We start from the raw sequence: 115,343 nt of genomic DNA on the forward strand, positions 1-115,343 counted from the left end.
GGTCATCGATGTCTTGAAAAATCGTTTTGAGTGCCTTTTTTTGATCCTTTACAATGCTTTTGGCGTTTTTGATGCCCATATGTACTGCGTTGTCTAAAAAGTGTTCTTCTATAAAGGTATCACCGCCAAAGTTTGTATCATCCAGTGTCCCAGAAATACCTTCATGAAAGGCTTTTTGCTTATCGATGAAGCTGATAAACATGTCTACATTTCCGGCGAGCTCTTTATAAAAGCTTTTAATGTTATCGGCACCTTTCCCAGTGAAGTCGTCACCGAGGTTGGCAACACCTTGTAATGCCTTTTTTAAATCTACCATTTGTTCGCGGAGTTCCTGATAGTGTTTTGCCCTTGTGTCCATGGCACTGGTTAGTGCTTTTGCATCAAGTATCTTACCCAGAAGACGTCACTCCCTCCATTATTGATCATAAAGTCTATTTTACCTTTCTCAGCGAATTGGAAAAATAGGCTTTAAGTTACAAAAATAATTTCCAAATATTTTTAGAGGGAATAAAACAAGTGATAATTGAAATGTTTTTTCCTTTCAGCAAAAAAAGTCAGTCCTCTTTTGAGAGGACCGACTACATTTTGCTTAGAAAAAGCGTTTTAAACTTTTCTTGAGTGGAGGGATATCCAACTCGCCTTTTTCAAAGAATTTTTTCAGTAAGTACTTACTAAAACCGGCTGCTTGTGTGTAGGTAATTTTCCCAGGTAACGGCGGTTCATTGGTGACAGCAACATCAATAATGACGGGTTTATCAGATTGAAGGGCTGTATCAAAAGCCGGAGCTAGTTCTTCATGCGATGACACGGAGATTCCTTTGCCGCCACATGCTTCTGCAAACTTAGCAAAATCAATATCTTCAAGCTCTATGCCATAATTGATGTTTCCTTTTACTTGTTGTTCATATTCAATCATTCCAAGGTTGCTGTTGTTTAAGATCACAACAACGATCGGAAGCTTATATTTTACCGCTGTCACAAAGTCTTGCATGACCATTGTGAAGCCACCATCACCACAGACAGCAATCGCTTGGCGCTTCGGTTCATTTAACTTAGCAGAGATAGCACCAGGCAAACCACAGCCCATTGTGGCAAGCCAGCTGGAGATGATGAAATCTTGCTGTTTCATTTCGAAATGGCGGGCCATCCATACGGTCACATTCCCTACATCAACAGAAAGAATGGCGTCGTCTTCGACTGCTTCTTCTAATCTAGCAATGACTTGCTGAGGTTTAAGCGGTGATGTAGCAATGGATTTTTCCTTATCCATTTCTTCTCGCCATTTCATCATATGCTCAGTACAAGCTTCAAGGAAACCACGCTGCTCTTTATATTCAATGTAGGAGGTCAGTTCATGCAAACCACTCTTGCTGTCACTCACGATTCCTACGTCTACCGGATATCTTTTACCGATTTGATCTGGTTTAATATCCAGTTGAATGGCAGGTGTGTCCTCTGGTAAGTAGTCTCTATATGGAAAGGAAGTTCCAAGCATAATTAAGAGATCACACTCTTCCATTGCTTCATATGCTGGCTTCGTTCCGATTTGACCTAGGTTTCCTAAAAAATATGGGTGCCTGTCTGGCACAACACCTTTTGCAGGAAGTGTGATGACAATAGGTGCAGCAGCCTTTTCTGCAAATGAAAGAAGCTCTTCTTTTGCATTTCGTAATCCTTTGCCTGCTAAGATGACCGGCTTCTTCGCATTGTTAATTAGCTGTGCTGCCTTTAGCAGTTGATCTTTCTTTGGCCGTATTTCTCCCTCAACATAAAGAGGAGATGTATAAACAGGCTTACGCTTAATTTTTTGAGAAAATAAGTCATCCGATACGGTGAGAACTGCCACACCTTTGTGAGTATAAGCTGCTTTAATGGCTTGATTCAATAAATCAGGCAGAGCTTCTGCTGTTTGTACCTGCTGATTAAAGACAGCAACGTCGTCAAACATCCGCTCTAATTTGATTTCTTGAAAGGCGTCTCTCCCTACTTCAGTTGACGCAACCTGCCCTGCAATTGCTAAAACGGGTGCGCCATCTGCTTTTGCATCGTATAGTCCATTTAATAAGTGGACAGCACCCGGTCCAGCGATGGATAAGCAGACACCGAGCTTACCTGTTAGTTTGGCATCAGCCGCCGCTGAAAGTGCCGCCACTTCTTCATGTCTCGTTTGTATAAATTGTATTTGGCTTGATTCATGCCTAAGCTCTTCAATCAATTCGTTTATGCTGTCGCCGGGCATTCCATAAATATGTTTTACGCCCCACTCTTCCAGTAGCGCTGTTACTTCTTTTCCTGCGGTTCTTTGCGGCATGTGAGAAAACTCCTTTTTTCTTACTCCATACCACCGCACCCTTTTGATCAAACGTTTCAACTTGCTGCTACTTTTTAAAATGATATGGAAGGGTGGCGACCACTATATCCCGCTTCCATAACAGACGGAATCTTAATAAGAAGGCAGATTGGTTATGCAAGATCGTGTGCCATCTTTTTTTCGGGATAAATTGAGGTACGAGTACCATCACTTTATATTGATGCGCATTTGCTTTTGCCTCAACCGTTTCAAGAAATTTATCGAGCGGATGAATAAGGCTTCGATAAGACGAATGCAGCATCACAAGCCGCACACCACTGTTCAGTTTTTCCCAATCCGCTTCAATTTTCTTATCTTTTTCTTTATCAAAGGATACATGAACTGCTATGACTTGCTCTGATAAGGATTTTGCATATTGAACAGATTGCTCGACGACACGTGTTACTCCTGCTATTGGCACGATGACCACATTTCCTTTAATCTCAACAGGCTCTGTTTCATTCATTAAACGCAGTTGTTCTCCGACAGACAGATAATGCTTTTTAATGGAATGAAAGATCAATAACACAATTGGCATGAAAACAAATACTGGCCATACAAGATGGAACTTGGTCAAAATAAGAATCATGAGAACCGTGAAGGAAATCAGTGCTCCGACTATATTGATAGGCATTTTCGTTCTCCAGCCCTTCGGTTTTTCACGAATCCACTTCACACACATACCGGTCTGTGACAAGGTAAATGGAATAAATACACCGACAGCATATAGCGGGATAAGGTGTTCCGTTTTCCCATCAAACAACCAAATAAGCAGCATGGAAGCTACACCTAAAAAGATAATGCCATTAGAGTAACCGAGACGATCCCCTCTTACAGTAAACATGCGCGGCATATATTTATCCTTTGCTAAGTTGACCGCCAATAAAGGAAAGGCGGAGAAGCCGGTGTTTGCCGCTAATATCAAGATTAAAGCAGTGACAGCCTGAATGACATAATAGAAAAATGTACGTCCAAATGTATCTGATGCAATTTGTGATACAACTGTTTCTTCTGGCTTTGGTGAGATGCCAAAACCAAACGCAAGCAATGTCACGCCAACAAATAATACAGCTAGTAATCCACCCATCATCAATAATGTTCTCGCTGCATTTTGTGCAGCTGGTTTTTTAAAGGATGGAATGGTATTTGAAATGGCTTCTACCCCAGTCAGTGCAGAACAGCCAGACGAAAATGCTTTTAATAAAAGAAATAATGTAATGCCAGGTACGTGTGTACCTATTGCAGTATGCTCAGGTGCTGGAGGAACGCCTCCTGTCAATAATTTAAAGCCGCCGACTCCAATTAATATAAGGAGTGATATGACAAACAAGTATACGGGATAAGCCAAAATAGATGCTGATTCTGTCAATCCACGAAGGTTGAGCACCATAATCAAGATGACCAATACAATTGAAATCAGCACATGATATGGATATAGTGCTGGAAAAGCTGATGTGATGGCATCGGTACCCGCTGATATGCTCACTGCTACAGTCAAAATATAATCTACAAGCAATGATCCGCCAGCGATCAGTCCTGGCTTTTCACCTAAGTTTCGGCTAGAGACGACATAGGCCCCCCCGCCTTCTGGATAAGCATAAATAATCTGGCGGTAAGATAGAATTAACGCCATTAAAAGAATTAATACACAACCTGCAATCGGGAGTGAGTACCAAAATGCTGCTGCACTAACGACTGAAAGAACAATCAAGATTTGTTCTGTACCGTATGCAACAGATGACAATGCGTCTGATGACAATAATGCCAACGCTTTGATTTTTGATAGTTTTTGTTCTCCTGCTGCCTGTGATTTTAATGGTTTCCCAATTAAAATCCGCTTCATCAAACTGTACATGTGATGCCCGCTCCTTTAGTGTCAAACGATTAAGTTACAAAAGATGGATTGCCAAAAAGACACAGAGGCAATAGAATGCCCCTGCGTCTATTGTTTAGATCACAGGTTGGTCTTTGCTCTCTTTAACGCTTACGAGGTTAGCTGACGGATTCGGGCGCATGAGACTTTGCCCTACCTAAAAAGGATTCACCCCACGTGGTGTCCTGCACCACTAATGGTTCCCCCGCTCATCGAAATGATTCAGCGATTGGTCTTTTATAAAAGAGATCATACTCCCGTTTGACACCAAAGTAAAGACATTTTTTCAAGGTCTTTTGATCGTTTATCAATCAGTCTTTTTGCGGTTTTTTCGCACAAAATAAATAATCATTCCGACCACAAAAATAATCAGCACAGCGATACATGCAAAATAAATCCAAGAATCACCGACGCCTTGCTTTTCACCTTTTTTGAGATCATTTGTTGTGCTGACCGTTTGATGATTAGAGAACATGTCTTTGTTTTTGCTCTCGATGGCAACTGTTGCCGTTTCCGTATTTGATTGCAGGAAATGAAGCACTTCATGTGAAAGATCAGCGTCTGCTGCATTCATTCCTGAAAAGACGGTCATTGTTTGCTCTTTATTCCATACAGATGGCTGCGTCCATACAATACGAGCAGTCGTTTCGTTGATCATGCCAAAGGAGGATACATCATACTGATCCTTTGTCACAGGAACGATGAGATCGTCTGCCTTTTCTTTTAAAAGAGAGAACGTTTGAATGCCACCGATGAAAATAAGAGAGTGATTCTTCAATTGATCCTTTGTCACATTTGATGCTTTGATCAATTGATATTGAGCAGCTTCCGGCTGACTAAATGATTCTGTCAGCATCGCCATTTGATTGATCGTTTCTTGCTTGATTTGATTTGGCATGATGATCAATGTTTTTCCTTGCTGCGTTTTTGATGTGAAAGGAAGCGGCCATGCGGCTAAATCCGGTGTATCACTAGTCGTCCCTTCTGGTATTTGAAGAGAGCTGTTATTATCAATATAAATCCAGCCTTCTTCATCCGTATGTCTGCAGGCTTCCATGTTTTTAAAGCCTGTAGTGACAAATTGGAGATCAATATACTCGTTCTTTTGAAGGACTTGTGCATCTACTGAAATTGACACATGATAGAATCCATTCCCATCTTTGTTTCCTAGTTTTGTTAACGGTACATCGTGTGGTTCGTTATTGATCATGACTGTTAAGCGTTCCGCTTTGTTCGCTTTATCAGATTTTTTAAATGATAGATTGAGTTTTGCACCTGATTTTTGATTAGCGATCAATGCCTTTGGATAATAGTAATGATCAGATACCGTCTTTTTGGTTCCAACCGTGACATCATCACCACCAAAATCTTTTAAACGAATTTGATGAGATGGTTTTGATGCTTTAGCAGTAACCTTTTGAAGCAGCAAATCTGTCCCAGTGAGCTGATCGGTCAGTTCTGGTTGAGTCAGGACATTGATTTTTTCAGCAATTGTCTTTGGCTGTTCAGCAGTGACAAATAAAATGGGCTGTTCTTTTTTCTTCCCAGTCAGTGTTCTCACTGCTAACGTGAGCTGGTTGCTTGCTGTTTTCATTTTCACAGCTTGCTCGATCGATTTCACTCGTCCCTCCCAGTTTCCTTTCGCTCCAACAGCAATCGTTGGATGCGCGATTTGCTTGAGGTCCTTTTCTTGGACGAGTTTGAGGTCTGCTTGGCGGTCTTTGTTTTTCAACGTACGGTATACTTTCATAGCCGCTTCTAATTCAGCTGCTTCTGGTGAATTTGGAATCACAATATCTGTTTGTTCTTTCTGATCACCTGTTTGAATGAAAGGTGAAGGGAAGCTGTCTAACGTCACGTCTTTCGTTTGAGTCCCTTTGAAATCCAGCTCACTTTCAGGGTATACTTTCAGCCAATTGGCAGGTGTCTCTTGGTTGATACACACACCTTCTTTTAACACGCCATAAAATGCGAGCTGAATCCGATGAGAACCTTTTTTCAATTGCGATTTGTTCAATTTGATTTGAATCGATTTCTTTTGGTTTTTTCCTGTTACGGGAATGGTCTTTTCAATCTCTCCATCAATCATGACTGTGAACGATGATGGCGAAATGAGTAATGGTGATGCCTCTATATTTAATGTAAGGGTGCTAGACTCTACTTTTTCTTTTTCTATTTGATAGGAAAATTCAGTGCGGTCTTCTTGTCCATACAAGGTCACTACATCTTCTGATAATGCTTGCGTTTCTGTTTGACTTCCTTTTGATGAGCGAATCCAGTCATCTTTCACTTGTACTCGATTTGATTGCGCCAGTGCTTGCCCCGCCATGAAAAAAGGCTGAATGGCAAGCGATATCACCAATATAAAAACCATCCATTTTACTGATTTCAATTTGTCACCCGCTTTTCTTTTGTTGTTGATCGTAACGCTCGGTTTTGTACCATTTTACTTCTTGTTTGAATAAACGGCTCTTTGTCTCTACAAATAAAGAGTACACGACTAGCGCAATCCATACTTGAGAGTAAGTGAAGTACATGAGCGCCACAATGAGTATATTTTGTTTGGTGAGCTCTGTTTTCTCAATGCTTAATGTAATCATCACTTCTGTTAGAAATAGGAAGAAGGCCAATCCCCACAGGATCAGGGCAACAGCTCCTACAGATAAGTGAAGGTCAACAAATAGGTTCACGATAAAGATCCCGTTTGAGAGCAGGACACCGAAGAAAAATAAGAAATACGTAAAGAAGAAATAAAACAAATCGAAAATCATTCGTTTTCGTTTCAACTTCATAAACTGCTTTAAAAATTTGAGTACAACATATTGATTGCCTCGAGCCCAGCGCGTTCTTTGCCGCCACCAGACTTTCCACGTCTCAGGCTCTTGTTCCCAAGTGATCGCTGCCGGGAAAAATCGAATGACATAGCCAAGGTTATAGACACGAATCGTTAATTCGGTGTCCTCAGCCAGCGCATGAACATCCCAGCCACCAAGTTCTTCTAAAATATGGCGGCGGATGGCGAAGTTGGTGCCTGGTATTGTCGCAATGCTAAACCACTTCCATCTTCCGCCCTGCGCCATCCATTGGAAGCAGATGGTCTCAATATTAATAAATTTGGTCAGGAGATTTTTGGCTGCATTAATGACCCTGAATTTCCCGACAACAGCACCTGCCTTAGGGTCGTTCAATAAACCAAGAACCAAGTGATAGACGGCCTTTTGTTCAGGCATGTTATCTGCATCGTATACGCAGATGACTTCTCCTGTTGAAGCCTTTAAGCCTTCATTCAGTGCAGTGGATTTTCCCTTTCCGGCAAATGGCGGCTTTGTTTCAATCATATGGACATGATCATATTGCTCACTGAATGACCGCACGATGTCCCCAGTGCCATCGGAGGAATTGTCATTAATCACAATGATTTCAAGGAGATGTTTAGGGTAGGATAGCTGGACCATTGCTTTTAGCGTTTGCCGGATGACAACTTCTTCATTATGAGCAGGAATCAGAATGCTGACGGTCGGCAGCTCTTTCCCTTGTTTCGTCCATTCAGGCAGCACTTTTTCGTAGGTCAGGTAGTGCTGAAAGCCGCCCTGCATGAGAAACATGTGGTATAGGAGCATGATCCAAATCAGTATTAATGAAAGATAAAATAAGACATCAGCCACCAAGTTTTCTCTCCTTAAAAATTCGTTTTTTCATTGTCAGTCTTAAATACAATGTGTAAAAAGCAAATGCCGCAATAAACAGCATCACCACGACTGTGAGAATTCGCAGCATATTTTCCATGCCGCTTCGTTTGACTGTTTTGGTTTCTGCTCTATTGGATTGTTCTACTTGAATATGTCCATTCCCTGATGTTTTGATCTGCACATGTGATGTTTGGACCGTCTGTTTTGTTTTCTTTAAATCCAGCCATTCACTAGAAGGAATTGCATCCATCTGCATCATCAGATTTTGCAGTCCATCTATTCCTGATTCCACATCATAGGAAAGCCCAATTGCGGCTGATTGAAGATGCTGGATGGATTGAATCTTTTGCTCTGTTAAAATATTTGAACCTTCTTGGTCAAATGCTGGCTCTACTGATTGCTGAGGATATAAGGTCATGCCGTGAAGCATAGCGGGTTTCGTCACCAGCGGCGGAGTACCGGCTGTTTTCCACGTATGATCCGACAGCTGTACCTGTCCAAACAGACTGGACACATGTCTAGATATCACTTCATAGCCTTGTTGAGATATAGCATCATGCGGCACCTCGAATGCCAGCGGATATAGACCTTGCTGCGCAAGAAGCTCAATGCCTTTTGTTAGTTTTTCTTCTGTGTAGATGATTTCTTGCTGCTGATTCGATCTCGTATAAGCATGGAAATCTTTTTCATTCGAAAAATGGCTTTCACTTTGCTTCTTCTCGGCTTTTTTTGGGTCATTTGACGTAATGGACTGATCATTCTTTGCATCCCAGAACTCAAAGTCCTGACCAGAATCCTCCGTTCGGTACGTACGGCTAAATCCATGAAGAATGATACTGGCTCCATCGCTTTGCAATTGTTTTAACACTTTTACGAGCTGCGGGCGGTCACTCAGTGTCACTTCATCACCTGTTGTTCGATCCACCCATACAGGGGTTACCGCTATCAGAAACGGAATATGCCGAGTGGATACGTATTGTCCAAGCTCAAGCAACTTCTTCTCGTCAGAGACAGGACTGATGTTCCCAAGCCTTAAGTACTTTGTGGTCAGCTGATGAGAAGAAGGCAGGCGTTTTTCCAGCACTTCTGCAAGCAGCTCGTTCTGCTGCACGACATTTAAGATTCCAATATAGTCTGCCCCTTCCTTTGTTTGAATCACAAATGGAAGATCAGCTTCATGCTTCTTCAATAAAAATTCACTTTGCAAGTCTGCCCCTTGAACCGTTAACGCACTGATACTTTTCTCTAGCTGACGGTAAGTTTGATCATCTGTATATTTGATTTGACTCGTATGATCTTGTTTGTGAAAAGTAAGCTTGGAGAATGGGCGAAGCTGTTCCGCATTGTATCCAATGGCTATCACCTTCTGTGCTTCATTCATCATACGAACGGTCTGCTTCGGTAAGGTTCTCTTTATTTCCCCTAGGTAGATGACTTGCTGAAATTCACTGATCTTCTTTTCAGCCAAATGTTCATCAGATACAATCGTCAGCTGTTTGGAAAAATGTCCGGCGAGTAGATCCAACATATGCACTGCTGGTGTCGCTTCCCCCGATTCTGTCGAATAAACGATCAGGGTATCTGGCTTGGCAAGAGCGTCGGCTGAAGCCATGTATTTAAAAGAAAAAATCAAAAAAAGAGCAAGCAGCAAACAGCATTTCATCAAAGAATTAAAGTTCATTCATCATCATCTCTTTTTCTAGTTCTTCTAAAAATTGCTCTGCCGTACGATATTCCGAACTGCTAGTTAAATGACAGACATGAAAAGTCAGGGTGACTTCACGACCGTTTAACAGCACATGCTTTTGCAATTTATCTTTTAGCTTCTCGAGGACGACAGAGACATTCTCTTCTGGTGTGTGAGTAAGCAGCAAGCCTATTCTTTCTTCGGATAATCGAAATTTCTTATCAGTTTCTCTGACACTTTCGCGAATCTTGATACTTAATTGCTGAAATAGGTGCTGCATTTCTTTTTCTCCATATAACGATTTGAATTCCGCTGCATAATGGATATGAAGAAGGATAAAAACGAATGGCTGTTTGTAACGTTCTGCCCGTTTCATTTCCTCGGATAATTCCAGCTTCATCCGATCTGCATTGTCAAATCCAGTTGTCGAGTCAATCGCCACAAATTGTTTCATCGCCCGCTTTTGTTGTTCAATGGTGTGACGCATCGTCTTGATCCGCTCATGCAAGCTTCCTGCTGAAATCGCGAAAAAGAGAAGGGCTACGCCCCAAACCACCACATTCTGCAATGTTTGATTGGAAAAGAAGGGATTTGTGTGGCCAAGCTCTGTAAAGAACATAGCACTTCCTATAAAGAACAACATCAGCAAGGTAAAAATTAATGCTGGTAAGATGCCAAATAAAATCCCGCATCCTAACACGACAAAAGTCAGTGTGATCATCAAAAAGCTCTCTGCATCATGTAAGCCAAGGTAGCCCATAAACAAAATAAGACCTGCAAACGTGAGGAGCAGAGAATAATATAAACGATACGTATTACTGAATAACCGATTCATTAAAAAGCTCCCTTTCTGCAATGAGAGGCAATAAGTTGTCAAATGAGTGTGTGTCTTTTTCGTTCATGTATCCTCCATAATAATCCTTGAGAGGATCTTGAATTTGTAATTCTTTCATGCGGTCATAAACCTCTTTTGCGAATTCCGGTTCGTTTCGTTTAAGAGCATACAAGATGACCAATGCATATACAGAAGGCGATTCATACGTCACCGATGGCTGCAATGTGCTCAGTTTATATCTACCGTACAGTTTTCCTTCTTTTTTAAAAGTCGTTTTTAGCCATTTCATGATCGCGGACGTACTCACCTTTGCACGATCGGCATGTAGAGCCGTATAGAGTTGATCAATCATATTGATTTCTTGATCAAATGAATAGGCTTTTTTCTTTATGTCATAGGATTTAGGAAAGAATCCTTTTTTTCTCGGTGCTTGTTTTAGAATGGTCAATTGGTTACTCGTCATTTGTTTCGTGAATATTTTGAGGGATTCCAATTCTTTGATTGCTTTTGGGTCTACATATGAGAGTGTGATTGTGTGTGAAGTTCGGTTTATTGATGCATCATAATAATCGGACAAGATGCCTCTATACATATTCTTGTCTTTTAACGCTTGTGCGATTTCTTTTGCTGTGGTTTGATACGCTGTTTTCTTCCATAAACGATCTGCTTTTTGAAGTGCCGCCACTACCCGTAAGTCATCAACTAGAGCATTGGCCTTACTTTTTTGATCAGATTCGATTTGCCAGCTGAGAAGGTGATCTTCTAATAAAAATTGATCTTGCAGGACACCAAATTGTTGGTCAAAAGAATTTTGGTCTTTTTTTCGAACAAGATAATCCATCCAAAGTCCAAGCGATTCAGATAAGTAGATGTGCTGCTCCGCTAATGAAGTGCGAATCATGCCTTGATCTGTCATGAGGTGATGAGTGATAAAATATTCTCCAGGCAATACAGGCTGTGGAGATACTGGATCAGCTGATTCCTTCTGCTGTTTCCAGGTACATCCGCCTAATAGAAAAACAATGAGTAAACCAATAGCCGTGCGATGTATGGCTGTAACCATTCGTGTCCCCTTTCAACTCCCGTTCTCTTAGCTCTAACGACTTATTATAGAGTGTTTTTGTTAAAATTTAAATAAATATTTTATACCAAATTACGAGTCTTTTTGCACACATATTCCCATTTTCAGAAAAACCATATGCCGATATACTTGATTACTCAGAAAAACCCATGCATTTTAGCATGGGTTTATATACTACTATTGATCTAATTTTAATTTCTTTAATTGCTCAGCCAGTGCGTTATTGATTGGTTCTTCCACTTTCTTTTGTTTCTTCATATATTTAGACACATCGTGCTTACTGGCTTTCTTTTGATTGGATTGTGATTTGCGTTTTTCGAAAACAGACAGTTTTTCTCTATGGCCGCACACACAAGCAAAGATTTTACCATCGCCTTCTCCGCGCAGTTCGAGCTTTTTATGACAGTTCGGGCAGCGAGCGTTTGTTTTCTTCGCTACATTTTTACGGTGGCCGCATTCTCGGTCTTGGCACACGAGCATTGTGCCATGTTTTCCGTTCACTTTCAGCATAAGTTTTCCGCAGTCGGGACAATGGGTGCCAGTGACATTGTCATGCTTAAAGGTTTGGTTCGTCTGTTTGATTTCAGATACGGCTTGTTTTGCATAGGACTTCATTTCACTCATGAATTGAGAAGCCTTCAGCTGTCCTTTTGCGATTTTAGAAAGCTTTTGTTCCCATTCCGCTGTTAACGCAGGAGACTTTAAGTCTTCAGGCACTAAGGAGAGCAGCTGTTTCCCTTTCGATGTGATGAAAATGTCTTTGCCCTTTTTCTCGATTAAGAAGCTGTTGAACAGTTTTTCAATGATATCGGCTCTTGTGGCCACTGTTCCTAGTCCGCCTGTTTCACCGAGGGTTTTCACTAAATCCTTTTCCTGATTCTGCATAAATGCCGCTGGGTTCTCCATAGCAGATAGCAGAGTTGCTTCATTAAAACGGGCAGGAGGTTTCGTTTCTCCATTTGTTTCTTTCAGCTGGCGTACTTCAAGTGACTGCCCTTCTGAGAGCAGCGGCAGATGCTGATCTGCTTCGGCTGATTCCTCGTCTTCATAGGAATCATCATACACGGCTTTCCAGCCGGCTGATTGTACGGTTTTTCCTTTTGCCGTGAACGTTTCACTGCCTATCTTGGCAAACACCGTTGTTTCCTCGTATTCAAAAGGATTCATGAGTACAGCAAGGAATCGTTTGGCAATAAGATCATATAATTTACGCTCTTTATCACTTAGTGCACCAGGATACAGCTCTTCCTCGGTTGGAATGATCGCATGGTGATCTGACACTTTTGCATCGTTGACGAAGCCTTTGTGCGCTTTCACGCCTGATTGTAAAATGCGGTTCACATGCTGTGCGTACGGTCTGACGTTCATTCCTTTTAAACGATCTTTTAATGTAGGAACGATATCCGCTGAAATAAATCGTGAATCTGTACGCGGATATGTCACAAACTTATGCTGCTCATACAATCGCTGAAGCGTAGACAAGGTTTCTTTTGCTGAGAAGCCGTAGCGTTTATGTGCATCACGCTGCAATTCAGTCAGGTCGTACAGCCCTGGAGCAAAAGCTTTTTTCGCTGTTTTTTTCAATGCATCGATCACCGCTGGTTTTCCTTTGCATCCTGCCAAACGCTCTTTTATGACATTCTCTTGGAATGTGCGGTTTTGCTTTGTTTTGGCATCCTGCCATGTCAACGTAAGCCCATCTACTTGTGCAGTCATTCCATAGAACGGCTTCGGCTGGAATTGCTGAATGTCTTCTTCTCGTTTGGCGATCATGGCAATCGTTGGTGTTTGTACCCGTCCGCAGGAAAGCTGTGCATTGAACTTGGTCGTCAGCGCTCTTGTTGCGTTGATCCCTACAATCCAGTCTGCTTCTGCACGTGCAACCGCTGAGCGGTACAGGTTATCATATTCTCTGCCATCTTTTAATCGTTTGAAGCCTTCTTGGATGGCTTTGTCCGTAACAGATGAGATCCATAGTCGTTTCAGCGGCTTTTTCACATGCGCTTTTTCAAGAATCCATCTTGCGACTAGCTCCCCTTCACGTCCAGCATCTGTTGCGATGACAATATCTTTTACATCTTTTCTTGCAAGCTGCGCTTTCACTGCTTGGAATTGTTTGCCTGTCTTTTTCATAACGACAAGCTTGAGGGGCTCTGGAATGATCGGTAAATCCTCTAAACGCCAGGACTGAAATTCTTTTCCGTAGCCTTCTGGATCAGCCAGTGTGACCAAATGGCCAAGCGCCCACGTCACAATGTATTGGTCTCCTTCTAAAAAACCATTTCCTTTTTTATGACACTTCAGCACACGCGCTAAGTCACGTCCTACTGAAGGTTTCTCTGCTAATACAACTGTTTTTGACACTAGATTTCACATCTCTTTCTTCTATCCATCCTTTTATTATAGCAGACGTGGAGATGCGGTTCTAATGACGGATTATTTCTTCAAGCGCTTGATGATTTCGTTGGTGATTTCTTGTGTTTGATAGGCTCCGCCGATGTCTGCTGTTAAAAAGCCGTCTGCTGTGACTGACTCGATGATTTCGAGCAGGTGTGTGCCCAGTTCTTCTTCTCCGAAATGATCAAGCATGAGTTTAGCTGTCCAAATTTGACCGATTGGGTTTGCAATCCCTTTTCCTGCAATGTCTGGGGCTGATCCGTGTACAGGCTCAAACATGGATGGATATTTGCCATTTACATTGATGTTGGCGGCAGGCGCCACGCCAATACTTCCCATAATGGCAGCTCCAAGATCAGTCAAAATATCACCAAATAAATTACTGGCTACAATCACATCGAATTTCTCAGGTCTTGTCACAAAGAAGGCTGAGAGTGCATCAATGTGCTGTGAGTCTGCTGTCACCTCTGGATAATCCTTTGCTACGTCTTGAAACACTTCATCCCAAAATGGCATTGTATGAACGATTCCATTCGATTTGGTTGCACTTGTCACATGCTTTCTTCTCTTTTTTGCTAATTGAAAGGCAAAACGCATGGCTCGCTCTGTCCCTTTTCTGGAGAAAACAGCATTTTGAATGGCAAGCTGATCTTCTCCTTGATAGATACGGCCCCCAATTTCACTATATTCACCTTCACCGTTTTCTCTTACAACAAGAAGATCGAAATCCTTTGGCTGAGCAAGCGGTGAGCGAATGCCGCTCAGCTGTTTTGCAGGTCTAACATTGATCACCTGCTCAAATTCACGTCTAATTTTAATGAGCAATCCCCAAAGTGATACATGATCCGGCACTAAATTGGCATCTCCGACGGCCCCTAAGAAAATGCTGTCAAAGGCTTTTAGTTGTTCCAATCCATCCTTTGGCATCATTTCGCCATGCTCTAAATAATATTCACAGCTCCACGGAAAATCCTGAAAGGTGAAAGATAGACCGCCATGCACCTCTGATATCGCTTTCAAAACTCGGATGGCTTCAGGCACAACTTCCTTTCCAACTCCGTCTCCTGGTATCGCTGCAATTGAAACATGCTTCATTGATTTTCCCCCCTTTGTCATCGGTCGACCGTCGACCTTTTAATTTGAGTTTACTAAAGAGTGCCTGTTCTTACAATGGACAAAAGACGCTTTTTGATCAAAGCGCCTTTTTATCCTGCACCAGTATCGGGGACTTCTGTTTCTTTCTTCCCGCACCTTTTTTATCTGAAAGCAGCAAACCTCCTAAGGTCAGTACCGTTCCTAGTGCCGACATGAAGGTCAGACTCTCGTGAAGAACGATCATTGAAATGATCATCGTGATAATGGGCACTCCATAAATATACACACTTGATTTCACCACACCGATCGTCTTCACGGAAAAGCTCCATGTCAGAAAACAAATAGCAGATGCAAAGACGCCTAAAAACAGCAAGTGGAAGGCAAACGATGGATTCGTGAACCGCTCCCAGTCTAAACGAATCTTAAAATGCCAGATTAGCGGAATCATCCATAGCAGCCCGTAAAAGAAGACACGTCTTGTCACCTGAATAATATGGTAGCCATATTGATTGATCATTTTCGATAAAATGGAATAAAATGCCCAGACGATGGTAGCCATAAATGCTAAAGCATCACCGAGCGGATTCAATTGGAACGTCGTCATCCCATTAAAGCTAATCAGTACAATTCCCATCATCGCGATGAAAAAGCCTATGAAAAAGCGGCTGTGCAGCGGCTCATCTTTTAATAAAAAATAAGACAATAGAAAAGAGAAAAATGGGACAACGGAGCTGATGACACCTGCATTCGAAGCGAACGTATAAGTAAGTGCAACATTTTCTAAAAAATAGTATAAGACCACACCGCATAACCCTGCGAGCGCAAACATCCCTTCATGCTTTCTACGCTGCACCTTCATGGTGACTGGATAAATGATCATCAGGGTAAGGTACCCAAGGAAAAAACGAAAAAATAAAATCTCTGTTGGAGAAAAAGCCGTTAATAATATTTTGGTTGATATAAAGGTAGATCCCCATAAAAAAATGGTGAACATGGCTGCTATATGACCAAGAAGCTGTTTATTTTTCATTTTGCTGTTACCTGCTTTTCAAAAATTTGCTGATACTGCCCTGGCGTAAGCCCAATAAATTCCGAAAAGAAATGAGTCAAATGACTTTGATCAGAAAATCCAGCGGCAGCAGCTACATCTATTGGCTTCATTCCTTGGGCGAGAAGCTCCTTCGCATAGTTCACCCTGATTGTCTGTAAATAACGATACGGCGTAATTCCTCTAAACTTTGTAAAAGCACGCAGCAATGAATATTTGTTCATGGACACGAGCTCACCTAAGTCATCTAACGATATATTTTCCGTGAGATGTGTTTCAATATATTGCTGTACGTCTTGGACTTTTTGTTCATTGGCATTGGCATTGGCTGCTGATGCTTTTTCCTCTGGTGTATCAGAATAGGTTTCGATCAACTGCTTCATCAAAAAGTAAAAGGCTTCCTGTTTATTCAAAGCAGGAGCTTCTTCTGTGATCATTTGATGAAGATCATATAATTGCTTTGCTAGTTCACTTTGTGAAACCACAGGGGCTTTAAAATGCGGCTTGTGCTGAAAGATCTTCTCCAGCAACTCTGGTTCAATATTTAAGCTGCGATAATCTAGCGGCTTGTGATCAAATTGTTCACATCCGTGATTATCGTACGGATTGAAAAGAAGGATATCTCCTTTTCCAATGATGTATTCTTGATTTTGGCAGAACATACGTCTTTGACCGCCTTCAATAAATCCAATCACATAGTATGTATGAAAATGTTTTGGGAACTTTTTGATGATGGCATGAAAGCGATACGCCTCTATTTGCAAGTCCTGGTCAAAATGGACTGTTCGTTCCTCTAATGTTCTCATGTCGATCCCCTCTTTTCACTGAACTCATCATTAGTGTAGCACACCCTTTTTTTCTTGGATTGTACGATATTGACTTTTCGATGCAGGCTTGCCTAGAGGGAAAAACTTGGATAACATGAGACAAAAGATGATGTACAAAAGAGGGAATGATGGGATGAATTCATTCGAGATGGAAAGACCAACATCGTACCACATGCAATTTTATGAACAGCTGAAGCAAATGATTTTTGATGGCCAGTTTCAGCCAGGAGAGCGCATCAATGAAACGCAGCTGGCCAAGCAATTTGGCGTAAGCCGTTCACCTGTAAGAGAGGCGATGAGGCTGTTAGAAAAAGACGAGCTTTTAATCGCGGATCATCGATCAGGCTATTCCGTCTATACGTTAACAGAAAAAGATGTCGAGGAGCTCTATCAAATTCGGGTGGCCTTAGAACCACTTGCTGTTGAACTTGCTTGTAAGGAAGCCACGCAAAGAGAAATGGATGAAATTGAGCAGGTTCTCACAGAGGCGGACGAAGCGATCAAGCAGGAGCTGCCATCTAAAGAGATCGTCCAGTTACATGAATCCTTTCATCAAAAAATCATTTTGGCGAGTCACAATGACCGTTTATCCAAACAATTGAATCACGTGAATGCACTCATTCACTATTGCCGCATTTTCCATTTTAGCGGCGGGGCTCGTGCTGAAACCATTCAAAGAGAGCATGCAGCGATCTATTCTGAAATAAAAAAGCGCCGCTCCACAGAAGCGGTTCAAGCAATGACGGAGCATTTATTACATGATGTGATGCACTTAAAGCAAGTACTCTCTGAAACAAACAAACAGTAAAGGACTTTTCCCATTTTTTAAGCAATCCATGAACATATTTTGAATTTTTCGTAGATTTCAGCATGTCCAGACGATCTTTCGTTTATATTAGAAGATGAGAAACTAGCTTTTATACAGGAGGATTTGTATATGCATACAAGTATTAGCCGTCTGCGACAGGCGGGTTTTATTGAGGGTATGTCTCTTTTAACCCTTCTTTTAATTGCCATGCCTCTAAAATATTTTGCGGATATTCCGATGGCAGTCACCATTGTAGGCTCTCTTCACGGCGCACTGTTTGTCATCTATATGCTCGTTTTGGCATATGTGACATTTAAAGTTCGCTGGCATTTGAAATGGTCCATCGCCGGTTTTTTTGCGGCATTCATTCCTTTCGGCAATTTCGCCTACGATAAGGTGCTCCGCCAATATGATACAAAAGCTTAATAGAAAAAGCGTTCCTAAAAGGAACGCTTCAGATTGTTGACAAAGGGCTAAAATGATTTTGATTTTAGCCCTTTGTCTTCTTTTCAGCGTGATAGAAAACCTTTGCAGCCCTAGGAAGGACGGCTACCTTTGCGGAGCGAATTTGACATTCGTGAGCACCGAAGCGCAGACCTGACAACGAATGCGAGGGTTTGTCTACACGCTGAAGCGTTCCTAAAAGGAACGCTTTTTTATATTGATGCATATTTAACAATGGCTGCTTGACGCGTCATATCGTGATATGCCACCCATAATTCATCACCAGGCAAGACGCTGGTGATTGGATCGATTGGCTGTTTCACTTCATACATCATGCCATTTCTCTCAACTTGAATGATTGCTAACGGCAGATTGCCGATGACGCCAGCAAATTCGACATTGGTCACTTTTGCACTTCCTTGTTTCTCTTGCATGAGGCCCATTTCTCTATCCAGCTCTTCTTTCTTTGTCTGGATCGTCATTTGAGTGCCCGCTGCGATCTGCATATGATCAGGGATGAACTGGCTGACCGTTTTGGTGATGGACTGATCTCCGTTTGACACTGTCACATCCAGCTGAATAGGCTTTTGTTCATGGATGGCAATTGGATATTGCTTCACACGCTGGATGGTTCCAGTTAACGTCATATCTTTCCCCGATCGATTCCGAACTTCATAGCCATAGGCAGCCATTTTCAGCTGGCCATTGATGTCGACGAGATCGGCTTTTTCTCCTGTTCTAAATTCAAAACCAGCGGCTTGAATCATCGGAATGATATACGTTTTCTGATCTAATTCAAATGTGAGTGATAAGACGGTGCCCCGTCCTACGGTTCCATATGATTCTATATTTCTTAAAACAGCGCCTTTGATGAACTTTGGCTCACTTGGCTGCGAGAAGTCACCCTCTTTTAAAAGCATTGCCTTTTGCTTCTTCGGATCATAGTGAATGGCAATAGGCTGGCCTGGCTGTGGTATCTGGGTGTAGGATACAACCGTTTTAACCGTCTTTTCTATACTTTGCCCTTCATATTCAAATTGAAGCCGCATGCTGACAACTGGCTGTTCGTTGATATAGGTGCCCGTTTCTTTCACGGACACAATATAGGCTTGTAATGTGACACTGTCCTTTATCTTGTTTCTTCTCACCAGTCTCAAAATCGGCGGCAGGAAGATCGCTAGTACAAATAATAACAGCGGGATCAAGATCCATATCGCCCAGTTAAGAATGAGCGGTCCACCCTTCATTACATATTGCATAAAAGTATCAACAGACGTTTGATGGGCTGGACTGGCGTTTTCAATTGAGATGACCTTTTGCAAAGGAAATTCCTTTAGCTCTTTGCTTTTCGTCTCAAATGCACCCGTTAATTGATTGTCAAATGAATAATAGAGCCAATCGCTCTTCACATTTTTATTGAAAGAGAGCCCTTCTTTTTGTAAAGATTCATAAGACAATGATTGAAACAGCTTGCTGGCAGACACCGCCTTATTCGTGCGATGGTTATAAATATAACCCGTCAGCTTACCTTTTGCTTCGTCCTTTGCTGTAGAGCCTGCAATCAGCACTTCTTCCTCATTAAGCTGGTACACATACGTTTGGTATATTGGCTTTGGCGTTGGAACGACTTCCCCAAGCCTTCCTTCTGCATTCACTTTCCTTGCCCTTTTTGGATATTCCGATTCCACGGCGACAGCAAAGTTTTGTGATGATCCGATCGTTTTTTGCAGCCTCTGCTCAACTGTATCTTCCACAAGGCTAAACGGTTCAGCATTTTTTGAGACATAGAGGCCAAGCTGATGTTTCTCGTTTGAAATGCCGCTGACATAAGCCTTTTGATCATTTTTCAAGGCTACTTCAAATATAGGAATAGGGGTCTGCCCTCTAAAGGAATTCATGACAGCATCCATGGAGACAGGCCTTGCCGGCAGCTTTAGCTCGTTAAGATTGTGTACATAAAATTGCCCGTTCTTCAGCTCACCAATGACTGCAGCGGCACCGTCCATTTCTCCTGTAAATACGAGCCGTCCATTCCATTGGTATGTATTCGTTTTTAAAAATGAAGGAATCTGCAGGTTATTTTGAACGAGCTCTTTCTTTTCTCCGCTTGGTGTTAATTTCTCAATCATCAGCTGCCCGTCTTTATTCTTTAAAGCAAGCAAGAGATTGTTTCCTTGAATGGATGGCCACATTTCATTAAACGAATCACTTTCTGTGGTCCATTCACTCATTCTTTTCCCTGATTGAGGATCAACCATTGCAAAATGAAGCTGCTGGTCTTTTGATACCGCACTCACCACTCGTTTGCCTTCATCAAATGTGAACATTCCTTTGACGTTATTCTCTGTTACTTTCCCATCTGACAAATCATCTTGATAATGGTTCCACACCAAGACACTGAGAATGATTGCTGGAATAAAGAAGACAATATACCTTAGGAAGATGACTGGTATTCTTTTCACTTGATCGCTTCCTTTCATGAGGTTCCTTTAACTTATACGTCAGTACAGCGAAAATGTTTCACGCTAGAAGAATACCACCAAAGTCTCTGAAATCCATATTTTACAAACTTTGTTATTTACGATAAAATCCAATCAGATTGAAAAAAGGAGTTATCTCATTGGATAAGCTATCATCAATCATTCTAGCGGCGTGGCTGCGTGTCCCTCGCTGGTTCAAGCAATGGGTACTCGTATCCATTTCCATTTTCTTTTTTTATATGTGTTTTGTAAAGGGGCTGACTAGCTGGCACACCTTGCCGCCTGTCACTTTGCTCTCATGTGTGATTGGTTCCTTCATCATTTGGCTGATGTGGCTTAAGGGACAAAAAAATAAGTGAAAAGAGGACAATCATGAAAAAATCGATTCTATATTTTGCGATCTCTTTTGTGCTGCAATTCGTTTGGTTTGGTCTTGTGCACCCAAATAGAGGCGTGACACTGCTGGATATGTTCATGTTTTCTATTTTGTTTGCAGTGATGTTCTTTTTTATTGAACGGATTTGGCGGTATCAGAAAAAAGGGCAGAGGAAATGATCATGAAGCCCGCCTTATTCACTCTAATCATCTGTGCATTCATCGGTCTGCTGCTAGTATCGAACCCTTTTGAAGCGGACGCTATGCGATTGGTTTGTATCTTCATCTTCCCTTTTCTTGGGCTCATTGGTTTTGGGGTCCTCTTGTTTGAACAAATGAAAAAGGCTGCCAAATAGATGGCAGCCTGTTACTTACTCTTTTCATGCAAATAAATAATCAATGTTTAATCTCCGTTACGGAGTGTATGAATTAAGATTCGATCATATCAGTGTGTCATATGTGTTCCGAGTGAACCTACGTTTGAAAGTAAACGCCATGGAAGTTCTGGATAACAAGACAACGAAAGCCCTACCTCTCATTCGTCCTTACGGCTCCGAAGCCGCGCCAGTGTGAATTGTAAATCAAAACGTCTTTTTTCCATTCTTCCGCTTATATAGGGGGGCGGGTGCAGAAGGAAAAGAATAAGTTTGTTCGCTTTGACAGCGTCTCGTTCTTATCAAGTAGAAGCTCTATTGCTTCTCATTATGTTATAGAAAAAAGAAAGTTTACTTTCTTTATTTATTTGCTTATTTCAACACTTAATATCAAACTATAACACATTCCCCCTGCTTACGCAAGTGTTAAAGTGATAATTCTGCTGGTGTACGGCTTCCTTCATTCATATAACGAATGGAGGTTGGGTCAATCTTCAGAATCACTAGATTCGGGTCATCTTTTCCTTTAAACCATTTCTCCATCTCATCAGACCAAAGGCGGTCGATCAGTTCCGGATCATCGGTTAATGTTGCGGTGCCTGCAATTTCTGCATAAGTATCACCAAATCCTTCGCCTGAATATCCAATGAGAATATGAACATTTGGATTTTTTTCAATTTCATCTGCTTTATGTGTTTCTTTACTCGTTGGTGTATATAACGTCAGACCTTCATGGAAAAACGTCATGTAGCGAGTATGCGGCTTATCCTGTTCAACAGTCGCCAATGTTCCGACCTTTTGTTCATCTAATAGGTTTATTACCTTCTGTTTTAATTCTTCTTGAGACATATCGTTTCACTCCTTCAAAATTTCATCCGTATTCGTAGGTTTCCACGACAGCCCATTCATTAAACAAAGAAATGTGTTTTTCATAAAAAGATACTTTCTGGCTGATGCTATAGAAAACAGGTTCAATGAAGGGAGAAGTTGAACATGCATCATGAAACGTTGTTCCATTTGAGTTCACTTGTCATTGCTGCAGTTGTTGTGGGCATTATCGTATGGTCTGTCACATCTGTGCAGAAAAATCGCAAGAAATACTAAAAACACCGCCCAATCAAAGCTGGGCGGTGCCGCGTAGATCATGTATTCATAAAGGAACCGCCATTGACGTGAAGTGTCTGTCCTGTCATATAAGACGATTCGTCAGAAGCCAGCAGCACAAAGCAGCCGACATGCTCAACAGGCTGTCCTGGTCTTCCCATCGGGGTTTCTGCCCCGAAGCTTTCCACGCTGTCTTCATCAAATGTAGATGGAATGAGCGGCGTCCAAATTGGACCTGGCGCTACACCGTTTACCCGAATCCCATCTTTCACAAGCGATTGTGCCATAGAACGCGTAAAGCCGTTAATGGCTCCTTTTGTCGCCGTATAATCAATTAGCACTGGGTTACCTCTATATGGGTTAATTGATGTTGTGTTAATAATGGAGCTTCCCGGTTTTAAATAATCCAGTGCCTTTTTCGTAAAATAGAAATAGGAATAGAAGTTGGTTCTAAAGGTTTGGTGAAGCTGTTCACTTGAAATATCTTGAATACGTTCTTGCGGATGCTGTTCAGCCGCATTATTTACTAAAATATCTAATTGCCCGAAGGCTTCAATTGTTTTTTCTACTGCTTTCTCGCAAAAGGCTTCGTCACCGACATCTCCTGCAATCGTTAAGCATTTGACGCCTTCCTGTTCTACACGTTTTTGCGTATCTTCTGCATCCTCATGTTCATTTAAATACACAATGGCGACATGTGCTCCTTCTTTTGCATAGGCAACAGATACTGCCCGTCCGATTCCACTATCTCCGCCTGTAACCAGTGCCACTTTTCCTTTTAGCTTGCCAGAACCTTGATATGATTCATCCTCAAAGATCGGCGCTGGATTCATTTCTCTTTCACTGCCTGGCTGCTGATCCTGCGTTTGGCGCGGAATGCCATTTGTTAAATATTCACGTAAATCCATGTGTAAGCTCCTCCTTGATTTGTTGATGTATCCTTTCATTACCACCTCATTTTCCCACTCAAACATCATGAAGCTGTACAGATGTGTTCCCGAAAATCAACATGTTTGAAGAGGAGAAAAATCGGTTACATGATCATCAAAAAGGAGAGTTCTCACATGCTGTCTACCATTTCAAAAACCTTTAGCAGACCAAAAGGCTGGCTCGGAAGCATCGCTGGACTCATTATGGCAAATGAAAATAAATCATTGAATCAGTGGGCCATCCGCCACTTAGATCTGACAGATGGTGAAAACATTTTGGAGATTGGCTATGGACCCGGCTACAGCATCAAACATATGCTCAAGCATTATCAAGATCTTCACATTGATGGGCTGGATGCTTCTTCAATCATGCAGGAGCAAGCACAGTCCCGCGTCAGCAAACGAGCAAAAGACAAACAGGTCCGATTGTATGTCGGAAAAATCGAGAAAACACGCCTTCCCGGAGAGCAGTATGACAAAGTGCTGTCTGTTAACAATTTTACGATTTGGGATGATCCAAAGACGGGCTTACTCAATCTTTACCACACCTTGAAACCAGGAGGAACACTCGTTATTGTCATGCAGCCAAGAGAAAAAGGAGCTGACGCCAATCGGACAAAAGAGATGGGTGAAAACATATTAAATGACATGCAGTTTGCAGGGTTTGACCAATTTTCTATTGAGTATGAAGACATTCGTCCTACCCTTGCTGTCTGTGTCACAGCAAAAAAGCCGAGAAGCGACTAAGCTCTCGGCCTTTTTCTTACCACTTTGCCTCTTTGACAAATTGATAGAAAAGCTGATGTAATTTCTGTTCAATGTCTTCCTTTGTCCCTTGTCCATAAAGCGCCATGCTTTCTTCACTTTCAATGATGGATGAACTGATCAGACTAAACATTTCTGACCCTTCCTTGCCAAGCTCTTGCGGCGCCAGCATCATGAGCATTCGTGACATCTGCTGCTGCCCGCCATCCATGCTTTTAACCTCGTATGCTTGATCAAGATCATAAATATGAAAGATTGGTTCCTTGATGAATGCATGCTTTAAATGATAAAGAGCAAATTCAGTACCAGGTATGCCTAAGCCGCCTTGCTGTTCACGTTCCAAAAGGCCGCTCGCTACATCATCCGCATGTATGATAAGCCCTTCCTCTTCAAGCTGACGAAGCAGCTGACTGATGGTTTCATCATGCTTCGGCATCGTCTTTCTTTTTTCAATGGTAAAACGGGACAGGATGCTGCGAATCACAAACATATAATTCGTCACCTGCTCTGCAACCGTCATCATATTAACGGTTTCTTGCACCAATTCTTTGGGAGATTCTTTTGTTCTTTTTTTCTCGATGATATAAGGAATCTTCCGTTTAATATGAGCCTTCACACGCATGGCATCATCCTCGTTTAGGAGGGGGCTGACCATAATGTAATCGATATGCTCATATGGTATCGGAACGGTCGAGACAATCATGTCATAGCTCGATGCATCGATTTCCTTTAGCTCTATCAAAGAGGATAGATCGAATTTGGCGATCTCCGGCAATTCTTTTTTCAACCGAGAGGCGAGCATTTTCGAGGAACCGATGCCGCTTGAGCAAACAACAAGCGCATGAATTTTTGTTTCTTCTTTTTTGATTTCAAGCACTGAGCCAAAGTGAAGCACAAGAAAGGCGATTTCATCCTCTGGAAATTCAATCTCTGGAAAGAAACGCTCGACTCCCTCTTCTATCGCCATAAACAGCAAAAAGTAGTCTTTTTTAATTTGTTGTGTGAGCGGATTATAGATTCTCATCTTTTCCTTTAGACGGTTCATGGCAGGTTCGAGATGAGATACGAGTCCCTCATACAATGAATCATTTTCATTAAGATGATAGCCGGTTTTATTTGAAATAAAATCAATGAGCTTTTTCGTTCTCAGCGCGATATCCAGCTCGATTTCATCAATACGGTATTCTGCCCCAAAGCTGCGATTTGCACTGCGAAGGTGGATGGTCATATATCCGACCTCCGCTTCAGGGATCTCCACATTAAACATGCGTTCAAGCGCTCTTGCCATTCGGAGTGATGATTCAAATTCCTTCGTCCGCTTTAATTCCAGCAGCTCTTCCTCTTCCATTCGAATGGTTTCCCCAAGCTGAATACGTTCGATGGCATAGGTTAAGTGAACAACAAGTGCAATATAGGCACTATCAGATAAGGAAAGTGACAGTCGATCTTTCAAATGAAAGAGCAGTCTTTCTACCTTGAGCAGCTGACCTCTGCTGACAACGCCAAACACCTTTTCCGTTGCTTTCGTTCGATGTTTGATATTCATTTCAATCGTTTCTAAAAACAATTGAATGTCGAGCCGGTCAACAATGAGATTGCCGACAATTTTCCGTTTTGCTTCCTCCGGCCCTTTTAATTCAATGCCGTACCCGCGCTTGCGGATAAGCTGCAAACCGTATGGAGCAATCCACTCCGTCAGTTCATCTAAATCATAGCTGATCGTCGCATTTGTTACCTGCAAGTCAGCTGCGAGTGTGTATAATTTCACCGGTTCCTTCGCTTCAAGCAGCGCACATAGGATTAAGAGCTTTCGTTCATCCGAGCTATATTCAATTTGATCCTCACTTGACATATGAGCAAGAAGCCGCTGTTTATCCTCCTGTTCGCCAACTGCCTTTAAGCCTTTTCCCGGCTGTTTATCTAATGAAAGATGATAATCTTTCAAAATTGGTTTAATAGATTTTAGTTCTCTATGGATCGTTCTTGTACTCACCTGAACAGAATCGGCTATCTCACGAATGGTGACATAACGATTTTGCTGAATGATGTATTTAATGACTTTCTGTTCTCGTGCCGTTATGTACATGAAATGCCTCCTTCTGTATAAATAGGTCTATTGTCACACCTTAATATAAAACGCTTTCAACGAGCGATGCAATCTTAAGTTGATCTGAATTTGGCACAGCGGCTGTGACAAAATATAAACAAGGGATCATTAGACACTCCTCCAAAATGACGGTCCATAATCCTTTTGATGAAATTGTACCTTTTGTTCATGAAAAGGCAGTGAACCCCCGGCTTTTAAAGAATAAGTCGGATTGTACACTGGAGAGCCAAAGCAATAATCGATTGTGCCTTCTTCCGGACGGAACATGACGGTTCGCATCGTTCCAAACAGCTCTTCATAATTGTGCACAGTTAGACCATCAGGATATTCTGTCTGGAACAGCTTCACAAGAGAATCATTTGATCGTTGTTCTTTTAAAGCCTCCATTAACATATCGTATCTGACAATAGAATGATGTTTGGTCATCCCTTTTGCTGTTTGATCAGCTACCGGATGATTCGTTGCGGCAATATAACCTGTCTCCGGTCTTCTCACCCTTTTTTGACCATCGATGATTTCAATCACAGCCGCCTCTCCTTTTCGATCCGCAAGCATGATATGAACATTTGAGGCAACGGGCATTTCCTGGATTGAGCGAATGGCTTCCTCGACCGTTTGACAAGATTCCAGAACAGAGCGAATCACATGATACACCTGCAAACCGGCGACTGCTGGAGGCTTTAAACCGGGTTCATTGCCAACCGGCGGACCGCAAGCGGAGAAAGTCACAGCAAGACCATGCTCATTCATTCCATCAGATCTGCCAAACAACAGCAGCGACGAACCAGTATGACATGCCAAGCCTTTCACATGTGTCGTCACAAGACGCATATCATCAAAAATCGGGGAGAAATCATAGTTACGCAGCATGACCGTTTGTTGACCGGCTGCCATATTCCCCTGCCTCACACAATGGGAACAGCCTGGCTGAAGATGCGATGAATAGAAAAAGGTCAAATAACGCTCATCTAATTGCATTTCATCACAAAACCCAGCAATTTCTTCATCTAATTGAGGAAGAAAAGGACGGATCAGCTGCTTCGTTTCCTTCACAGCCTGTTGTGTTACCGGTTCTGTTCGAATATATTGTGTCTGCAGCAGCGGGTTCTCCTTCAGCCAGAGAGCCTGCTGTTTTCCTACTTCATAAGCCGTTCCTGTCATCTTTTGAAAAAACGCATTGATCTCCTCCATGCCTGCACACCTCTTTCGCCTTCGTTTCTTTTATCATATCGAAACCGTCATTTATTGAAAAGGATGAAAAAAACTGCAATCCCACCGGATTACAGCTGTTTACAGTATTGTTGATACAATGCTTCTGCCATTGCATCATACCCCTTAGGATTCGGGTGAAATTGATCAATCGATAAGTAAGCTCTTTCATGCCCTTCAAACGCGCGATACACATCCACAACTTCTACATGCGGATTCGCAGCAAGCAAACGAAGTTGTTGATTATATTGCTGAAGCCACCGCCCGGCTATTGGTATTTGTGGAAAAGGATTATATAAATTCATGAGATATACGCAATAGGGCTCATGCTGCCCTCTTTTGATCTGAGCAATTTCTTGAATCATCTTGCTAAAATTCGCCTGGCAATGCATGACCGCTTGCAGTAGTTTCTTTTCATCTTCACCTTCTTCGTACTGTTGAACAGCTTGAACAAGGTCATTCCCACAGCCTGTGATGGTGATGATGTCAGCAGCTGCAATGGCACGTCTCACCTCAGACCGTTTGAAGAGCTGTAAAATCTCATCGGTCGTTAACCCTGACTTTGCAAATACAGACAGCTCGACCGGTGCATGCGTCTTTTTTTCAAGCATCCATCGAAACCGCTGAGTAAATCCTCCGCCAAATAAACGTGCCCCCACCCCAACTGTTAAGGAATCCCCAATCGCAACATAGGATCGTCCCAATCTTATCCCTCACTCTCTCCTGCCTTCTCTTATATATACGAATTTGGAGAACAGATGCTTGTAGCAGATGACTTAGGGGCATCCATCTTTTTTTGAGCTGCAGCGCCTTTACAAACTCTTTACTTGCGGTATTGAACGATTTTTTGTTCAATAAGAGTAGGTTTTTTGCGCTGAAATCTGCGTGTTTAAGTGTTCCAGAAAAATTTACAAACTTTTTATCTTGATTTCGAGACTTTATATCTTGACTTCAAACTACAATGTGATTACAATGAAAATATCAGTTTTTATGTAACTGTGCTTGTTACATCTTTTTCATAGCATTCCAATATGATTAAAGATGCCACATATTCAGCGTACCTTTGGGATACGCTAAAAAAATAACCGAAACAGAAAGGATTGAATGAACATGGCAAAAGTTTTATACATCACTGCACATCCGCATGATGAAACAGTTTCTTACAGTATGGCTACTGCTAAGGCATTTATCGAATCTTATAAGGAAGCAAACCCAAGTGACGAGGTTGTACATATCGATTTGTACAAAGAAAACATTCCTCACATTGATGCAGATGTATTCGCTGGCTGGGGCAAACTTCAATCTGGTGCTGGCTTCGATACACTTTCAGCTGAAGAGCAAGCAAAAGTTGCTCGCCTAAACGAATTAAGTGATCAATTCGTTTCTGCTGACAAATATGTATTTGTTTCACCACTTTGGAACTTCTCATTCCCACCAGTTCTTAAAGCATACATCGACTCTGTTGCTGTAGCTGGTAAAACATTCAAATACACTGAGCAAGGTCCTGTTGGTTTATTAACAGACAAAAAAGCTCTTCACATCCAAGCACGTGGTGGATACTACACTGAAGGTCCTGCTGCTGAACTTGAAGCAGGTCACCGTTACCTTGGTACAATTGCGAACTTCTTCGGAATTCCTTCTTTCGAAGGTCTTATCGTTGAAGGTCACAATGCTGAGCCTGCGAAAGCAGAGCAAATTAAAGCAGATGCAATCGAACGTGCAAAAGCTTTAGGAAAAACTTTCTAATAACTGCACGCAAAAAAGCCAATGATCTTGACGGTCATTGGCTTTTTATTTGTTCGGACGAAAAGCCTAATTCTCTCGAAATATCACTGGCGGCTTTTTTCACCTGTTGAATTAAGTAAGGTAAGCGTTCTTTTTGATAGCCTGCTTCAAATCCTGCAATGCTAATACCTGCTGCCACTTCCCCCAGATGATTGAAAATAGGAGCTCCAATGGCCGCTGTATAGTTTTCAAGCTCAGAATAACTTAACGTATATCCCCGCGCATTTGATTCTTCGAGCATGTTTCTTAGAACCTCTTTATCTGTAATAGTCCCAATTCCGATCTTACCCAGCTCAATTGAGTCAATATAGGCAAGTCTTTCGCTCTCTGGCAAAAAGGAAAGAATACTTCTCGCACAGGCACCTGCATATAGGGGGGAGCGTCTACCGACGGCGGTGTAGAGACGAACAGGCTGCGTACCTTCTATCTTTTCCACGTAAATGGCTTCGTCACCCTCGCGAACAATGAGCTGTACAGCTTCTCCCACTTCATCACGTAAGCTTTCCATAAATGGTCTCGCAATCCTCCGAATATCAAGGCGGTCCGCCACAAGCTGACCGTATTCAAGGAACATTAAGCCTAATCGATAAGCACCTGTTTCTTGCTTTTCTAACAGTCCCATATCGGCTAATGAGCTCGCCATGCGATGGACAGATGTTTTCGGCATACCAGATAGCTCGATCATTTCATTTAATGTTAATTGATCGTGAGCGATAAACAGCCGCAAAATCTCCATTGATTTCACAACCGTTTTATTTGTGTTTTGCATCTTCTTCACCTTTTCTAAACGAGAATGCTTCCAGCTTGATTCTTGCGGTAAGCTCCCTCAGTTCTGCTTCTTGCTTAAATAACGCCTGCTCTGCATCCCGATGATCTATTTGTTCAAAATACAGCTTTGCTCCAGGCATCGCCTGTGCAATAAGCGGCAAATCTACAGTCGCTACTTCTCCAATACGCGGGTATCCCCCTGTCGTTTGCCGATCTGCCAGCAGAATAATCGGCTGGCCATCGGGAGGAATTTGAATGGATCCAAAGGCGACAGCTTCTGAGATCAATTCCAGCTTTTCTTTTAAATGAACCGGCTTCCCCTTCAGCCGGCAGCCCATACGATCTGATTGGGGTGTGACCTGATAAGGCTTCTCAAAAAATGCAGTTTGAGATATTTCTTGAAAATGAGAAAGATGCCTCCCTGCCAGCACACGAATCACTGGCGATTTCCGCAGCGGCAAAAAATAAGCGTGACTCACTGTCCAATCTGGTGCGCCGTATCCCGACTGATTCACTTTATTTTTTAGCCTATCAAACAAATGATTCGCTACGAGAGACGGCTCTCCAATGGGCAGAACGTCGCCTTTTTCAAGAGGACGCCCATTCAGTCCACCGATCCCTGCTCTTACATAAGTGCTTTTGCTCTGCATGACTGGCTCCACATCAAATCCACCTGCCACAGCAAGATAAACGCGGCAGCCTCTCTTACAAAGACCAAAGGTGATCGTGCTTCCTGATCGGACAAAGAGCGGCTTCCATAAAGGTGCCCGCTCTCCGTCAATATCAATCTCTACATCAGCACCAGTGACTGCAATGAGCTGATCCTTCTCACATGTGAGCACAGGACCCGGCCCCATCAACGTGACTTCCAGCACGGCTTCGTTTTCTTGGTTGCCAGTGAGAATGTTGGCGATTCTAAGTGAGAGCGGGTCCATGCCGCCGCTCGTTAAGACGCCATACTTTTGATAGCCTTGCCGCCCTTTATCTTGAATGGTTGTGTACATCCCTGGCTTGACGACATGAATACTCAACGTTCTGCCTCCTTCATGCTGAAAAATTCCTTTTCAGACATTTGGACAAATCTGACCTCGTCCCCTGCTTTCAATAGACTCGGAATTTCCTCGTCTGGGCGAAAAAGTGGCAGCGGGGTTTGTCCAATGAGCTGCCAGCCCCCTGGTGTGGAAATTGGATAAACGCCTGTCTGCTTTCCCGCAATACCAACAGAGCCTTTTGGAATGGACATCCTTGGTGTTTCTCTGCGTGGTGCTGCAATCTTTTCAGACAGCCCGCCTAAAAACGGAAACCCTGGGGCAAATCCAATCATATAGACAAGATACGTCCCGGCAGTGTGAATACGTACGACTTCCTCTGGCGTTAAACCATTGATACGGGCAACCTCTTCTAAATCAGGGCCCAGCGCTCCCCCGTAACAGACTGGAATATCCACAATGCGGCGCTTTACCTGAACTCCCTCCTGCCATTTGTCTTCAAGAAGTTGTTCAATATAGCCTTTGACCCATTCATACGGAGACAGGTCATGTTTTTGAAGCTGGGCCGATTGATGAACGGTATAAGGCTCGTAAAAAACAGTCACGTTTGTAAAGGCTTGAACCGCTTCTACATACCCTTCAAATGGGTGCTGTTCAATACATGCAAACAGCTGCTCAACACGTGCATGAATCTCCTCATGTATGTCAGCTCCAGCTTGGATGACGATCGCTGCATCTCCCAGCGGGTGGTAGGTGATGGAATCTTTTATCGTTGAAAAAGCCACTTGAGGACACCTCTCTTTCTACAGTACACCTAGCTTTTGATCTCTTCGATCTGTGATGAACATATGACCGGGTGCATGAGTGATCGCAATGTCGGGTTTTGTATGCATGACAATGGCTTGCGGTGTCACACCACATGCCCAAAACACCGGGACTTCTCCTTCTTTGATCACAGATGGTTCTCCAAAGTCAGGCTGGTTCACATCGGAAATGCCAATCACCGCTGGGTCCCCTATATGGATCGGTCCGCCATGGACTGATGGAAATCGAGACGTCACTTGAACACTTCTTGTGACCTGATGCGCCGGAATAGGTCTCATGCTGACCACCATCGGGCCATGAAAGACTCCTGCTTTTTCACAAGCTATATTCGTTTGATACATGGGTACGTTATGACCGTCTTCAATATGGCGGACAGGAATGTCATTCAGCATAAGCGCGTGCTCAAACGTAAAACTGCATCCAATGAGAAAGGCAACCATATCATCCTCCCAATAAGCAGTGATATCTGTAACCTCTTCTTCAAGAATCCCTTTTCGGTAAATACGGTACTTAGGAAAGTCCGTACGAATATCCGCTTGAGGCGCCGACCGTCTTGGCACTGGATCACCTGGGTCCAGTACATCAAGCAAGGGACATGCAGCCGGATTCCGCTGACAAAATAAAAGAAAATCAAAGGCAAGTTCCTTTTTGACAATCATTAAATTGGCTTGAGCAAACCCCTCAGCAAAGCCGGCCGTTGGTCCTGCGATCTTTTTTTCGCGAATCAATTCTCGAATTTGTGAAGGTTCGTATGTTTGGTAAGTATTCATCTGAATCAGCTCCATAGTTTCGGGATTTCATTGATGATGGTATAACCGCCCATTATCGCCATGATGACCACAACAAATGCACCAGACACTGTCAAAAAGAAAGGATGGCGATAATCTCCGACAATGTCTTTCTTATAAGCCGCAACAAGCAATGTGCCAAGGGCGAGCGGCAAAATCAATGCATTGATCGCTCCAACTAATATCAAGATGTTCACAGGTCTTCCGATCGTAATAAAACAAAGGGTAGAAAGAGCAATAAAACCAATGATAATGCCACGCTGGTTTTGCTCAATTTTTGGTGAGAAGGTTTTGAAGAAAGAAACAGATGTGTATGCTGCTCCAATGACGGATGTAATCGCCGCAGCCCACATAATAATCCCGAACATTTTATATCCGATATTTCCTGAAGCTAATTGAAAAACAGAGGCAGGCGGGTTGGATGGATCTATCTGCAAGCCTTTTGAAACAACTCCTAATGTGGCAAGAAAGAGTGCTACACGCATGACAGAAGTAATTAAGACACCGAAAATAGAGCTTTTCGTCACTTGCGGCAGTGCTTCCTTCCCCTTAATACCTGCATCCAGCAAGCGATGCCCGCCAGCAAAGACGATATAGCCGCCTACCGTTCCGCCCACAAGTGTCACAATGGATAAAATATCAATCTTCTCTGGGACAAATGTTCTCACCGCCGCTTCTCCAACTGGCGGCGCTGTTGAAATCGCTACATACAGCATCAGTCCAATCATGACAAAGCCTGCTACCTGTGTGAAACGGTCCATCGCTTTCCCAGCCTCTTTGATCACAAAGATGAGAATGGCAATCACAGCACTGATCCCTGCGCCAATTCGCGGATCGACACCGAAAATCACCTGAAAACCAAGACCAGCCCCAGCGATATTTCCGATGTTAAAGGCAAGTCCTCCAATGACAATCAAAAAGGCGAGCACATACCCGAGACCCGGGAGCACCATATTTGCAATATCCTGACCTCGTTTTTCTGACACGGCAATGATGCGCCATACATTTGTTTGTGCAAAAATATCTAATAAAATTGAGATCAAAATGACAAATCCAAAGCTAGCCGCAAGCTGCTGTGTGAAGACGGTCGTTTGTGTTAAAAATCCCGGTCCAATCGCGGACGTCGCCATTAAAAAGGCAGCGCCCATCAGCATAGACCGATTCCCCTTTGGTGCCTTCACGTGTTTGACTTTCTCTGTTTTCATGCTGTTTCCCCCTTTGATGACGATTTTTATTGAAAGGCCTTGAGATGGATGCCGGCTTCTTTTAGCTTTGCTGTAATGGTTTTTGCAAATTGAAGCGCATGGCTGCCGTCTCCGTGAATGCAGACCGTATCTGCTTTGAGCTCGATATCTTTCCCTTGAACTGTACGAACCTTGCCTTCTCGCACCATACGAACAACCTGCTGGACGGCACGTTCATCCTCTTCAATGAGTGCATGTGGTTCGCGGCGCGATGTTAGCGTCCCGTCTGTTTGATACGTCCGATCAGAAAAAACTTCATGTGCCACTTGCAGACCTATCCGTTCACCTGCTAACGCAAGTTCACTCCTTGACAGACCAAATAACACAAGGTTTGGATCCACATCATACACAGCCTTCGCAATTGATTCAGATAATTCAGTATTTTTAGCCGCCATGTTGTAGAGGGCTCCGTGTGGTTTGACATGCTGCATTGTGCCGCCCTCGGCCTTGAGAAAGGCTGATAGAGCACCAATTTGATAGATGACAAGATCATAAGCTTCCTCTGCGGAGATAGCCATTGGACGTCTGCCAAAGCCGGCCAAATCTTGCAAACCAGGATGTGCACCAATTTTGACCCCTTTATCCAGTGCCATTCTAACTGTCTTTCTCATGACCGTTGGATCTCCTGCGTGAAAACCGCAAGCAATGTTGGCTGAGGTGACATATTCTAAGATTTGTTCGTCTGCACCGATTGTGTATTGACCAAAACTTTCTCCCAAATCACAGTTGATATCCACTTGATACATAGAATCCCTCCTTGTTGTTCCGAAATACGGAATATAAAGTCCGAATATTCGAATTTATATTGATTATACCAACTTTGCATAGACTGCACATGAAATTGGCAGAAAACATAACAATCGAACTAGGAGAAAACAAAAAAAGCGAGAGGCAAAGTCCTCTCACTTTTTCTTGTATGAAATGCACCCTATTTAGACAGCACCCAATGTTGGATGGCTTTTGCCACGCCGTGTTCTGTATTAGGCGCTGTAATCCAATCAGCGGCCTCTTTCACTACTTCCTGCGCATTTCCCATGGCAATGCCTAATCCGGCCTCTTGAATCATCGCCATATCATTGAGACTATCGCCAAGTGACATGACGTTGTCCATCGTACAGCCAATGCGTTCTGCTACTTTTGCAAGAGCTGCCGCTTTGTTAATGCCGGCTGCATTGACTTCGATATTCGTTGGACTTGAGTTTGTGATTTCTAGATGCTTATTTGTTTTCAATGTATTGAGGACTTCCTCACGAACGTCATCATCATGAATATCAAAGCCAAATTTCAGCCATTCATGGTCATGAATTCGTTCTGGGAATTCACCTCTCCACACCTTATCCACAGTCGAAGCCCAGTAATCGGTTTCGTACCTATTTTTTAAATCCCACATCATTTGGACGTGATCAGGATGCAGCAGATCTCGTTCGATCAGCTGGAAGTTTGAATCCCAGATCTCACTTCCGTTTGCTGTCACAAGGTAAGAAGATAACTTGAGCGGCTCAACCAGCTCTCGGCATGTCATCAGTGTCCGTCCTGTGCTAATGACTACATGGACCCCTTTTGCTTCAGCTTCTTTAATCGCTTGTTTATTTTCCTCTGGAATGATGTGCTCACTGTTTAACAGCGTACCATCCATATCAATGGCAATCAATCGGATGTCTTTCTTATGAGCTTGTGTTGACAAATTGAGTACCCCACTTTGTATCGATTTTTGAAACTATCTTTATTTTAATATAAAGATGAAGCTGGCACAAAGGGACGAGTTTGATCCCATAGAAAAAAGACCTTGTGACAGGTCTTTTCACAGGTGCTTAGCGTTCACATGCAATGCCGTCTTTATCACGGTCAAGCCGCATATTTTTTTGATAAAGTGCTTTTGATACATAAGGCTTGTACTTTGTTTTCCCGCCTTTGTTTTTCGTGTTTTTGCTTTTTGCTACGCCGCCTTTATATACTTTGTTCAGCGCTTTGCAGTTTTTGTACTTCACTGTCTTTGCATCTGCTGTGTGGGTGTCGACTTGTGTAAAGCTTAGTAAAAGACCTAAAGACAAGACAGCTACCATGATTTTTTTCAACATGTAAAATCCCCCTATTTTTTCTAATTTTACATTTTTATCATATGTCACCACTTTTTGTTTTTCAAGACTATTGAGCTAATTATTTTGATTTTTTTGGCACGAAATACACCTTATATCCTATATGGTACAATGAGTGGGAAACCTTTCCGTTTTTGACACGTATATGAAGAGAGGAGTTTTTCACATGAAAATGAAATATACCATTCTATATGTAAACGATGTTGAGGCAAGTATTCATTTCTATCAACATGTTCTTGGTTTCCCTATAAAATTGAGGGTTGAATCTTATGTTGAGTTTGACACTGGAGACGTGACGTTATCGATTAATTCACGCCAGGATGTCAAAGAGGCACTAGGATTGCCTGTCCCAGAAGCAAATCAAGCGTCTCAAACGTTTGAGATTGGCTTTGTTGTGGATGATGTGGATCAAACAATTGCTTCAATGAAAGATAAAGGGGTTCCGATCATCAAGGAACCTGCAAAAAAACCATGGGGTCAAACAGTCGCTTATGTGTCTGATCCTGATGGTCATTTCATTGAAATATGTGATGCGATCTCCTAATTGTTTTGAAGGGAGTGAACCAAAATGAGAAAAAAACATGCTTTTTTCGTCGGTGTTTGCTCAATGATTGTGATTTGCAGCGCCGCTATCCTGTTGCAACAACTTGAATGGATTGGGTTTGTCAGCGGCGGAATCTCAATTATTGGGGTCGTGATGTCTGGGGTGCTAATGGGTGCATGGACAAGTGGAGAAGAGACACGAGCAGCCTATCATTCTGAAACAAAAGAACACCGCTTGTGGCGCCTTGATACGGCTTTTCTTGTGATCATTTTTGCACTTCCGCACATGGCTGCGTCGGTCTTTTATGTTTTGATGTAAACACTTGTTAAAAGGAGTTAGTCGTATGGCTGTTTTTATTTTATTCATTGTATTTGGCTTTCCCATTATCTCTGTGCTGATTGGTATTTTCGGTACGCTCCTTTTGAAGAATGTTTGGATGCCTACTTTGATTGTGCTGTTAGCGAGCATGATCTTCATGTTCACCTATATTGGCGGGAATGAATCTTTTCTCATTTGGGTTATTGTCTATACCGTCTTTACATTCTTTGCTGGATGGATTACAAAGCGGCTCAAGTAAAAAAGAACAGCATCGCTGTTCTTTTTTGAAATCATATATCCGCACACCATAGTTCAATTTCAATTTTTAGCTCAGGCCATCCTAAAGCTGATACATAAGCAACCGTCATTGATGGGTAAGCTGTTTTGAAGATCGTATCCCACTGAGGATATAGATGATCCCAGTCGATTTCTTCTGTTGCCCATATATTGACCTTGATCACATGTTCTTCATTCAATCCTTCTGATTCAAGGATTTTTTTGATATTTTCAAACGTATTCGTTACTTGGTCGTTTAAGCTTGATGGGATCTGCCCATCTATATCTGTCCCTACCTGACCCGATGTAACAAATAATCCCGCACCCTTTGGCACCCTTGTAATATGACTGTAGTTACCAACAGGTTTCGGCATACTTTTTGGGTTTTTTCTCGTGATTTTTTCCATGTTATGTCCCTCACTCACGTTTATTTTTCTGCTAGTTTCTTCGTTTTTTAGACAGACTTCACCAATTTCTATCTACCTTCAAAGAAAACAGCAGTAGAGTATCCATAGCCACAAGGTAAGAACATCAATATCTTCTTTTTCATGACTGAAACACTCCTTTTGTTTGCGTGAGCAAGGTTTTGATTAACTTCATAGTACCACATAGTCAAAATGAATTATAGACGATAACGCGCAATGTCCTGATTCAACCGCATGCTAAGTTCATTGAGTCTTTCTGCTGCTTTTGCCACATTAGAGATGGCTGTCACTTGTTCGTCTGTGGATGCAGTGATTTCTTCGATCGCCGCTGCGTTTTCTTGAGAAACATGTGCTGCGCCGTGCATGGCTTTTGTGATAAGGTCGTTTTGCTCCAGCAGTGTATTCAGCTCTTTTGCCATCGCGTTTGTTTCAACGATGGTTTGTGAAATCAATGTAGAGATGGCATTGAATTCGTGTTCTGTTGCATGCACCGCTTCATCTAGCTCGGCAAAACGATCCATTGTGTTAGACATGATACCAGCTGTTGTTGTCGTTTCTTCTTTAATGCCTTGAATCATTTGCTGAATTTGAACGGCTGATTGTTTTGTCTGCTCAGCTAAATTCCGCACTTCACTCGCCACAACTGAGAAGCCTTTGCCGTGCTCTCCTGCACGTGCTGCTTCAATGCTGGCATTCAGTGCCAGTAAATTGGTCTCATTTGAAATGCTTTCAATCGTATCTGTGATTTGAGAGATATCTTGTACTTTTGTACTTAACTGCTCGATTCCTGCTCTAATGCCTTGAGACGCCTGAATTGATTGTTCATTCGATTGTTTTAATTGCTGTACGATTTGCTGGCCCTGCTGTGATGATTGACTCGATTGATCGGAAATCCGTTTAATTTGATCACTCTGTTCTTTCACATTCTCAATAGATTGATTAAACTGGGTCATTTGTTGATTGGCTACTTCAAGATCAGATGCTTGATGAAGTGTTCCAGTCGAAATGTCTCCGATGGCTCGTCCAATTTCTTCACTGCTGGCTGAGGTTTCTTCAGATATCGCCGATAAATCTGTCGCTGATTCCACAAGCTGACTGCTTGTTTCCTGTAAACCGCTCACCAGTGTTCTGAGCTCGCCTGACATATGGTTAAAGCCTTTTGCCAGCTGTCCGATTTCATCCGTTGTTTCCTTTAAGCTCGTGCGCTCAATATTCCCCGCTGCAATCTCCTTTGAAGCAGCAGTGACTTGCTTGAGCAGTCTGACTTTTCCTCTGGCAGCTAAATAAAAGACGCCTAAACTCAGAAGGGCGACACCCGCTGTAATGAGAATAATATAGAGCTTCATCTGCTCTAATTCTTTATAAAATTCGTCCTGGAAGACAGCGATGCCTACACTCCAATTCCACGGTGTAAACTGGCTCATATAGGCAAGCTTTTCCTTTTCTTCGCCGGTTGCATCGTCCTTATCCATATAGGTCACATAGTGTGCATCCTCATCTTTTGCATTGGCACCGGCGACCATTTTTTGACGATTGGTCGTGTTATCTGGAATGACGCCGATGTCGTTGACCGGATGCACCTGGGTTGAGTAGTCAGTGCCATATGCGATCAGATAGCCTTTATTTTTATAGATAAAATCTGATTTTTGAGATTGGTATCCCTTCCCGTTGTCATTTTTGGGTCCGCTCAAGTAAAGGCGGGCCTGTTCTTGCGCCTGCTCAAGCGTCAGTTCTTTTTTCTCCACACGGTCATTCAACTGTTCAAGTGTGGCCATTGCTCCGCTGACGATGTGCTTTAAATCTGCTTTCCCTGCATCAATTAATACATGTTTCGCTAACAAATATCCCGTTGTTCCAACAAGTCCGCCTGTTAAAATCGTGATCACGATAATGGCAGACATTAATTGAAAAAATACACTTTTTGAAGCAAGCGCTTTCTTTTTCATATACAAATTCCCCCTTACTTTATATATCGTCAAGCTGTGGAAAGTATTAAAAACGTCATAGAAAAAAATCCCTTTCGCACGTTGGAAAGGGATGTTCAAATTATCGAGTTGCTTCTTTAATAATGGCTTGATAAAGATCGTCTGTTGGCGAGAGTCCACATACCTCTTCCAGCACACCTTCAATGCCTTTTTCTTTTCGTAATGCCTGCAGACGAACAGCTTCTTCATCTTCAGTAAAGTCGTAAGCCAAAGCTGCCACGATGCCTTTAACTAAATACTGTGGCTGTTTGATCTTTTTCGCTGGACCGATTAAACGATCATCTGCTCCGAGCTTTCTGAGTGGAGAGCGTGCGACACGCGTGACTTCATCAGAGATAAAGGCATTTTCAAATCGTTTAATGATTTTTTGAATATACGCATCATGTTCTTCTTTTTGAAAGCCATATGTGTCGATTAAATAACTGCCTGTTTCGTGAAGTGCACCTTCAACCACTTGACGAATCTCTTGTGTATCGACAGCTTCTTTAATCGTTTGCACACCTTTCTCGTACCCGACATAAGCAGCTAGTGCATGTCCTGTGTTGACAGTAAAGAGTTTACGTTCAATAAATGGCGTCAAATCTTGTACAAAGGTCGCTCCGTCAATTTGAGGAACGTCTCCAATAAAGCCTGTCTCATCAATCACCCACTCGAAAAATGGCTCGACTGATACTTTCAATATGTCCTCATGGTGCTGAATTGGGACAATGCGATCAACCGCAGCGTTTGGAAAACCTACTGTTTGTGACAGCGCTTCTTGTTCATCAGCTGTTAAATGAGAGACAACGGCTTTCTTTAAATGAGAGCTGCCGCCAATCATATTTTCACATGCCACAATGTTGATGATATGATCAGGCTTTTTCTGTTTTAAACCTTCAGCAATCGACGAAGCAATGATGTTCAAAACGGCTGGTCCAACAGCTGTTGTAATGAGATCAGCTGTTGCAATCGCCTCTATTAAAGCAGCTGGATCTTTTGCGGAATTGATGGCTGACACAGGACCGACTACTTCTTGCTGCTGCCCTGGTGCTGCGAGTTCAACCGTGTATTCTCCTTTTTCATTCAGCTCGTTGATAACCGCTTCATTTACATCGGTAAAAACGAGCTCAAATCCTGATGCTTTTAACAAAGATCCGATAAACCCTCTGCCAATATTTCCTGCTCCAAAATGAAGTGCCTTCATGTTAGTTCACCTCGTTAAAGATGGCGATCAGTTCATCCTGATCCTTTGCATGAATGATACGCTCTACGTTTTCTTCTTCTGAACAGACAATCGCAATTTGAGAAAGAATATCGAGATGTTCATTGTTTTTACCAGCGATGCCAAATACGACTTTGGCAACATTTCCTTCGCCGTATTCAACGCCGTCTGGAATTTGGATAATGGAAATCCCTGAATGAAGGACAGCCGCTTTCGCATCCTCTGTTCCATGAGGAATGGCAATTCCGTTGCCCATAAATGTAGAAGAAATATTTTCTCTTTCAAACATTTTGTCAACATAATCACTTGTGACATAACCGTTTGCCACTAAGACTTCGCCTGCTTTTTTAATGGCTTCTTCTTTAGAGCCCGCTTGTTCGTTTAGAAAAATATTGTCTTTTGAAAGTACTTGTTTCATGAAAGATCACACACCTTTTTTAGAATGGAAAATCAGAAAACAACCAAAACGGGGAGTTCAATTAGAAAAATTGGACTCAACCCGTTTCGTCATGTTATTTTTTCAATTTCTCAATCAGCTCATCGTATTTCGGACTGTTTAAGAAATTATCAACTGAAATATGCACAGCTCCTGGCAGTTTTGCCTTCGCTCTATCTGTTAAATCTTTATGAGTAAAGACTACATCGGCATCATCTGGAATGTTGCTGATGGATGTATTTGTCACATCAATATCAAGCTCTGCCTTTTTGACTTTATTCTTTAAAACGGATGCGCCCATCGCACTTGAGCCCATTCCTGCATCACAGGCAAAGATGATTTTGTTCACGTCATCTGGATTGATCTCATCTGGAGATGCTGCTTGTTCATTTGCTTCAGCACCTTCTTTTTGTGCTGTAAGAGCTGCTGCTGCTGCACTTTTCTTGCCTTTCATGTCTTGCATTTTTTCTGTTGCTGCTGTTAAGTCTTCATCCACTGCTTTAGACGCTTTCAAAATGACAGAAGCGACAAGGAATGATACGACCGCTGCCACGACAACACCTGCTAGAACGGCAAGATGGCCGCCTTTTGGTGACATGAGCATAAGAGCGATGATACTTCCTGGTGACGGTACAGCCTTTAGGCCCGCATTTAACAGTGTAAAAGTTAGAACGCCGCTTGCTCCCCCAGCAATTACCGCTAAAATGAGCTTTGGCTTCATTAAGATGTATGGGAAGTAAATCTCATGGATTCCCCCTAAGAATTGAATGACAATCGCACCCGGTGCAGACTGCTTTGCTGTCCCTCTTCCAAAGAACATGTAGGCCAGAAGAACACCGAGACCTGGTCCTGGGTTTGTTTCAAGCAAGAACAGAACGGACTGGCCTGTCTTCGCCGCTTGCTCCACCCCTAATGGACCTAAAATTCCTTGGTTAATTGCATTGTTTAAGAACAATACTTTTGCTGGTTCAATGAAGATACTTGCCAGCGGAAGTAAATGTGCATTGACAATGATATCTACACCTGCCGCAAGGGCTTTATTCAGACCTAGTACCACTGGGCCGATGGCGTAGAAAGCAATGGCGACTAAAATGGCACCTAGAATACCTGCACTAAAATTATTAATCAGCATTTCAAAACCTGATCTGATTCGGTCTTTAAACAGCTGGTCAATTTTCTTAATGAGATAACCGCCAAGCGGTCCCATGATCATCGCACCTAAAAACATTGGGATGTCCGAACCGACAATAACCCCAATCGTAGCGGTGGCACCGAGTACCCCGCCTCGATGGTCATATACGAGCTTACCGCCTGTGTAACCGATTAAGAGCGGCAGCAAGTAGTTGATCATTGGACCAACGAGTGTATTTAATTGTTCATTTGGAAAATAACCACTTGGAATGAACAATGCAGTGATGAGTCCCCAAGCGATAAACGCTCCAATATTCGGCATGATCATACCGCTTAAATAGCTTCCAAAGCGCTGTACTTTTACGCGAAATCCGCTTTTTTCCTGCATCTATGAAAACTCCTTTCTTCTCTCCCTTTATTTAGGGCTTTATAGGTCAAAAGATATAAGAACAAGATTCAGTGAAGCCCTTATGCCTATCGTAAAACGCTTTCACTTTCTCATCAATTGAAACTAAATGTCACTTTGTCACATCGTGTGTGACAAAATTGAAAAATGATGTGAATTCTCTGTCAGATCTCAACATATAATGGGTGGAAAGCTTGATATGCCGTTGTTTTCACGCAAAATTCATGGGAATTTCACAACTTTCAAATGGTCACTTCTTGTTTCCTCTTCTTAAATCGAATAGGCTTATAATTGATCAAACCTATTCAATTAAGAAATGTCTGCGCAGACATGACACAGAAAAAGTGAACCATCTTGCTATTTGTTTCGTTTACCTTTTAGAGAGGGCGGTACAATAGAAGGAGCGGTTTTTTCTGTGACTCACAGTTTACTGCCGCTTTCTTTCTGATACATGAGACATTTTCATAGGTAGAAAGGCGGTTATTTACCTTGTTTAAAAATAGTCAGTGGCTTCTGCTTCTTATGGTCATGTTCGCTTTTTTCATTCCAAAGGAAGCATTTGCTCACGCATACGTCGTGAGCTCGAACCCAGCGGCAAATGAAGAGCTGGATCAGCAGCCCCCTTCAGTCTCGATCACATTTAGTGAAGGAATTGAAAGCGGGTTTCATGCCATTAAGGTGCTAAATGCAAAAGGTGATCGTGTGGATAAAGGAGATACGGTCATTAAAGATCAAAAGATCATGGAAGCGGCTTTAAAAAAGAATTTACCTAAAGGGATTTACACCATTCAGTGGAATGCGGTATCAGCGGATGGACACTCTGTCTCTGGCATGATTCCGTTTAGTATTGGAAAAGCGGCTGGCGGTTTTGACCAATTAGAGCAAGGTCAGACGGATGAATCCATTGATGTGGCTTCAACTATCGATAAAGCCTTTCTTTATACGTCATTCAGCTTATTCCTTGGCACCATTTTGTTTGGACTGCTTTGGTTCAGGGCAGCGATTTCACCTGTATTGGCGAAACGAATGAAGCGGCTTTTGACATTGTCATTGATCATGATGGGCGGAGCACTTGTGTTCCAGCTGCCGATTCAGACAAAATCAGCGGCAGACGTGTCCTTTTTTGGGGCATTTCAGCCTTCGCTTTTACAAGAAACGATTGCGTCCACTTCTGGCGGTAGTCTGTGGATGATGCTTATGGCATCATTTGTATTTCTCACCATCTGGACGATTGTGGCGGTGAGAAAAGGGGACTTCTCTTCTTTTCGTGTTTGGCTGTTTCCACTGCTTCTCTTCACAGTGCTGCTTTGGTTGAAAGCACAAATCGGACATCCAGCCGCAACAGACAATAAAATACTCACAACATCACTTGATTTCATCCATCTCGTCTCTGCTTCGATTTGGGTTGGTGGTTTAACAGCCATTGTCCTTCTATTGATGAAGAAACTGCCAAATGAAGATGAGCCGCTCATACGGAATACGCTCGCAGCATTTCATCCTTGGGCACTGCTCTCTGTTGGACTTATTGTGTTTTCAGGATTTGTGAATGCCATCTTTATTTTGCAATCGTTTGACGCTCTTTTCCAATCAGCATACGGACGTACCTTTTTAATCAAGCTTGGTTTATTTATCATCATGGGCCTGCTTGGGCTTATGCATTACTTGATGCTGAGATGGGAAAAAAAGCAGAAACGCAGCGTTTCCTTACGAGCTGAATGGATGATCGGGATCGCCATTTTGTTATTAACGGCTGTCTTTACTAATATTCCGAGCCCTCCTCCGCCTGCACCTGAGCCTTTCTTTGGCGCCAATCAGGTCGAGCATCGTGACATTGTGTCCTTGAGCATTACCCCGAATGCCCCGGGGAAAAACTCATTCGAAGTGGCATTTACAAAGAAGAATGGCGAAACGATCACTGATATTCAATCTGTGACAGCCAAGATTCATAAGGTGGCTTTATTCGGTGATGAGACACCAAGTGAATTTCAGCTGAAACGATTAAAAAATGGTCATTTCTCTGCTGAAAATCTCTTATTAAATGAAAAAGGCACATGGAAAATTGAAATCCATGCGTTAACTGGTTCTTTTAAGAATATCGATACCACCTTTATTAGAAGAAACTAAAAGGAGTTCATCACATATGAAAAAATACGTTAAAGCTTTATTACCAATGCTTCTCGCTTCATTTATATTGGCGATTCCTGTGAGTGCGCACGTAACAGTCAAGCCTGATACGTCTGCGACAAATGCTTGGGAGACCTATACATTAAAGGTTCCTTCTGAAAGTGACAGTCCAACGACTAAGGTTGTCGTGACAATTCCTAAAGGCGTAGAATTCCAGCAATATGAGCCTGTACCTGGCTGGAAAACGTCAACTGAAGAGAAAGATGGCAAGGTGACAAGAGTGACTTGGGAGGCAACTGGTAAAGGTGTGCTTGCTGGACAATTTCAGCAATTCGTTTTTGTAGCGAAAAACCCTGAAAAAGCTGGTGAAGCTGCATGGGATGCGTATCAATATTATAAGGATGGAACGGTCGTTGAATGGACTGGTGATAAAGATGCTGATAAACCTCATTCCATCACAAACATTGTCGCTTCTAATACCGTAACGGATTCACATGGTCAAGAAAAACCAAAAGAAGAAAAGGCCTCTGAAACAGCCTCTGCTTCTTCTTCACCACTTGTCCTTGGTCTGTCCATTGCTGCTCTAGTCGTGGCGCTGATTGCACTTGGACTTGCTTTTAGAAAAAAATAAAAGCTGTATGAGCGATCGGTTTTCAGAAATGATCGCTTATATTGTTGACAAAGGGCTAAAATGATCTTTATTTTAGCCCTTTGTCTTCTTTTCAGCGTGATAGAAAACCTTTGCAGTCTAGGAAGGACGAGTACCGGAGCGGAGCGAATTTGACATTCGTGAGCACCTGCACGCAGGACTGACAAAGAATGCGAGGGTTTGTCTACACGCTGAGCGATCGTTTTCATAGAAACGATCGCTTTTTCTTCCTTTACACATGTACGAATCTCACTGTTTACTTTTATGAAAAATCAATTATTTTCCATTTTCCCAACTTGTTATTACCAATATAGGATTGAATAGGATAAATCCACATGCCATAATGAGACAGATGACCACATAGGAGGCTATGAGATGAACCATGTAATCATTTTTGCTCATCCCCAGCAAAGCTTAAATCAAACCTTATTAGATCTTGTTGTGAGCACTCTATTGAACAATGGTCATAAAGTGACTGTTCGTGATGTCTATGCCCTAGGTTTTTCGCCAGAGCTCACCATTGCAGAAAAGGCTGCGATCAAATGCGGTGATGTCCCGATCGCCATTCAAAGAGAGCAGAAGCTGATTCAGCAAGCGGATGTGCTGACGTTTATTTTTCCAATATGGTGGACAGGCTTGCCGGCTATGCTAAAAGGGTATGTAGAGCGCGTCTTTTCTGAGGGTTTTGCTTATCAGAAGAATGAGCATGGAGTGATTGAAAATTTACTTCAGCACAAAAAAGGGGTCATCATCAACACGCACGATGCCCCGAGGAATTTTCTTGATTCCAATATGAGCTTCTCCTCCTCTCATCACATGACAACGGATACTGAAGTCTTCAATTTTATTGGCGTTCAGCCTGTCGAACGTCTTTTGTTCAGCAGCATGGAGCAGGCATCTGCAGATTACATACATGAAATTCTGAAAGAAACGAAAGAAACGGTGGACCAGCTTTTCCCGCCGGCTGTATAACATAAAAAAGACTGCTGAGATTCCTCAGACAGTCTTTTTCACGTTTATTCGTCTAAACCAATAGATACATATTTTGTTTCTAAATATGGTTCTATTCCTTCGATTCCGCCTTCTCGCCCTATTCCGCTCTCTTTCATACCGCCGAACGGTGCTTGGACAGCTGATGGACCGCCATCATTCCAGCCAATAATTCCATAATCGAGATGTTCGGAAATGTAGAGCCCGTTCCGATAATTTTCTGTAAAGAAATAAGCTGCAAGACCAAAAGGTGTATCGTTGGCTAATTCAATTGCCTCATCTAACGTTTGAAATGTCGTAATCGGCGCCACTGGACCAAAGGTCTCTTCATGCATAATGTTCATGGAAGTGTCCACATGTGTAAGAACCGTTGGCTGGACAAAATAATATGATTTGTCATCGTCGAAATGCGTATCGCCGCCAACAAGAACTTTCGCCCCTTTATCCACTGCGTCTTGAATTTGGCCGACAATTTTATCAAAGCCGCGCTTGTTGATAATTGGACCGATAGATGTGCCTTCTTCAAAGCCATTTCCCACTTTCAGCTTTTCTACTTCTTTGCTGAAGCTTTGCGCAAATGCTTCATGAATGTCTTCATGCACAATTAAGCGGTTGGCACAGACGCAGGTTTGTCCTGCATTACGGAACTTAGACGCCACTGCTTGTTTGACAGCTAGTTCAAGATTTGCGTCCTTGTCTACGATAAGCGGGGCATGGCCGCCAAGCTCCATTGATACATGCTTCACTGTACTCGCACTGTTTTTGATCAAATGCTTTCCGACTGGCGTTGAGCCTGTAAACGTGATTTTTCGAATCAATGGACTATCTGTGAAGATTTCACCCACTTCTTTGCCATCTCCGACAACCCATTGCAATGCATCCTCTGGAATACCAGCTTCATGACCTAATTTTACTAGTTCAATAGCTGTCAGCGGTGTATCTTCAGCAGGTTTTACAATAAACGTACAGCCTGCTGCAAGCGCTGGGGCTGCCTTTCTCGTAATCATCGCCGCAGGGAAATTCCACGGAGTAATGGCAGCAACAGGACCAACTGGCTGTTTTGTGACGAAAAGGCGTTTGCTTGTCGTATGTGATGGGATGGTTCTTCCATAGATTCGCTTTGCTTCCTCCGCGTACCATTCAATATAACCAGCCGCATAGACGATTTCCCCTAATGCTTCTTGATACGGCTTCCCGTTTTCTTCTGTAATGATTTTCGCAAGCCTTTCTTTATGTTCAATCATCAGATCAAACCACTTGCGAATGATATTGGCACGTTCATGTGCTGACGTTTTGGCCCATGTTTTAAATGCTTTGTGTGAGCGGGAAATTGCGTCTTCGATCTGTTCTTTTGTATGCTGAGCAACTGAAGCAATTTCTTCTCCTGTTGCAGGATTATACACTTTGAGTTCGTTTGTCATGCTCTACCGTCTCCTTCGTTCTTGGATTCATTACATATAGTATATACCCAATGAGTACCCAACCTAAAAGCAAAATCCATTCAGCTGGCCATGATAAGGAGGCCGGCATTCCTGGAAAGTAAAATGAAAGAAAAAGAAGACTCAGTCCAATGGCTAGAACGCCTGTCGTCCGCCAATATTTAATGCGGTATGGACGCTCAAGCTCGGGTTCTATTTTGCGAAGTCTCATAAAGGCGATGGAAACAATTAAGTACCCGACGATGATTCCGACACCGCCCGCATTCACAATCCACACGAGGGCAGGACGGCCTAATAATGGAGCAAAAAAGGCCAATGCCCCAAGAAACAAAATCGCATTTGTCGGTGTTTTATACTTTGGATGAATATACGCAAACCATTTGGAAATCATGCCTCTTTCCGCCATGGCATATAGAATACGGCTTGCCCCGATGATAAAAGCGTTCCAGCTTGTCACAATCCCTGCTACACCGCCAATAACCAGCACTGTTCCAAATGCTTGATGACCGAGAAGCTGAACCATGGCATCTGCTGTCGCTAATGAAGAGGCTTCAAGCTGTCCTTTTGACATTCCAGCAGCTACCCCAAAGACAATAAGCAGATAAAAAACGACCGCGCTTACGATAGAAATAATCAAGATTCTCCCAATGATTTTCTTTGGTGCATGAATTTCCGCTGCTACTTGTGGAATGACATCAAACCCAACGAATAAAAAGGGAATCATGACTAATACCGCCATGAGACCGCCAACCCCGCCTTGAAACATCGGCTCAAGGTTTGCAAAATCTCCATTAAATGTTGCGCCGCCTAAAAGGAGAAAACCTGTCAGAATAATTGCCACAGTGAACACGGACTGGAAAATGGCGGCAGGCTTAGCCCCAATGTAATTCAGTGCTGTTAAAAACAATGCACCGCCAGATCCAATCAATACCCACGTGAAATACACGTCCCATCCCCCAATATTCCATAGAAAGCCAACATGCTGTGTTGGAATCACATAATCAATGACGGTCGGCAAGGCGACAGCTTCAAACGTAATCACGGACACATAACCAAACAATACGCCCCATGCTGAGACGAACGCTGCTTTCATCCCAAATGCCCGTTGGACAAAGACGAGCCCTCCGCCTGTCTCTGGAATCGCAGATGAAAGCTCGGCATACGTGAGTCCAATAAAGATCACGAGAATGCCTCCTATCACAAAGGCAATCACACTGCCTAAAAAGCCAGCTGTTAAAATCCAATCTCCCGAAAGTACAACCCAGCCCCAGCCAAGCATTGCACCAATGGACAAAAACAGCACGTCTGACTGCGACATCGTTTTTGCCATTTGTTGTTTTTGCATACAACCATCCCCCTTTGTTGTTTAGCGTGCTTTGAAGGCTTCCTCGATGATCCCTAGTCCCTCGTGAAGCAGCTCATCTGTGATGACAAGTGGTGTTAAAAAGCGAATAATATTCCCATTAATCCCTGCCGTTAATAGAAGCAGCCCGTGATCGTTTGCATATGCTGCAATCGCTGCGGCTGTTTTCTTATCCGGTGTACGTGTTGTTTGATCTTCCACAATTTCAATCGCCGCCATTGCCCCTAATCGGCGGACTTCCCCAATGAACGGATACTTTGTTCTCCAATCATTTGCTTTGTCCTCAATGACTTGTCCAATGTGTTCAGATCGTTGATTCAATTGTTCTGTTTCAATGATATCAAGAACAGCCATTGCTGCTACACAACCTAACGGACTTCCTGCATATGTTCCCCCGAGCTCCCCTGGATCTGCCGCATCAAGCATTTCTTTTCTGCCAACGACACCACTAAGCGGCAACCCCGCAGCAAGAGATTTTGACACAGTAATTAAGTCCGGCACCACATCAAAGTGCTCAATCGCAAAGTATTTCCCTGTTCTCGCAAATCCGGTTTGGATTTCATCTGCAACAAAGACAATCCCGTGCTGCTGACAGAATGATGCAACATGCTGAACGAAACGCTTCGATGGCACAATGAATCCGCCCTCCCCTTGGACTGGTTCCATGACCACGCAAGCAACGGTTTCTGGTGCAACGGCTGCGACGAAGAATTGATTGAATTGATCAATGATGTACTCATCGTACGCGGCATCACTTAATCCTTCAGGCTTTTGATAGTAATAAGGGTACGGTGCTTGGTACACCTCAGATGCGAATGGTCCGAAGCCAAATTTATATGGCTTGACCTTGCTCGTCATGCTCATTGTCATATTCGTTCTGCCGTGAAAACCTCTTGTAAACGACACAACGGCCTGTCTTTTCGTATATTTACGGGCAATTTTCACGGCATTTTCAACAGCTTCTGCACCTGAATTAAGGAAAATGGCTTTCTTATCATGGTCTCCTGGTGTGAGGCGGCAAAGCTTCTCTGCCAATTCGATATACGATTCATACATCATCACGTTAAAACCTGGATGAATCAGGCTCTCTGCCTGTGCTTTGACCGCTTCCACCACCTTTGGATGTGAATGTCCTACGTTTAATGTGCCAATGGCGCCTGCAAAATCGATAAATCGCTTCCCATCAATATCGAACAGCTCGGCTCCTTTCCCCTTCGCTGCAAGATGACGGTTGCCATTACTCACGCCTCTTGCGACGTATTGATCTCTTTTCCCCTGCCATTCTTCAGTTGAAAAACGGTTTGTTGTCGTTTGACTCATTGTCATCCATCCCCTTTATATCCTTTTTTATTATTCTGAATATTTTTTGGTATGATAGAAAGTACCAATATCATTTTTTTCATGGTATCAGAGAGGATGGAATGGTGAGATGCTGACAATTCAACTAGATCAAACAGGGCAAAACGGATATATTTATCATCAAATTTATATGAAAATCAAAGAAGAAATCTTAAATCGCAACCTGCAGCCACACGATCAATTACCGTCCAAACGAGAGTTAGCCGATACATTAAACGTCAGCGTTAATTCAGTGAATGGCGCCTATCAGCAGCTGCTTGCCGAGGGGTATTTATATTCGGTTGAACGCAAAGGTTTTTTCGTGGAGTCACTAGAAACGTTTCATGAATCTGGTCAGCTAAAACCCTCTTCTCTTCCTGTAGATTTAAAGGAAGAACCGATTGCACGAGACGACTGGTATTCTTTTTCACATATCTCAGTCGATACAGCGAACTTTCCATTTAAAAGCTGGCTGAAAAGCGAACAAAAGGCGATCCATCTCCACCAAGATGCCTTCGGTGAGCTTCCGCATCCACAAGGTGTGTATGAGCTCAGGGAAACGATTGCCAGGCTGATAGGACTTGCGCGAGGAGTCAAATGCTATCCAGAACAGCTTATTTTAAGTGCAGGCACACAATCACTGATTCATTCGTTATCAAGCATTCTTCCAGCCGATCAAGTATACGGGCTAGAAAACCCTGGCTACCGCCGGCTCTATCAAATGCTGAAAAACAATCATCATCAAATTGAAACGATTGGCATTGATCAAAAAGGTGTGCGGATGAGCGACATTCATAAGAAACAGCCGAATGTGTTGATCATTACCCCTTCACATCAATTTCCAACAGGGGTGATTATGCCGATTTCCCGGCGCATTCAGCTGTTAAACTGGGCAGCTGATCAGCCAGACCGTTACATCATTGAGGATGATTATGACAGTGAATTTAAATATGGCACAGACAGCATTCCAGCGCTGCAAAGTCTCGATCGATATGACAAAGTCATTTATATGGGCACCTTTTCAAAATCATTGCTGCCGGGCTTGCGGCTAAGCTATATGGTGCTCCCTCAGCATTTATTAAGACGCTATAAGGAAGAACAGCATTTTTTCATTCAAACTGCTAATCTTTTTACACAATACACCCTTCTTCATTTTATAAAAGATGGGGCGTATCAACGGCATATTAAACGCATGAATGGTTTATATGAGGAAAAACGGAAGCAGCTCATTGAAGAGCTCAATATGGTTTTTGCTGACAATGTGCGGATTATTGGAGAAAATGCTGGGCTTCATTTTATCGCAGAGTTCCGTTCAAACCGGACGCAGCATGAGATTTTACAGCGAGCGAAAGAAAGGAAGCTGAAAATGTACGGTATGGATCGGTTTACCCTTGATGAGCAATTGCCAGGGCATCAGCCAGGCTTTGTTCCGCTCGTCCTCGGCTTCTCGCATATGAGGCGAGAGGATATTCAGCCGGCAGTGAAACGGCTGTATGACGCCATTTTCGGGAAATAAAACAGCCAGCTGCTCTTCATAGACAGCTGGCTTACCACCGCTTTTTATCTACAGCTAGAATCGATGACATGAGTCCAGGAAAAGCGGTCTCGATGTCTTCTTTTCTTAAAGAATAGTAACGGTGCTTCCCGTCAATTCTCACTTTCACGACGCCTGCCTCCCTCAGCACTTTGAAGTGATGGGAAAGCGTGGATTTGGCAATATTCATCTCATACGTGCCGCATGTCCTCTCCCCCGCTTCTGCCAAGCAGCGGACAATTTCTAACCGGATTGGATCAGCCAATGCGTGCAGCACAGAAATCAGTCTCATATCTTCTTTGTTTGGATGGTTTGGATTCGTCATACGATAAATGTATCGTATTTTGTGCCAACATACAATCTCATTCACCTAAAACTCATGAACTGACTAGGCATGTAACGATTTAACTTCATTCACGTCCATTACTTAAGAGACGCTGTATTGAAGGGAAGGAACCTTTTTTGATACGTAACATATGGTTTAGTTTATTGCTCTTGCTGCTCACGTTTTCCTTATGCGCCTGCCAGTCAGTCCAATATCATTACCAGTCAAAGCCACCTAGTGCGGAAGAGTTATTAGCTATGGATCAGCAGGCAGATTTATTTCAATGGGAAGGAACCGTGTATGAAACAAATGTAGATTGGACGACATCCTTACACGTCACAAAACATCAGCAAGTAGGTGTCATTCAGAAAACAGCCGCCAAAAATTTTGAACATGGTACAGCTTCTAGGCTGCAAAAAGGGACCGCTATTTACTCTGTGAAGGAGAGAGAAGACCTTTTGATCGTTGAACTTCACGGCAAAACAAAAATATATGTCGCACATGCGGAAGGATAAAGTACCTGTCATACAGACGGGTATTTTTTAAGTTCATTTTCTTGTCTTAATGTATTGGTTTTGTTATGATAGCCAAAGTGACCACTCGGTTTCCATTGTGACCATATGGTTTTGCCGATTCGGAAAGGACTTATGAAGATGAAAGTAAAGCAAGAAGAGATTTTGCGGGTTTCGAAGAAATTGTTTTCTCAAAAAGGCTATATGAGTGTCTCCATGCAGTCAATTGCCGATGCCTGTAAAATATCAAAAGCGTCTATTTATAAACTGTTTGATTCAAAGGAAGCTCTTCTATTAGAACTGATTAAATACAATCAGCGCAAAATGAGAGAGATTTCCCGCATCATTCATTCAGAAACGACGCTGTCCAAAAAGGAAAAATTCACAAAGAAGATTAAGCTTGAGCTTGAAGAGTTTAAAGAGAATCATAAATTTTTGAACATGCTGTCCTTTGAAGCTTTTTCTCAGCATTCGCCCATTGTCATTAAGCATTTACGTGAAACACGCTCCATTATCATGCAGCGGCACAGAGACATTATTTTAAGTACATATGGTGAATCTGTCGCTCCATATGTCTGGGATTTAGTGATTGTTCTCAATGGATTAATGAGAGAATTCATCTTAATGCTGGCGATTGAGCAAAAAAACATCCAATTAGAAATTGCTGCCGAAATGATCATCGGTGTAATGGATCGTGTATCGAAAAAGCCTTGTTCCATTGAACCTGTGTTAACAGACGAGCTGATGAACTCTTATTTGCTTTCCTCACAGGACGAATATGACGAAGAAAAACTTATCAATTCGTACTTAACAAAAATCAAACAAGAGCTTCACTCATGGCCAAACGGAGAAGAAAAAAATGATCTCCTCTCTGCGTATGAGCTGCTCAATCAGGAATTATCAAAGGACCAACCGAGAACCTTTTTAATCAGCTCACTGCTCGATTATTTAGGCAAAAACAGCGTTTTATCACAAAACGTGTCACAGCTGAAAAGCATCATTTTATAGATAAAGAAGGGATAACATGAACCAATCAACAACATCTTACAATCGATCTGTGATTGTTGGGATTTTTCTCGTTGGGGCATTCGTCGCGATATTAAACCAAACGCTTCTTATTCCAGCGATCCCACATATCATGGAAGACTTCAATATTGAGGTCAGCAAAGGACAGTGGCTTACAACAGCCTTTATGCTGACAAACGGGATTCTCATCCCGATTACAGCTTTCTTAATTGAGAAATTTTCGAGCCGTTCTTTAGTTTTAACGGCACTTAGCATCTTTACAGCCGGTACAATTCTTGCTTCATTTGCTACGAATTTCCCGGTGTTACTTGCAGCGCGTATCGTACAGGCAGCCGGTGCAGGGATTTTAATGCCGCTGATGCAAACGATCTTTTTAACCATTTTCCCAAAAGAAAAACGCGGGCAGGCAATGGGCATGGTCGGACTTGTCATTTCGTTCGCACCAGCGCTTGGACCAACACTTGGCGGCTGGATTGTCGATTCCTTCAGCTGGAAGGCCCTGTTCTATATTGTTCTGCCAATCGGTATCATCGACCTTATTCTTGCTTTCTTCTTAATGAAAAATGTCACACAGCAGCGAGAGACACGTATTGATGTCTTATCAGTCATCTTGTCGTCCTTCGGTTTCGGCGGGCTGCTTTACGGATTTTCTAGTGTCGGCACGTATGGATGGACGAGTGCGACTGTTCTCATTTCACTGATTGTCGGCGCCGTGAGCTTGTTCTTCTTTATCCTGCGCCAGTCGAACTTAACAAGACCGATGCTTGAGTTTGGCGTATTTAAATTTGCGATCTTTAGCTTAACCACCTTCCTTGGAATGCTTGTCTTTGCTTTATTAATTGGTACAGAGACAATTCTGCCACTTTATACGCAGAATGTCAGAGGGCTGTCTGCACTTGATACAGGGCTGATCTTATTGCCGGGTGCTCTCTTCATGGGATTCCTGTCACCGATTATTGGACGGATTTTTGATAAAGTCGGCGGAAGAGGGCTGGCATTAGGCGGATTTACGATCCTCACCGTTACCACCCTGCCATTTATGCTGCTCACCCTTGATTCATCGATCGCTCTCATTACGGTCGCCTATACGCTTCGCTTAATCGGGGTTGGGATGATCATGATGCCGCTGACAACGGCAGGTATTAACGCATTACCGCCTCATTTGATCCCGCATGGGACAGCGATGAATAACACGATGAGACAAGTAGGCGGTTCCATTGGAACGGCTGTGCTTGTTTCCATCATGAGCAGCTCTGCTGCAAATGCAGAATTAGCCAATCCATTAAAATCAGCCGTTCATGGAATGAATACGTCATTTTTCATTTCTGGTCTGATTGCAGTCATTGGACTCATCCTCTCCTTTTTCTTAAAGGCAAAACGTGATAACAAAGTGATGAAGCAGGAGATATCTTCCTCCTCCTCTTCTTCATAAGAAAAAGAGCTCGGCATATGGCCGGCTCTTTTTTCATATCATCATACAGCACCGTCCTCTCTGTAAATACATTTGTATTTCCAGAAAAGAAAAACCTTGATAATTTAAAGAAAAGAGTTGATAATAGGAACTATTCAATTTGTGAGAAAATTTTTACTATAGGAGATGTATGCATTGAAGGTCGTGAAATTTGGTGGCAGTTCACTTGCATCTGGCAAGCAGCTGCAAAAGGTATTTGACATTGTAACAGCAGATCCAGCTCGAAAAGCAGTCGTTGTTTCCGCACCAGGAAAACGGCATTCAACGGATACGAAGGTCACCGATCTATTAATTAGCTGTGGTGAACAATATTTACGTTTAGGTGAAGCACATGATTTAAAGGAAGCCGTCATCGAGAGGTATGCCTCAATAGCGGATGAACTCGGATTAGGTCAAGACATTATCGATACCATCAGGCAAGATCTAGACACATTATTACAGGCTGATTCATCTCGCCCTGAGTGCTATCTTGATGCCATCAAAGCAAGCGGCGAAGACAATAATGCAAAGCTCATTGCTGCCTATTTCCGCCACCAGGGTGTGGAAGCTCATTATGTGAATCCAAAGGAAGCTGGTTTGTTTGTGAGCGATGAGCCTGGCCAAGCGCAAGTCCTCCCGGAATCATATGATCATCTGTACAAATTAAGAGAGCGGTCTGGCATTATTATATTCCCTGGCTTTTTTGGCTTTAGCCTAGCAGGAGACATCGTTACCTTTTCGCGAAGCGGCTCCGATATTACCGGTTCCATTTTGGCGAACGGTCTAAAGGCAGATGTGTATGAAAACTTTACAGATGTGGATGCTGTCTATGCTGTCAATCCAACGATCGTTCATGAACCGAAAGAGATTACAGAACTGACATACCGGGAAATGCGCGAGCTGTCTTATGCTGGTTTTTCTGTGTTCCATGATGAAGCACTTATTCCGGCCTTCCGTGCAGGCATTCCAGTTCAGATTAAAAACACCAATAACCCGTCGGCAAAGGGTACAAAAATCGTGAATCAGCGGGACCATACAAATGGACCTGTTGTTGGAATCGCCTCAGATAATGGATTTTGCAGCATTTACATTAGTAAATATTTGATGAACAGAGAGGTCGGCTTTGGTCGTAAGGTGCTGCAAACATTAGAGGAATATGGGCTTACGTATGAGCACGTACCTTCTGGCATTGATGATATGACCATTATTTTAAGGCAGGATCAGCTGGAGGAGCAGCATATTGAACAAGAGCTGCTAGACCGCTTAAAGCTCGTGCTTGATGCAGATGAGGTCGTTTTAGAGCGGAATCTCTCGCTGATTATGGTTGTAGGAGAAGCGATGCGTCATAATGTTGGCACAACAGCAAGAGCGGCAAAGGCGCTGTCAAAAGCGAAGGTCAATATTGAAATGATCAATCAAGGTTCTTCAGAGGTCAGCATGATGTTTGGCGTCAAAGCGGCTCAAGAAAAAGAAGCTGTTCATGCCTTATATGAGGAATTTTTCTCTATGTCTACTGTCCCTGTCTCCCTTTAATCAGCAGGCTGCCAGATCTTAGGATCCGGCAGTCTTTTTTCCTCTCCCGCTTCGGGTTCTCTGCGCATTAAAGTGTATCTATTTCTCGTTTGATTTTGTATGATAGAGACAAATCAACTATCCGTTCCGACCTATGATCGGAGCTACAAGGAGTCCTAAAACAATGCCTCGTCAACAACTATTAAAACAGTTTCGCAATTTTCATGATGCTTCTACTAGTATTTTAAACATGATGAGTCAATTCATTGGTGTGAATACACTGTTTATCGCTAAAAATGATCAAAACACCAATCAAATTGTAAAAGTGTTAAATCATGACGAGCAGCTTCTTGAAGAAGGGGAAGAACTTCCTTATGAAAAGACATTTTGCAAGCTGGCGGTCGACCATCAGGCTACACTTGTGATCCCTGACATTTCGAAAGATGACCGTTTTAAATACTTAGAGGTCACGAAAAATCTTCAAGGCGGCTCGTTCATTGGGGTTCCCATTGATTTCACAGATGGGACGAACTACGGAACGATTTGCGGACTTGATGTGAGACCAAATCATTTCACAGAAGAGCATGTGTATATGTTTGAAACGATGGCTTCTTTATTAAGCTACGTTCTCGAGCTAGACCGTGCCAACAGGCAGATTCAGCAATTGTCTGTACCGATCGTACCAGTTGTTGACGGTGTCGCCGTGCTTCCTCTGCTTGGTGATATTGAAGAGACACGTGCTCAGCATATTTTGGAAACCATTTTACAGGAAAGCTACAGGCTGTCGCTCTCTCATTTGGTTATTGATGTATCGGGAACAAAAAGCCTGAATGAACAGAGCATTCAATATTTGGTCAGCTACGCACAAACGCTGAGACTTTTAGGAATTTCGGCAGTTTTAACAGGCATTAAACAAGACCTTGCTTTAAGTGCGATTCAGTCCAATATATCGTTTAAAGACATCACCATCCGAAAAGATTTACCGCAGGCACTTGCTCATATTGGGTTAACGTTTACCAAAAATGAATAAGTGGTGATTCACCAAAAAGGGCTAAAATGAACTTCATTTTAGCCCTTTTCTTCTGGAAACGGCAGTCGAATGGTAAATGTCGTTCCATTGTTTTTTTCACTTTTCATATCAATATGCCCTTCATGTAAGTCCACAAGCTGCTTCACGATGGACAAGCCCAATCCGTATTCTCCATACGGTGTATTCGTTCTTGAGATATCCGCTTTATAAAAACGTTCCCATATGTGTTTGACTTCATCTGGCGCAATGCCAATGCCTGTGTCTTCCACTTCAATGATCGTCTCTTGATTTCCTTGTTTTCCTCTTAAATAAATACGACCGCCTTCTGTGAATTGAATCGCGTTCTTTGTGATATTGACAAGCATTTGAATGAGCCTGTCATAATCCGCATAAACCTTTAGCTTGGGATCAACATCCACGATCAGCTGATTGTTTTTCTCTTCGGCGATTCGGCTCAGCTGCTCTTTCATCACTTCAAATGTGTCAATGAGTGGATAGTGAAATTTCTGAAGGGTAATTTGATTCGATCTAATTTTCTCATAATCCATATTTTCATTGACGAGGCGCAGCATACGTTTTGTCTCGTCAGTAATTAAGGAATAGCATTTCTCTTTCTCTTCTGCTGACACATCCGCTGTGTTCAGCCATTCCACCAGTCCTCGAATGGTGGTCAGCGGAGTTTTCAATTCGTGAGACACATCTGCGATGAATTGGCGTCTGCGCTTTTCGAGCCGGTCAATTTCCTCTCTTGATTGCTGAAGACGCTTGGCCATCATATTAAAATCCTCACCAAGTGTGCCAATTTCATCAAGGTGTTTGTTTTCAAGCTTGATGTTGTAATCACCTTGCGCAATCTTTTCAGTCGCCTCTCTCAACTTTTTGATGCGGTTCACATGAAATTTAGACAAGAACAGGCTGAGAATAAAGGTGATCGTCAGTGCCACAAATACGATGATATACAGATAACGATTCATTTGGGCGATGAGCTGTTCAGCGCCTTGAATCGGGGCAATAAGGACGACTCCACCCTTTAGCTTTCCATCCTCCATGACAGGGAGTGCCACAAGTGATGCCTCTTGATCAAGGCGGCGTGAATCACTTCGCTTGTCAATGATTTGCTCTCCTTTTGAGAGTTTGGCCCATAAATCCTTTGTCAATAATACTTCATGCGGCGGCATCTCTTGCTGCTGAGACAGAATATCTCCTTTTTCATCAAACACGAAAAAACGAATTTGCCTCGTCGAAAGAATATCTTCAAATGGACGCAGACGAAAGGTCATCTCGCTTTTAGGGAGTCGTTTATAATCTTGCAAGATTTCATTCCCATAGGAGCTCATTTCATTCACTCTGTTTTGATAGGCAATATCTTTCACAAAATGAGATAAAAGGGTGCTGATAATGACAATGGCGATGAGCAATAACCCAAGATGACTGATCAGCAGCTGATAAAAATATTTAATCTTCATCGAACTTATACCCTACGCCCCATACTGTATACAAAAAGGGCTTAGGACCGTCCCCAATTTTTTGGCGCAGCCGTTTAATATGGACATCTACCGTTCGTTCATCTCCATAAAATTGATATCCCCAAATTTGCTCAAGCAATTGTTCTCGTGAAAATACTTGCCGAGGATGCTGAATAAAAAAGCACAACAGATCGTATTCCTTCGGTGTGAGGTTCTCTATTCGCTCTCCATCCAGGAAAACTTCCCTCGTTTTCTTATCCAACTGAAAATGTGCTGTCTCCAGCCGTTCACCCTCATTCACCTTTTCTTGAGTCGTTGTATGAGCAAAGCGTCGTTTCACCGCTCTAATTCTTGCCATCAAGGTGAGTGGGCTAAAAGGCTTGGTCACATAATCATCTGCCCCAAGATCAAAACCAAGCACTTGATCAGATTCGGTTTCCTTTGCTGTCAGCATGATAATCGGAACATCACTGATCTGACGCACCTTTTGACAAATGGTCAGACCATCCATCGAAGGAAGCATGACATCTAAGATGAGCAGATCCCAATCCTCCTCTTGCTGAAAGCGATTCAGTCCTTCTAATCCATCATGAACGAATTCAGCTTGAAATCCCTCTCGTTGAAAAAACATATCCGTCATTGTACAAACACTCTGATTATCTTCAATCATTAATATTTTCATCATCAGCCTCCGCTGCTGCCATTGTTTTTCTTTATGTAGCTTTATTTTACATCTTCCCTCTCAAATCTCAATTGGATTCCACTGTTTTCATGAACTTATCATCGTTTGGTCATCTTTTATTCATACTTTTTGAAAGAACTAATACTGCGGTGAATCACATGAGTTTTTTTATGATGGAATTGCAGAAGATGGTCAAGATGTTAGTTGAAGTTATAATTCAACATTACTTTACAACATATCAAGATGAGGACAGTGTCATTTATGGTTCTTTAACTCATGAGGAAGTCTCATATATTTAGATAAAGAACTTCCTAACAGTTTATGATAGATCTATTTAAAAAAGCTCATCTCTATTGATGAGCTTTTTTATCATGCCAGCAACTTCAAATACGCAGCGTCGTTTCCCTCTTCAACCGCCTGTAGAATCTGCTGTGCTTGTGATGCGCTTGTGACGCTGCTTAACTTTTGTATGATATCTTCTTTCGATAACGCACAGCCTGGTGCTCCCTGAGGTACATCAACTCGTTTGCTGATGGTGGTGCCGTCAGATAAGGTGAGCTTCACAATCGTAAAGCGTCCTTTTGGAACAGCCTCGGGATGGGGTTCTATCGTTTGATCATATCCTCTGCTCACCCGTTTCATCCATATCCGCATATCTGATGGAATGTTTTTTTTCGTAAAGGCATCCAGCGTAAGCGTCTGTCCAAACACTGCAAGTGCGATGACATATTCGACACTGAATCGTCCTTCTTCTCCAGTCAAAGGTGTTCGTTCAATAAGCGCTGCATCCCCGCCTGGCGGGAATATGACCTCGACCTGTCTTACCTGCTCCGGCAAAAAAGCCCGCTCTTTTATTAAAGATTGGATCGCATCTGCCGCATGGTGGGCTGCTGAGCAGAATGGATATACTTTGAACCACAGCCCCGGCGAAACAATACGCCATGTAGAACCATAGTCTTCTAGCAAACGGCTTTCCGCACGCTCCTGATCTCCATAGAGTGAAAAGAAACCAAGTGCGCCATCAAGAACCGAGTCATTCCCGCCAAAACCTGAACAAGCTAAATCCATAGACCAAACGGCTGTTTTAGCAGCTAATCCGGCTTGTAATGGTTTCATATCAGAGCCAAACTGCTTTCGCATTCCAGCTGATTGCGCTCCGGCAAAGCCGATTGCTTTCGTCAGTTCTTCTCGTGTGACCTGCTTCAAATAGCCAATCGCACATACTGCCGCAATGGCACCGAGTGTCCCCGTATTATGCCAGCCCCGCTCATAATGCGCCTTGCCGATGGATTCGCCAAGTCTTGCCATCACTTCAACACCTATGATGTAGGCAGCTAAAAACCGTTCGCCATACCCTTTGCCGTCTGTCAGCTGTGAAAGCAGCGCTGGAATGATGACGGCACTTGGGTGTCCTCTCACATCTGAATGGACATCATCATAATCAAGAGCATGGATGAGGTAGCCGTTCAGCATCGCTGCGGATTGGCGGCTCACCTTCCTCCCTTGTCCCATGACAGGAATCTGAGCGGCTCCGCCTTCCTGTTCAACAAGCTGCATCAGCTTCTGAATCCCTTCATCCTCTTTCGCAGCAAGCGCTGATGCCGCAGCATCTAACAGGCCATTTCTAGCCATCTGAATGGCCCGTTCATCTTGCAGCGGATCAGCAGAAAGCACTGCCTCTGCCAGTTGTTTTGTTAATTCCATGATCGATACTCCAATGCCCGAACGGCAAGCTCAGCAAAGAAGGCAGCAGCAACCGGAAGTGCGTCTTCATTTAAAGTAAACGCAGGGTGATGCCACTCCTTCGTACCACTGGTCCCCATCCATACAAAAAAGCCTGGAATGCGTTCTTGATAAAGGGCAAAATCTTCTCCGCCCGGTGACTGCTCTGCCTGCACGACACGTAAGTCAAGCGAGCCCGCCGTTTCTTCTACCACCTTTGTCAGACGCTCATCATTCATGACAGAAGGCAAATAAGGATGCCATCTCACTTCAGCCTCTGCTCCAAATCCCTCTGCAATTCCGCTGACGATTTGTTTCATGAGCTGTGGAATCATTGCTCTTACTTCAGGCTCAAACGTCCGGACCGTTCCTTCCATCTCGACACGGTCGGGTATGACATTCCATGATGTACCGCCTTGAATGCGTGTGATGCTGACAACCGCATGATGCAAGGAGCTGATGCGGCGGCTGACGATTTGCTGAAGGGCACTTGTGATCTGCCCGCTGATGGCAATTGGGTCCACCGTGTGATTTGGAATTCCGGCATGACCTCCCGTTCCTTTAATATCGATTTCAAACCGATCCACACTCGCCATCAATGCTTTTTCTCTAATGCCAATCGTGCCAACTGGCAGGTCAGGTTTGTTGTGCATGCCGAAAATCGCATCGACTCCATCTAAAACGCCTGCCTCTATGACGTGTTTCGCTCCTTGAGCAACTTCCTCAGCCGGTTGGAACAAAATACGGACCGTTCCTTTGATTTCGTGTTTCCGCTCCTTTAATAAAAGTGCCGCCCCAAAAATAGAAGCTGTATGGAAATCATGACCGCATGCATGCATTTTGCCCGGTACCTTTGAAGAAAATGGTTCGCCAGATGCTTCTTCAATCGGAAGTGCGTCAATATCGGCTCTCAGAGCAATCGTCGGTCCTTCTTGTTCTCCTTTGATTTCACAGACAACGCCTGTTTGCAGGGCTGGGATATCAAGTACAGTGATCCCTTCCTCTTCTAACCAGCGGCGCAGTTTCTTTGTCGTTTCATATTCTTCAAACGCCAGCTCTGGATGCTCATGAAGCGCTCGGCGAATGTTGATTAAACGTTTGTTTAAAGCTTCATTTCCTATTGATTTCACTGTCAATCACCCCTCTAAAGAATAAAAAGCAGCTTATGCTTCTTCAGCCGCTGCTTCTTTTTGGATAAATCGTTTCGTCCGTTCATTCTTCGTTTCATCAAATAACTCAGTTGGCGTCCCCTGCTCAATAATATGACCATCTGCCATGAAAATCACATGGTCTGCCACTTCTCTTGCAAACGCCATTTCATGTGTGACGATGATCATTGTTGTTTCTTGAATCGCAATGGATTTAATGACTTGAAGCACACCTGAGACAAGCTCTGGATCAAGCGCTGACGTTGGTTCATCCAGCAAAATCGCATGTGGATCAACCGCTAACGCGCGGGCAATCCCAATCCGCTGCTGCTGCCCGCCAGATAATGTGACTGGATAGCTGTCAGCCTTTTGCTCTAGCCCTACCTGCTTCAGCAGTTTCATACCGATTTCATTCGCCTGCTGCTTTGTCATTTTTTTCGTCACAAGCAATGATTCTGTAATGTTTTGCAGTGCTGTCTTGTTTTTAAATAAATTATAGTTTTGAAACACCATAGCCGTTTGTTGACGCAGGTGATGGGCTTCTTTACGTGAATATTTAGACGCATCGAGCTTCGCATCGCCAATTTCAATCGTGCCTTCATCTGGTGTTTCTAATAAATTTAAGCAGCGCAGCAAGGTGGATTTACCGGAGCCAGAAGGTCCGATAATGGCCACAACCTGCCCTTTTTGCACATCAAGATTAATTCCGTCTAAGACGACAAGGTCGCCGAATGATTTCTTCAAATTGGTGAGCTTGATCATGTCCACACCTCCTTAATTCCGGTAAGGCTTGCTGATTTTTCGTTCAAATAGGTCTTGCAGGAAGCTATAAATGATGGTCATCACCCAATACACAATCCCTACGGCTAAATAGGTTTCAAAGTATTTATAGTTCGCTGATGCAATCATCTTCCCTTGTGCAAACATTTCTGCCACACCAATCGTAAAGGCAAGAGATGTTTCTTTTAAAAGACCGATAAAGGTATTCCCCGTCGCTGGAATTGCATTTCTGATGGCCTGCGGGAAAATAATTCTAACGTAAGACTGCCATCTTGTCATACCGACAGATAAGCACGCCTCCAGCTGCCCTTCATCTACTGAATTCAGAGCCGCTCTGAAAATTTCTGCTAAGTATGCTGAGTTTTTAATACTTAATCCGATAATGACCGCTGTTAAAGCATCCATTGAGGTCATCGCAGGGAATAGCTGCGGGAGACCAAAATAAATGAGAAAGAGCTGAACCAAGGTTGGAACCGCTCTGAAGAAAGAAATATACAGCTTGGCAAATTGGTATAAAACAGGTATCCGGTTTTTCGTAATGAGAGCGAATACCACACCAATGATAATGGCAAATACCATGGAGACAATCGCCATGAAGATCGTTATCGGCAAGTATTGAAGCAATGTCGGAAAAACCGTCACCATATACTGCCAATCAATTTTGTTCATGTCTGCTCTTCACCGCCGCTGTCGTTATTTTTTAATTGGCACTGTCACATCGTCTTTGAAATATTTCTCAGACAATTTCTTAAGTGTCCCGTCTTCTCTTAATTCTTTGATGGCTTTGTTAAATTCTTCTCTTAGTTTGTCATGCTTTTTATCTTTCGCAAATGGGTAGCCTACTTCTTCATATACAATTGGGTTGCCTACGATTTTCAGCGGCAGACCTGTTTTTTCAATTTGAGCAAGTAATACACTGCGTCCGTTGACATATGCATCTACGCGGCCATTTGCCACTTCATTTAATACGCCGTCTTGCGTTTCATATGTTTTAATCTTGATTTTCTTGTCTGGGTCTTTGCTCTCTAAGTTTTTAGCATGGTTAGAGCCAAGAACCGCCGCCACTGTTTTTCCTTTTAAATCGTCAAGACCTTTGATGTCGTTGTTGTCTTTTTTCACGATGATTTGTGTTCCTGCGTAAGCGTACGTATCTGTAAAGTTAAACGTTTGTTTACGCTCGTCTGTGACTGCAACTTGGTTTGACACTGTATCGAGCTTACCAGATGTCAGCTGCCCCATTAGTCCGCTGAATTCGCTCAGCTGCCAGTCTAGATTGTAGCCAAGCTTTTTCGCAATGGCTTCTGTTACTTCAACATCGAATCCGACAAGCTTGCCATTGTCTTTATAAGCAAATGGATAGCTTTGTCCAGTAGCGCCTACTTTTAATACTTTTTCGTCTTTGCCTTCACTTTGATTGTTACCACCGCAAGCTGCTAAAACTGCCAGCATTGCTGCAAAAAGAACGACTAGCCACTTTTTGTTTTTCATGTTCGAAAACCCTTCTTTCGTCTTATGGTTGTGTGATATCTGATCTTAATTGTTTTTTAAAATAAATCGTGATATGACCTTTACCTAAATCCTTTTCTCCTGCTCTGACATAGCCTTTGCGCTCATACATTTCTACGAGCCACGGGTGCTTATCAGCTGTACCGAGTGACACGTACGGTACCTTTAGTGTATCCCTTAGTACTTCGGTTTCAACCCATTCCAGCAAGGCAGAGCCTGTCCCTTTTTTGGCGGCTGGTTCTGAGGCAAACCACCAGATGTGAGGGACGCCGAACGGTCCTGGCTGCTCTCCCCAAGGCATTCGGAGTGATAAGGTGGATAGAAGCTCTCCGTTCTCTTCCATCACGTAGCAAAGATTCTTTTGTACATTATTCTGAACGAGAGCGAAATCGGCATGTGCTGCTTGGAACTGGATGCCGAGCTCACGAATTGGCTCATAGGCTCTTGTTGTTAGTTCAAGCAGCGCCTCTATATCTGCCTCTGTTGCCAGACGAAACGTGTATCCCAACGTTAGTCACCTCACCTTATGTCGTGTAGCGATTTTTTGGCTCTGTTAGTCCGAGATTTTCTCGTAAGGTTTGTCCTGTGTAATCCGTTTTGAATAAGCCTCGTTCCTGAAGGATTGGGACGACGCGGTCTACGAACACATCCAGTCCTTCTGGCAAGAGCGGCGGCATGACATTAAAGCCGTCTGCTGCTTCTTCAACCAGCCATGTTTCCATCACATCTGCCAGCTGCTCCGGCGTTCCAATGAAAATATTATGACCGCGTGAGCCGGCAACTGATTGATAGAGCTGGCGAATGGTCAGGTTATCCTTTCTCGCCATATTCATTACGAGATCAAAACGGCTTTTCACCGCATTTGACGTGCTCGGATCAATCTCTGGAAGTGGTCCGTCTAACGGATACTGAGACAGATCAATCCCGCCTAAGTAATTTTGCAGAATACTCAGTCCAATCTCAGGAACAATCAGCTCCTGTAATTCTTCATATTTTGCTCGGGCTTCTTCCTCTGTCTCAGCAATGATTGGGAAGATACCCGGCATGATGCTGACGTCCTCTCTAGCACGGCCAGCAGCCTCTACTTTCCCCTTCAAGCTTTGATAAAATTCCTTCGCTTTTTCGAGATCGTTTTGTGCAGTGAAAATGAGCTCTGCTGTTTTTGCTGCAAGCTTTTGACCATCTTCGGAAGATCCTGCTTGAATGATCACGGGCTGCCCTTGCGGCGTGCGTGATACGTTGAGAGGCCCCCTGACTGAGAAGAACTCACCTTTATGCTGGAGCTCATGAAGCTTACTAGATTCGAAGAATTCTCCTGTTTCCTTGTTTCTGACAAGGGCGTCTTCCTCCCAAGAATCCCAGAGACCTTTGACGACTTCGACGAACTCCTCTGCCCGCTCATAACGTTTATGGTGTGCTAAATGCTCTTCTCCGCTAAAATTTTTCGCTGTTTCTTCAATAGAAGATGTGACCACATTCCATGCCGCTCTTCCGCCTGATAAATGATCAAGGGAGGCAAACTGTCTTGCAATATGGAAAGGCTCACTGTATGTAGTGGATGCTGTTGCTGCTAAACCAATGGTTGAAGTCGACTCAGCAATCGATGAAAGCAGCGTGAGCGGTTCAAATCTCGTTAATACGTTCGGATGAGAGGTTTGATTAATGGATAAACTGTCAGCTAAAAAGAGCAAATCCAGCTTTCCTTCCTCTGCCTTTTTCGCTAATTGTTTAAAATAGTCTAGGTTCATGGCTGCGTCTGGTACTGCATTCGGATGTCTCCAAGAGGCAACGTGATGTCCAGTTCCTGCGATGAATATGCCTAGCTTGAGCTTCCTTTTCGGCTGTGACACTTGTTCTTCATCCTTTCTATATCCTACATGTATCAAACTGAAGTCCTTAGAAGATACATTTTTCTGATTGAATTAATCGGTTTTATTAATAAAAAAAGGGCAAATGTTGCGAAAAATGAAAAATAATTATTACTATATGCCCTTTTTACAGGATTGTCAACCGCCTTCTGAACCTCCAAAATAAGGGATTTCAAACGCTTATGATGGCGTATCAATCTCAATATTTCCGATGAGCCGGTCTGTGGTATGTGTCAACAATTGACTGCGTTCCAGCATGTTGTGAGCGATGACAGAATGAGTGGAATTTGCGGTGCGGACGGCAATCGCTTTTTGAGGAGATAGATTGATGATGTTATTGCGTAGCACACGAGCTGACGAAGCCTGGTCAATAAAGATCGCTGTCGGCTGTCCGATCGATCGATTCAAATAGAAGCGGTTATCTCCAATTTGTGGTGAACCATTTTTAATATACATCACCACATATAAGGATGTTTCTTCAAAGGAATTGTCTTTAATTTCTAATGCCCCTGTCGTGCTGCTGTATACAGCGTAGTTTTGATAGTTTTTAAAGCGATTCTGCCAGATGAAAGCCTTTGCATTTCCGGTGACACTGATCGTATAGGAAGAATCTAGCTCCGGGTGTCCTTCTTGAATAAAGTGGTTGCCGTTGATCCCTGTTTCCCCTTCCTGCACCCAGATTCCTCTGCTGAATTCTTTGAATTGATTGTGCTGGATAAGGATATTCGTTCCTCTCACCACGGCCGCATCAATAACAGAATAGACCGTATTGTTTGAAAAGACGACACTATCCGATTGATAGATACGCAGCGAGGCGCTCCTTTTTTCGATATTCGTTCCTGATTCAATATGGTTTCCTTCTATTAGAATACGATTCGCCATATAAACGGACACAGCCGCATCTTCAAAAAGACTAATTTTATTACCCGTAATGTGTACGCTGTCTCCCCTCACGTCAATCCCTTTTTCAAACCCCTCAATCATATTGCCAATAATAATCACATTGTTTTCCGTTTGACCAAGTGAGACACCTAAGCTCGTAATCCCTGCTTTTGTAACACCTCCTCCTACTGCACGAATCAAATTGTTGGCAATGATCGTTTCGGTGGAGAAGCCATAGGAGATACTGCTATCTGTATGATTGCCTTCAATGATCACACCATAGCCATTAAAGTTATAGATGGAGCTTGCAGCACCTCCTCTGACGATGTTGTTTCGAATCTGAATATTCAGCGGTTCTTCCATATTAACGGCATTTTCTCCATAGCCTTCAATATCAATGCCCATTCTCGGCTCAACCCCATTGACCCCTGCCCTTTCCAAGAGACAGTCCTCCACAATGACGCCATCACAGCCTGTAATCGAAATATTGTTGCGCCTCGAATCTGTGATGGTGCAGCCGGAAATATCAATAGATGCAGCAGGCGAGTACGGTTCACCCTCTGTCAACAAACCATGGGGACTGACAATAATGCCGTCTCCCGTACAATTTTTGATTTGGACATGATTTACCTCGACATGGGAGGCACCTTCAATGCACACCCCAAAGCCCCATTCATGGGTTTTTCGTTCAGAGGGTAGCGGCTTGTATACATGCTCATGACGATCCCCTTCAATACGTCCTCCTCGGATGGTCACATTCTGAACCTTTCCTATATAAAAGGCTGCATACCCCCATGAATCATTTGGTTTTACCTTTATCACAGCGTCTGACGCCATCTCAATGCATATATGACTTGGCACCCGTATACCTGCACCTCGGAAAGGAAAAAATGAATCACCTCTGTACACCGCATCTATTAAATATGTGCCGCTCGGCAGCCAGACATGGGAATACCCTTGTGCTTTTGTCCATTCTAAACATTCATTGAGCTTGGCTGTGCAATCCGTTTTCCCGTCAGCAATCACGCCAAAATCTAGTACATTGACAACAGGTTTTTTTAGATCAGCTTCATTCAATTCCCCCAACCTAAATCACTCCTTTTCACACATGTTCTCTCGTCATCCTATGCATGTGGTAAAGGTTTGCTTGTACATTGCTTCAAATTTTAAATAAATTCTTCCGGAATAACTTTCCGATAATTTTTACTTCAATGAATTTTTCATTTTTTTGAGTCTTTAAGCCTATTGAACTAACATTTTCCTGTTTTAGAATAGTTTTATATTGACACAAGAACTATACAAGAATATCATTTTTCTCATATCTCTTTTTTTAAGAAAGGATCTATGCCATGTCTACAATTGACCACGATAAAATTGTTAAAAGTGTTCCTCAAAAAGGGTTTTTTGGACATCCTAAAGGACTTTACACGCTGTTTTTCACTGAATTTTGGGAGCGTTTCTCCTATTATGGCATGCGTGCACTGCTTATTTATTATATGTACACAGAGGTGACAAAAGGCGGTCTAGGCTTTGACCAGACGACAGCCAATTCGATCATGTCTGTCTACGGTGCGCTTGTCTATATGTCAGGAGTTATTGGCGGATGGCTCGCCGACCGGGTATTTGGTTCGTCCAGTACGGTGTTTTATGGCGGAGTTTTCATTATGCTTGGCCACGTGATTTTGGCTTTGCCAAGTGGAGCAACAGCGCTCTTTATTAGTATGGGACTGATTATTATTGGGACAGGTCTTCTTAAGCCAAACGTTTCAAATATTGTTGGCGACCTGTATACAAAAACAGATCCACGTAGGGACTCTGGATTTAGTATTTTCTACATGGGGATCAACATGGGTGGCTTTATCTCCCCATTAATTGTCGGAACACTCGGTCAAAAAGTGAATTTCCACCTCGGGTTCTCACTTGCTGCCGTCGGGATGCTTGTTGGACTCATTACATTTGTGGTCACAAAAAAACCGAACCTTGGTCTTGCCGGCACTTATGTGACAAATCCATTATCAGCTGCCGAACGTAAGAACTTCAAAATTTACGGATCATTGGTTGTGATCTTGCTCGCAGTTTTTGCTGTCATTGGCATTCAAACAGGCGCACTCACAATTAATTTATTCACTTGGTTTGTCAGTGTTCTTGGTGTGCTCATTCCGATTGTTTATTTCATTATCATGTACTTCAGTAAAAAGACGAGCGAAGTAGAGCAATCCAGAGTTCTCGCTTATATTCCATTGTTCCTTGCTGCGGTGATGTTCTGGGCGATTCAAGAACAAGGTTCAAACATTTTAGCGACATATGCAGATCAACGAACAAACTTGAATTTCCTTGGGATGACACTAGCCTCTTCGTGGTTCCAATCATTGAACCCGATCTTTATTGTGCTGCTGTCTCCAGTGTTTGCTTGGTTATGGGTCAGACTCGGGAAGAAACAGCCGTCTACCCCGATTAAGTTCTCACTCGGTCTTTTGTTTGCAGGGTTATCCTTCATCATCATGATCATTCCTGCATACATGTCAGGTCCGAACACACTTGTGAGCCCATTATGGCTCGTTCTGAGCTTCTTCCTCGTCGTGATCGGAGAGCTCTGCTTATCACCAGTTGGACTGTCAGCGACAACAAAGCTGGCACCTGCTGCCTTCTCAGCACAAACGATGAGCCTTTGGTTCCTTTCAAATGCGATGGCACAGGCGATCAATGCGCAAGTAGTCAAACTGTTTGATAAAGTGCCAGAAACCGTCTATTTCGGTATCATCGGATTGCTGGCCATCGTTTTATGCGTTGTAATGCTATTACTGACACCAGTGATTAAGAAAGCGATGAAAGGCGTTCATTAATAAAAAACTGGACATGAGTACCTCATGTCCAGTTTTTCACTTTATTGATAATCAGTCTTCATATATTTTTAATTCGTATTCATTGGTACTGTCTCATTTATTTCAATATTAAAATAATTCACGGCATTGTGATAACAAATATCTTTGACTATTTTCCCTATAAATTCGTAATCTCTTGGAAGCTCCCCATTTTCTATCCAAGTCCCAAATAAATTGCATAAAATTCTTCTGAAATATTCATGACGAGGGAACGATAAAAAACTCCTTGAGTCTGTAAGCATACCTACGAAAGTGCTAAGCAAACCTATATTAGATAATGTTTTCATTTGATCTAGCATGCCGTCTTTTTGATCATTAAACCACCACCCGGATCCAAATTGAATTTTTGCTCTGGCATCAGAAGATTGAAAATTCCCTATAGTAGAGGCCACAATCGCATTATGAACGGGATTTAAATTATAGATAATGGTTTTAGGTAAAAGGTTATCTTTGTCTAAGTCATTCAAAAAACCATTTAAATGTCTTGCTAGGTGGAAGTCAGACATAGAGTCGTACCCACTATCTTTTCCCGTTAACTTGAACATTCGTGTGTTATTATTCCTTAAAGCACCTATGTGTAATTGCATGGTCCAATGAAGAGAATGATATTTTTTACTCAGGTGAAGAAGAGTGTTTGTTTTAAATTTATTTATATCTTCTTGGGATAGTGTTTTTCCTTGCAGCGCACGTACAAATATAGAAGACACTTCTTGTTCAGTAGCTGGTGAAAATGGAAATATTTCAAAACCATGATCAGAAATTCTGCATCCATTCGCGTGAAAATAATCAATTCGTGAATGTAATGAAGCGATAAAGTCTTCATATGTTAAAACAACGCCGTTGATTGACTCACCTAATTTTTCTATATAATTCACAAAATTTGATTGTTCAATATTTAAAGCTTGATCCGGTCTAAATGTAGGTAGGACCCTAGTAGTAATTCCTACATCTTTACGTATGATTTGATGAATTTCTAAAGTATCGATTGGATCATCAGTCGTACATACAACTTTTACATTAAATTTTTCTAAAATTCCATTTGTGGACATGTTACTTTCATTTAATCTCTCATTACAGATATCCCAAATTTTATGTGCATTTTTTTCTGAGAACAACTCATTTATATTGAAATAACGACTTAATTCTAAATGTGACCAATGATAAAGAGGGTTTCCTATTGTATATGGAACCGTTTGGGCCCAAGCTAAGAATTTTTCCTTGTCACTTGCATTCCCCGTGATCAATCTTTCTTCTACGCCTAACCATCGCATAGCCCTCCATTTATAGTGATCTCCATTCAGCCAAATATCAGTCATATTTTCATATTTTTTGTTAGTAGCAATATCATCAGCCATTAAATGCGTATGAAAGTCATAGATTGGCATATTTTTCGCGTAATCATGATAAAGAACTTTTGAACTTTCGTGATTAAGCATCATATCTTCACTTAGGAATGTAGACAATATAGTCACCTCTATACTTATGTTTAGAAAATCTCAATTAAATGAAATAAGGTGTTATTAACAAAAATAACACCTCACTTTTTTAGATCTTACTTAATTCAAACTCCGTATTTACATAGATTGCGTCTCGTTGTGCAATTAAGCATAGTTCTGCGGCTTTAAAAGTATGTTCTTGAGTCATAGCATTTTCAGTATCGTTTAAACAATCTAAAATAAGTTCACCAAAGTAAGGGAATCCTACTTCTCCATTTAGAGAAAAATGTTGCTCTGTCTGTTGATTTACTAAGTATAAATGGTCTCCTGTTTTATCCCTTGCTATGTCTACGTATTTGCGAATTTCAATATACCCATCTGTTCCAAGAATGAATGTACGCCCATCCCCCCAAGTGCTAAGGCCATCAGGAGTCAGCCAGTCTACTCTAAAATAGTTTGTAGCCCCATTATCCGCAATTAAAGTAGCATCGCCGAAGTCTTCCAATTCTGGATATTGATGATGTTTGTAATTGCCCACTTTACTATGTACAACTTTTGCATCTTTTGCGCCAGAATAGTAAAGGAATTGTTCAATTTGGTGACTACCAATATCACATAGAATACCTCCATAATACTCCTTTTCAAAAAACCAGCTTGGTCTGCTTTCTACATTACTACGATGTGGGCCAGTCCCAAGAACTTGTACCACTTTTCCAATTGCTCCTTGTTCAATCAATTGACCAGCAAATACGGCACTCTCCACGTGCAAACGTTCACTATAATAAACAGCCCATTTAAGCCCCGTTTCAGCTGTTTTTTTACGAGCAAGCTCCAATTGTTCTAACGTTGTAAAAGGTGATTTATCCGTAAAATAATGCTTACCATGATCTAAAACACGCAGCCCTAAATCACAGCGTTTAGATGTAATGGCTGCGCCTGCCACGAGCTTTACATCTGGATCTTCTAGAACTTCTTTCTCACTTTTGGCTGCCTGTACCTCCGGATATGCTTTACAAAATTCTTGTACTTTTTTCTGATCATGATCATAAACCCATTTTAATGTAGCTCCAGCCTCAGTTAATCCATTGCACATTGCATAGATGTGTCCATGATCAAGACCTATAGCTGCTATTACGAATTGTCCTTCTGTAACGACAGGGGCACTTTTTCCCTTAGGAGCATAATTCATTCCATCACTTTTCTGCATGATTGTTCCTCCTCTAGCTAGCTTCCAGTTTATTTTTAATAATTTAATAACGTTAGACTCATAGTTTCTCGTAATTTCCTCCAACGGTTATCGTATCGTCTGAAAAATTTTCTACACTGCTTTGTTTTTCATAAAAATGCTTAACGTTCGCGAGCATTCCTTCACGTGTGTAAAAAGGATCGTCTGCTAAAAGAGGAAGCTTCACATGAACACCTTGGTTTGCAGATTTATAGATGGCTGTAATAAGTTCTAGTGTTTTTCTTCCTTCTGTTCCATCAATCAGCAGCTTCTGGTTACCCTTGATAGCCATTAAAAAATTATTTATTTGTCCTTTATGCCCTTCAAATAGTAATTCCGGATATTGATTAAAAGCTTCCTGAATACGATTTTCTAAATCCTCATCATTTTTCTCTTGAGGAAAGCCATTTTCTTTAGCTATTTGAGCATTTACTTTCCATGGGACAGATACTCTAGCTTTTTCACCTTGAAAAATCAGTTGTTGTTCTTCTCCATGATGAACAACAGAACTGGTTACTTGTGCTAAGCTGCCATTTCCATAGCGAAGTACAGCAATAGAAAGGTCTTCAACCTCTGCATTATCATGCAAGGTATTACTAGTTGCTGCAAAAATGTCAGTCGGCAATCCTAACATCCATTGCAACATATCAATATGATGGACAGCATGATTAAGTGTACAACCTCCACCTTCTTTTTCCCATGTACCGCGCCACCATAAATCATAATAACTATGACCACGCCACCAAAAAGAATCAACTTGAGTATGAGCGATTTTTCCAATTAGGTTTTGATCAAGGACATGTTTTAATCTCATAATGGGCGTCATAAATCTGTTTTGAGCAACAACGGATAAAAGCTTCTGGCTTTCAATAGATGCTTTTATCATTTCGTCACATTCTTTTAGAGAGGAAGCCATAGGTTTTTCTACTAAGACATGTTTGCCTGCTTTAAGAAAATCAATGGCAATGGCTGCGTGCATATAAGGAGGTGTACAAATGGAAACGGCATCAATCGTAGGATCATTCAATAACTCTTGGTAGTTAGCGACAACTCGTGCTTCTAGGTTATATTTTGTTGCTGCAGACATTGCTTTTTCAGGATAAATATCAACTAAAGCTACAATTTTACTCATTTCAGGCATTGCAAGATAAGCTTCGATATGGGCAGTTGCAATAGATCCAGTTCCTATAATTGCGATGTTGGACATATCAATCTTTCCCTTCTGCAAGAAGATAAATTTTCAATTCTAATAACGAGATAGCGCTTTCAAAAAACTGAATGATTCACCTAACTGATAGATCAGAGTACCGTTCGTTCTAATAATATTCTAGTTAGACTAGTATGGTAGATCAAAAACATTATAACTCAATCTTTTTGAATTTTGTATAGTTTTTTGAATTTTCTTTTTAATATCCCGCACTTTTATGATTGATCATGGTTTAGAATCATCAAGAGTTATATAAATGCTCACAGGATAAATATTCAGAAAAATTAAATTAGTGTCTACCATTCTAATGCACTTGTATGGTAGTATGTTAGAGAAAGGAGATTAGAATAATGAATATCGATTTTAAAAACCAAAACCTCTCTACGAGGGAACAAGTTTACAATATGCTAAAAGATCAAATATTAAGCCTGAAGCTTCCACCTGGGACAAATATTTCTGAAAAAGAAATATCCATTCAATTTAATGTTAGTCGAACTCCTGTAAGAGAAAGCTTTTTAAAATTATCTCAAGAAGGATTATTAAGTATCTACCCTCAACGAGGTACATTTGTTTCTTTAATTGATTTGAACCTTGTGGAGGAAGCACGGTTTATGCGAGAACATCTCGAGAAGGCCGTGATTAGACTAGCCTGTCAGGAGTTTTCTGAAGAGCTGATTAATGATTTAGATATGAATTTAAGTATGCAAAAAATTTGCGTTAAGAAAAAAGATTATAAAAAAATGTTTGAATTAGATGAGGAGTTTCATAGAACTATTTTCAAACGGTGTAAAAAAGAAAAAACATGGTTCGTTATTCAACAGATGAATGTACACTTTAATAGGAGTCGCATGTTAAGGCTAGTAACAGATTATAATTGGGATAATATTCTTTCTCAACATGTAAATATCTTCAAAGCTATACAAGATCAAGATGCTGATAAAGCTGAAACAATCATGGAAGAGCATTTGAAAATTGCACTTGTTGATAAAGAATTATTGAAGAAAGAATATCCAAATTATTTTAAATAAAAATAGGTTGTTACTTATATTTTAGGGGTGATGGTATATGAGGATGACATTTAGATGGTTTGGCGAAGGAAACGACACGATAACACTGGAACAAATAAAGCAGATTCCAGGAGTGGAAGGAATTGTTTGGGCACTGCATGATGTGCCCGTAGGAGAAGAGTGGCCACTAGAAAGAATTGTAGAAATGAAAAAATTAGCTGATAAACATAACCTTCATATTGAAGTGGTTGAAAGCGTGAATGTTCATGAAGACATTAAGCTCGGACTTCCAACTAGAGATCGATACATAGAAAATTATAAGAAAACAATTCAGAAGCTAGCAAAGGTCGGTGTTAAAGTCATATGTTATAACTTTATGCCTGTATTTGATTGGATCCGTACAGACTTAAATAAAACACTTCTTGATGGCTCTACAGCTCTATTTTATGAACATAGTCGAATTAAAGATATTGATCCGAAAGACTTAGTAAATAAAATTAGTGAGAACTCCAGTTTAACCATGCCAGGTTGGGAACCAGAGCGGTTAAATCACCTCCACCAACTTTTTGAAGCCTACAAAAATATAACAGAAGATGATTTATGGGCCAACTTGAAATATTTTTTAGATCAGGTTATTCCAATTGCAGAACTTCATGATATTAAGATGGCAATTCATCCTGACGATCCACCTTGGCCTGTCTTTGGTCTACCGCGAATAGTAACTAACCAAAATAACATCAGAAAAATTTTACAACTAAATAATAGCCCACATCATTGTATAACGCTCTGTACAGGATCTTTAGGAGCAAACTTAGAAAATGATTTAGTTTCTATGATTCACGAATTTATTGATAGAATCCCATTTACTCATATAAGAAATGTACGTGTATATGATAACGGGGACTTTGTTGAAACATCGCATCGATCAAAAGATGGATCAGTAGATGTTTCAGCCATTATACATGCTTATTATGAAAGCGGATTCAAAGGTTATTGTAGACCCGATCATGGAAGACACATTTGGGATGAACAATGTAGGCCTGGATATGGTCTTTATGATAGAGCACTTGGAATTATGTATTTGTGGGGAGCTTGGGATGCTTTAAAAAATAAACATTCTGTACGAAAAGAAGCAAAGGAGGAAGCTACATGGTAAACATACAAGAAAATAAAAATTTAGCTGGTAAAGTAGCTGTTATAACAGGAGGAAGTGGCGTACTTTGCAGCGCCATGGCAAAGGAACTTGCTAGACATGGCGTGTCTGTGGCTATTTTAAATAGAACCGTCGAAAAAGGTGAAAAGGTAGCCGAAGAAATTAACCTTATGGGCGGGAAAGCGATTGCGATAAAATGTGATGTTCTGAATAAAGAGAGTATTGAACAAGCCGAGAAGATTGTAACAGAGGAATTAGGCAATTGTACAATATTGATAAATGGAGCTGGTGGTAACCACTCCAGTGCAAATACAACCAACGAAATATTTCAAACAGAAGACCTTACTAATCCTAAGGTAAATACTTTTTTTCATTTAAGTACAGATAGTGTACAAAATGTATTTGATTTAAATTTTATGGGGACTTTTATTCCTACACAAATTTTCACTAAAAATATGGTTCATCGAAAGGGAGCAGTTGTCATCAACATGTCATCTATGAGTGCCCCTTCTCCAATGACCAAAGTGCCTGCTTATAGCGCGGCAAAAGCAGCAATTGAAAATTTCACAAAATGGTTAGCTGTCCATATGGCTGAGGCAGGAATTAGAGTAAATGCTATTGCACCGGGCTTCTTTTTAACTTCACAAAATAAAAACCTTCTCCTAAATGAAGAAGGAGATTATACAGAAAGGTCTCATAAGATTATTTCGAACACACCAATGAGAAGGTTTGGTACGCCAGAAGATCTTCTTGGTACCTTATTATGGCTTGTTGATGATCATATGTCAGCATTTGTGACCGGAGTGACAATTCCTGTTGATGGGGGTTTTATGGCGTATTCAGGTGTTTAATATTTTTATTTTTTCCTTGTCATACATCTTTATTTTATATGTTTTTTTAAATTTATAAGTAGGCTTGGAAAGGAGAAATAAGAATGCAGACTGAGAACAGGAAACTAACACTCAAAAATTATATTGGTTATGGAACAATGGATTTATTTGGAGGGGGAGCATTCGCTATCATAGGCGCATGGATGTTATATTTTTTCATTACATACTGTGGTCTTACCCCTGTTGAAGCGGGATCCATTATTGCAATTGCTCGTATTATTGATGCGATAGCAAGCCCAATTATGGGCCATATCACTGACAATTTTGGTCGTACAAAACTTGGGAAAAAATTTGGAAGACGCAGGTTCTTTTTACTAGTTGGAAGCCCTTTGATGGTTATTTATTCTCTTCTTTGGATTTCTGATATGAATTACTGGTACTATTTAACGGTTTATATTTTGTTAGAATTCCTTGCAGCAATGGTATTAATTCCATTTGAAACACTTGGAGCTGAAATGACGAATGATTTTAATGCACGGACCAAGCTCTCAACAATAAGATTAATCTATTCAGGACTAGGAACATTTTTAGCTACCTTTATTCCAGGCAGATTATTCGAAATATTCGGAAAAGATTCACCTCAAGTTTTTCTTTACAATGGGATTATCTTCACCTTTATTTTTATGGCTGCATTATTAATTACACATAGAACAACATGGGAACGTAAAATAGAAGAAGACATGATAGAACCTGATGGTGTAGAAAAAGTACCTGCTATAGAATCCATAAAAAAAGTCATCATTGACTTAACATCTACTTTTAGAATTAGAAGTTTCCGCCAGCACCTCACGATGTATATTTGTTCGTTTACTGCCATGGATATTTTAAACGCTGTATTTGTCTACTTTGTTGTGTTTTCTTTAAATAAAGATGCAGTGCTCGCAGCCGATTTATTATCTATTGGTTCATTACTTCAAATGGTATGTACAATATTGTTTGGTTGGCTCGTGATTAAAATAGGTCCTGCGCCATCTTTGAAAATATCTTATACTGCTATTATTACATGTATCAGTGGTTATATATTTTTATACTTCACACAACCAACTTATATGATTATAGCGCTGTATGCTTTCTCTGTTATCTTAGGCATCGGAAAGAGTGGATTATATTATATACCATGGAATATTTACACTTTCATTCCTGATGTAGATGAAATGGTCACTCGTAAAAGACGAGAAGGAATATTTGCAGGTATTATGACGTTTACACGCAAGAGTACTACAGCTTTAGCCACATTCTTGGTAGGAGTTATTTTACAGGAAAGTGGATTCGTTGCAAACGCGACGACACAGTCTACTACAGCAATAAATGGGATTGTAGGTATTCTGTTTTTCGGAACTGTAGGGCTAGTCGGTATTAGTTTAGTTATTTCATTTAAATTTAAATTATCTAAGAAAACTCATTCCATTATGATTAATGAAATTAATAGGTTAAAGAATAATGGTTCAATGGAACAGGCTGATGATGAAACAAGAAGTGTTTTGAAAGCGCTAACAGGATGGGATTACGAGAAGCTTTGGGGTAATAATAACGTAGGATATCAGAATAAGCGCCAAAATTTTGAACAACAAGATTTTAAACAGCAGGATATGAACTAACTTTTGTTGTTAGTTGAGAACTTCCAGAATCACTTCAAAAAAAACACCTTCAGATTGATATCAGAGGTGTTTTTAAATTTCTTAAATTTAGTGTTTTTTGATTTTAAAACCGAATCTCGTCATCTCCATGGATTTGCAGTTTCAGCGGCTCACTTTGTGCCTGATGCTTTTTCACATAGCGATGGTAGACAACATATCCAATGATCATGAGCGGTACGCCGACATATAGCCCGATGCGCTGCTCTTGATCAAAGGCAAGGCTGACCAACACGATGGTATTCAGTGTAATCGCAATGATTGGCAGCACCGGATAAAGAGGCGTTTTAAATTTTAAGTTTTCCAGCTTTCCGCCTGCCTTCAAATATTTTCTACGGAAAAGAAGCTGTGATAATGTAATCGTGATCCAGCCTGTCTGGGCACTCATTCCGGCAATGGACACGATCCAGGCAAATACCGTTTTCTCTGCAAAAAAACCGGATAACAGCGAAATCCCTGTAAACAGGAAAGTGAGCAGTAAGGCATTCATCGGAATACCGCGCTGATTGACGCGTCTAAATGCTTTTCCTGCCATTCCTTCCTTCGATAAGGAATACAGCATTCTCGTCGATGCATACAAGCCAGAGTTCGCAACAGATAATAAAGCAATAATGATGACAAAGTTCATGATGTCTGCCGCAAAAGGAATGCCCGTTCTCTCAAACACAGTAACAAATGGACTTTGCAGCACACTGGCTTCCTTCCAAGGCACCATACCGGCTAAGACGAAAATAGATAAGACGAAAAAGACAAGTGTACGCCATACGGTTTGATGAATCGAACGGGGTACGGTTTTCTCAGGGTTTTCACTTTCTCCTGCCGCAATCCCGATCAGCTCTGTTCCCTGAAACGAAAAATTCACCGTGATCATCGTAACCACAACAGCAAGCAGACCATTTGGAAACAGCCCATCATTCACAAAATGGCTGAAGTAAGGGGCGGGTTCACCGCTCGTTGTATCAATAAACCCAAACATCGCCGCTCCGCCTACGCCAATAAAGAGTAAAATTGCAATAATCTTAATGGTAGAAAAGAAAAACTCCGACTCCCCGAACGCTTTCGCTGACCGGGCATTTAATAAGAAAAGACAGAGTCCGAATATGAGACACCAAATCCACACATCTACTTGCGGTAGCCAGCGCCTCATCAGCTGTCCTGCTGATAAGAACTCAAGGGCGACCGTTGCCGCCCAGCCGAGCCAATAAATCCAGCCGACAGCAAAACCCGCTGCCGGGCTGACAAATTTCGTCGCATACGTATGAAACGACCCCGACACAGGAAGTGCAACCGACAGCTCCCCAAGACACAGCATGGTTAAATACATGATCAATCCGCCCACAATATATGAAAGAACAGCTCCGACTGGCCCTGCTTGTCCAATCGTATAGCCCGTTCCTAAGAAAAAGCCTGTCCCAATGACACCGCCAAGTGAAATCATAAATAAATGGCGGGAGGTCATCGCCCTTTTCAATTGATCAGGCTGATTTTGTCCAACATCCACAATGATGCCCTCCTTCTTCTAAGATGCTCTGTTATCAAAACATGTCTCCATGTGATTCATTCCATTTTCAAAACAACCTACTAATTATACATCTTTTATAATAAATATGCTTCCTTCTATGGTCACTGTCTCAAAGTCTTTATTTTAGTAATGTTCGCACAAATATGAGGTAGATTTGATCATTTAATCGAACCCAAAATATTTGCACAAAAAACCAGCATGGCACCTCATCTTCACACACTGGTTTCACCTCATTCTTTTAACAAACACCCTTTGATAAAATCATCTATTTCCTGAAAACAGTGATTTTTCGATTCAGCGTGAAAAGCCGTGGAATATGGATTCGCGAATCCATGCTCTCCCTCTACTATTGTCACGCGAAGTTTTTCCTTTTTCCCCAAAACACTCGCAAGCTCCTGGGGGTTAAAGGATGCTTCGACTTCCGGGAAAAATAACAGCGTTTTGCAGGCAGGCACAAGATCAATGTCATCTCTGATCCTTGAACCATAAAACCCAATGACTCCGGTAAACAACTGCTCATATTGACTGCATCGCCAAGCAATGGTTGCCCCCACACTAAAACCTAACAGAAATATGTCTATCGCGGCATTCTTCGTTTTTAACTCTTTTGCCACATTCAGTACGCTCATTATCGGCTCATCAAAACCAACTTTATTCATAAAATAGCCGTATGCCTCTTTCTCTTCGACATAGGAGAATTGTTTCGCCTGTCCTAATAAATGAGGACAATAAACCTCAAAACCCGCTTTGTCGAAATAATGGATCATACTCTTCATATGATCATTTATTCCGTATATTTCGTGTATTAAGATCATGACAGGTTTTTGTTTCGATGTATGCAAATGATCACACTTCCCTTTCGTTCACTGTAGGACCACTTCATTTTCTTAGAGAGCTCATTACAACAAATTTTACCATTAAATAGGTTATCTAACATTCTTGATCATGCGTTTGGTTTTATTCATTTTTTGATTTGGGTATAGTTCTACGTTTGTCCGTTCGACCATTTGCAGGCATAAAGTTGGTGAGATTCGCTCAAGCTAGTTTCAAATGCTTTACTTTTAGGTTGCTTCTCTGTAAGATCATATGTTGTAAATACCAACAAGAAAAGTGGGGAATAAAATGAAAAAAATGTTCTTTGCCATTATTTTAGGCGTTTGTGTTGCATTGATCACGGCATGTGGATCTGGTGCAAGCGACAACGCGAATAAACAATCTGGGTCTAAGGAATCAGGAGACCTTTGGAAATCCATTCAGGATAAAGGTGTATTAACCATTGGAACTGAGGGTACTTATGCTCCTTTCACTTTCCATGACAAAAAGACAGATAAATTAACTGGCTACGATGTAGAAGTCATCACTGAAGTAGCAAAACGCCTTGACTTAAAACCTGAATTCAAAGAAACACAATGGGACAGTATGTTTGCTGGACTGAATGCAAAACGTTTTGACGTGGTAGCGAACCAAGTTGGGAAAACTGGCCGTGAAAATCAATACGATTTCTCTGATAAATACACGACATCTCAAGCTATTGTTGTGACAAAATCAGATAACAACGACATCAAGAAACTATCTGATGTTAAAGGCAAAAAAGCAGCACAATCGTTAACAAGTAACTACAACAAACTAGCAACAGATGCTGGTGCTAAGATCGAAGGCGTCGAAGGTCTTGCACAATCCATTCAATTGATTCAGCAAGGACGTGCTGATTTGACGTTCAATGACAAATTGGCTGTATTGAATTACTTGAAAACAAGCGGTAACAAAAACCTAAAAGTTGCATTTGAAACAGGAGATCCTCAAGAAACTTATTTCGCATTCAGAAAAGGCAGCGGCGAAGTCGTTGACAAAGTGAATGGCGCATTAAAAGAAATGAAAAAAGACGGTACACTCGCTAAGATTTCTAAGAAATGGTTTGGTGAAGATGTTACAAAATAACATCCTAGGAGTCGTCATTCCTTGGGATCTTCTTCAGCAATCTTTTTGGCCAATGGTGATGCAGGGGATTTATTATACAATTCCCCTCGCCATCATTGCCTTTATTATTGGTATTTTTATCGCGCTTGTGACAGCTCTTGCGAGAATGTCTAAAATTAAAGCCCTCAGATGGATTTTCTCCATCTACGTGTCGGCCGTTCGCGGAACACCGCTTTTTGTGCAATTGTTTATTATTTTCTATTTCTTTCCAACATTTAATATCACATTGGATCCATATCCAAGTGCCATTATTGCTTTTTCTTTAAACGTAGGTGCGTATGCGTCGGAAATTATCCGTGCATCCGTCCTGTCTGTTCCAAAAGGACAATGGGAAGCTGGTTATTCAATCGGAATGACGCATCGCAAAACGCTCGTCCGCGTGATTTTACCGCAGGCTGTGCGTGTATCGATTCCACCGCTGTCTAATTCATTCATTAGTTTGGTGAAGGATACATCCCTTGCCTCCCAAATTCTCGTGGCAGAGATGTTCCGTAAATCACAGGAGATTGCTGCGGCAAACTTGGATCAGATCTTGTTTATTTATATGGAAGCAGCCCTCATCTATTGGGTATTCTGCTTCATTCTATCGCTCGTTCAGCATCAAATTGAAAAACGACTTGATCGATATGTCGCAAGGTAAGGAGGGAACGACATGCTAACAGTCAAAGGTCTCAAGAAATCCTTTGGTGAAAATGAGATTTTAAAGTCGATTGATTTTTCGATCAATAAAGGGCAGGTTGTGGCCATTCTCGGTCCATCTGGTTCTGGGAAAACAACGATGCTTCGCTGTTTAAATGCACTTGAAATACCAAATGGCGGCTCCTTTACCTTCGATGATTTCTCGATTGATTTTTCGAAAAAAAATAAATCAGCTGATCTGCTGAAGCTACGCCGGAAATCAGGAATGGTATTTCAGGATTATCACCTGTTTCCTCACCGTACAGTGCTTGAAAATGTCATGGAAGGTCCTGTCCAGGTGCAGCGCCGTCCAAAGGAAATGGTTCGAAAAGAAGCCATTCAGCTCTTGCAAAAGGTCGGTCTTGAGGATAAAAAAGACCTTTATCCATTTCAGCTCTCAGGCGGTCAAAAGCAGCGTGTCGGGATTGCCCGTGCACTTGCCATTCAGCCAGAGCTTATGCTTTTTGATGAACCAACCTCTGCGCTTGATCCTGAGCTTGTCGGGGAAGTTTTAAAGGTCATGAAGGATCTAGCGAAGGAAGGTTGGACCATGGCGGTTGTCACACATGAAATCAAGTTTGCCCAAGAAGTAGCAGACGAAGTGATTTTTATTGATGGCGGCGTCATCGTCGAACAAGGTCCTCCGGAAGAAATCTTCAAACGACCAAAGGAAGAACGTACAAAACAATTCTTAAACCGGATTTTGAATCCAGTATGATAAAAAAAGGCTGTTCTCACGTGGTGAGGACAGCCTTTTTTTATATCTCTTTTTGCAGGCGAAGCGCCAGTAAATCTTGCAGGAGCAGCCTTGCTCCCTCTGGACTGATGACCACACCACCAGATAGCACCTTATTGGAACACGTCACTTGCCCTGTTACGATACAAGGTTTGTCCTGCCAATACGGCTTCATCACTATTTGATCTTCTTCTCGATAAATCTCCATAAAATCTTGCGGATGAATGTTCAACCGTTTTCTCATCTCTGTCGGAAGAACAATTCTCCCAAATTTATCTATATATTTAACATAATCGTTATTTAACAAATTGCCCCCTCCTGCATCACTAGATATGATATAGACAATTCCCTCTATATGAAGGGATTAAGCGATCAAATCGGTTAATCTGCAGGCTGTTCCAGTGACTAAATACGCTTCCCATATATGATATATCTGTTTGGTGCAGGACCAATATAGGAAAAAGGGTAACATGTGGTGAGGATAAGTTCTTCCTTTTCCTGTTGTAACGTAATAATTGTTTGATCATCTTTCTTCACTATCTTTGTTTTCTCGATTTCATAGACAAAACGTCCATATGAAAGCTCGATAATCAATTGATCTCCCTTCACAAGTTCTCCTGTTCGTCTAAACACCGTATCACGATGCCCTGATAGAACGATTTGTCCCTGCTCGTTTGGAAAATAACTCTCGTGAAAGTGACCAACGCCTTTTGCTAAATCATCTGCATCTGTTCCTTCTACAATCGGTAACTCAGCTTTTAGCTTTGGGATGTGCAAAAGCCCAATCGCTTCACCAGTCTGCGGCGCAAAAGGGGAATCTGTTTTCCCCTTTTGCTGAATGGCTGCTTGTGCAGACTGAAATGACTGATCTACTTCTTTTTGTCCATCAACGATATTCAAATATCCTACAATCGCAAGACAAAGCCCTGCTATGATCAATATCGCTGAGATGAATTTTTGAAACATGACCGGTTATCCGTTTCTTTTTCTTCTGTTCCAGACGATAAGAGCTGCACCTATTAATACGAGTGCAAAACCTGCTAGTAAAAGGTTGTACATCGCAGTTGCAGTATTCGGAAGATGATGACCAGGTGTCTCCGTTTCTGAACTAGAAGGCGTATCTGGATTTGCTGGCACCTCTGGCTTATGCGGTGGTTCTACAGTTGTTGAGTTTTCAGGTTTGTCTGGATCGTCTACATTCTCACCACTTACGACTGCAATATTTTGAATGGTTTTCCCTTCAGATCCTTTGGCAACCTTCGCCTTAAATGTGACTGTATGCCAGTCTGTATCTTTGATATCGCCAAATTGACCGGTTACTGTGCCTTTTGTGTAGTCTCCGTTATCGTCATCTTTTGCATCTGTTGCGGCTTGTCCATCTACTTTTAGTGAACCTTCGACATATTCAAGACCTTCTGGCAGTTTATCTGCGATGACTAGATCTTTGATGACACTATCTTCTACACTATTTTTTGTTTTGATGGTGTAAAGGAGGGTGTCGCCTGCCTGTACTTGTTTTTCATCTGTATTGCCTTCTGCTTTTTGAGAGATTTCAGATGTTTTTTCTGATTCAAGCTTTGGATCTCTTGGATCAATTTTTGTTTCGGTTGTTGGCTCTTCTGGCGGCGTGTTTTCGCCTGTTACTTTCGCTGTGTTTTGAATGCTTTTACCTGATTGGCCTTTTGCGACTTTCGCTTCAAAAGTCACTGTATGCCAGTCCGTATCTTTGATATCGCCAAATTGACCGGTTACTGTGCCTTTTGTGTAATCTCCATTGTCGTCATCTTTTGCATCTGTCGCGGCTTGTCCATCTACTTTTAATGACCCTTCGACATATTCAAGACCTTCTGGCAGTTTATCTGCGATGACTAGATCTTTGATGACACTGTCTTCTACACTATTTTTTGTTTTGATGGTGTAAAGGAGCGTGTCGCCTGCCTGTACTTGTTTTTCATCTGTATTGCCTTCTGCTTTTTGAGAGATTTCAGATGTTTTTTCTGATTCAAGCTTTGGATCTCTTGGATCAATTTTTGTTTCGGTTGTTGGCTCTTCTGGCGGCGTGTTTTCGCCTGTTACTTTCGCTGTGTTTTGAATGCTTTTACCTGATTGGCCTTTTGCGACTTTCGCTTCAAAGGTCACTGTATGCCAGTCCGTATCTTTGATATCGCCAAATTGACCGGTTACTATGCCTTTTGTGTAGTCTCCGTTGTCTTCATCTTTTGCATCTGTCGCGGCTTGTCCATCCACTTTTAGTGAACCTTCGACATATTCAAGACCTTCTGGTAGTTCATCAGAAATCACGAGATTGTTGACGATGCTGTCTTCTTCAAGATTCTTTGTTTTGATCGTATAAAGAAGGGTATCGCCGACCTGTGGTGTCTTTTTATCTGTGTTGCCCTCAGCCTTTTTTTGAATGTCCGCTGATTTTTCTGATGTTAGTTTTGGGTCACGAGGGTAAATTTTTGTTTCGGTTGTTGGCTCTTCTGGCGGTGTGTTTTCGCCTGTGACGCTAGCTGTGTTTTGAATGTCTTGACCAGCCTGTCCCTTTTCAACTGTTACTTCAAACGTCACGTTGTGCCAGTCCGTATCCTTCACATCACCAAAAGATCCTGTAACCTTTCCATCTGTGTAGTCTCCGCTATCATCGTCTTTTACGTCCGTGACGGATTCTCCATCAATTTGCAGGGATCCAGTGACATACTTCAGTCCTTTTGGTAATTGGTCTGAAATGACTAAATCTTTAATCAAACTGTCTTCTATCGTATTCTTTGTTTTAATCGTATAAAGAAGGGTATCGCCTACTTCTGGATGTTTCTCATCTTTGTTACCTTCTGCTTTTTTCTGCAAGACCGCTGATTTTTCTGATTCAAGCTTTGGATCTCGCGGATAGATTTCTGTTTTTGTTGTTGGCTTATCTGGTGGTGTGTTGCCCCCTGTGACATTGGCTGTATTTTGAATGTCTTTGCCTGATTGTCCTTTTTCAACCGTCACTTCAAACGTCACCGTATGCCAATCTGTATCCTTAATGTCGCCAAATTGTCCTGAAATGGCTCCGTTTGTAAAGTCTCCGTTATCGTCATCCTTTGCGTCTGTGACTGTATCTCCATCCACCTGTAGTGAATTCGGTACATATGCCAAGCCTTCCGGCAGTTCATCTGAGATCACTAAGTTTTCAACGAGACTGTCTTCTTTCGTATTCTTTGTTTTAATTGTATAAAGAAGAGTGTCACCAACCTCTGGATGCTTCTCATCTGTGTTACCATCTGCTTTTTTCTGTAAGACAGCTGATTTTTCTGATGTTAGCTTCGGGTCACGAGGATAGATTTCTGTTTTTGTTGTCGGTTTCTCTGGTGGTGTGTTGCCCCCTGTGACACTCGCTGTATTTTGAATGTCTTTGCCTGCCTGACCTTTGTTAACCGTCACTTCGAACGTCACTGTATGCCATTTCGCATCTTTCACTTCACCGAACGTTCCAGTAACTGTTCCATCTGTTATATCGCCGTTGTCATCATCTTTTGTATCCGTGACTGGATTTCCATCTACCTGAAGTGAATTTGGTACATATGATAACCCTTGAGGTAATTTATCAGAAATGACAAGATCTTCAATGAAGCTATCTTCAACAGCATTACGGGCTTGGATGGTATAAAGCAATGTGTCGCCTACTTCTGGATGCTTCTCATCTGTGTTACCCTCTGCTTTTTTCTGCAAGACCGCCGATTTTTCTGATTCAAGTTTTGGATCTCGAGGATAGATTTCTATATCTGTTGTTGGATTGCCTGGTGGTGTGTTCTCCCCTTTTACATTGGCAGTATTTTTAATATCCTTGCCTGCCTGACCTTTTCCTACTGTCGCTTCAAATGTCACGGTGTGCCAATTGGTATCTTTCACGTCACCTATTTGTCCTGCAACAGTGCCGTTTGTATAATCACCTTTGTCTTGATCTTTTGCATCTGTGACACTGGCACCATCTACCTTAAGTGAGCCTGCAACATAGCTTAAACTGCTTGGAAGCTGATCTGAAATGATTAGATTTTTAAGAATGCCGTATTGTACTGTATTTTTGGCTCTAATTGTATAAAGAAGGGTATCGCCTACTTCTGGATGCTTCTCATCCGTGTTGCCCTCTGCTTTTTTCTGTAAGACAACTGATTTTTCCGATTCAAGCTCTGGCGGATATGGATCAAATTCTGGTTTTACACGTGAAGCTAGGTCGTAAGATAATGTATCACCTACAGTGCCCATATATGTTGTACTTAATGTTTTCGCATCAAGTGTAAAAAGAGTGGAATGACCAATGGATTCATTTAATCCTGACTGTAATAGCATTTGTCCATTTGGCAAAAAGCTAATTCCCCGAACGCCTCCGTCAATCGTTTTACCATCCGCATTTTTAATTGGAATGACACGAATGACCTCTGCTGTATCAGGGTTCATTTGTGCAATGGCCCCACTGCCATTGGATGCGAACCAAAGATAACCGTCCTTATCAACGACAAGGTCTCCGCCAACGCCAGACCCAATCTCATAGCCTACGATTTTTTTGGCCGTTTTTTTACCCGTAACTAAATCGTACGTTCCAAGGAAATACTCACCATTAGAAGAATAAGAATAGATATACTTATCTTGATACACAACGGCATTAGTAGCACCTTCAGGTAATTTGGTTACGATCTCTGCCTGCCCTGAGGTCGCATTTATTTTATATAGACTAGGGCTACCGATATTATCTGCAGTTGCATATACAACATTTTCTCGATCACTTACAGCAACACCATTCACTGCACCTACATCGATTCCTTTCACCTGTACACTAGCTTTTACGTTTGTTGGGTTATTTCCATCAAGCTGCTGAAGAACCAGCGGTCTACTCCCAAACATATAGGAATCCGTATTGTTCACAACAACCGTCCCCGCGGCTTTCGTAACAGCTGGTGAGACCGTTAATAAATTTCCAATAATCAGCACCAAAATAAGAAATAACTGACTTGTTCTTTTCAATATATTCATTCTTTGACCTCCCCTTTTTCTTGCTTATATCGTAATGGTATGTACCAGTTCACCTCCCACACTTTGGTAAATAATATCAGTAACATTTCAAAAGTAACAACATGACTAAATGACTAATTTCGACAAAAATAGACCTTTAGTAACAGATACCTCTCAGCGTTTGATTTGCATATGTTTTTTCCAATAAAATGATCTTTTTTTATCGTAAACCTCCGTATTTTCCAACAGGTCTAATGACACAGTTTACATACAATCTCTTCTATCTAAAGATAATTATTCTTTAATTGGTTTAGATTTTTTTTTGTCAAAATATATTGAATTTTTTTCTTTTTCTTTTAAAAGGAGGGAATTAATGGCTTGGTTTGGTAAAAAAAACAATTCGAAAGTCTTGCTGTTTGTTTTGATGTTTTGACCTTTACGAATCAAAAAAAAATTCTTTTTGGAGTAAGCGATTACAATTGAGCAAAGCCATTTAAAGGGGTGTGAGAGTATGTTACGATGGAAATCGAGTGTTTAAGAAAGAAGGGAATGCTTTTGAAGCGGGAACATCTTTTACGTTGGTTTTTTTATTTTGTTGGATTGATCGTACTAGCTTTTGGACTATCGCTGACAGTGAAAGGGAAGATCCTTGGGATTGGTCCTTGGGACGCTTTCCACTACGGACTGTTTCAGCATTTTGGACTCACAATTGGACAATGGTCCATTATCATTGGTGCACTTATTGTGACACTGACTTCTATTTTCACGAAATCATTTCCAAAGATCGGCGCTTTACTGAATATGGTGCTGATTGGTATGTTTATTGATTTCTTTAATGCGATATTACCTGCGCCACATGGGTATTTACCGGCTTTATATGTATTTATTACGGGTGTTGTAGTTTCTGGATACGGTGTTGGCATTTATGTCTCAGCCAATCTTGGCGCTGGGCCAAGGGATTCATTAATGCTGCTCATCTCAGCGAAAACGGGACTGAACGTACAGTGGGTTCGAAATGGCATTGAGTTAACAGTGCTTTTATTTGCATGGATGCTCGGCGGACCGATCGGCATTGGAACGATTTTGACTGCGATCTTCACAGGTCTTGTCCTTCGTTTCTCCTTGCCGCAATCAACACGACTCCTGCAGCTGCTCATTACAAAAACAGCAGAAAAACCTGTTCAAACCCTTACTAGATGAGAACAAGCCATTCTAAGATCAGAATGGCTTTTCTTGTGTTAAAATAAAAAAACAGAATATTCACACATAGGAGGTGGAGATCTCATGCAGCTTTTCCACTATCATTACTGGACACCATTTGTTGAAGAGACAGAACAAGCGTATCGTTCGCTGGGCTTTGAAGTAAAAGGGCGTTTCACAAAGGACGGTTCCTTTCATCCCCCACTCACATGGGATGATTTTAGAGATAAGCAGCCGACTTTTCGAATCATCGAAATGAGAAAAGGTCAGATCAATATCACATTCGGATATAGTAAAAAAGTCTTGTTTGATCACATCGGTTTTCTTGTCTCAAACGAAGAATATGATCAGCTGCTTGCACAAGCTAAAGAATTAAACTGGCCTGTTCAAGAAGGGGAACGGAGAACGTTTCTTTCGACACCTCTTCGTTTAAGGCTTGAATTACAACGGCGTACAGATGTCATTGAAACTGGAAACGATGCGCTACATGCTATGACAATTGCTGCTGCTGATTTGTCACAGACACCTAAAGTGGATCAGCTGCTATCACCCTTGAATCAGCCCATTCACTGGCAAAGAGGAGAACGCCTTTCCCTGCTTGATGTGGTCATGACGGATATTGATAAAATGGATACAATTGATCCGAATGGTGTACACATTATGAAACAGACGTAAAAGCAGCGAGGCTCGCTGTCTTTTTTACGTTAATGGACCCTTTTGCACGTCACTCTCCAATGGTACAATGAATGTAAAAAATTAGAGGTTCGTTATGAAGATATTTGCTATCCAATTACATCACTTAGATGAAATCAATGCACAACAACAAATAGAGCGTTTGAAGCTCTTTGTGTCATCTGAAAAGCGTGCAGCGGCTGATCGCTTTCGTTTTTTAATCGATGCCAGAAGAACCTTGTTAGGTGAGGTGCTGGTTCGTCAAACGATACATGATATGTACGATCTGCCTATGAATCAGATCGTTTTTGAAACTGAGGGAAATGGCAAGCCTGTTGTTCGGCAGCTTCCTTCTTTTCATTTTAATCTTTCTCATTCTGGCGATTGGGTCGTTTGCGCAGTAGATGATGCACCTGTTGGCATTGATATTGAGGAAATCAAACCTATTGATCTGGCGATTGCCAAGCGATTTTTTTCAGCGGATGAGTATCAGGATTTACTCTCACAGCCGGCAGAGCGGCAGGAAGCCTATTTCTTTCATCTATGGTCAATGAAGGAGGCTTTTATCAAACTGACTGGAAAAGGATTATCCTATGGTCTTTCGTCCTTTACAGCCCGTCTTTCAGAGGATGGACAGGCTACGTTGACATTACCTGATCATGAAACGCCTTGCTTTGTTCAAACATATTCACTTGACCCTGCCTACCAAATGGCGGTATGTACACGAAAGCCTGCTGCGGCTGATAGCGTTGAGAGACTCACTTGCAGTGATGTACTGTCCCGCCTTTAATAACGCGTGATTTGCTGAAATACCGTCTTTAATAGATCGACTCCGCGTGTGATCTGCTCTTCTTTCACCTGCCAGATGTTCAGCTGAAGAATGTGGTCCTTTTGATAGGCCTGCAGGTAATGGCGGTCAATTGGCTGAATGGAAACAGATGCCTTTTTCAGCTGCTGAATGAGCTGGTTCATGGGAATCGACCGGTCGACACGTACATGTGTATGGGTAGCAGGCTCCCATTCTCCCAGCTGATAAGCGCTTTGATCATCATTTTTTAAACTTGCCACGAGCTGCTTGGAGCGGTTTCGATAGCTCGCCCGCATTCTGTCTCTATGCCGCTCAAACATCCCGCTTTTTAAATATATTTCTAAAGCTGCTTGGGACAGCATGGAGCTGTCGATATCAATGAGCCGTTTGTGTTCGCTAAAAGGAGAAATCAGTTCTTCAGGTAAGATGACCGCTCCTGTTCGCAGCCCCGGAAAGATGATTTTCGAAAAGCTTTTCAAATAAATAACCTTTCCTGCCTGATCGTATGAATAGATCGGGTCTCTTTTTGTGTCGAATTCTAAATCTGCTATATAATCATCCTCAACAATGTAGACATCATATTTCTCAGCAAGAGCTGCTATCGCTCTTTTTTCTTGCTTTAATAAACTCGTTCCAAGCGGGTTTTGAAATCGTGGCATCGTATAGAAAAAACGAATCTCCTCTTCTCGAAAGATACGCTCTAATTCGATCAGATCGATCCCTTTTTCCGTCCGCTGAATTCCCCGCACAGGCAATTGATTTTTCTCTAAATATTGGAGATATAAGTGATAACCCGGCTGTTCGACTAGTATGGTTTGTTTTCCATTCGGAAAAGGGATGGTGCTTAAAATGGATAACGCGAGCTGAATACCAGAGGTCATGACAATCTGTTCTGGATGAGCAAACACTTGATAATCCATTAATCGTTTTGAAATGACTGGCAGCAGGGATGGTAAGCCGTTGGCTGTGCCGTAAATAAATAAGTCATTTTGATACAAATCGATTGCTTGGTTGATGCAGTGCTGAAAATCGACATATGGAAACACAACGGGATCAGGTGCAGAGGAAGCAAAATCAATCCATGTGCCATCCTGCTTACCAACTGATTGCTTCGTTTTCACGACATAATAGCCGCTTCTTTCTACAGAATACAGCAGATGTTCACGCTCCAATGTGTCTAGCGCTTTGATGACAGTGCTTTTGCTCACTGCATATTGAGCCGCTAAGTGGCGAATGGAGGGAATTTTCATTCCAGCGCTGTACTCACCTGTATCCATTTTTTCTTTTAAACTCATGACAAGCTGATCATATTTCCTCACGCCTTTTCCTCCTTGTACCGGTACAGATATCATGTTCTCTTATTGTACACGTTAGATGATCCGATTACGATAGAAGAACAGAACCGGTCAATTCATTTGAAGCATGCATGCTCATGTAAGGAGTCACGTTATGAATATTTCAAAACAAAAAGCGTATGCTGCTGCGATCGCATACGCCTCTATCATTGGTTTTTCCTTTTTGTTTGTCAAAATAGCATTAGAATCAGCAAACCCAATCGATTTATTGGCACACCGCTTTACTGTTTCTTTTGCAGCCGCTCTATTGCTGTATCCATTTTTACGAAAGAAGAATCGCATATCCATTCAATGGCGTGATCTCATTTATATCGTACCGTTTTCCTTGCTTTATCCTGTTTTGTTCTTTGCTTTTCAAGTGTGGGGATTGATGTATACATCTTCTTCAGAGGCTGGCATCATTCAAGCGACGATTCCCATTTTGACGATGCTGCTGGCAGCCTGGTTTTTAAAGGAACGTGCGACATGGATACAAGTGCTGTTTACCTTTCTTTCTGTGTGCGGTGTGATGCTTCTCTTTGTCATGAAGGGAATTGATGTCCAGCATTCTCACTTCATCGGCTATGTGCTGATTTTACTTTCAGCCTTGTCATCCAGTGCATATAGTGTGTTTGCCAGAGTAATTACAAAACGATTCCATGTGATCGAACTCACCTTTGTGATGACCTTCTTTGGCTTTGTCTTTTTCAATGCCGCTGCGCTTATCCGGCATTCGATCAATGGCTCATTGCCGGAGTTTTTTAGCCCATTTACAGAAGCGTCCTTTGTATGGTCGATGCTCTTTTTAGGTATTCTTTCATCGCTTCTCACGGCGTATTTATCAAACTATGCACTCTCTCAGCTTGAAGCGGCAAAGGTCAGCATCTTTAACAATTTATCCGCGTTTATCACGGTCGCCGCCGGGGTTCTCATTTTACACGAAACGATTGATTGGTATCATTTCCTCGGAGGGGTGCTGGTCATTGGCGGGGTGATTGGCGGGAATGTGGTAAAGAAACAGCATTCAACACATTAGAAATAGCTAAAACAAGGCATAAACCAATTTATTTCATTGTGTTTTTTTTATAATAAGGAGAGTGAATCTTTGCTTATTATAAAAACTAAAACGTGTGTGTTATGAGTGCATATATCTTCAGTATATACAAAGATATTGATCCCAATGAGTTAAGTGGCTATCAATGTAATAGTCGTTATTTATATGTATTGTTTACAATGAACATATAATAGCACCATTATTGGTAGACTGCTAACAATTTTTTATAAACATATTAAGCATCTACATGTCATTTTCCTAGTAATTGACGTTTCAAGAGAGGTTAGAAAAAACAGGTTGTCATTACAAGCGAGTCATCAAAATGTTGGATCGAGTAGACGAAATAAAGAAGATGTACCTGGGTGAAAGAGAGACTATTACGAGTAGTCTCTTTTTAATTTAAAAATTAACTCAAATTTCAGATGTCAATTCACCATATATTAAAATATCCTTAAATTTCTATAAATGTTTAAATGATCCATATTAACTATTACTATGGTGAATGTGGACCACATTAAAAAAAGGAAATGGAAGTAATAATATGAAAAAACGTAATGCTATTGTCACATCCTTGTTGTCAGCATCCGTGTTATTCACTGGGTTTGGATTGGAGGGAAATGCGCAAGCGAAAGAGGTATACCCTTCTATGAACACTGAAAGAGCCAAGCAAGAAATAGAAGAAATGAAAGCAGAGGGAATGACCTCTGAACAGATTAATGAGCTTTACGAGATGAGCAAAAAGGAATATGACTCTGTATCTACGGAAGCAAAAGCAGAAGCTATATTCGAAGAGTCGCAGAAAGATATCGATCAATACATTAAAGATGGAGTGATCGACGAGTATCTACCTAAGTACAATGAAGAGAAAGATAAGATGAATGTTAATGCAAAGTCCAAGGCATTAGGAACTAAGGGAGATGTGTTGGTTAGTTATGACTTAAATTCAGGCAGTTCTGCAATTGGCTTGGGACATGCCGCAATTGTCTCTCAAGAAAAAAAACAGACAGTAGAATCTTGGCATAAGCTTTGGAGTCCAATTAAACAGCATGGAGTCAGAAAATACAATAATACATGGGCTAATAGAAAGAAGGTATATGGGCTATGGGTGAAGAAGTCTAATAATACCAAATATGTAAATGCGGCTAAGTATGCCGAGAAACAAGCTAAAGATAAGAAGCCATACAATTTGAACTTTTTTGACAAGAAAACTACGAAAAAATTCTATTGCTCTCAATTAGCTTGGAGAGCTTGGAAAAATCAAGGTCATGATATTGACCATAATAAAAAAGATTTAGTTGTGTCGCCGATGGAATTAGTTAACTCTAACAACACGAAGATCTTTTATCATAAAAAGTAAGTTAATAAGCAATCGGGGATTTCCCCGATTGCTTTGCTTGTTTAAAATTAAAAGGAGATGATTGAATGAAATACTTTAAGTTTTTTTTATCAGCTTGTGCTATAGCATTAATATGTACAGCATGTTCAAAGAAAGAAGAGGCTGTGGGTGACTCTTCTAAGGGAGAACTGAGCAATATGAAAGATAGTAAATTTGCTGTCATTCATTCAAAGATGATGGATAGGGGATGCGAGATAGTAAACTATAACGATACAGGGAGTAAGCTATCAAGCGTGTCATTAAAAGACTGCGTGGGATTTACTTCGTCTACTCAGAGTGATAATATTATGTACTTCTCATCTAATAGGTCTAATTATCATGTATCGATAGACAAGAATAATGGCAAGGTAACCCCTCTACATACAAAATCACTTTCAAAATCTACAGAAGACGAGGGAGCATTCTTCATTAATTACTCTAATGGCTATGTTCTACATGATATAAACGTTGGCTATGTAGAAGGTGGATTAGCAGGAGAGTTAGTTTATTGGGAAGAAGACAGTGAAAGTAAAGAGCAAGTCAAATTCAATGGTGAATTGAGGACAGCTATATTTGACGATAAAAAAATATATGCCATTTTGAACAATGATGAAAATATTATATTATCCTCTTTAGACCCAAAAAGCCATAAGGCTAAAAGAAAGAAGCTGGACGTTGACTCTGTTTTCTATCCTGAGAACAATGAATCTTTGAAGTCATTAAACAATAAAGAATTAATGGTTGCTGTAAATGATGATGTCGATAGCAAGAAAAATTCTATGCTAATTATAATTGACAAAAAAACTCTCGATACAAAAAGAGAAATAGTAATGCAGAAGGGATTCACTGTCTACAAGACTCATTTAGATAAAGATAAAATCACGTTAATATCCCATGAAGGTGAAGTTAAAATGTTTAACAAAGACTTCAAAGAGATATTATCAGAAAAAATTCCACTTAATTTTAAATCAGATGACGAACGTTTAGAAGAAGTCAAGATTTTAGACGGCAAGATTTATGCATTGGTAAGAATGTTTGATAGAGATAAGAATGGAGTTATTGGGAGAATTATTGAATATAATATTGAAAGCAAAGACTCTAAAGAGATATCTCTAAAATCTGATAGAGATTGGGAAATGACCAGCTTGGAAATTGTAAAATAACTGACAAGGAGCGTGGAGTAAATTAACTTATACTATCTTCTTGAACCCATGAGGCTTGTGTTATTCACATTGCCATTGTTGTATTTGATTTGGGGGATTATTGGCTATTTAACCTTTAAGAAGATTCATGTGGTTCTAATTATCACATTTATAACGTCAACCATTTTCATATTTGCCTACACTGGGTTTGATATATCAAATATGTATTGGGTAGGGGTTGTGACTGTTTTATGCATGTGCACCTCTGTAATTACAAAAATTATTCGAGACATGTATATGCGCTATAAAAAAGTATAATATAACAGTCAAAGCTTGTGTTCCTGAACATGAGCTTTATTTTTGTTGTATACCACTAAAATAACTCAAAATGATTGTAATAATTAAAGCAATAACTGATGAAATGAACAAAGAAAATACTGATTGCTCTTAACCCTAAACCTTCCGAAAAAGCTTATGATTAAAAAGCTGGAAATACTGTAAAGAGGAATTCTTTTTTTAAAATACTAAAGTAATACCTAATATAATAACAAATTGTCAGTAGCCAGGAGACATTTGTCTTGTCCCCCTGAAAGAAATGATAAAAGAAATCTAATGAATAAGTATGTATCTTTTCAATATCGTATCTACACTGATTTAATTTGTTTACAATGGCCCAAAAAGCTGTTAAACCTGATATTGCTAATAATCCAGATAAAGTAAAGGCTCTCTGTGACATGAGTATCACAAAGCCCTTGATTTACATTTTTCTCCCAGATTCTTTTCCTACACTTGATACAATCAACTTTTCCAAGTATTTCAAGTGAGACATCAGCACAATGAAAAATTGGTAATGCTATAGTTTTTCTACACACATCCTTCATTTTGCAACCAACTTATAAGATGAGATTTTTTTATTGATGAAGTACATATCGTTGTTCATCTTAAAAAATAGCTATTCTGCTTCAAAATGATAGTCCATAGTCACAAAGAAGCGGCCTCTTTAAAGAGAGCCGCTTTCTTTTTTAATGTCTGATCAATTGCTGCTTGGCTGCAAGCTCAATCACATGTCTCATCTGCTCTGCAAATGGCTCTGGATGTGTGTTGATGTACATGTGACCTCCATCGAAATTGGTGCGTTCGATGGTTTTTGCCCATTTTAGCCAGCCGCTTGCATCCTTCATGCATTTCTCATCTTGCTTTCCATTGAATAAATAAACAGGTGTGTCGATAATCGATTGATCTTTCTGCTGAAAGGTTTCCAGCGCCCGATAGTCTGCACGCAAGGATGGTGTAAAGTAATCCATCATTGGTTTGTTCTCTAGTAATTCCTTTGGAATCCCGCCCATTTCGGCAATATGCTGTACAAATGCGTCATTGGATAAATGCGTCAGCATCTGCCGTTTTGTTTGCGGGGGCTGAATGGCTGAGATCACCACTGCTGCCGGATAGATCCCTTCTTTTTCTAGCAGCTGGGTTAGTCTGTAAACCACAAGTCCTCCCATTGAATGTCCGAACAGAATAAATGGACGGTTCAATTTGTCCGTGAGTCCTTCTTTATACAGCTCTGCCAGCCTGTCAATGCTTGATTCAAGCGGCATGAGATTGGTGCCGTGCCCTGGGGGCTCTGCTGCTGTGACTTCGGCCATGTCTTTTAGCTGTTCAAAGAGTGGACGGTATGAGGCGGAATATCCGCCGGCAAAAGGAAAACATATAAGCTGAATGAGATCTGATTTTTTTTCAAAGGTTTTAAATAACTGATTCATACGTCTTTACCCCTTTATAATCGTTTGAAGAATCTGTGCCAGTTCATCTGCCTGCGGTCTTTTCATCATGGTGACATGGTCTCCTTTGATGTGGTAATACGAGCACGACCCTTTCGTATAAGCCTCCCAGTCTGCGAACTTCTTCTGGAAATCGCTTGCGTGATCACTGCTTTGGACAATATAAAATGGCACAGGGAATGGTTCTTTTTCTAATTCAATGGCTTGTGACATGATCGTATTATGCGTTTGCATTTGCAAATATTTATCTAAATATTGATCATTCATGAATTGATGAACAACTTCATCCTTTTCTGCCTCTTTGAGTATTTTCTGCTTCACTTCCTGGAAGCTCAATCCTTGTAAAGCTTCTGGCTGGATGCCGACCAGGTTCCCCATTCCAAGGACAAGTGCGAGCATTTTCACTTCTTCTTCGTTCATATCGGCATGAAGTGCTTGATCTGCCTCATCTCTTAGCACTGGCACCGTATCTAAAATGATGAGTCCTTTCGGTGCTTTTCCTGCATGAGAGAGCCGCTGATTCATTCCGTAGGCAAGATGCCCGCCCATTGAATGCCCTGCAAGATAGTCAATGCCCGGACGGTAGAACGTTTCAATAGCTTCAACAAAAAGGGTCACAAGCTCCGTGTAATGGAGAAATTGCGGCTCTTCATCCTCATATAGGCCAGGAGACTGCAAGGCGTACACAGCACCTTGATGTGTCATGAGCTTAGCAACATCAATATAGCCCATCACCGTTCCACCAGCAGGCGGTGCAAAGAATATTCTTGGTTCGGCTGGATCACCTTTTTTCAGCTCGATCACGTAGTCCTTCGGCGACCTTTCGACGTTCTCAGCGGCTTCTGGCACTGCGTCCAAATGTGCGGCTAATTGCGTAGGCGCAGGGTGCATGAAAATCCATTTTGGATCAACACGGACACCTTTTTCTTTTAATTTGGCGACAGCCTGAATACTCATAATGGAATCGCCGCCCAGATCAAAGAAGGAGTCATGCATACCTACTCGCTTCACACCAAGCACTTCCTTGAAAGCTGCGACAATCCGTTCCTCCGTTTCGGTGACCGGTTTGTCGTCATCATGGGAAAGGGAGATTGTTTCTGTTGGCTCTGGCAGTGCTTTTTGATCAACCTTCCCGTTCGTTGTCACCGGCATTTCATCCAGTACGACAAAGTAACTTGGAATCATATAGCCTGGCAGGCTTTCCTGCAAAAAGGCTTTCCAGCCCGGCACAGGATTTTCTCCGTTTGTCACAAGGTAGGCTGCCAGCCGTTTTGAGCTGTCATACGTTTTGGCGATGACTGTACATTCTTTGACTTGTGGATGCTTGAGCAGTGCTGTCTCAATTTCTCCGCATTCAATTCGGTAGCCTCTAATTTTCACTAGATGATCTTTTCGGCCGAGGTATTCAATGGTGCCATCTGACCGCCATGTACCAAGGTCGCCTGAACGATACAGCTTGTCTCCCTTTAGTTCAGGAAAAGGATTGTCAATAAACCGCTCCTTTGTCCGCTCTGGATCATGAAGGTAGCCTTTAGCAAGGCCAGATCCACCGATATAAATTTCTCCTTTTACGCCTGCTGGTACTGGGTTGAGCGCATCGTCCAGTATGACAACAGTTGAGTTCGACACCGGCACACCAATTGGAACTGATTTTGCACCTGCTGGCACGTGTGTGACTTGATGTGTTGTGGCTAAGGTCGTGTTTTCTGTTGGCCCGTAAGCATTGACGAGCACACCTTCCATATGCGGCAGTGCCTTTCGTGCATGCTCACTAGACATGGCTTCCCCGCCAACGAGTAATGTGCGGTAGCCTGCCACGCTTTTTGGATCATGCTCCACCAATCGATTAAATAAAGCGGTTGGTAGACAGTTGGCTGTTACTTGATGCGTTTTGATGAACTGCGTTAATTCGTCCATATTCAGTGCTGCATATTTTGGGAGCAGAATCAGCTGACCGCCATTCAGCAGCATTCCCCATAATTCAAATGTAAAGGCATCAAAAGCATAGTTTGAGAGCTGAAGCATTTTGTCATCTGGACCGAGCTTTATATAATTTGTTTCTCTAACCAAGCGGACAACTCCTGCATGAGGAAGCATTACGCCTTTTGGTGTACCTGTTGAGCCTGATGTGTAATTAACATAGGCTATCTGATCTTCACCTATGATCGATGATTCTCTTTGATACACTGCATTTGTTTCTGGTATTGGCTTGTCCATGACAATCTTTGTACATGTAAAGTCCACTAGACGGTCTGCAAAATGAGACTGGGTGATGATCACATCGCTTTGCGTATCACGAACGATGAGACGGATGCGTGCATCAGGATATTCAGGTGACATCGGAACATATGCGGCACCAGATTTGATGATTCCTAGTACCGAAACAATCATGTCAAAGGAGCGATCAAAAAGCATCGGGACAAGGGAGCCTGGTCCAATTCCTTTTGACTGCAAGTAAGCAGCTAGCTTTGTCGCCTTCTTATCCAAGGCTTCATACGCCATATGCTCATCCATATAGGACAGGGCAATACGATGCGGATCACGCTGCACCTGTTCTTCAAACAATTCTTGAAGCGTACGCTTTGGATAAGGCGTTTCCGTTTGATTTTTCCCTATAATCATCGCTGCCTGTTCTGCTTTGTCCATTAAGCAATAATCAGAAAATGTACGCTCAGGCTGAGCCGTCATGCCGTCTAGCACATGGAGATAATAGTTCATATAACGATGGATGGTCTCTTGATCAAATAAATCCGTATTGTATTCCACATGAATCGACAGCTGCTCTTCCTGTTCAAATACATGCAGGGTGAGATCAAATTTAGATACTGAATGATGGACCATCACATGTTCACTTGTCAGCCCTTTAAGGTTTACATCAAGCGAATTGGTGACATACCCCATGGCTGCCTGAAAAATAGGTGACCGGCTTAAATCTCGATCTAACGAAAGGTCATCGACAAGCTTATCAAATGGATAATGCTGATGCTCAAACGCTTTTAACGTCATCTCTTTCACATTTTCCAAGAGATCGGCGAACGACTCTGCTGTTGAGACGTCCTGTCTCAGCGCAAGTGTATTCACAAACATCCCAACGAGATGCTCTGATTGCTTGGCATCCCGGCCTGCAATAGGCGATCCAACAATGATATCTGTCTGTCCGGACAGCTTGTGAAGCAGGACGTAGTACGCAGACAGCATCGTCATGAACAGTGTCGTGCCCTGCTGCTTGGACAAAGCCTGCAAGCGTCGGATAAGCGGTTCATCCAATACGATTTGCTCTGTAGCACCGTTATATGTTTGAACCGGCGGACGAGGGCGGTCAAACGGCAGATCCAGCACTGGAAGTTCACCTTGTAACGTATTGAACCAATAGGTTTTGTCTGCTTGATGATGCTTTAATTGTTCATTTTCCCAATGTACATAATCTGTCCATTCGATTTCTAAGGCTGGGAGCTGCGGCGTTTCATCTGCAAGCAGCGCGTCATATGCCACTTCTAATTCCTGAATGAGCAGGCTGAGTGACCATGCATCTGAAATGATGTGGTGCTGCGCGCAAAGGAGATAATACTCCTCCTTCCCCATATCTACTATCGTCCACTGCGCAAGAGGCCCTCTTTCTAAATCATAGACGCGTTCTGCCTCTTGCTGAATGAGCTGCTTCAGTCTTCTCGTTCTTGTTTTTTCATTAAATAACGAGAAATTTGCCACTGTCACAGATGGCGGAAGGTCTTCTCGAATGAGTTGGACCGGCTTGCCGCCAAGTGATTCGAATGTTGCCCGAAGTGCTTCATGCCGCTTTGTTAAAAGGCCAATCGCTTTTGTTAATGCTTGAATGTGTAATGGTCCTGTCAGCTTCCAAGCACCTAATATATTGTAATGATGGCTCTTTTCTAATGTGGATAAGAACCAAATGCGCTTCTGGGCATGTGACAGCTCATAGCTTGTTTTCTTTTCAAGCTTTGGAATTTTGGCTTCCTGAACGGCTGGCGCCCCTTTGATGTCATCAATCATTTGCGCCAGATGTGCCAGATGTTTGCTTTCAAATAATATTTTTAAAGGTGCCTTCATTGAAAATTCATGATTGATCCGAGAAATGGTTTGAGTCGCTTTTAGTGAATGTCCGCCAAGGTCGAAGAATTGATCCTCTTTGTACACGCGATCCACATCTAAAATATCCTCCCATATGACGGCAAGACGCTGCTCTGTCTTCGTTTCTGGCAATTGCTTTTCAAGGCTTTGTACGTTTTTGTCATGATTCAATTTGAGAGCTTTATGATCAATAGAGCCATCTTGTTTTTTCGGTATTTCCTGTACTTGCTGAATGTCCCATTTGCCTTCTGCGACGCTCTTGATCTCTTCAACATGCACTTCTTTGCCAGGCTGAACAGTGTAAAAAAGCTTTTTTTCAAAGACCGGTATTGGAGCTGGCTGAAGATACCCGGCGATGTCTCGGTTTGCTCCGTCCAATCCGATAAATAGATGCGCTTCATTCAGCCGAACACCTAGACATAATGAATGGAGACCTTGCTTCTTTCCAATCAATTGAAATCCCTTGCGAACGGTGAGAGCTGCTCCGGTATGCCCCTTAGACAAACCGAGATTATCCCACATACTGAAGTTCAATGAGATCGCTCGTCTTCCTTGTTGAAAGGTGAGAGCGTGGGCGAGTCCATCTAAAAAGCTGTTGGCCGCAGAGTATGCCCCAAATGTCGTGCCGCCAAAAAAGCCATTGACCGATCCAAAAAAGACAAACGGTATTGTCGGATCATACTTAAAGGCTTCCTGCAGCACCCATGCTCCGTCTGCTTTCCCTGACATTTCTTTTGTGAAATCCTCTTCTGACGTATGAGCCAGTGTATACTTGTCCGCCTGCTGAAAATGCTCAGACACATTGCCAGCACCGGCCAAATGCAGCACACCTCGGATCGACTGTCCAAAATGCTTTTCTGCTTCATAAATCGCCTGTTCGACGTCAAATAAGTTGGTCACATCCGCTTGGACATAAATGACGTCACCAAAACCTTTTAACTGTGAGAAGGCTTCTTTCTTTTCCAAGCTGCCTTCCAGAGATGTCCGTCCAATCAAGACGAGCTTTAAGCCAAATTGGAGCATCTGCTTAGACAGCTCAAACCCAATCCCGCCAAGTCCTCCAGTCAATAAATAAAGACCTTCATATTCTAAAAACCCTTCTGTTTGAGATGCTTCCATCATATTGACTTTTTCCAGCTTTGGTACGAATCTGTCCCCATTTCGGTAAGACACCTCTGCTTTTACATGAATCGCAGACAATTCTTCCGCAATATGCTTGGCATCCTGTTCTACATTCTCCGCTTCAATATCAAGATGAGACACCTCTGCTCCTTCCCATTCTTGTGGAATGGTTTTTAATAGACCTACAAGCGGCGTTTTCTCCACATGAAGATCGTCTTCAGGCTGCACAAATTGACCACCTTTTGTCACAACGACAAAACGGATGGGCTCTTTATTTGCTTGTCTCAATGCTTGATACAAGTACAAAATGGATTGATTGGTGCTGGCATGCAGCTCTTTGAAATGCGCAGGATCAACGATGTCTTCTCTGTCTGACACATTCCACAGATGGAGCATGCGCCGGGTCTTTAGTTCATCTGCTTCAAGTGCTGCAATGAGCCTGACGTAATCTCCCTTGATTCTCGGGTTTATCTGATACATCCCTTTAGACAGACGCAAAAATTCATGCCCTTTTCTCACAGAAATATATGGCTGATTCTTTTGCTCAAATTGGGCGTAAAGCGATTGATAAAGTCCTTTTTCATCTTCGAAAACGAGGACATGTTCAGCAAAAGGCTGAGTTGGACCGATATTCTCCTTAGCCCAAATGCGTTTAAAAAACCAATCTGGGAGTGTTTGTTCATTTTCAGAAGCAAGATCCAGTGCCTGTTCAATGTCACGGAAGGCTCCATCTTTTAGTGCTGCGCCTAACTGAGCACGCTGGATTTTCCCACTCTCCGTTTTCGGAAATTGATCTTTTTTCACCGGAATGATGTGATCAGGCTCTATGCCGATTTTTCGAATGATGGCCTCTCTAATCTGTTGAATCATTGTGATTTGTTCCTCTATTGAATCCCTTTGTGAGACAAAAAAGACAGCAAGCGTGTCGTTGCTTGATTCGGGATTATAAATGCCGTACGCAGCGGCAAAGGTGACTTCAACCCCTTCCACCTCTTCTACAACCGCTTCAATTTCGTAATTTAAATAGTTAGCGCCGTTGATAACAATGATGTCTTTTTCTCGACCTGTCAGAACGAGACGCCCTTCGTGAATAAAGCCTAAATCCCCCGTGTGAAACCAGCCGTTTTCCGCAAATACTTCTTGATTGGCTTCCTCATTTTGATAGTAGCCCATCATAATTGTTGGACTCTTCACCTGCAAGCGCCCAACCTGATCTTCTGGCAGCACCTCGTGATGCTCATCTACAATTCGAATCCATACAGACGGAATCGGTGTGCCGACTTCTGTAAACGTCATCTTGTTCGGGTGATCGTGCGTCACATATTCGATCTCACTTGTTAATGAATTTTGATCAATCGTCAGCTGGCCATCCTGTTCACCGTTCCGCATAAATTTCTTTGACTGAACAATGGCTGAGGATGTTTCTGACATGCCGTAAGCAGGTACCATCGCATGACGACTTAATCCGTGATGACCCATGATGTGCATGAAGCGCTGTGTGACTTTCGGGACAACTGCTTCGGCTGCATTCATGATATAAGTCAGAGTAGACAGGTCCCAGCTCCCTTTACGAATGTCCTCCTCATATTCATTCATCATGGCAAAAGCAAAGTTTGGCGCCCATGTCCTTGTCACACCGTATATTTCTACCCAATCGAGCCACACCATCGGCCGCTCGATAAATTGATCGATGGATGGACTAATCTGCTGGCAGCCAAGGTAGACGTCATGTACATGAAACATGACAATCCCACCAACATGATCAAGCGGCATCCAGTTAAGCGACACATCCTCATGTGTAAAACCGTTTACCTGCTCAAAAGCCATAATTCTAGATAAAATGCTTTGATGATGATGACGGATACACTTTGGCACACCCGTACTTCCTGAAGACAGCAGCTGCAGCACAGGCTCATCCGGCTCCGGCTCATAATGTTGTTCATCTGGTTCATACGCCAGCAATGTTTCAATTGTTAAGATAGGCATGGTCTTTGCTTCAAATGTCTCACGTAGCCCAGCAATGTCCTCAGCATTTGCTTCATTCGTAATAATGAAAGGTTCATTTTGCAGCTGAAACACGCCCTTCAGCTTATTCACCCCTTGATTGATTTCATCATAAACAGGCGGCACGGAGACCGGGGTCGGAATGATTCCTCCGAGAATACAGCCCCAGAACACCGTGATAAAATCTTGATGATCTTTCAATTGAAGTAACACTTGATCACCGTTTGTCAGTCCTGCTGCCCTTAAACCGGACAGAACCCGTTCAGCGCTTGTTAGTAATTCAGGATAGGTTTGGGTCAACGTATGCCCGTCTTCTTTCAAATAAGTCACCCCACGGTCTGGTGACATAAAAGCTGCTCGAATCAGCACCTCTGTCAGTGTGACAGGTGCGCCTGGCTTTTTGATCACATCTCCGCCATACACAAGTGCAGGCGGCTTCTCATGTACAGTTGATTGTTTTGTCTCGCTCGCTTCATTTTTCGAAAGCGATCCGTTCCCTTGAGTACGCTGTCGATTAGGAAACAGGTCATCTAAGTGATAGGGCGTTTGTTTTTCTGACTGACTTTCAATGAAAGAGGCCGCTTCCTCTACTCCATCTATAGCTTTGGTGCGCTCTTCTATCTTTCTTAATTCCTCTTGATCTATGATTTCAATTGAAAGCAGTGCCTCTGTGTCGACTGCTCCACTTTCTGTCTTTGGCAAAGAAGGTAATAAAATGAGAACGGCTGGCACTTCATGAGGGTGAAGTGGACCTTTCATCAGGTCCTCCCTTGTCAGCGAAGGGTCCTTCGCCTGTGCAAATAGCACAAGCGATAGACTGCCTTCTTGATTTTTCTTCGGAATGATGGCACATTCCTTAAGCGGAAAATGAAGCATCATGACTTGCTCTAATGCTTTAAGATCCATCCGTTTTCCGTTGATTCTGACGATATGATTTGCTGCATGTCCTTTTCGTCTACTCACTAACATCGTTCTTCTCCTCCTACATCCAATCCAAAATCTGAATCTTGTTTTTTTCAGTCCAAACGCCGACATCCCCTGTCGGATAGAGGTATTCGCCAGTTTGATGTTTGAATGGATGCGGAATTTTATGCGTCTCCATCCAATCAGCAAGCTCCCCGCAAAGTGCTTTGATATCCTTTGCGCCGATAAAAATATCTCCAGGGAATCCTATCGGCATGAGCTGATGCTCTTCGCTCAGGATATATATTTCCGTCTCACAGGAAGGATCATGTACACCTGAATAGACCTCTTCTTGATCTGGGTACAGCACGCTGACTTGTGCATTTTTCGCCCAATTGGTGATCATCCGCTCTTTTTCTTCATTTGTCACGATCGTGAAGGAAGAGAGGGGTGTCTCCATTTGTTCTGTCATCGCTTCAAGTGTGTGGATCAGCTGCTGCATCAACGATTGTATTTGCTTTTCTGTATATTGATTGAGGCGATATGTGACCCGAAGCTCCAGCGTATCTCCCGGAACTGCCACAAGGGTCAGGTCATAGTTCGTTTCTTCATGACTCGCAATGTCTAAAATGCGCACTCCGTATGGCTCGATAGATTCAATCGGATAGTTTTCAAACACGACAATGCTGTTAAACAATGAATCTCCATTCGGGATGTGGGTCAGCTGCTGAATATCTGGCAGTACGGTATATTCGAATTCCCGCATCTGAAAAACTGTTTTCTGCGTATGTGCCAGCAGCTTGGAAATGGTCCACTCTGGTGTGATCGGCAAACGGAGCGGCAATGTGTTAATAAAGAGCCCTGTCATGCTTTCAACCTGTGGTAAATCCGCCGGCCGTCCTGACACTGTCACTCCGAACACGACATCATCAGATCCTGAATGAAGATGCAAAAGCAGCCCCCATGCTGTCTGAATCAGGGTGCTCATTGTCACCTTCTGCTTGCCTGTCATCTTTTCGAGTTTCTCCTGCATCTCGGGCGTTAGTTTGATACTTAGCTGATCAACACCTGCATCTTCATCCGAAGCATGCCCGTCGTCTCCTGGAAGCGGCGTAGTCTCCTCTACTCCTGACATATAATGTTTCCAGAACGCTAGCGCCTTCTCTTGATCCTGCTTTTGCAGCCACTCGATAAAATCTTTATATGGACGGACAGCAGGAAGATCCACCTCCCGTTCATCCACAAGAGAGCGATACAAAGAAAAGGATTCTTCAATAAAGCTGAACAAGCTCCAGCCATCGATTAAAATATGATGAAAGCTAAAAACAAACGTGCATGTGTTTTCATCACGATGGAATAAAGCAATACGAATCAGCGGTTCATCCGTATCTTCTAGCTTGAAATCCTTTAAACGATCTGTTTGCAAATATTGCTCGATGGCTTCCTTCTGATCCGTTTCACTCAGGTGGCGCACATCGTGCTGAGTGAGGTGAATGCTTCCTTCTGATTGAATCAACTGAACAGGCTCCTTTAGTCCTTCCCAAGCAAATGTTGTCCGCAAAATCGAATGACGCTCAACAAGCAGATTCCAGGCTTTTTCATAGGCTGCGCCGTCCGTTAAGCCTTCGAGCGTCATATGCACTTGACCAAAATACGCCTGTGACGCTTGATCTAATAGAGCATGAAACAGCATCCCTTGCTGCATTGGAGATAGTGGATACACATCCACTACATTGTCTGGGAGATCATCGATTTGCTTTTGCGTCAGCTGAACCATTGGAAAATCAGATGGCGTAAAACCGCCTTTTGTCTCTACACAATGCGTCAGAATATCCTCCATTTTTTCTTTGAACCGTTCAGGTAACAGACGCACCTCTTCATACTGAAGCAGTTCACGATTGATCATAAAATTCATCTGAAGCTGACCGTTCACAACATATCCGTACACATCGATCAAATGCTGTCTTTCTGCTTTTGAATCATGTACATGTCCATTTCGTTCATCAGCTATATAAAGATGTGTCTCATCGTCTATTTGATCTAACTGTCCAAGGTAATTAAAGCTCATCTGCGGCGCTGCCTTTTTGAGTAAACGAGTTGCTGTCATGTATTGAAGCAAGCCATAGCCGATTCCCTTTTGCGGCACAGCTCTTAAGGTTTCTTTGACATCTTTGATTTGTCTCTCAACATCGGTTTGAATAAAAGGAATAAAAATAGGATAAGAGCTTGTAAACCATCCGACTGTTCGTGACAAATCCATCTGTTCAAATAAATCCTCGCGTCCGTGCCCTTCTAACGTAATGAGTAGTGGCTTTCCAACGGCTTGCGTGAGTCCTGATAAAAGTAAATCGTTTACCTCTGTTCGGTACGCTTGAGATGCCTGTCTTAATAAAATATCTGTTTGATCCTTCGTCAATTGAATAGACAGGATCTCTGCATGTTCTTCTATATTGAAAAGCGCAGGTGTTTGAAAAGGAGAACCCTCTTCCTCTTGACTGATGATACTTTGCCAAAAAGGAACCTGCTCTTGTAAATGATCGGTTTGTGCATATTTATAAAGAGCTTCAGCCCACTGCTGATAGGACGCAGTTTTCTTTGCAAGCGCGATTTCCTGCCCTGCCGCAAGCTGCTTCAGTCCATTTAATAGGTCTTCCTGTATGATGCGCCATGAGATTCCATCCATCACAAGATGATGGGCAGCGATAAAGAGTTCAGACGTACCTTCACTTGTGTGGAAAAGAACGGCTTTGATGACCTCCCCTCGCTCTAATGACAACGTTCCTTGACAAGCGGCGGTCTCCATGCGGATTTGTTCCAGCGCTTCCTCCTGAGAAACACCCGTCAGATCAAAGAAGGTGACACAAGGGGTGATGCCAGGCGCACGAATGGTTTGAATCCACGAGCCATCTGCTGCTTGTGTATAAATCGCTCTCAGCATATCGTGATGATCGACAATTTTTGAGAGAACCTGTGTCAGCTGCTTGAGCTGTATGGATTGCTTGAATTCCATATGCGCAGATAAATTCCAGTAATCTTGGTTTATCAATGATTGCTCAAAGAACCATGATTGGATCGGAAGCAGACGAACAGCTCCTGTGACAGGCGACTGATCATAGAACGCAGCAGCATCTGACTTTTTCATAGCGAGTGCCAGCTGTGAAATCGTCTGTTTTTCAAATACATCTCTCGGCTGAATGACGTAGCCTTCCTGTGCTAAGCGCGCCACCATTTGTATGACAATAATCGAATCTCCGCCAAGCTCAAAGTAGTTATCATGTACGCCAATTGAAGGAGCGCCGAGCAGCTGAGTCCACACTTTTTCCAGTACACGTTCTTCCTCACTGAGTGCCTTGTCAGCCGGTTTGTCCACTTCTTCCTGTCTCCACTCTGGCGGCGGGAGACGTTTTTGGTCTACCTTGCCATTTGCCGTGAGCGGGAGTTCCTCCAGCTCTATTAATAAGCTTGGCACCATATAATCTGGCAGTATTTCTTTTAATTGATGGCGAATGTCTTGCGTGGTCACGCTGCCCTTTTGGACAAAATAACCGATCAATCGCTTGTGGCCACTCTCATGCTGGTGCGGAATGACTGCACATTCTATGATGTCTTCAAAGCGCAGCATAGCGGCTTCAATTTCCCCGCATTCGACGCGGTGTCCGCGAATTTTCACTTGATGATCGATTCTTCCTAGGCAGTCGATGATGCCGTTTGGCAGCCAGCGGCCCATATCGCCTGTTTTATATAAACGCGCTCCTTCTTGGAAAGGATGCGGGATAAATGATTGTGATGTTTTTTCTTCATCTCCAAGGTAACCGAGTGCAAGCCCTGTACCGCCTACATAGATCTCTCCAATGACACCTTGCGGAACCGGCTGCAGCTGGTCGTCTAGTACATAAGCTTGTGAATACGCAATTGGCTGACCGATAGGAACCGCCACCTGCCCCTCATCCACTGCCCGAATGTGATGCACACAGGAGAACGTCGTATTCTCAGTTGGTCCATAGCCGTTTAAAAGGCCTTCAGGTAAATACGGCAGCGCTTTACGGATATGAGCAGCTGACAAAGCATCACCACCGACCAATAAGGCATCGAATCCAGATAAAGCTTCTGGATGTTCCTCAGTTAATCGGTTAAACAGCGGCACTGTCAGAAATCCTGTTGTGATCTTGTAAGATGTCAGCGTGTCAGCCAGCGTATCCATTGATAAAATCGTATTTCGATCGGTCAGTATCAGCCTTCCTCCGTTGAGCAGGGCTCCCCATATTTCATACGTAAAGGCATCAAAGGAAAAGCTAGCGATTTGTAAAATACGCGTATGTTCATCAAGGGTGACATAATCTGTTTCACATACAAGCCGGATGACCGCTTGATGCGGAATCAAAACCCCTTTTGGCTGACCGGTTGATCCTGATGTGTAATTGATATAAGCGAGTCCATCAGGTTTTAAGGCAGCAGGTTGGAGTTCTCCCTCTGATAAAAACTCTTCATATCCCTGATCAAGACAAATGAGCTCGGTTTGACTGATCGAGACTTGTTTCAGCCATTCATTTTTTGTTAGTAACAGCTGAATACCTGTATCCCTCAGCATATAATCAATTCGTGCATCTGGATATTCAGGATCAATTGGGACATAGGCCCCGCCTGCTTTCACAATCGCCAGCACCCCAAAAATCATTTCAGGCGACCTGTCGATCAGAAGCCCTACTGGTTCATGCGGCTTCACTCCTCGCTGCTGCAGATAAGCGGCAAGCCGATCGACTTTCTCTTGTAACTCCTGATACGTCCACTGGTCTTCCCCAGATTCGAGGGCGATTGCATGAGGTGTCTTTTTCACCTGTGCTTCAAACCGTTCTGTGATGAGAAGCCGGCCCGCTGGATGTTCTGTTTTGCCGCTCCATTCATAGAGCAGCTGCTGCTTCTCTTTCTCTGGCAGATAATTCATTTGTCTGATCGGCTGGGCTGGATTTTCACAAATACATGCAAGCAGCTGTTCGTAGTAACGAAGGAACCGTTCCATCGTGTCGTCAGAAAATAAGTCTGCATCATACTCTAGTTTTAATTGAAGACCTTCCGCTCCTTCAAAAACAAACAGGGATAGATCAAACTTGGCCGTATCGTTATCTTCAATGGCTAAAACGGATGTCGCCTCACCCATCGGTGAAGCTTCAAGAGGCAGGTTTTGCAGAACGAACATGACCTGAAACAGCGGCTGCTTCCCAGCCTCACGTACAATAGTCAGTTCATCTACGACCATCTCAAACGGCACATCCTGATGTGCATAGGCGCCCATTGTTGTTTCCTTCACTCGCTCTAATAGCTCTGTGAAAGCCGGATTCCCGCTATGATCGATTCGAAGTGCCAGCGTATTCACGAAAAATCCGATGAGCTGCTCCATCTCCGTCCGATTTCTCCCGGCAATGACGGATCCAATGACAAACTCATCCTGTGAAGACAATCGATGCAGCAAGGTAGAGAAAGCCGAAAGTAATGTCATATAAAGGGTACTGTCTGTTTTCTTAGAAAGAACCGCCAGCTGTTCAGATAACGGCTTCGACAAGCGGGATTTTTTCGTTTTTCCCCTATAGGATTGAACGGCCGGACGCGTGTAGTCATACGGCAGCATCAACTCTTCCACAGGTACCGCAAATTGCTCCTTCCAATAGGAAAGCTGCTTCTGAAGTGTTTCTCCCGTCAAATACTCCTTCTGCCATAGTGCGTAATCTGCATATTGAATCGGCAGTGGTGAGAGATCAGGCTCCCTCCCCTCGATCATCGCTGTATACCATTCGGATAGCTCCCTTGCGGCAATGCCAATCGACCAGCCATCTGACACGATGTGGTGAATGGACATCAGCAGCAAATGATCTGTTTCTGACAGCCGAATTAATTTCGCGCGAAAAAGTGCATCTTGCTCTAAGCGGAATGGTGTGCCAGCTTCTTTTTTCGCCCATTCAGCCGCTTTTTGTTCTTTTTCTTCCTGTGATACCAGGTCTGATACATCTACCACCTCAAGCGCTGGAAGAGTCATATGCTCATGTATGATCTGTACCGGTTCATCGCCGTTCATCGCAAAGGATGTTCTGAGCGATTCATGCCTATGCACCATTTGCTGCAGGCTGTGCTGAAGCACCTTTACATCTAAAGGTCCATTCATCCGAAAGGAAATCGTATTATTGTATAATGCTAGATCAGGCTGTAATTGATAGAGAAACCACTGTCTTTGCTGAGCATAGGACATCGGAAGCTCCTGCCCCTTTTCTATTTTCCGTATCGGAATCGCTTCATCGGCTTCGGCATTTAAATCAATCCAGTCCGCTAACTCTCCAAGTCTCGTATGCTCAAAAAGAACGGCGAGCGGCACGTCAAATCCCGTTTTCTGCCTAACAGCTGACAGCATTTGCGTTGCCTTGAGCGAATGACCTCCGAGTAAAAAGAAGTGATCACCACAGCTAATGTTTGAAACATCAAGCAGTTCGGACCAAATGAGTACCAATAGTTTTTCCGTCTCAGTTTGAGGTGCTCTGTCCTCTGAACCCTGTCCATTTTCCTCTATTAATTCATTGAAATGCACTTCGTCCGGCATCCCATCCTCTGTTTCTTTCCAGTATTCTTCAGGATATAGATGTACGGAACATTCTCCAGATAGACGAGACTGTATACACGTATAAATGGACTGATACAGCCTTTCTTCAATAGCCGTTGTTTGATCGGTCTTGAAAAAGACATATACGGCCTGCTCTGTTTGTATCTCCTCCTGTATCATTTCTTGAATTTCCTGCTTCGACCGATCCAACCCGATATAAATGAGAGGAGCATCTGTCATCAAGCATGCCAGCATTGTTTGAATGCCCGCCCGTTTTGGAATCGGGAGATAGCCTCTTTCTTTTAGCATGCCCTTGATCATTGAGCCTTCACTCATTCCGGTCTCATCCCACATACTAAAGCTAAAGCAATACGGCTTTACTGTAGAGGTCAGCCTCTGATAATGAGCAAATTGTTCAACGAACTCATTGGCCGCGCAATAAGCGCCAACGGTCATTCCGCCCTTTAACGTTCGAGCTGACGAGCTAGAAAGGAATAAGACATTCTGCCGTTTAGAAGCTGCTTCATGTAGCGCAATCGTGCCATATACCTTCGCTTCGTACATCGCATGTAATGACACAGACGTCATGTCACGAAGCAGCTCTTCTTGAATGATGCCAGCGAAATGAATAACGCCATGCAGCCTTTTGCCTAAAGCCGCCTCCTGTTTTGAGATCAACGCTTCAATGGCTTTTGCGTCAGTGATGTCCACCTTTTCATAAAGAACTGTACCGCCGCGCTTTTCCGCTAGTTTCTCAAGTGAAATCAATACGTCTTGCTGCTCCATAGATAAAGCCTCTCTCGCCTTTCTTCCAACCAGCACAAGATGCGCTTGATAAGATGTCAGCAGGTGCTCACTCAGTAACCGTCCAATGCCGCCAAGCCCGCCTGTTATCACGTAAATCCCGGAAGATTCAAATGGCGGCTTCTTCCTCCTTTGTTCTTTTTCCAGATGAAGCGGCGTTAAAAGAGGAGTATAACGAACACCTTCGCGATAAGCGGCGATATGATGGCTTGTGTCATGTGTAAGTTCTGTCATGATCGATGATGCATGAGAACGACCTGTATCTGATTCTGCCAGAGAAAAATCAAGACACCTCACCTTGATAAACGGCCATTCATGCTGAACAGCTGTCATCAGTCCTGCTGTCGTTGCTTTCTCCACATCATGTGTTTGATCTTCCGGCAAATTCATCGCATGAGCAGAGACAAAGGTGATCTCTACTGGCTCCTCATAGGCAGCGATCGCTTTTGTTACATATAATGCACTCATGCTGCCAGTTTTCTGCGCTTCTTTTGCCAACGCTGCATGAAGTGTGTCTTCTTGAGTTGTGTAGTTCCAAAGGTGAATGATTTGTTTCACCGAAACGCCATACGAACGGAGCGTCTCAAAGAGTTGTTCGTAGTCAGACGGCCGATTCGGGTGGATGATGAAGTGTGTATGTGTGAGTTGTGTGAATGCTTGACCCGGTTCAACCGTAATAAAGGTTTGTTCATTGCTTGAAAGGGATCTCAATTGATCTGCCAGCCCTAAAGTATCTGCAAAGATCATCGTGTTCCCTAATGTTTGTTTTTCAGCTTCATAGAGCGGAACAGGTATCCACTTCTTTTGTAAACTCCAATCAGGCAAGGTGTGTTCATTTTCAAGTCTGATGTCCAGCTCCTTGATGATTTCATCGAATTCGCCTTCCTGCCATCGCTTCTTGAGCTGTGCCCTCTCTATTTTTCCAGAGCTTGTTTTCGGAAAGGCATGCTTCTGGACAGGGATCACGCGCGATGCAGATAGACCCATTTTTGTTGCAATATGGGATTTAATATTTTGACTTGCCCTCATGATATAAGAAGGTTCATACAGCTTCGGTGTAAAAAAGAGAATCAGCTCGTCGGATGCAGATGCTTCC

Annotated in this window: 90 protein-coding genes and 1 riboswitch (1 of these 91 running past the window's edge); of the genes, 33 read left to right on the top strand and 57 right to left on the bottom strand. The window is 42.3% G+C overall.

The genetic code is table 11. The features are described 5' to 3' along the window. From C9414_RS16780 to C9414_RS16835, 12 genes are all read right to left on the bottom strand, one after another. On the bottom strand, positions 1-358 hold a 358-nt coding region (locus C9414_RS16780; RefSeq protein WP_258182645.1), incomplete at its 3' end, for an LXG domain-containing protein. Positions 359-589: 231 nt separating this feature from the next. Continuing rightward, positions 590-2,311, bottom strand: a complete 1,722-nt coding sequence (locus C9414_RS16785; protein ID WP_107164110.1) for a pyruvate oxidase — start codon at positions 2,309-2,311, stop codon at positions 590-592. A gap of 67 nt (positions 2,312-2,378) precedes the next feature. Further along, positions 2,379-4,205 carry an APC family permease gene (locus C9414_RS16790; protein WP_107164111.1) on the bottom strand — a complete coding sequence of 609 codons (1,827 nt, stop codon included), beginning with the start codon at positions 4,203-4,205 and terminating at the stop codon, positions 2,379-2,381. A 111-nt stretch (positions 4,206-4,316) separates the two neighbouring features. Continuing rightward, positions 4,317-4,461: riboswitch (cyclic di-AMP (ydaO/yuaA leader) on the bottom strand. Positions 4,462-4,530: 69 nt separating this feature from the next. Next, a complete protein-coding gene (locus tag C9414_RS16795) occupies positions 4,531-6,615 on the bottom strand; it encodes a cellulose biosynthesis cyclic di-GMP-binding regulatory protein BcsB (protein ID WP_107164112.1) in 2,085 nt (694 codons plus the stop codon). Between the two features lie 4 nt (positions 6,616-6,619). Then, a complete protein-coding gene (locus C9414_RS16800; protein ID WP_249115498.1) occupies positions 6,620-7,843 on the bottom strand; it encodes a glycosyltransferase family 2 protein in 1,224 nt (407 codons plus the stop codon). A gap of 37 nt (positions 7,844-7,880) precedes the next feature. Then, on the bottom strand, positions 7,881-9,593 hold the full coding sequence (locus tag C9414_RS16805) for a DUF2334 domain-containing protein (protein WP_107164114.1): 1,713 nt from the start codon (positions 9,591-9,593) through the stop codon (positions 7,881-7,883). After that, positions 9,583-10,434: a GGDEF domain-containing protein gene (locus C9414_RS16810; RefSeq protein WP_107164115.1), complete on the bottom strand. Its 852-nt coding sequence runs from the start codon at positions 10,432-10,434 to the stop codon at positions 9,583-9,585. The genes C9414_RS16805 and C9414_RS16810 overlap by 11 nt, the downstream gene beginning before the upstream one ends. Continuing rightward, on the bottom strand, positions 10,415-11,497 hold the full coding sequence (locus tag C9414_RS16815) for a glycosyl hydrolase family 8 (protein ID WP_107164116.1): 1,083 nt from the start codon (positions 11,495-11,497) through the stop codon (positions 10,415-10,417). Before C9414_RS16815 ends, C9414_RS16810 begins: the two co-directional genes overlap by 20 nt. Before the next feature lie 195 nt (positions 11,498-11,692). Beyond that, the gene (locus tag C9414_RS16820) at positions 11,693-13,879 is read right to left on the bottom strand and encodes a DNA topoisomerase III (RefSeq protein WP_107164117.1); all 2,187 of its coding nucleotides are present in this window, start codon (positions 13,877-13,879) and stop codon (positions 11,693-11,695) included. Between the two features lie 72 nt (positions 13,880-13,951). Continuing rightward, positions 13,952-15,007: a tartrate dehydrogenase gene (locus tag C9414_RS16825; RefSeq protein ID WP_041089156.1), complete on the bottom strand. Its 1,056-nt coding sequence runs from the start codon at positions 15,005-15,007 to the stop codon at positions 13,952-13,954. A 97-nt stretch (positions 15,008-15,104) separates the two neighbouring features. Further along, positions 15,105-16,037 (bottom strand): DMT family transporter, encoded by a 933-nt coding sequence (locus tag C9414_RS16830; RefSeq protein ID WP_047203829.1) that lies wholly within the window; start codon positions 16,035-16,037, stop codon positions 15,105-15,107. Next, positions 16,034-16,861 carry an AraC family ligand binding domain-containing protein gene (locus tag C9414_RS16835; protein ID WP_041089152.1) on the bottom strand — a complete coding sequence of 276 codons (828 nt, stop codon included), beginning with the start codon at positions 16,859-16,861 and terminating at the stop codon, positions 16,034-16,036. Before C9414_RS16835 ends, C9414_RS16830 begins: the two co-directional genes overlap by 4 nt. A gap of 154 nt (positions 16,862-17,015) precedes the next feature. Between C9414_RS16835 and C9414_RS16840 the strand changes: the two genes are divergently transcribed. Both C9414_RS16840 and C9414_RS16845 read left to right on the top strand, forming a co-directional pair. Then, positions 17,016-17,690: a GntR family transcriptional regulator gene (locus C9414_RS16840; protein WP_181286164.1), complete on the top strand. Its 675-nt coding sequence runs from the start codon at positions 17,016-17,018 to the stop codon at positions 17,688-17,690. Between the two features lie 129 nt (positions 17,691-17,819). Next, positions 17,820-18,116, top strand: coding sequence for a DUF3817 domain-containing protein (locus tag C9414_RS16845; protein WP_034664017.1), 297 nt, complete (start codon positions 17,820-17,822; stop codon positions 18,114-18,116). A gap of 230 nt (positions 18,117-18,346) precedes the next feature. On the opposite strand, the gene C9414_RS16850 is transcribed toward C9414_RS16845, so the two are convergent. Continuing rightward, positions 18,347-20,596, bottom strand: a complete 2,250-nt coding sequence (locus tag C9414_RS16850; RefSeq protein ID WP_258182648.1) for a hypothetical protein — start codon at positions 20,594-20,596, stop codon at positions 18,347-18,349. A 158-nt stretch (positions 20,597-20,754) separates the two neighbouring features. On the opposite strand from C9414_RS16850, the gene C9414_RS16855 reads away from it, so the two are divergent. Then, the gene (locus C9414_RS16855) at positions 20,755-20,973 is read left to right on the top strand and encodes a hypothetical protein (protein ID WP_034283837.1); all 219 of its coding nucleotides are present in this window, start codon (positions 20,755-20,757) and stop codon (positions 20,971-20,973) included. A 13-nt stretch (positions 20,974-20,986) separates the two neighbouring features. Then, on the top strand, positions 20,987-21,169 hold the full coding sequence (locus C9414_RS16860; protein WP_047203826.1) for a hypothetical protein: 183 nt from the start codon (positions 20,987-20,989) through the stop codon (positions 21,167-21,169). Positions 21,170-21,789: 620 nt separating this feature from the next. Here the strand turns inward: C9414_RS16860 and C9414_RS16865 are convergent. Next, positions 21,790-22,212, bottom strand: coding sequence for a pyridoxamine 5'-phosphate oxidase family protein (locus tag C9414_RS16865; RefSeq protein WP_059376035.1), 423 nt, complete (start codon positions 22,210-22,212; stop codon positions 21,790-21,792). A 293-nt stretch (positions 22,213-22,505) separates the two neighbouring features. Next, positions 22,506-23,375: an SDR family oxidoreductase gene (locus tag C9414_RS16870; protein WP_107164120.1), complete on the bottom strand. Its 870-nt coding sequence runs from the start codon at positions 23,373-23,375 to the stop codon at positions 22,506-22,508. Between the two features lie 156 nt (positions 23,376-23,531). Between C9414_RS16870 and C9414_RS16875 the strand changes: the two genes are divergently transcribed. Beyond that, on the top strand, positions 23,532-24,143 hold the full coding sequence (locus C9414_RS16875; protein WP_107164160.1) for a class I SAM-dependent methyltransferase: 612 nt from the start codon (positions 23,532-23,534) through the stop codon (positions 24,141-24,143). A 16-nt stretch (positions 24,144-24,159) separates the two neighbouring features. Here C9414_RS16875 and C9414_RS16880 read toward each other — a convergent pair whose 3' ends face one another. From C9414_RS16880 to C9414_RS16890, 3 genes are all read right to left on the bottom strand, one after another. After that, positions 24,160-26,247 carry a BglG family transcription antiterminator gene (locus C9414_RS16880; RefSeq protein WP_039176599.1) on the bottom strand — a complete coding sequence of 696 codons (2,088 nt, stop codon included), beginning with the start codon at positions 26,245-26,247 and terminating at the stop codon, positions 24,160-24,162. A 129-nt stretch (positions 26,248-26,376) separates the two neighbouring features. Beyond that, positions 26,377-27,459 (bottom strand): C45 family autoproteolytic acyltransferase/hydrolase, encoded by a 1,083-nt coding sequence (locus C9414_RS16885; RefSeq protein WP_106025681.1) that lies wholly within the window; start codon positions 27,457-27,459, stop codon positions 26,377-26,379. Positions 27,460-27,548: 89 nt separating this feature from the next. Next, positions 27,549-28,181 carry a GDSL-type esterase/lipase family protein gene (locus C9414_RS16890; protein WP_107164121.1) on the bottom strand — a complete coding sequence of 211 codons (633 nt, stop codon included), beginning with the start codon at positions 28,179-28,181 and terminating at the stop codon, positions 27,549-27,551. Between the two features lie 406 nt (positions 28,182-28,587). Here C9414_RS16890 and C9414_RS16895 point away from each other — a divergent pair, with 406 nt between their 5' ends. Beyond that, complete coding sequence (locus tag C9414_RS16895; RefSeq protein WP_024720223.1) at positions 28,588-29,223, top strand: FMN-dependent NADH-azoreductase; 636 nt, start codon at positions 28,588-28,590, stop codon at positions 29,221-29,223. 34 nt (positions 29,224-29,257) lie between these two features. Here the strand turns inward: C9414_RS16895 and C9414_RS16900 are convergent, their stop codons facing one another. From C9414_RS16900 to C9414_RS16935, 8 genes are all read right to left on the bottom strand, one after another. Beyond that, positions 29,258-30,031 (bottom strand): IclR family transcriptional regulator, encoded by a 774-nt coding sequence (locus tag C9414_RS16900; protein ID WP_059376019.1) that lies wholly within the window; start codon positions 30,029-30,031, stop codon positions 29,258-29,260. Beyond that, positions 30,015-31,061, bottom strand: coding sequence for a 5-oxoprolinase subunit C family protein (locus C9414_RS16905; RefSeq protein WP_107164122.1), 1,047 nt, complete (start codon positions 31,059-31,061; stop codon positions 30,015-30,017). Before C9414_RS16905 ends, C9414_RS16900 begins: the two co-directional genes overlap by 17 nt. Continuing rightward, positions 31,058-31,804: a 5-oxoprolinase subunit PxpB gene (gene pxpB, locus C9414_RS16910; protein WP_047203818.1), complete on the bottom strand. Its 747-nt coding sequence runs from the start codon at positions 31,802-31,804 to the stop codon at positions 31,058-31,060. The genes C9414_RS16905 and pxpB overlap by 4 nt, the downstream gene beginning before the upstream one ends. Before the next feature lie 18 nt (positions 31,805-31,822). Next, the gene (locus tag C9414_RS16915) at positions 31,823-32,614 is read right to left on the bottom strand and encodes a putative hydro-lyase (protein WP_107164123.1); all 792 of its coding nucleotides are present in this window, start codon (positions 32,612-32,614) and stop codon (positions 31,823-31,825) included. 5 nt (positions 32,615-32,619) lie between these two features. After that, entirely contained in the window at positions 32,620-33,837 is a 1,218-nt protein-coding gene (locus C9414_RS16920; protein ID WP_107164124.1) for an NRAMP family divalent metal transporter, read from the bottom strand. Between the two features lie 26 nt (positions 33,838-33,863). Beyond that, positions 33,864-34,622, bottom strand: coding sequence for a LamB/YcsF family protein (locus C9414_RS16925; protein ID WP_107164125.1), 759 nt, complete (start codon positions 34,620-34,622; stop codon positions 33,864-33,866). A gap of 182 nt (positions 34,623-34,804) precedes the next feature. Continuing rightward, positions 34,805-35,560: a Cof-type HAD-IIB family hydrolase gene (locus tag C9414_RS16930; RefSeq protein WP_024425552.1), complete on the bottom strand. Its 756-nt coding sequence runs from the start codon at positions 35,558-35,560 to the stop codon at positions 34,805-34,807. 127 nt (positions 35,561-35,687) lie between these two features. Beyond that, a complete protein-coding gene (locus C9414_RS16935; RefSeq protein ID WP_107164126.1) occupies positions 35,688-35,954 on the bottom strand; it encodes an excalibur calcium-binding domain-containing protein in 267 nt (88 codons plus the stop codon). Positions 35,955-36,138: 184 nt separating this feature from the next. Between C9414_RS16935 and C9414_RS16940 the strand changes: the two genes are divergently transcribed. The 3 genes from C9414_RS16940 to C9414_RS16950 are packed head-to-tail and all read left to right on the top strand — an operon-like array spanning position 36,139 to position 37,093. Beyond that, on the top strand, positions 36,139-36,516 hold the full coding sequence (locus tag C9414_RS16940; protein WP_041089114.1) for a VOC family protein: 378 nt from the start codon (positions 36,139-36,141) through the stop codon (positions 36,514-36,516). Positions 36,517-36,540: 24 nt separating this feature from the next. Beyond that, on the top strand, positions 36,541-36,834 hold the full coding sequence (locus tag C9414_RS16945) for a DUF5316 family protein (RefSeq protein WP_107164127.1): 294 nt from the start codon (positions 36,541-36,543) through the stop codon (positions 36,832-36,834). A gap of 25 nt (positions 36,835-36,859) precedes the next feature. Further along, positions 36,860-37,093 carry a DUF2651 family protein gene (locus C9414_RS16950; protein WP_039176568.1) on the top strand — a complete coding sequence of 78 codons (234 nt, stop codon included), beginning with the start codon at positions 36,860-36,862 and terminating at the stop codon, positions 37,091-37,093. Between the two features lie 31 nt (positions 37,094-37,124). On the opposite strand, the gene C9414_RS16955 is transcribed toward C9414_RS16950, so the two are convergent. From C9414_RS16955 to C9414_RS16975, 5 genes are all read right to left on the bottom strand, one after another. After that, positions 37,125-37,517 (bottom strand): RidA family protein, encoded by a 393-nt coding sequence (locus C9414_RS16955; RefSeq protein WP_107164128.1) that lies wholly within the window; start codon positions 37,515-37,517, stop codon positions 37,125-37,127. A gap of 215 nt (positions 37,518-37,732) precedes the next feature. After that, positions 37,733-39,481, bottom strand: coding sequence for a methyl-accepting chemotaxis protein (locus C9414_RS16960; protein ID WP_047203813.1), 1,749 nt, complete (start codon positions 39,479-39,481; stop codon positions 37,733-37,735). Positions 39,482-39,581: 100 nt separating this feature from the next. Then, on the bottom strand, positions 39,582-40,703 hold the full coding sequence (locus C9414_RS16965; RefSeq protein WP_107164129.1) for a mannitol-1-phosphate 5-dehydrogenase: 1,122 nt from the start codon (positions 40,701-40,703) through the stop codon (positions 39,582-39,584). A gap of 1 nt (position 40,704) precedes the next feature. Next, complete coding sequence (locus C9414_RS16970) at positions 40,705-41,139, bottom strand: PTS mannitol transporter subunit IIA (RefSeq protein ID WP_008347215.1); 435 nt, start codon at positions 41,137-41,139, stop codon at positions 40,705-40,707. 94 nt (positions 41,140-41,233) lie between these two features. Further along, the gene (locus tag C9414_RS16975) at positions 41,234-42,676 is read right to left on the bottom strand and encodes a PTS mannitol transporter subunit IIBC (RefSeq protein WP_059375998.1); all 1,443 of its coding nucleotides are present in this window, start codon (positions 42,674-42,676) and stop codon (positions 41,234-41,236) included. A gap of 507 nt (positions 42,677-43,183) precedes the next feature. Between C9414_RS16975 and C9414_RS16980 the strand changes: the two genes are divergently transcribed. The 3 genes from C9414_RS16980 to C9414_RS16990 all read left to right on the top strand — a co-directional run bounded on the left by C9414_RS16980 (position 43,184) and on the right by C9414_RS16990 (position 46,439). Then, the gene (locus tag C9414_RS16980) at positions 43,184-44,818 is read left to right on the top strand and encodes a copper resistance CopC/CopD family protein (protein ID WP_107164130.1); all 1,635 of its coding nucleotides are present in this window, start codon (positions 43,184-43,186) and stop codon (positions 44,816-44,818) included. 16 nt (positions 44,819-44,834) lie between these two features. Next, positions 44,835-45,449 (top strand): YcnI family copper-binding membrane protein, encoded by a 615-nt coding sequence (locus tag C9414_RS16985; RefSeq protein WP_107164131.1) that lies wholly within the window; start codon positions 44,835-44,837, stop codon positions 45,447-45,449. 393 nt (positions 45,450-45,842) lie between these two features. After that, the gene (locus C9414_RS16990) at positions 45,843-46,439 is read left to right on the top strand and encodes an NAD(P)H-dependent oxidoreductase (protein ID WP_047202686.1); all 597 of its coding nucleotides are present in this window, start codon (positions 45,843-45,845) and stop codon (positions 46,437-46,439) included. Positions 46,440-46,483: 44 nt separating this feature from the next. Here C9414_RS16990 and C9414_RS16995 read toward each other — a convergent pair whose 3' ends face one another. The 3 genes from C9414_RS16995 to gabT are packed head-to-tail and all read right to left on the bottom strand — an operon-like array spanning position 46,484 to position 50,579. Continuing rightward, positions 46,484-47,878, bottom strand: coding sequence for an NAD-dependent succinate-semialdehyde dehydrogenase (locus C9414_RS16995; protein WP_047202687.1), 1,395 nt, complete (start codon positions 47,876-47,878; stop codon positions 46,484-46,486). Next, positions 47,853-49,241: an APC family permease gene (locus tag C9414_RS17000; RefSeq protein WP_047202688.1), complete on the bottom strand. Its 1,389-nt coding sequence runs from the start codon at positions 49,239-49,241 to the stop codon at positions 47,853-47,855. Before C9414_RS17000 ends, C9414_RS16995 begins: the two co-directional genes overlap by 26 nt. 21 nt (positions 49,242-49,262) lie before the next feature. Beyond that, on the bottom strand, positions 49,263-50,579 hold the full coding sequence (gene gabT, locus C9414_RS17005; RefSeq protein ID WP_107164132.1) for a 4-aminobutyrate--2-oxoglutarate transaminase: 1,317 nt from the start codon (positions 50,577-50,579) through the stop codon (positions 49,263-49,265). A 109-nt stretch (positions 50,580-50,688) separates the two neighbouring features. On the opposite strand from gabT, the gene gabR reads away from it, so the two are divergent. Continuing rightward, positions 50,689-52,113, top strand: a complete 1,425-nt coding sequence (gene gabR / locus C9414_RS17010) for a MocR-like transcriptional regulator GabR (protein WP_107164133.1) — start codon at positions 50,689-50,691, stop codon at positions 52,111-52,113. A 31-nt stretch (positions 52,114-52,144) separates the two neighbouring features. On the opposite strand, the gene C9414_RS17015 is transcribed toward gabR, so the two are convergent. Continuing rightward, complete coding sequence (locus tag C9414_RS17015) at positions 52,145-52,456, bottom strand: ArsR/SmtB family transcription factor (RefSeq protein WP_039182979.1); 312 nt, start codon at positions 52,454-52,456, stop codon at positions 52,145-52,147. A gap of 137 nt (positions 52,457-52,593) precedes the next feature. On the opposite strand from C9414_RS17015, the gene C9414_RS17020 reads away from it, so the two are divergent. From C9414_RS17020 to C9414_RS17040, 5 genes are all read left to right on the top strand, one after another. Then, positions 52,594-52,971 (top strand): hypothetical protein, encoded by a 378-nt coding sequence (locus tag C9414_RS17020; RefSeq protein ID WP_047202691.1) that lies wholly within the window; start codon positions 52,594-52,596, stop codon positions 52,969-52,971. A gap of 138 nt (positions 52,972-53,109) precedes the next feature. After that, entirely contained in the window at positions 53,110-53,976 is an 867-nt protein-coding gene (locus C9414_RS17025; RefSeq protein ID WP_258182650.1) for a TetR/AcrR family transcriptional regulator, read from the top strand. Between the two features lie 16 nt (positions 53,977-53,992). Beyond that, positions 53,993-55,426, top strand: a complete 1,434-nt coding sequence (locus C9414_RS17030; RefSeq protein WP_107164135.1) for an MDR family MFS transporter — start codon at positions 53,993-53,995, stop codon at positions 55,424-55,426. A 174-nt stretch (positions 55,427-55,600) separates the two neighbouring features. Beyond that, a complete protein-coding gene (locus tag C9414_RS17035; protein ID WP_107164136.1) occupies positions 55,601-56,977 on the top strand; it encodes an aspartate kinase in 1,377 nt (458 codons plus the stop codon). 163 nt (positions 56,978-57,140) lie between these two features. Next, entirely contained in the window at positions 57,141-57,986 is an 846-nt protein-coding gene (locus C9414_RS17040; protein ID WP_039176521.1) for a GAF domain-containing protein, read from the top strand. Positions 57,987-58,024: 38 nt separating this feature from the next. On the opposite strand, the gene C9414_RS17045 is transcribed toward C9414_RS17040, so the two are convergent. From C9414_RS17045 to C9414_RS17090, 10 genes are all read right to left on the bottom strand, one after another. Next, the gene (locus C9414_RS17045) at positions 58,025-59,452 is read right to left on the bottom strand and encodes a sensor histidine kinase (protein WP_106025697.1); all 1,428 of its coding nucleotides are present in this window, start codon (positions 59,450-59,452) and stop codon (positions 58,025-58,027) included. After that, the gene (locus tag C9414_RS17050) at positions 59,442-60,134 is read right to left on the bottom strand and encodes a response regulator transcription factor (RefSeq protein WP_099662907.1); all 693 of its coding nucleotides are present in this window, start codon (positions 60,132-60,134) and stop codon (positions 59,442-59,444) included. Before C9414_RS17050 ends, C9414_RS17045 begins: the two co-directional genes overlap by 11 nt. 369 nt (positions 60,135-60,503) lie before the next feature. Further along, the gene (locus C9414_RS17055) at positions 60,504-61,838 is read right to left on the bottom strand and encodes an MmgE/PrpD family protein (RefSeq protein WP_107164137.1); all 1,335 of its coding nucleotides are present in this window, start codon (positions 61,836-61,838) and stop codon (positions 60,504-60,506) included. Then, positions 61,829-62,986 carry an amidohydrolase gene (locus tag C9414_RS17060; RefSeq protein WP_047202697.1) on the bottom strand — a complete coding sequence of 386 codons (1,158 nt, stop codon included), beginning with the start codon at positions 62,984-62,986 and terminating at the stop codon, positions 61,829-61,831. The genes C9414_RS17055 and C9414_RS17060 overlap by 10 nt, the downstream gene beginning before the upstream one ends. Before the next feature lie 33 nt (positions 62,987-63,019). Next, positions 63,020-63,766: an amino acid ABC transporter ATP-binding protein gene (locus tag C9414_RS17065; RefSeq protein WP_039176505.1), complete on the bottom strand. Its 747-nt coding sequence runs from the start codon at positions 63,764-63,766 to the stop codon at positions 63,020-63,022. Positions 63,767-63,778: 12 nt separating this feature from the next. Then, positions 63,779-64,453, bottom strand: a complete 675-nt coding sequence (locus C9414_RS17070; protein ID WP_024427305.1) for an amino acid ABC transporter permease — start codon at positions 64,451-64,453, stop codon at positions 63,779-63,781. 24 nt (positions 64,454-64,477) lie between these two features. Then, positions 64,478-65,272, bottom strand: a complete 795-nt coding sequence (locus C9414_RS17075; RefSeq protein WP_107164138.1) for an amino acid ABC transporter substrate-binding protein — start codon at positions 65,270-65,272, stop codon at positions 64,478-64,480. A gap of 22 nt (positions 65,273-65,294) precedes the next feature. Next, positions 65,295-65,798 (bottom strand): GNAT family N-acetyltransferase, encoded by a 504-nt coding sequence (locus tag C9414_RS17080; RefSeq protein ID WP_107164139.1) that lies wholly within the window; start codon positions 65,796-65,798, stop codon positions 65,295-65,297. Between the two features lie 16 nt (positions 65,799-65,814). Next, positions 65,815-67,140 carry an LLM class flavin-dependent oxidoreductase gene (locus C9414_RS17085; RefSeq protein WP_107164140.1) on the bottom strand — a complete coding sequence of 442 codons (1,326 nt, stop codon included), beginning with the start codon at positions 67,138-67,140 and terminating at the stop codon, positions 65,815-65,817. Positions 67,141-67,338: 198 nt separating this feature from the next. Further along, positions 67,339-69,126 (bottom strand): right-handed parallel beta-helix repeat-containing protein, encoded by a 1,788-nt coding sequence (locus C9414_RS17090; protein ID WP_107164141.1) that lies wholly within the window; start codon positions 69,124-69,126, stop codon positions 67,339-67,341. A gap of 263 nt (positions 69,127-69,389) precedes the next feature. Here C9414_RS17090 and C9414_RS17095 point away from each other — a divergent pair, with 263 nt between their 5' ends. Next, the gene (locus C9414_RS17095; protein ID WP_047202703.1) at positions 69,390-70,883 is read left to right on the top strand and encodes a peptide MFS transporter; all 1,494 of its coding nucleotides are present in this window, start codon (positions 69,390-69,392) and stop codon (positions 70,881-70,883) included. A 68-nt stretch (positions 70,884-70,951) separates the two neighbouring features. Here C9414_RS17095 and uxaC read toward each other — a convergent pair whose 3' ends face one another. From uxaC to C9414_RS17110, 3 genes are all read right to left on the bottom strand, one after another. Next, a complete protein-coding gene (uxaC, locus tag C9414_RS17100; protein ID WP_107164142.1) occupies positions 70,952-72,385 on the bottom strand; it encodes a glucuronate isomerase in 1,434 nt (477 codons plus the stop codon). A gap of 82 nt (positions 72,386-72,467) precedes the next feature. Next, positions 72,468-73,565, bottom strand: a complete 1,098-nt coding sequence (locus C9414_RS17105) for a Gfo/Idh/MocA family protein (protein WP_047202705.1) — start codon at positions 73,563-73,565, stop codon at positions 72,468-72,470. A gap of 58 nt (positions 73,566-73,623) precedes the next feature. Then, entirely contained in the window at positions 73,624-74,790 is a 1,167-nt protein-coding gene (locus tag C9414_RS17110) for a Gfo/Idh/MocA family protein (RefSeq protein ID WP_107164143.1), read from the bottom strand. Positions 74,791-75,140: 350 nt separating this feature from the next. Here C9414_RS17110 and C9414_RS17115 point away from each other — a divergent pair, with 350 nt between their 5' ends. The 4 genes from C9414_RS17115 to C9414_RS17130 all read left to right on the top strand — a co-directional run bounded on the left by C9414_RS17115 (position 75,141) and on the right by C9414_RS17130 (position 79,438). Next, a complete protein-coding gene (locus C9414_RS17115; RefSeq protein ID WP_107164144.1) occupies positions 75,141-75,818 on the top strand; it encodes a GntR family transcriptional regulator in 678 nt (225 codons plus the stop codon). 37 nt (positions 75,819-75,855) lie between these two features. Continuing rightward, entirely contained in the window at positions 75,856-76,953 is a 1,098-nt protein-coding gene (gene uxuA, locus C9414_RS17120) for a mannonate dehydratase (protein WP_107164145.1), read from the top strand. Further along, entirely contained in the window at positions 76,947-77,801 is an 855-nt protein-coding gene (locus C9414_RS17125) for an SDR family oxidoreductase (protein ID WP_107164146.1), read from the top strand. The genes uxuA and C9414_RS17125 overlap by 7 nt, the downstream gene beginning before the upstream one ends. An 83-nt stretch (positions 77,802-77,884) precedes the next feature. Beyond that, positions 77,885-79,438 (top strand): MFS transporter, encoded by a 1,554-nt coding sequence (locus C9414_RS17130; RefSeq protein ID WP_107164147.1) that lies wholly within the window; start codon positions 77,885-77,887, stop codon positions 79,436-79,438. A 103-nt stretch (positions 79,439-79,541) separates the two neighbouring features. Here C9414_RS17130 and C9414_RS17135 read toward each other — a convergent pair whose 3' ends face one another. Both C9414_RS17135 and C9414_RS17140 read right to left on the bottom strand, forming a co-directional pair. After that, positions 79,542-80,975, bottom strand: a complete 1,434-nt coding sequence (locus tag C9414_RS17135) for an amino acid permease (RefSeq protein WP_080967161.1) — start codon at positions 80,973-80,975, stop codon at positions 79,542-79,544. Between the two features lie 251 nt (positions 80,976-81,226). Continuing rightward, positions 81,227-81,838 (bottom strand): dienelactone hydrolase family protein, encoded by a 612-nt coding sequence (locus C9414_RS17140; protein ID WP_047202711.1) that lies wholly within the window; start codon positions 81,836-81,838, stop codon positions 81,227-81,229. Positions 81,839-82,118: 280 nt separating this feature from the next. Here C9414_RS17140 and tcyA point away from each other — a divergent pair, with 280 nt between their 5' ends. Genes tcyA through C9414_RS17155 form a run of 3 tightly spaced genes read left to right on the top strand, consistent with a single transcriptional unit; the run spans position 82,119 to position 84,369 of the window. Beyond that, entirely contained in the window at positions 82,119-82,934 is an 816-nt protein-coding gene (gene tcyA, locus C9414_RS17145) for a cystine ABC transporter substrate-binding lipoprotein TcyA (protein WP_024424285.1), read from the top strand. After that, positions 82,921-83,613 carry an amino acid ABC transporter permease gene (locus tag C9414_RS17150; RefSeq protein ID WP_024424286.1) on the top strand — a complete coding sequence of 231 codons (693 nt, stop codon included), beginning with the start codon at positions 82,921-82,923 and terminating at the stop codon, positions 83,611-83,613. The genes tcyA and C9414_RS17150 overlap by 14 nt, the downstream gene beginning before the upstream one ends. 12 nt (positions 83,614-83,625) lie before the next feature. After that, entirely contained in the window at positions 83,626-84,369 is a 744-nt protein-coding gene (locus C9414_RS17155) for an amino acid ABC transporter ATP-binding protein (protein WP_041089051.1), read from the top strand. A gap of 40 nt (positions 84,370-84,409) precedes the next feature. Here C9414_RS17155 and C9414_RS17160 read toward each other — a convergent pair whose 3' ends face one another. From C9414_RS17160 to C9414_RS17170, 3 genes are all read right to left on the bottom strand, one after another. Beyond that, positions 84,410-84,694 (bottom strand): AbrB/MazE/SpoVT family DNA-binding domain-containing protein, encoded by a 285-nt coding sequence (locus C9414_RS17160; RefSeq protein WP_039176465.1) that lies wholly within the window; start codon positions 84,692-84,694, stop codon positions 84,410-84,412. Between the two features lie 98 nt (positions 84,695-84,792). Then, complete coding sequence (locus C9414_RS17165) at positions 84,793-85,353, bottom strand: class D sortase (RefSeq protein ID WP_107164148.1); 561 nt, start codon at positions 85,351-85,353, stop codon at positions 84,793-84,795. Positions 85,354-85,359: 6 nt separating this feature from the next. Further along, positions 85,360-89,397, bottom strand: coding sequence for an isopeptide-forming domain-containing fimbrial protein (locus C9414_RS17170; RefSeq protein ID WP_107164149.1), 4,038 nt, complete (start codon positions 89,395-89,397; stop codon positions 85,360-85,362). 534 nt (positions 89,398-89,931) lie between these two features. Between C9414_RS17170 and C9414_RS17175 the strand changes: the two genes are divergently transcribed. The 3 genes from C9414_RS17175 to C9414_RS17185 all read left to right on the top strand — a co-directional run bounded on the left by C9414_RS17175 (position 89,932) and on the right by C9414_RS17185 (position 92,038). After that, positions 89,932-90,576 carry a YczE/YyaS/YitT family protein gene (locus tag C9414_RS17175; protein WP_107164161.1) on the top strand — a complete coding sequence of 215 codons (645 nt, stop codon included), beginning with the start codon at positions 89,932-89,934 and terminating at the stop codon, positions 90,574-90,576. A gap of 84 nt (positions 90,577-90,660) precedes the next feature. Beyond that, positions 90,661-91,251 (top strand): hypothetical protein, encoded by a 591-nt coding sequence (locus C9414_RS17180; protein WP_107164150.1) that lies wholly within the window; start codon positions 90,661-90,663, stop codon positions 91,249-91,251. A gap of 94 nt (positions 91,252-91,345) precedes the next feature. Next, positions 91,346-92,038 (top strand): 4'-phosphopantetheinyl transferase family protein, encoded by a 693-nt coding sequence (locus C9414_RS17185; protein ID WP_047202715.1) that lies wholly within the window; start codon positions 91,346-91,348, stop codon positions 92,036-92,038. On the opposite strand, the gene C9414_RS17190 is transcribed toward C9414_RS17185, so the two are convergent. Next, complete coding sequence (locus tag C9414_RS17190; protein ID WP_107164151.1) at positions 92,035-93,375, bottom strand: aminotransferase-like domain-containing protein; 1,341 nt, start codon at positions 93,373-93,375, stop codon at positions 92,035-92,037. The two genes, C9414_RS17185 and C9414_RS17190, sit on opposite strands and share 4 nt — an antisense overlap. 130 nt (positions 93,376-93,505) lie before the next feature. Between C9414_RS17190 and C9414_RS17195 the strand changes: the two genes are divergently transcribed. The 4 genes from C9414_RS17195 (at position 93,506) to C9414_RS17210 (ending at position 97,279) form a co-directional block, all read left to right on the top strand. Beyond that, a complete protein-coding gene (locus tag C9414_RS17195) occupies positions 93,506-94,426 on the top strand; it encodes a DMT family transporter (protein ID WP_107164152.1) in 921 nt (306 codons plus the stop codon). Positions 94,427-94,985: 559 nt separating this feature from the next. Then, positions 94,986-95,801, top strand: a complete 816-nt coding sequence (locus tag C9414_RS17200) for a septation ring formation regulator EzrA (RefSeq protein WP_107164153.1) — start codon at positions 94,986-94,988, stop codon at positions 95,799-95,801. A 65-nt stretch (positions 95,802-95,866) separates the two neighbouring features. Next, positions 95,867-96,982 carry a hypothetical protein gene (locus tag C9414_RS17205; protein ID WP_107164154.1) on the top strand — a complete coding sequence of 372 codons (1,116 nt, stop codon included), beginning with the start codon at positions 95,867-95,869 and terminating at the stop codon, positions 96,980-96,982. A gap of 48 nt (positions 96,983-97,030) precedes the next feature. Then, positions 97,031-97,279, top strand: a complete 249-nt coding sequence (locus C9414_RS17210) for a DUF2651 family protein (RefSeq protein ID WP_181286166.1) — start codon at positions 97,031-97,033, stop codon at positions 97,277-97,279. Between the two features lie 704 nt (positions 97,280-97,983). On the opposite strand, the gene C9414_RS17215 is transcribed toward C9414_RS17210, so the two are convergent. The 3 genes in view from C9414_RS17215 to C9414_RS17225 are tightly spaced (at most 13 nt apart) and all read right to left on the bottom strand, a layout consistent with a single transcriptional unit that may run on beyond the window. Then, a complete protein-coding gene (locus C9414_RS17215) occupies positions 97,984-98,724 on the bottom strand; it encodes a thioesterase II family protein (protein WP_107164156.1) in 741 nt (246 codons plus the stop codon). Positions 98,725-98,730: 6 nt separating this feature from the next. Beyond that, positions 98,731-106,926 (bottom strand): non-ribosomal peptide synthetase, encoded by an 8,196-nt coding sequence (locus C9414_RS17220; RefSeq protein WP_107164157.1) that lies wholly within the window; start codon positions 106,924-106,926, stop codon positions 98,731-98,733. 13 nt (positions 106,927-106,939) lie between these two features. After that, positions 106,940-115,343, bottom strand: partial view of a non-ribosomal peptide synthetase gene (locus tag C9414_RS17225; RefSeq protein ID WP_107164158.1) — the 3' portion only. Its footprint extends 1,730 nt past the window's final position; only the last 8,404 of its 10,134 coding nucleotides appear in the window; its start codon lies beyond the right edge, outside the window; its stop codon occupies positions 106,940-106,942.

This window comes from Bacillus sp. Nf3 (assembly GCF_003028545.1).
GTDB classification, from domain to species: Bacteria; Bacillota; Bacilli; order Bacillales; family Bacillaceae; genus Bacillus; species Bacillus safensis.

Bases quoted from the DNA above. Each gene is read 5' to 3' on its own strand.
- C9414_RS16785 (WP_107164110.1), bottom strand. From the start codon at position 2,311: ATGCCGCAAAGAACCGCAGGAAAAGAAGTAACAGCGCTACTGGAAGAG.
- C9414_RS16790 (WP_107164111.1), bottom strand. From the start codon at position 4,205: ATGTACAGTTTGATGAAGCGGATTTTAATTGGGAAACCATTAAAATCA.
- C9414_RS16800 (WP_249115498.1), bottom strand. From the start codon at position 7,843: ATGCTCCTATACCACATGTTTCTCATGCAGGGCGGCTTTCAGCACTAC.
- C9414_RS16805 (WP_107164114.1), bottom strand. From the start codon at position 9,593: ATGAACTTTAATTCTTTGATGAAATGCTGTTTGCTGCTTGCTCTTTTT.
- C9414_RS16810 (WP_107164115.1), bottom strand. From the start codon at position 10,434: ATGAATCGGTTATTCAGTAATACGTATCGTTTATATTATTCTCTGCTC.
- C9414_RS16815 (WP_107164116.1), bottom strand. From the start codon at position 11,497: ATGGTTACAGCCATACATCGCACGGCTATTGGTTTACTCATTGTTTTT.
- C9414_RS16825 (WP_041089156.1), bottom strand. From the start codon at position 15,007: ATGAAGCATGTTTCAATTGCAGCGATACCAGGAGACGGAGTTGGAAAG.
- C9414_RS16830 (WP_047203829.1), bottom strand. From the start codon at position 16,037: ATGAAAAATAAACAGCTTCTTGGTCATATAGCAGCCATGTTCACCATT.
- C9414_RS16835 (WP_041089152.1), bottom strand. From the start codon at position 16,861: ATGAGAACATTAGAGGAACGAACAGTCCATTTTGACCAGGACTTGCAA.
- C9414_RS16840 (WP_181286164.1), top strand. From the start codon at position 17,016: ATGAATTCATTCGAGATGGAAAGACCAACATCGTACCACATGCAATTT.
- C9414_RS16845 (WP_034664017.1), top strand. From the start codon at position 17,820: ATGCATACAAGTATTAGCCGTCTGCGACAGGCGGGTTTTATTGAGGGT.
- C9414_RS16860 (WP_047203826.1), top strand. From the start codon at position 20,987: ATGAAAAAATCGATTCTATATTTTGCGATCTCTTTTGTGCTGCAATTC.
- C9414_RS16865 (WP_059376035.1), bottom strand. From the start codon at position 22,212: ATGTCTCAAGAAGAATTAAAACAGAAGGTAATAAACCTATTAGATGAA.
- C9414_RS16870 (WP_107164120.1), bottom strand. From the start codon at position 23,375: ATGGATTTACGTGAATATTTAACAAATGGCATTCCGCGCCAAACGCAG.
- C9414_RS16875 (WP_107164160.1), top strand. From the start codon at position 23,532: ATGCTGTCTACCATTTCAAAAACCTTTAGCAGACCAAAAGGCTGGCTC.
- C9414_RS16880 (WP_039176599.1), bottom strand. From the start codon at position 26,247: ATGTACATAACGGCACGAGAACAGAAAGTCATTAAATACATCATTCAG.
- C9414_RS16885 (WP_106025681.1), bottom strand. From the start codon at position 27,459: ATGGAGGAGATCAATGCGTTTTTTCAAAAGATGACAGGAACGGCTTAT.
- C9414_RS16895 (WP_024720223.1), top strand. From the start codon at position 28,588: ATGGCAAAAGTTTTATACATCACTGCACATCCGCATGATGAAACAGTT.
- C9414_RS16900 (WP_059376019.1), bottom strand. From the start codon at position 30,031: ATGCAAAACACAAATAAAACGGTTGTGAAATCAATGGAGATTTTGCGG.
- C9414_RS16915 (WP_107164123.1), bottom strand. From the start codon at position 32,614: ATGAATACTTACCAAACATACGAACCTTCACAAATTCGAGAATTGATT.
- C9414_RS16920 (WP_107164124.1), bottom strand. From the start codon at position 33,837: ATGAAAACAGAGAAAGTCAAACACGTGAAGGCACCAAAGGGGAATCGG.
- C9414_RS16925 (WP_107164125.1), bottom strand. From the start codon at position 34,622: ATGTATCAAGTGGATATCAACTGTGATTTGGGAGAAAGTTTTGGTCAA.
- C9414_RS16935 (WP_107164126.1), bottom strand. From the start codon at position 35,954: ATGTTGAAAAAAATCATGGTAGCTGTCTTGTCTTTAGGTCTTTTACTA.
- C9414_RS16940 (WP_041089114.1), top strand. From the start codon at position 36,139: ATGAAAATGAAATATACCATTCTATATGTAAACGATGTTGAGGCAAGT.
- C9414_RS16945 (WP_107164127.1), top strand. From the start codon at position 36,541: ATGAGAAAAAAACATGCTTTTTTCGTCGGTGTTTGCTCAATGATTGTG.
- C9414_RS16950 (WP_039176568.1), top strand. From the start codon at position 36,860: ATGGCTGTTTTTATTTTATTCATTGTATTTGGCTTTCCCATTATCTCT.
- C9414_RS16955 (WP_107164128.1), bottom strand. From the start codon at position 37,517: ATGGAAAAAATCACGAGAAAAAACCCAAAAAGTATGCCGAAACCTGTT.
- C9414_RS16960 (WP_047203813.1), bottom strand. From the start codon at position 39,481: ATGAAAAAGAAAGCGCTTGCTTCAAAAAGTGTATTTTTTCAATTAATG.
- C9414_RS16965 (WP_107164129.1), bottom strand. From the start codon at position 40,703: ATGAAGGCACTTCATTTTGGAGCAGGAAATATTGGCAGAGGGTTTATC.
- C9414_RS16970 (WP_008347215.1), bottom strand. From the start codon at position 41,139: ATGAAACAAGTACTTTCAAAAGACAATATTTTTCTAAACGAACAAGCG.
- C9414_RS16975 (WP_059375998.1), bottom strand. From the start codon at position 42,676: ATGCAGGAAAAAAGCGGATTTCGCGTAAAAGTACAGCGCTTTGGAAGC.
- C9414_RS16985 (WP_107164131.1), top strand. From the start codon at position 44,835: ATGAAAAAATACGTTAAAGCTTTATTACCAATGCTTCTCGCTTCATTT.
- C9414_RS16990 (WP_047202686.1), top strand. From the start codon at position 45,843: ATGAACCATGTAATCATTTTTGCTCATCCCCAGCAAAGCTTAAATCAA.
- C9414_RS16995 (WP_047202687.1), bottom strand. From the start codon at position 47,878: ATGACAAACGAACTCAAAGTGTATAATCCTGCAACAGGAGAAGAAATT.
- C9414_RS17000 (WP_047202688.1), bottom strand. From the start codon at position 49,241: ATGCAAAAACAACAAATGGCAAAAACGATGTCGCAGTCAGACGTGCTG.
- gabT (WP_107164132.1), bottom strand. From the start codon at position 50,579: ATGAGTCAAACGACAACAAACCGTTTTTCAACTGAAGAATGGCAGGGG.
- gabR (WP_107164133.1), top strand. From the start codon at position 50,689: ATGCTGACAATTCAACTAGATCAAACAGGGCAAAACGGATATATTTAT.
- C9414_RS17015 (WP_039182979.1), bottom strand. From the start codon at position 52,456: ATGACGAATCCAAACCATCCAAACAAAGAAGATATGAGACTGATTTCT.
- C9414_RS17025 (WP_258182650.1), top strand. From the start codon at position 53,110: ATGAAAGTAAAGCAAGAAGAGATTTTGCGGGTTTCGAAGAAATTGTTT.
- C9414_RS17030 (WP_107164135.1), top strand. From the start codon at position 53,993: ATGAACCAATCAACAACATCTTACAATCGATCTGTGATTGTTGGGATT.
- C9414_RS17040 (WP_039176521.1), top strand. From the start codon at position 57,141: ATGCCTCGTCAACAACTATTAAAACAGTTTCGCAATTTTCATGATGCT.
- C9414_RS17045 (WP_106025697.1), bottom strand. From the start codon at position 59,452: ATGAAGATTAAATATTTTTATCAGCTGCTGATCAGTCATCTTGGGTTA.
- C9414_RS17050 (WP_099662907.1), bottom strand. From the start codon at position 60,134: ATGAAAATATTAATGATTGAAGATAATCAGAGTGTTTGTACAATGACG.
- C9414_RS17055 (WP_107164137.1), bottom strand. From the start codon at position 61,838: ATGGAATTAACAAAACAACTGGCAGAGGCAGTGCTTTCTGCTGATCCG.
- C9414_RS17065 (WP_039176505.1), bottom strand. From the start codon at position 63,766: ATGATCAAGCTCACCAATTTGAAGAAATCATTCGGCGACCTTGTCGTC.
- C9414_RS17070 (WP_024427305.1), bottom strand. From the start codon at position 64,453: ATGAACAAAATTGATTGGCAGTATATGGTGACGGTTTTTCCGACATTG.
- C9414_RS17075 (WP_107164138.1), bottom strand. From the start codon at position 65,272: ATGAAAAACAAAAAGTGGCTAGTCGTTCTTTTTGCAGCAATGCTGGCA.
- C9414_RS17095 (WP_047202703.1), top strand. From the start codon at position 69,390: ATGTCTACAATTGACCACGATAAAATTGTTAAAAGTGTTCCTCAAAAA.
- C9414_RS17105 (WP_047202705.1), bottom strand. From the start codon at position 73,565: ATGCAGAAAAGTGATGGAATGAATTATGCTCCTAAGGGAAAAAGTGCC.
- C9414_RS17110 (WP_107164143.1), bottom strand. From the start codon at position 74,790: ATGTCCAACATCGCAATTATAGGAACTGGATCTATTGCAACTGCCCAT.
- C9414_RS17115 (WP_107164144.1), top strand. From the start codon at position 75,141: ATGAATATCGATTTTAAAAACCAAAACCTCTCTACGAGGGAACAAGTT.
- uxuA (WP_107164145.1), top strand. From the start codon at position 75,856: ATGAGGATGACATTTAGATGGTTTGGCGAAGGAAACGACACGATAACA.
- C9414_RS17125 (WP_107164146.1), top strand. From the start codon at position 76,947: ATGGTAAACATACAAGAAAATAAAAATTTAGCTGGTAAAGTAGCTGTT.
- C9414_RS17130 (WP_107164147.1), top strand. From the start codon at position 77,885: ATGCAGACTGAGAACAGGAAACTAACACTCAAAAATTATATTGGTTAT.
- tcyA (WP_024424285.1), top strand. From the start codon at position 82,119: ATGAAAAAAATGTTCTTTGCCATTATTTTAGGCGTTTGTGTTGCATTG.
- C9414_RS17150 (WP_024424286.1), top strand. From the start codon at position 82,921: ATGTTACAAAATAACATCCTAGGAGTCGTCATTCCTTGGGATCTTCTT.
- C9414_RS17155 (WP_041089051.1), top strand. From the start codon at position 83,626: ATGCTAACAGTCAAAGGTCTCAAGAAATCCTTTGGTGAAAATGAGATT.
- C9414_RS17165 (WP_107164148.1), bottom strand. From the start codon at position 85,353: ATGTTTCAAAAATTCATCTCAGCGATATTGATCATAGCAGGGCTTTGT.
- C9414_RS17170 (WP_107164149.1), bottom strand. From the start codon at position 89,397: ATGAATATATTGAAAAGAACAAGTCAGTTATTTCTTATTTTGGTGCTG.
- C9414_RS17180 (WP_107164150.1), top strand. From the start codon at position 90,661: ATGCAGCTTTTCCACTATCATTACTGGACACCATTTGTTGAAGAGACA.
- C9414_RS17185 (WP_047202715.1), top strand. From the start codon at position 91,346: ATGAAGATATTTGCTATCCAATTACATCACTTAGATGAAATCAATGCA.
- C9414_RS17195 (WP_107164152.1), top strand. From the start codon at position 93,506: ATGAATATTTCAAAACAAAAAGCGTATGCTGCTGCGATCGCATACGCC.
- C9414_RS17200 (WP_107164153.1), top strand. From the start codon at position 94,986: ATGAAAAAACGTAATGCTATTGTCACATCCTTGTTGTCAGCATCCGTG.
- C9414_RS17205 (WP_107164154.1), top strand. From the start codon at position 95,867: ATGAAATACTTTAAGTTTTTTTTATCAGCTTGTGCTATAGCATTAATA.
- C9414_RS17210 (WP_181286166.1), top strand. From the start codon at position 97,031: ATGAGGCTTGTGTTATTCACATTGCCATTGTTGTATTTGATTTGGGGG.
- C9414_RS17215 (WP_107164156.1), bottom strand. From the start codon at position 98,724: ATGAATCAGTTATTTAAAACCTTTGAAAAAAAATCAGATCTCATTCAG.
- C9414_RS17220 (WP_107164157.1), bottom strand. From the start codon at position 106,926: ATGTTAGTGAGTAGACGAAAAGGACATGCAGCAAATCATATCGTCAGA.